The 115,343-nt window shown below is 67.8% G+C and carries 100 protein-coding genes and 3 pseudogenes (1 of these 103 running past the window's edge); 60 read left to right on the plus strand and 43 right to left on the minus strand.

The window, feature by feature from the left end; translation table 11 throughout:
• The first annotated feature begins 44 nt into the window (after positions 1-44).
• Complete coding sequence (locus ABZV06_RS02720; RefSeq protein ID WP_355618393.1) at positions 45-1,109, plus strand: iron ABC transporter permease; 1,065 nt, start codon at positions 45-47, stop codon at positions 1,107-1,109.
• On the plus strand, positions 1,106-1,894 hold the full coding sequence (locus ABZV06_RS02725) for an ABC transporter ATP-binding protein (RefSeq protein ID WP_355618009.1): 789 nt from the start codon (positions 1,106-1,108) through the stop codon (positions 1,892-1,894). Before ABZV06_RS02720 ends, ABZV06_RS02725 begins: the two co-directional genes overlap by 4 nt.
• A gap of 120 nt (positions 1,895-2,014) precedes the next feature.
• Here the strand turns inward: ABZV06_RS02725 and ABZV06_RS02730 are convergent, their stop codons facing one another.
• The 7 genes from ABZV06_RS02730 to ABZV06_RS02760 form a co-directional block, all read right to left on the minus strand.
• Positions 2,015-2,776, minus strand: coding sequence for a VOC family protein (locus tag ABZV06_RS02730; protein WP_355618012.1), 762 nt, complete (start codon positions 2,774-2,776; stop codon positions 2,015-2,017).
• 94 nt (positions 2,777-2,870) lie between these two features.
• Complete coding sequence (locus ABZV06_RS02735; protein WP_355618015.1) at positions 2,871-3,608, minus strand: ABC transporter permease; 738 nt, start codon at positions 3,606-3,608, stop codon at positions 2,871-2,873.
• A gap of 11 nt (positions 3,609-3,619) precedes the next feature.
• Positions 3,620-4,543 (minus strand): ABC transporter ATP-binding protein, encoded by a 924-nt coding sequence (locus tag ABZV06_RS02740; RefSeq protein WP_355618018.1) that lies wholly within the window; start codon positions 4,541-4,543, stop codon positions 3,620-3,622.
• Positions 4,540-4,866 carry a transcriptional regulator gene (locus ABZV06_RS02745; protein ID WP_355235706.1) on the minus strand — a complete coding sequence of 109 codons (327 nt, stop codon included), beginning with the start codon at positions 4,864-4,866 and terminating at the stop codon, positions 4,540-4,542. The genes ABZV06_RS02740 and ABZV06_RS02745 overlap by 4 nt, the downstream gene beginning before the upstream one ends.
• Positions 4,863-5,501, minus strand: a complete 639-nt coding sequence (locus ABZV06_RS02750) for a transporter (protein ID WP_355235703.1) — start codon at positions 5,499-5,501, stop codon at positions 4,863-4,865. The genes ABZV06_RS02745 and ABZV06_RS02750 overlap by 4 nt, the downstream gene beginning before the upstream one ends.
• A gap of 134 nt (positions 5,502-5,635) precedes the next feature.
• Positions 5,636-7,852, minus strand: a complete 2,217-nt coding sequence (locus ABZV06_RS02755; protein ID WP_355618021.1) for an AAA family ATPase — start codon at positions 7,850-7,852, stop codon at positions 5,636-5,638.
• A gap of 201 nt (positions 7,853-8,053) precedes the next feature.
• The gene (locus tag ABZV06_RS02760) at positions 8,054-9,304 is read right to left on the minus strand and encodes a DUF222 domain-containing protein (RefSeq protein ID WP_355618024.1); all 1,251 of its coding nucleotides are present in this window, start codon (positions 9,302-9,304) and stop codon (positions 8,054-8,056) included.
• A 146-nt stretch (positions 9,305-9,450) separates the two neighbouring features.
• Between ABZV06_RS02760 and ABZV06_RS02765 the strand changes: the two genes are divergently transcribed.
• Positions 9,451-10,302 carry a menaquinone biosynthesis protein gene (locus ABZV06_RS02765; protein WP_355235695.1) on the plus strand — a complete coding sequence of 284 codons (852 nt, stop codon included), beginning with the start codon at positions 9,451-9,453 and terminating at the stop codon, positions 10,300-10,302.
• 88 nt (positions 10,303-10,390) lie between these two features.
• Here ABZV06_RS02765 and ABZV06_RS02770 read toward each other — a convergent pair whose 3' ends face one another.
• Both ABZV06_RS02770 and ABZV06_RS02775 read right to left on the minus strand, forming a co-directional pair.
• Complete coding sequence (locus tag ABZV06_RS02770; RefSeq protein WP_355618026.1) at positions 10,391-11,347, minus strand: serine hydrolase; 957 nt, start codon at positions 11,345-11,347, stop codon at positions 10,391-10,393.
• Entirely contained in the window at positions 11,347-12,387 is a 1,041-nt protein-coding gene (locus ABZV06_RS02775; RefSeq protein WP_355618029.1) for a hypothetical protein, read from the minus strand. Before ABZV06_RS02775 ends, ABZV06_RS02770 begins: the two co-directional genes overlap by 1 nt.
• A gap of 372 nt (positions 12,388-12,759) precedes the next feature.
• On the opposite strand from ABZV06_RS02775, the gene paaA reads away from it, so the two are divergent.
• The 25 genes and pseudogenes from paaA (at position 12,760) to ABZV06_RS02900 (ending at position 39,668) form a co-directional block, all read left to right on the plus strand.
• Positions 12,760-13,839 (plus strand): 1,2-phenylacetyl-CoA epoxidase subunit PaaA, encoded by a 1,080-nt coding sequence (gene paaA, locus ABZV06_RS02780; RefSeq protein WP_355618032.1) that lies wholly within the window; start codon positions 12,760-12,762, stop codon positions 13,837-13,839.
• Positions 13,836-14,123: a 1,2-phenylacetyl-CoA epoxidase subunit PaaB gene (gene paaB / locus ABZV06_RS02785; protein ID WP_266248073.1), complete on the plus strand. Its 288-nt coding sequence runs from the start codon at positions 13,836-13,838 to the stop codon at positions 14,121-14,123. The genes paaA and paaB overlap by 4 nt, the downstream gene beginning before the upstream one ends.
• Complete coding sequence (paaC, locus tag ABZV06_RS02790) at positions 14,120-14,845, plus strand: 1,2-phenylacetyl-CoA epoxidase subunit PaaC (protein WP_355235683.1); 726 nt, start codon at positions 14,120-14,122, stop codon at positions 14,843-14,845. The genes paaB and paaC overlap by 4 nt, the downstream gene beginning before the upstream one ends.
• Positions 14,842-15,348 carry a 1,2-phenylacetyl-CoA epoxidase subunit PaaD gene (gene paaD / locus ABZV06_RS02795; protein ID WP_355618035.1) on the plus strand — a complete coding sequence of 169 codons (507 nt, stop codon included), beginning with the start codon at positions 14,842-14,844 and terminating at the stop codon, positions 15,346-15,348. Before paaC ends, paaD begins: the two co-directional genes overlap by 4 nt.
• The gene (gene paaE / locus ABZV06_RS02800) at positions 15,345-16,454 is read left to right on the plus strand and encodes a 1,2-phenylacetyl-CoA epoxidase subunit PaaE (protein WP_355618038.1); all 1,110 of its coding nucleotides are present in this window, start codon (positions 15,345-15,347) and stop codon (positions 16,452-16,454) included. Before paaD ends, paaE begins: the two co-directional genes overlap by 4 nt.
• Positions 16,455-16,547: 93 nt before the next feature.
• A complete protein-coding gene (mqnC, locus tag ABZV06_RS02805; protein WP_355618041.1) occupies positions 16,548-17,738 on the plus strand; it encodes a cyclic dehypoxanthinyl futalosine synthase in 1,191 nt (396 codons plus the stop codon).
• Positions 17,739-18,103: 365 nt separating this feature from the next.
• Complete coding sequence (locus ABZV06_RS02810; protein WP_355618043.1) at positions 18,104-19,360, plus strand: cell wall anchor protein; 1,257 nt, start codon at positions 18,104-18,106, stop codon at positions 19,358-19,360.
• Positions 19,361-19,486: 126 nt separating this feature from the next.
• Positions 19,487-20,197: a demethylmenaquinone methyltransferase gene (locus ABZV06_RS02815; RefSeq protein WP_355618046.1), complete on the plus strand. Its 711-nt coding sequence runs from the start codon at positions 19,487-19,489 to the stop codon at positions 20,195-20,197.
• A gap of 91 nt (positions 20,198-20,288) precedes the next feature.
• Positions 20,289-20,513: a hypothetical protein gene (locus tag ABZV06_RS02820; RefSeq protein WP_355235662.1), complete on the plus strand. Its 225-nt coding sequence runs from the start codon at positions 20,289-20,291 to the stop codon at positions 20,511-20,513.
• A 139-nt stretch (positions 20,514-20,652) separates the two neighbouring features.
• The gene (locus ABZV06_RS02825) at positions 20,653-21,930 is read left to right on the plus strand and encodes a geranylgeranyl reductase family protein (RefSeq protein WP_355235659.1); all 1,278 of its coding nucleotides are present in this window, start codon (positions 20,653-20,655) and stop codon (positions 21,928-21,930) included.
• Between the two features lie 135 nt (positions 21,931-22,065).
• Positions 22,066-22,431: an NADH-quinone oxidoreductase subunit A gene (locus tag ABZV06_RS02830; RefSeq protein ID WP_074316036.1), complete on the plus strand. Its 366-nt coding sequence runs from the start codon at positions 22,066-22,068 to the stop codon at positions 22,429-22,431.
• A 14-nt stretch (positions 22,432-22,445) separates the two neighbouring features.
• A complete protein-coding gene (locus ABZV06_RS02835) occupies positions 22,446-23,123 on the plus strand; it encodes an NADH-quinone oxidoreductase subunit B (protein ID WP_030486262.1) in 678 nt (225 codons plus the stop codon).
• Positions 23,120-23,857: an NADH-quinone oxidoreductase subunit C gene (locus ABZV06_RS02840; protein WP_355235655.1), complete on the plus strand. Its 738-nt coding sequence runs from the start codon at positions 23,120-23,122 to the stop codon at positions 23,855-23,857. Before ABZV06_RS02835 ends, ABZV06_RS02840 begins: the two co-directional genes overlap by 4 nt.
• Positions 23,854-25,179 carry an NADH-quinone oxidoreductase subunit D gene (locus tag ABZV06_RS02845; protein ID WP_355235652.1) on the plus strand — a complete coding sequence of 442 codons (1,326 nt, stop codon included), beginning with the start codon at positions 23,854-23,856 and terminating at the stop codon, positions 25,177-25,179. The genes ABZV06_RS02840 and ABZV06_RS02845 overlap by 4 nt, the downstream gene beginning before the upstream one ends.
• A pseudogene (gene nuoE, locus ABZV06_RS02850) lies at positions 25,176-25,958 on the plus strand (NADH-quinone oxidoreductase subunit NuoE); the annotation flags it as partial. The gene ABZV06_RS02845 and the pseudogene nuoE, both read left to right, overlap by 4 nt.
• A gap of 407 nt (positions 25,959-26,365) precedes the next feature.
• A complete protein-coding gene (gene nuoF, locus ABZV06_RS02855) occupies positions 26,366-27,682 on the plus strand; it encodes an NADH-quinone oxidoreductase subunit NuoF (protein WP_355235650.1) in 1,317 nt (438 codons plus the stop codon).
• On the plus strand, positions 27,682-30,174 hold the full coding sequence (locus ABZV06_RS02860) for an NADH-quinone oxidoreductase subunit G (protein WP_355618049.1): 2,493 nt from the start codon (positions 27,682-27,684) through the stop codon (positions 30,172-30,174). Before nuoF ends, ABZV06_RS02860 begins: the two co-directional genes overlap by 1 nt.
• Entirely contained in the window at positions 30,171-31,523 is a 1,353-nt protein-coding gene (nuoH, locus tag ABZV06_RS02865; RefSeq protein WP_355235644.1) for an NADH-quinone oxidoreductase subunit NuoH, read from the plus strand. The genes ABZV06_RS02860 and nuoH overlap by 4 nt, the downstream gene beginning before the upstream one ends.
• 1 nt (position 31,524) lies before the next feature.
• On the plus strand, positions 31,525-32,166 hold the full coding sequence (nuoI, locus tag ABZV06_RS02870; RefSeq protein WP_007454597.1) for an NADH-quinone oxidoreductase subunit NuoI: 642 nt from the start codon (positions 31,525-31,527) through the stop codon (positions 32,164-32,166).
• Complete coding sequence (locus tag ABZV06_RS02875) at positions 32,163-32,933, plus strand: NADH-quinone oxidoreductase subunit J (protein WP_355618051.1); 771 nt, start codon at positions 32,163-32,165, stop codon at positions 32,931-32,933. The genes nuoI and ABZV06_RS02875 overlap by 4 nt, the downstream gene beginning before the upstream one ends.
• Complete coding sequence (nuoK, locus tag ABZV06_RS02880; RefSeq protein ID WP_030486270.1) at positions 32,930-33,229, plus strand: NADH-quinone oxidoreductase subunit NuoK; 300 nt, start codon at positions 32,930-32,932, stop codon at positions 33,227-33,229. The genes ABZV06_RS02875 and nuoK overlap by 4 nt, the downstream gene beginning before the upstream one ends.
• Before the next feature lie 11 nt (positions 33,230-33,240).
• Entirely contained in the window at positions 33,241-35,166 is a 1,926-nt protein-coding gene (nuoL, locus tag ABZV06_RS02885; protein ID WP_355618053.1) for an NADH-quinone oxidoreductase subunit L, read from the plus strand.
• 64 nt (positions 35,167-35,230) lie between these two features.
• On the plus strand, positions 35,231-36,766 hold the full coding sequence (locus ABZV06_RS02890; protein ID WP_355235636.1) for an NADH-quinone oxidoreductase subunit M: 1,536 nt from the start codon (positions 35,231-35,233) through the stop codon (positions 36,764-36,766).
• A gap of 172 nt (positions 36,767-36,938) precedes the next feature.
• Positions 36,939-38,492, plus strand: a complete 1,554-nt coding sequence (gene nuoN, locus ABZV06_RS02895; protein ID WP_355235633.1) for an NADH-quinone oxidoreductase subunit NuoN — start codon at positions 36,939-36,941, stop codon at positions 38,490-38,492.
• A 90-nt stretch (positions 38,493-38,582) separates the two neighbouring features.
• A complete protein-coding gene (locus ABZV06_RS02900; RefSeq protein WP_355235630.1) occupies positions 38,583-39,668 on the plus strand; it encodes a polyprenyl synthetase family protein in 1,086 nt (361 codons plus the stop codon).
• A gap of 235 nt (positions 39,669-39,903) precedes the next feature.
• Here the strand turns inward: ABZV06_RS02900 and ABZV06_RS02905 are convergent, their stop codons facing one another.
• Positions 39,904-41,088 carry an MFS transporter gene (locus ABZV06_RS02905; protein WP_355618056.1) on the minus strand — a complete coding sequence of 395 codons (1,185 nt, stop codon included), beginning with the start codon at positions 41,086-41,088 and terminating at the stop codon, positions 39,904-39,906.
• A 154-nt stretch (positions 41,089-41,242) separates the two neighbouring features.
• On the opposite strand from ABZV06_RS02905, the gene ABZV06_RS02910 reads away from it, so the two are divergent.
• Positions 41,243-42,025, plus strand: coding sequence for an IclR family transcriptional regulator C-terminal domain-containing protein (locus ABZV06_RS02910; protein WP_355235625.1), 783 nt, complete (start codon positions 41,243-41,245; stop codon positions 42,023-42,025).
• Between the two features lie 111 nt (positions 42,026-42,136).
• Here the strand turns inward: ABZV06_RS02910 and ABZV06_RS02915 are convergent, their stop codons facing one another.
• Entirely contained in the window at positions 42,137-44,263 is a 2,127-nt protein-coding gene (locus ABZV06_RS02915; RefSeq protein ID WP_355618059.1) for a PhoX family phosphatase, read from the minus strand.
• A gap of 215 nt (positions 44,264-44,478) precedes the next feature.
• Here ABZV06_RS02915 and ABZV06_RS02920 point away from each other — a divergent pair, with 215 nt between their 5' ends.
• Positions 44,479-44,994 (plus strand): sigma-70 family RNA polymerase sigma factor, encoded by a 516-nt coding sequence (locus ABZV06_RS02920; protein WP_355235781.1) that lies wholly within the window; start codon positions 44,479-44,481, stop codon positions 44,992-44,994.
• The gene (locus tag ABZV06_RS02925; protein ID WP_355235620.1) at positions 44,991-45,713 is read left to right on the plus strand and encodes a zf-HC2 domain-containing protein; all 723 of its coding nucleotides are present in this window, start codon (positions 44,991-44,993) and stop codon (positions 45,711-45,713) included. The genes ABZV06_RS02920 and ABZV06_RS02925 overlap by 4 nt, the downstream gene beginning before the upstream one ends.
• Before the next feature lie 199 nt (positions 45,714-45,912).
• Here the strand turns inward: ABZV06_RS02925 and rarD are convergent, their stop codons facing one another.
• From rarD to eccE, 4 genes are all read right to left on the minus strand, one after another.
• Positions 45,913-46,830 (minus strand): EamA family transporter RarD, encoded by a 918-nt coding sequence (gene rarD, locus ABZV06_RS02930; protein WP_355618062.1) that lies wholly within the window; start codon positions 46,828-46,830, stop codon positions 45,913-45,915.
• A 17-nt stretch (positions 46,831-46,847) separates the two neighbouring features.
• Positions 46,848-47,324, minus strand: a complete 477-nt coding sequence (locus tag ABZV06_RS02935) for a GNAT family N-acetyltransferase (protein ID WP_355618065.1) — start codon at positions 47,322-47,324, stop codon at positions 46,848-46,850.
• 111 nt (positions 47,325-47,435) lie between these two features.
• Positions 47,436-47,822: a phage holin family protein gene (locus ABZV06_RS02940; RefSeq protein ID WP_355235611.1), complete on the minus strand. Its 387-nt coding sequence runs from the start codon at positions 47,820-47,822 to the stop codon at positions 47,436-47,438.
• A gap of 88 nt (positions 47,823-47,910) precedes the next feature.
• Positions 47,911-49,626: a type VII secretion protein EccE gene (gene eccE, locus ABZV06_RS02945; protein ID WP_355235778.1), complete on the minus strand. Its 1,716-nt coding sequence runs from the start codon at positions 49,624-49,626 to the stop codon at positions 47,911-47,913.
• 536 nt (positions 49,627-50,162) lie between these two features.
• Here eccE and ABZV06_RS02950 point away from each other — a divergent pair.
• Positions 50,163-50,483, plus strand: a complete 321-nt coding sequence (locus ABZV06_RS02950) for a WXG100 family type VII secretion target (protein ID WP_355235608.1) — start codon at positions 50,163-50,165, stop codon at positions 50,481-50,483.
• A 20-nt stretch (positions 50,484-50,503) separates the two neighbouring features.
• Complete coding sequence (locus ABZV06_RS02955) at positions 50,504-50,797, plus strand: WXG100 family type VII secretion target (protein WP_355235606.1); 294 nt, start codon at positions 50,504-50,506, stop codon at positions 50,795-50,797.
• An 85-nt stretch (positions 50,798-50,882) separates the two neighbouring features.
• Here ABZV06_RS02955 and mycP read toward each other — a convergent pair whose 3' ends face one another.
• The gene (gene mycP / locus ABZV06_RS02960) at positions 50,883-52,106 is read right to left on the minus strand and encodes a type VII secretion-associated serine protease mycosin (RefSeq protein ID WP_355618068.1); all 1,224 of its coding nucleotides are present in this window, start codon (positions 52,104-52,106) and stop codon (positions 50,883-50,885) included.
• 152 nt (positions 52,107-52,258) lie between these two features.
• Between mycP and ABZV06_RS02965 the strand changes: the two genes are divergently transcribed.
• Both ABZV06_RS02965 and ABZV06_RS02970 read left to right on the plus strand, forming a co-directional pair.
• On the plus strand, positions 52,259-55,138 hold the full coding sequence (locus ABZV06_RS02965; RefSeq protein WP_355618071.1) for an SseB family protein: 2,880 nt from the start codon (positions 52,259-52,261) through the stop codon (positions 55,136-55,138).
• Positions 55,135-55,500, plus strand: coding sequence for a hypothetical protein (locus tag ABZV06_RS02970; protein ID WP_355235597.1), 366 nt, complete (start codon positions 55,135-55,137; stop codon positions 55,498-55,500). Before ABZV06_RS02965 ends, ABZV06_RS02970 begins: the two co-directional genes overlap by 4 nt.
• 4 nt (positions 55,501-55,504) lie before the next feature.
• On the opposite strand, the gene ABZV06_RS02975 is transcribed toward ABZV06_RS02970, so the two are convergent.
• The 5 genes from ABZV06_RS02975 to acs form a co-directional block, all read right to left on the minus strand.
• Positions 55,505-56,437: an alpha/beta hydrolase gene (locus ABZV06_RS02975; RefSeq protein ID WP_355235594.1), complete on the minus strand. Its 933-nt coding sequence runs from the start codon at positions 56,435-56,437 to the stop codon at positions 55,505-55,507.
• A gap of 68 nt (positions 56,438-56,505) precedes the next feature.
• Positions 56,506-56,931 carry a hypothetical protein gene (locus ABZV06_RS02980; protein ID WP_355235591.1) on the minus strand — a complete coding sequence of 142 codons (426 nt, stop codon included), beginning with the start codon at positions 56,929-56,931 and terminating at the stop codon, positions 56,506-56,508.
• Between the two features lie 205 nt (positions 56,932-57,136).
• Complete coding sequence (locus ABZV06_RS02985; protein WP_355618396.1) at positions 57,137-59,569, minus strand: immune inhibitor A domain-containing protein; 2,433 nt, start codon at positions 59,567-59,569, stop codon at positions 57,137-57,139.
• 333 nt (positions 59,570-59,902) lie between these two features.
• Positions 59,903-62,695: an immune inhibitor A domain-containing protein gene (locus ABZV06_RS02990; protein ID WP_355235588.1), complete on the minus strand. Its 2,793-nt coding sequence runs from the start codon at positions 62,693-62,695 to the stop codon at positions 59,903-59,905.
• Positions 62,696-62,939: 244 nt separating this feature from the next.
• Positions 62,940-64,904, minus strand: a complete 1,965-nt coding sequence (gene acs, locus ABZV06_RS02995; protein WP_355618074.1) for an acetate--CoA ligase — start codon at positions 64,902-64,904, stop codon at positions 62,940-62,942.
• Positions 64,905-65,196: 292 nt separating this feature from the next.
• Here acs and ABZV06_RS03000 point away from each other — a divergent pair, with 292 nt between their 5' ends.
• On the plus strand, positions 65,197-65,943 hold the full coding sequence (locus tag ABZV06_RS03000) for an oxidoreductase (RefSeq protein WP_355618077.1): 747 nt from the start codon (positions 65,197-65,199) through the stop codon (positions 65,941-65,943).
• Between the two features lie 61 nt (positions 65,944-66,004).
• Here ABZV06_RS03000 and ABZV06_RS03005 read toward each other — a convergent pair whose 3' ends face one another.
• On the minus strand, positions 66,005-66,808 hold the full coding sequence (locus tag ABZV06_RS03005) for an HAD-IB family hydrolase (RefSeq protein ID WP_355235580.1): 804 nt from the start codon (positions 66,806-66,808) through the stop codon (positions 66,005-66,007).
• Positions 66,809-67,399: 591 nt separating this feature from the next.
• Positions 67,400-67,654: a hypothetical protein gene (locus ABZV06_RS03010; protein ID WP_355618080.1), complete on the minus strand. Its 255-nt coding sequence runs from the start codon at positions 67,652-67,654 to the stop codon at positions 67,400-67,402.
• A 382-nt stretch (positions 67,655-68,036) separates the two neighbouring features.
• Here ABZV06_RS03010 and ABZV06_RS03015 point away from each other — a divergent pair, with 382 nt between their 5' ends.
• Both ABZV06_RS03015 and ABZV06_RS03020 read left to right on the plus strand, forming a co-directional pair.
• Positions 68,037-69,260, plus strand: coding sequence for a helix-turn-helix domain-containing protein (locus ABZV06_RS03015; protein WP_355618083.1), 1,224 nt, complete (start codon positions 68,037-68,039; stop codon positions 69,258-69,260).
• A 24-nt stretch (positions 69,261-69,284) separates the two neighbouring features.
• Entirely contained in the window at positions 69,285-69,752 is a 468-nt protein-coding gene (locus tag ABZV06_RS03020) for an NUDIX hydrolase (RefSeq protein ID WP_355618086.1), read from the plus strand.
• A 309-nt stretch (positions 69,753-70,061) separates the two neighbouring features.
• Here the strand turns inward: ABZV06_RS03020 and ABZV06_RS03025 are convergent, their stop codons facing one another.
• Positions 70,062-70,772, minus strand: coding sequence for an HNH endonuclease signature motif containing protein (locus tag ABZV06_RS03025; protein WP_355618088.1), 711 nt, complete (start codon positions 70,770-70,772; stop codon positions 70,062-70,064).
• 490 nt (positions 70,773-71,262) lie between these two features.
• On the opposite strand from ABZV06_RS03025, the gene ABZV06_RS03030 reads away from it, so the two are divergent.
• Positions 71,263-71,658, plus strand: a complete 396-nt coding sequence (locus ABZV06_RS03030; protein ID WP_355618091.1) for a hypothetical protein — start codon at positions 71,263-71,265, stop codon at positions 71,656-71,658.
• Between the two features lie 439 nt (positions 71,659-72,097).
• Here the strand turns inward: ABZV06_RS03030 and ABZV06_RS03035 are convergent, their stop codons facing one another.
• Together ABZV06_RS03035 and ABZV06_RS03040 are read right to left on the minus strand one after the other, a co-directional pair.
• Positions 72,098-72,637 carry an ImmA/IrrE family metallo-endopeptidase gene (locus ABZV06_RS03035; protein WP_355618094.1) on the minus strand — a complete coding sequence of 180 codons (540 nt, stop codon included), beginning with the start codon at positions 72,635-72,637 and terminating at the stop codon, positions 72,098-72,100.
• Between the two features lie 2 nt (positions 72,638-72,639).
• Positions 72,640-73,005: a helix-turn-helix transcriptional regulator gene (locus tag ABZV06_RS03040; protein ID WP_355618097.1), complete on the minus strand. Its 366-nt coding sequence runs from the start codon at positions 73,003-73,005 to the stop codon at positions 72,640-72,642.
• 122 nt (positions 73,006-73,127) lie between these two features.
• On the opposite strand from ABZV06_RS03040, the gene ABZV06_RS03045 reads away from it, so the two are divergent.
• From ABZV06_RS03045 to ABZV06_RS03080, 8 genes and pseudogenes are all read left to right on the plus strand, one after another.
• Positions 73,128-73,292, plus strand: a complete 165-nt coding sequence (locus tag ABZV06_RS03045; RefSeq protein WP_355618100.1) for a hypothetical protein — start codon at positions 73,128-73,130, stop codon at positions 73,290-73,292.
• 825 nt (positions 73,293-74,117) lie between these two features.
• Positions 74,118-74,669 carry a sigma-70 family RNA polymerase sigma factor gene (locus ABZV06_RS03050; RefSeq protein WP_355618103.1) on the plus strand — a complete coding sequence of 184 codons (552 nt, stop codon included), beginning with the start codon at positions 74,118-74,120 and terminating at the stop codon, positions 74,667-74,669.
• Positions 74,669-75,667: a CU044_5270 family protein gene (locus tag ABZV06_RS03055; RefSeq protein ID WP_355618105.1), complete on the plus strand. Its 999-nt coding sequence runs from the start codon at positions 74,669-74,671 to the stop codon at positions 75,665-75,667. Before ABZV06_RS03050 ends, ABZV06_RS03055 begins: the two co-directional genes overlap by 1 nt.
• A gap of 222 nt (positions 75,668-75,889) precedes the next feature.
• Positions 75,890-76,990, plus strand: coding sequence for a septum site-determining protein Ssd (gene ssd / locus ABZV06_RS03060; RefSeq protein WP_355235531.1), 1,101 nt, complete (start codon positions 75,890-75,892; stop codon positions 76,988-76,990).
• A pseudogene (locus ABZV06_RS03065) lies at positions 76,987-77,349 on the plus strand (pilus assembly protein CpaF); the annotation flags it as partial. The gene ssd and the pseudogene ABZV06_RS03065, both read left to right, overlap by 4 nt.
• Before the next feature lie 29 nt (positions 77,350-77,378).
• Entirely contained in the window at positions 77,379-78,992 is a 1,614-nt protein-coding gene (locus tag ABZV06_RS03070; RefSeq protein WP_355618108.1) for a recombinase family protein, read from the plus strand.
• 76 nt (positions 78,993-79,068) lie between these two features.
• Positions 79,069-79,452 (plus strand): RusA family crossover junction endodeoxyribonuclease, encoded by a 384-nt coding sequence (locus ABZV06_RS03075; RefSeq protein ID WP_355618399.1) that lies wholly within the window; start codon positions 79,069-79,071, stop codon positions 79,450-79,452.
• Positions 79,449-80,306 carry a hypothetical protein gene (locus ABZV06_RS03080; RefSeq protein ID WP_355618111.1) on the plus strand — a complete coding sequence of 286 codons (858 nt, stop codon included), beginning with the start codon at positions 79,449-79,451 and terminating at the stop codon, positions 80,304-80,306. The genes ABZV06_RS03075 and ABZV06_RS03080 overlap by 4 nt, the downstream gene beginning before the upstream one ends.
• 238 nt (positions 80,307-80,544) lie before the next feature.
• Here the strand turns inward: ABZV06_RS03080 and ABZV06_RS03085 are convergent, their stop codons facing one another.
• The 8 genes from ABZV06_RS03085 to ABZV06_RS03120 form a co-directional block, all read right to left on the minus strand.
• Positions 80,545-81,945 (minus strand): site-specific integrase, encoded by a 1,401-nt coding sequence (locus ABZV06_RS03085; protein ID WP_355618113.1) that lies wholly within the window; start codon positions 81,943-81,945, stop codon positions 80,545-80,547.
• A gap of 1 nt (position 81,946) precedes the next feature.
• Positions 81,947-82,441 (minus strand): helix-turn-helix domain-containing protein, encoded by a 495-nt coding sequence (locus ABZV06_RS03090; RefSeq protein ID WP_355618116.1) that lies wholly within the window; start codon positions 82,439-82,441, stop codon positions 81,947-81,949.
• Positions 82,332-82,985 (minus strand): ImmA/IrrE family metallo-endopeptidase, encoded by a 654-nt coding sequence (locus tag ABZV06_RS03095; protein WP_355618119.1) that lies wholly within the window; start codon positions 82,983-82,985, stop codon positions 82,332-82,334. The genes ABZV06_RS03090 and ABZV06_RS03095 overlap by 110 nt, the downstream gene beginning before the upstream one ends.
• 201 nt (positions 82,986-83,186) lie before the next feature.
• On the minus strand, positions 83,187-83,996 hold the full coding sequence (locus tag ABZV06_RS03100; RefSeq protein WP_355618122.1) for a replication-relaxation family protein: 810 nt from the start codon (positions 83,994-83,996) through the stop codon (positions 83,187-83,189).
• A 126-nt stretch (positions 83,997-84,122) separates the two neighbouring features.
• Complete coding sequence (locus ABZV06_RS03105) at positions 84,123-86,462, minus strand: type IV secretion system DNA-binding domain-containing protein (protein ID WP_355618125.1); 2,340 nt, start codon at positions 86,460-86,462, stop codon at positions 84,123-84,125.
• A gap of 292 nt (positions 86,463-86,754) precedes the next feature.
• The gene (locus ABZV06_RS03110) at positions 86,755-87,501 is read right to left on the minus strand and encodes a hypothetical protein (RefSeq protein ID WP_355618128.1); all 747 of its coding nucleotides are present in this window, start codon (positions 87,499-87,501) and stop codon (positions 86,755-86,757) included.
• Positions 87,502-87,972: 471 nt separating this feature from the next.
• Entirely contained in the window at positions 87,973-88,182 is a 210-nt protein-coding gene (locus tag ABZV06_RS03115) for a hypothetical protein (RefSeq protein ID WP_355618131.1), read from the minus strand.
• The gene (locus ABZV06_RS03120) at positions 88,182-88,469 is read right to left on the minus strand and encodes a hypothetical protein (protein ID WP_355618134.1); all 288 of its coding nucleotides are present in this window, start codon (positions 88,467-88,469) and stop codon (positions 88,182-88,184) included. Before ABZV06_RS03120 ends, ABZV06_RS03115 begins: the two co-directional genes overlap by 1 nt.
• 123 nt (positions 88,470-88,592) lie before the next feature.
• Here ABZV06_RS03120 and ABZV06_RS03125 point away from each other — a divergent pair, with 123 nt between their 5' ends.
• Positions 88,593-89,528, plus strand: coding sequence for a hypothetical protein (locus ABZV06_RS03125; RefSeq protein WP_355618137.1), 936 nt, complete (start codon positions 88,593-88,595; stop codon positions 89,526-89,528).
• 109 nt (positions 89,529-89,637) lie between these two features.
• Here the strand turns inward: ABZV06_RS03125 and ABZV06_RS03130 are convergent, their stop codons facing one another.
• Both ABZV06_RS03130 and ABZV06_RS03135 read right to left on the minus strand, forming a co-directional pair.
• On the minus strand, positions 89,638-90,624 hold the full coding sequence (locus ABZV06_RS03130; RefSeq protein WP_355618140.1) for a hypothetical protein: 987 nt from the start codon (positions 90,622-90,624) through the stop codon (positions 89,638-89,640).
• A 29-nt stretch (positions 90,625-90,653) separates the two neighbouring features.
• Positions 90,654-91,289, minus strand: coding sequence for a hypothetical protein (locus ABZV06_RS03135; RefSeq protein WP_355618143.1), 636 nt, complete (start codon positions 91,287-91,289; stop codon positions 90,654-90,656).
• A gap of 1,056 nt (positions 91,290-92,345) precedes the next feature.
• On the opposite strand from ABZV06_RS03135, the gene ABZV06_RS03140 reads away from it, so the two are divergent.
• Positions 92,346-93,017, plus strand: a complete 672-nt coding sequence (locus tag ABZV06_RS03140) for an ATP cone domain-containing protein (RefSeq protein WP_355618402.1) — start codon at positions 92,346-92,348, stop codon at positions 93,015-93,017.
• 212 nt (positions 93,018-93,229) lie between these two features.
• Here ABZV06_RS03140 and ABZV06_RS03145 read toward each other — a convergent pair whose 3' ends face one another.
• Together ABZV06_RS03145 and ABZV06_RS03150 are read right to left on the minus strand one after the other, a co-directional pair.
• A complete protein-coding gene (locus ABZV06_RS03145) occupies positions 93,230-93,409 on the minus strand; it encodes a hypothetical protein (protein WP_355618146.1) in 180 nt (59 codons plus the stop codon).
• 3 nt (positions 93,410-93,412) lie between these two features.
• Positions 93,413-93,661, minus strand: a complete 249-nt coding sequence (locus tag ABZV06_RS03150; RefSeq protein ID WP_355618149.1) for a hypothetical protein — start codon at positions 93,659-93,661, stop codon at positions 93,413-93,415.
• A gap of 350 nt (positions 93,662-94,011) precedes the next feature.
• Here ABZV06_RS03150 and ABZV06_RS03155 point away from each other — a divergent pair, with 350 nt between their 5' ends.
• The 3 genes from ABZV06_RS03155 to ABZV06_RS03165 are packed head-to-tail and all read left to right on the plus strand — an operon-like array spanning position 94,012 to position 95,804.
• Positions 94,012-94,341 carry a hypothetical protein gene (locus ABZV06_RS03155; protein ID WP_355618152.1) on the plus strand — a complete coding sequence of 110 codons (330 nt, stop codon included), beginning with the start codon at positions 94,012-94,014 and terminating at the stop codon, positions 94,339-94,341.
• Entirely contained in the window at positions 94,322-94,840 is a 519-nt protein-coding gene (locus ABZV06_RS03160; protein ID WP_355618155.1) for a DUF6879 family protein, read from the plus strand. The genes ABZV06_RS03155 and ABZV06_RS03160 overlap by 20 nt, the downstream gene beginning before the upstream one ends.
• Positions 94,782-95,804: a helix-turn-helix transcriptional regulator gene (locus tag ABZV06_RS03165; RefSeq protein WP_355618158.1), complete on the plus strand. Its 1,023-nt coding sequence runs from the start codon at positions 94,782-94,784 to the stop codon at positions 95,802-95,804. The genes ABZV06_RS03160 and ABZV06_RS03165 overlap by 59 nt, the downstream gene beginning before the upstream one ends.
• Before the next feature lies 1 nt (position 95,805).
• On the opposite strand, the gene ABZV06_RS03170 is transcribed toward ABZV06_RS03165, so the two are convergent.
• The gene (locus ABZV06_RS03170) at positions 95,806-97,095 is read right to left on the minus strand and encodes an MFS transporter (RefSeq protein WP_355618161.1); all 1,290 of its coding nucleotides are present in this window, start codon (positions 97,093-97,095) and stop codon (positions 95,806-95,808) included.
• Between the two features lie 1,550 nt (positions 97,096-98,645).
• Here ABZV06_RS03170 and ABZV06_RS03175 point away from each other — a divergent pair.
• The 3 genes from ABZV06_RS03175 (at position 98,646) to ABZV06_RS03185 (ending at position 101,853) form a co-directional block, all read left to right on the plus strand.
• The gene (locus ABZV06_RS03175; protein WP_355618164.1) at positions 98,646-99,455 is read left to right on the plus strand and encodes an aspartate 1-decarboxylase; all 810 of its coding nucleotides are present in this window, start codon (positions 98,646-98,648) and stop codon (positions 99,453-99,455) included.
• 82 nt (positions 99,456-99,537) lie between these two features.
• The gene (locus ABZV06_RS03180; RefSeq protein ID WP_355618167.1) at positions 99,538-100,230 is read left to right on the plus strand and encodes a methyltransferase; all 693 of its coding nucleotides are present in this window, start codon (positions 99,538-99,540) and stop codon (positions 100,228-100,230) included.
• A 345-nt stretch (positions 100,231-100,575) separates the two neighbouring features.
• Positions 100,576-101,853, plus strand: a complete 1,278-nt coding sequence (locus tag ABZV06_RS03185) for a hypothetical protein (RefSeq protein WP_355618170.1) — start codon at positions 100,576-100,578, stop codon at positions 101,851-101,853.
• 104 nt (positions 101,854-101,957) lie between these two features.
• Here the strand turns inward: ABZV06_RS03185 and ABZV06_RS03190 are convergent, their stop codons facing one another.
• Both ABZV06_RS03190 and dnaE read right to left on the minus strand, forming a co-directional pair.
• The gene (locus tag ABZV06_RS03190) at positions 101,958-103,076 is read right to left on the minus strand and encodes an IS630 family transposase (protein WP_355618173.1); all 1,119 of its coding nucleotides are present in this window, start codon (positions 103,074-103,076) and stop codon (positions 101,958-101,960) included.
• A gap of 144 nt (positions 103,077-103,220) precedes the next feature.
• Positions 103,221-106,748, minus strand: coding sequence for a DNA polymerase III subunit alpha (gene dnaE, locus ABZV06_RS03195; protein WP_355618176.1), 3,528 nt, complete (start codon positions 106,746-106,748; stop codon positions 103,221-103,223).
• A 579-nt stretch (positions 106,749-107,327) separates the two neighbouring features.
• Between dnaE and ABZV06_RS03200 the strand changes: the two are divergent.
• A pseudogene (locus tag ABZV06_RS03200) lies at positions 107,328-108,550 on the plus strand (transposase).
• A 43-nt stretch (positions 108,551-108,593) separates the two neighbouring features.
• Here ABZV06_RS03200 and ABZV06_RS03205 read toward each other — a convergent pair.
• Positions 108,594-109,289 (minus strand): hypothetical protein, encoded by a 696-nt coding sequence (locus ABZV06_RS03205; RefSeq protein WP_355618178.1) that lies wholly within the window; start codon positions 109,287-109,289, stop codon positions 108,594-108,596.
• Positions 109,252-110,166 carry a GSCFA domain-containing protein gene (locus ABZV06_RS03210; RefSeq protein ID WP_355618181.1) on the minus strand — a complete coding sequence of 305 codons (915 nt, stop codon included), beginning with the start codon at positions 110,164-110,166 and terminating at the stop codon, positions 109,252-109,254. Before ABZV06_RS03210 ends, ABZV06_RS03205 begins: the two co-directional genes overlap by 38 nt.
• Before the next feature lie 404 nt (positions 110,167-110,570).
• Between ABZV06_RS03210 and ABZV06_RS03215 the strand changes: the two genes are divergently transcribed.
• From ABZV06_RS03215 to ABZV06_RS03230, 4 genes are all read left to right on the plus strand, one after another.
• A complete protein-coding gene (locus ABZV06_RS03215; protein ID WP_355618184.1) occupies positions 110,571-111,353 on the plus strand; it encodes a hypothetical protein in 783 nt (260 codons plus the stop codon).
• Between the two features lie 365 nt (positions 111,354-111,718).
• Positions 111,719-112,528, plus strand: a complete 810-nt coding sequence (locus tag ABZV06_RS03220) for a 2OG-Fe(II) oxygenase (RefSeq protein WP_355618187.1) — start codon at positions 111,719-111,721, stop codon at positions 112,526-112,528.
• Between the two features lie 299 nt (positions 112,529-112,827).
• Positions 112,828-114,099 carry an ATP-grasp domain-containing protein gene (locus ABZV06_RS03225; protein ID WP_355618190.1) on the plus strand — a complete coding sequence of 424 codons (1,272 nt, stop codon included), beginning with the start codon at positions 112,828-112,830 and terminating at the stop codon, positions 114,097-114,099.
• A 431-nt stretch (positions 114,100-114,530) separates the two neighbouring features.
• Positions 114,531-115,343, plus strand: partial view of a condensation domain-containing protein gene (locus ABZV06_RS03230; RefSeq protein ID WP_355618193.1) — the start only. It continues 1,083 nt past the right edge of the window; 813 of the gene's 1,896 nt are visible here — the first part of the coding sequence; its start codon is at positions 114,531-114,533; its stop codon lies beyond the right edge, outside the window.

The raw sequence follows: 115,343 nt of genomic DNA on the forward strand, positions 1-115,343 counted from the left end.
GCCGGCCGGGTGGCCCGGCCCCCGCCGCGCGCCGGCCCGGTGAGCTGCCTCCGGCGGCGTCCCGGCCAGCCGGGCTGCGTAAACGCTGGCTGGTCGCCGGCGTCCTCGCGGTGCTCGTCGCGCTCGTCGCCGGGGTGTCGCTCGGGCCGGTCAGTCTGCCACCGGGCAGCGTCGCCGCCGAACTGCTCAACCTGATCCCCGGGGTGCACCTCGACAGTGGACTGAACGAGCGGGAAATCGCCATCGTCACCGAACTGCGGCTGCCCCGGGTCGTGCTGGGTCTGCTCGTCGGCGGTCTGCTCGCTCTCGCCGGTGGCTGCTACCAGGGCGTCTTCCGCAATCCGCTGGCCGACCCGTACCTGCTCGGCGTCGCCGCCGGCGCGGGCCTCGCGGTCACCGCGGTGATCGCCCTCGGCGGCGTCGGTCGGCAGGGCTCGATCTCTGGGCTGCCGTTGACCATTCCGCTTGCCGCGTTCGTCGGCTCGCTGCTCGCCGTGACGATGACCTACCTGCTCGGGGCGGCCGGCGGACGGGTCCGGTCACCGGCGATGCTGATCCTGGCCGGGGTGGCGGTCTCCGCGTTCCTCTCCGCCGGCCAGACCTACCTGCTGCAACGGCACTCGGACAGCATCCAGCCGGTCTACTCCTGGCTGCTCGGCCGGCTCGCCACGGCCGGCTGGCACGACGTGCTGCTGGTGCTGCCGTACGCCACCCTGACCACCGTGGTCGTCCTGCTGCACCGCCGTGAGCTGGACGTCCTCGCGGTCGGCGACGACGAGGCGAGGAGCCTCGGGCTGCACCCGCAGCGCTCCCGCTACCTGTTGATCGCCGCCGCGTCGCTGGGTACCGCCGCAGCGGTCTCGGCGACCGGTCTCATCGGCTTCGTCGGCATCATCGTGCCGCACACCGTCCGGCTGCTCGCCGGATCGAGCTACCGGGTGATCCTGCCACTGTCGCTGCTGTTCGGGGGCGCGTTCCTGGCCCTGACCGACGTGGTCGCCCGTACCGCCGTCGCCCCGGCCGAGGTGCCCATCGGCGTGGTCACCGCCCTGCTCGGCGGCCCGTTCTTCGTCCTCGTGCTGCGGACCGCCCGCCGGGTGCTCACGTGACTCCGGAGGCACCGGCCGTCGAGGTCCGCGAGCTGCACGTCAGCCTCGACGGCACGCCGATCCTCACCGGCGTCGACCTCACCGTCGCCGTCGGCGAGTGGGTCACCATCATCGGCCCGAACGGTGCCGGCAAATCGACCCTGTTGCGCGCCGTCGGCGGTCTGCTGCCCGCGCCGGACGCCATCTCCCTGTTCGGTACGCCGAGCGCCGCGCTGCGTCGCCGCGAACGCGCCCGGGTGGCGGCGACGGTGACGCAGTCCCCGGTCGTACCGCCCGGCATGTCGGTCCTGGACTACGTGCTGCTCGGCCGCACCCCGTACATCCCCCCGCTCGGTCGTGAGTCGGCCGCCGACGTGGACGCCGTCCACGACGTGCTGGACCGCCTGGACCTCACCGGTTTCCACCGCCGTGAGCTGGCCACCCTCTCCGGGGGCGAGCGACAGCGGGTCTTCCTCGCCCGCGCGCTCGCCCAGGGCGCGACACTGCTGCTGCTCGACGAGCCGACCAGCGCGCTGGACATCGGCCATCAGCAGGACGTCCTGGAGCTGGTCGATCAGTTACGCCGCGCACACGGCCTGACGGTGCTCGCCACCATGCACGACCTCTCTCTCGCCGGCGAGTACGCCGACCGGTTGGTCATGCTCGCCGACGGGCGGGTGGTGGCGACCGGGACGCCGCACGAGGTGCTGACCGAACACCTCCTCGCCACCCACTACCGGGCCAGCGTCCGGGTCGTCCCCGGCACCAACGGCCCCCTGGTGGTCCCCGTCCGCCCGCGCCCCTAACCCGCCCTCCCCCCGCGATCTTGCACTTTTTGTCGTGACACAAGGGGCATTACCGCTCATGTCGACAACCGAAAGTGCAAGATCGGCGCGATCTCGGGGCGTGGCGGGCTCGCCGAGGGGTCAGCCCAGGTCGATGACGGAGAAGAGCGCGCCCTGGGGGTCGCGGAGGGCGGCGAACCGGCCGGTCGGGATGTCCCGGGGCGGCACCAGGATGGTCCCGCCCAGTTCGGAGGCGCGGGCCGCGGCGGCGTCCGCGTCGGTCACCGCGAAGTACACCGTCCAGTACGCCGGCAGGTCGGCCGGGTAGCCGTCGCCCAGCGGCGGCATCATCCCGGCGACGATCCGCTCGCCGAGCCGCCACCCGGTGTACGTCATGCCGCCCACCGGCTGCTCGTCCGGCTGCCAGCCGAACACCAGCTCGTAGAAGACCTTCGCGCCCTCCGGGTCGGGGGTGACCAGCTCGTTCCAGCTCATCGCGCCGGGCACGTCGAACACCTCGGCGCCGGGCATCGCCAGCGGCTGCCAAACGCTGAACGTGGCGCCCGCCGGGTCGGCGAACACGGCCATCCAGCCCCTGTCGAACACCTCGAACGGCGGTACGACGACCTGCCCGCCGGCCCGTTCGACCCGGCCGGCGACCAGTGCGGCGTCGTCGGTGGCGATGTACGTGGACCAGATCGGCACCTGGTCCTCGATGGCGGGCGGACCCACACCGGCCACCGGGCGGCCGTCCAGCAGGAAGACGGTGTAGCCGCCCGCCTCGGGCTCCGGGGTCACCCGTCCGGTCCAGCCGAACAGTTCGGGATAGAAGCGCCGCGCGTCGGTCAGGTCCGGGGTGGCCAGGTCGGCCCAGCACGGCGTGCCCGGCGGGACGGTGCTCACGTCAAGACCCCTCTCGGCCGGCGGCCACGGGCGGGCCCCCTGCGGGAATCCTGGCACCGTCCCGCTGTGGCACGGGGCGGAAACGGACGAATCGTCAGCTGAACCGGCGACCTTCGTCCCGCCGGTACGCCCAGGCGGCGAGCGAGGCGAGGAGCACCACCCAGACACCGAGCATGATCAGCGCCAGCGGTTCGACCCGGTAGCCGCCGACCGCCCACCACATCAGTTCGGCAGCGCCCCGGGTGGGCAGGAACGGCGCGATCGTCTCGATGAACCCGGGCGCGTCCCCCGGGGCGGAGAGCAGCCCGCCGCCGAACGCGAGCGGCAGGAAGACGACCTGCGCCACCACGATCGCCGCCTTGCTGGGCAGCGAGTAGCCGATGGCGAGGCCCATCAGCGTGAACGGCACCGAGATGACGGCCACGATGACGGCGGTCAGCAGGAACGCCGTCGCGGTGACCCGGGCCGGGGTCAGCGTCGCGCCGATCACCACGACCGGGATCAGCGACAGGTACGTCAACGCGAGACCGGCCAGCACCCGGCCAGCGAACCGGGGCGCGGGCCCGGCCGGCAGGGTCCGGGTGTACGGATTCCACGGCTGGTCGCGGTCCTCGGCGACGCCGACGCCGTACTGGAAGATGTTGGCGCTCATCACCGAGAAGGTGATCATCGACGCGGTGGCAAAGGTGGCGCCGACCGAATCGTCGCCGGTGAACGGCACCACGAAGAAGATCATGGCGGCGGCGGGGAAGAAGGCGCTGCCGAAGACGGCCACCGGAATCCGGATGATCTCCAGGAGCTGGTAGCGGGCGTGGACCAGGGCGAGCTGCACGGTGCGCCTCCTCAGACGGCGGTGGGTTGGCCGCTGGCGGCGGCAGCGGGTGGGGCCTGAGCCGGTGTGTCGGTCCCGCTGGTGAGGGCGAGGAACGCCTCCTCCAGCGAGGTGGGCCGGACCTCCAGGTCGGTGAAGGCGACCTGGGAGCGGACCAGCGCGCGGACCAGCTCGTCGGCGTCGGTGGTGAGCAGGTGCAGACGTCCGTCGACCCGTTCGCTGCGGACGACTCCGGGCAGGTCGGGCAGCTCGTCGGTGACCAGGCTGACCCGTCGTACGCCGACGATGCCGCGTACGGCGTCCACGGTGTCGTCGGCGAGCACCCGGCCGTGCCCGATCACCACCACGCGGCGGGCGAGCGCCTCCACCTCCTCCAGGTAGTGGCTGCTCAACAGGACGGTGCCGCCGTCGTCGTGGAACGCGCGGATCGCGTCCCACAGGGTGTGCCGGGCCGTGACGTCGAGGCCTGTGGTCGGCTCGTCGAGCAGGACGAGCCGGGGCCGGCCGACGAAGGCCAGCGCCACGGCAAGCCGGCGACGCTGGCCGCCGGAGAGCCCGCCGGTCTGCCGCCGGGCGAGGTCGCCCAGACCGAAACGGTCGAGCAGCTCGCCCCGGGGCACCGGGTCGGGATAGTGCGCGGAGACGAAGTCGACGACCTCGCCGACCCGGAGCGTGCCTGGGAGGCCGGTCTCCTGCGGGGTGACGCCGATCTGCCGCCGAGCCTCCGGGTCGCGCGGGTCGCGGCCGTTCAACTCCACCCGGCCTGAGGTCGGCCTGCGCAGGCCCACCAGCAGGTTCATCAGGGTGCTCTTGCCGGCGCCGTTCGGGCCGAGCAGGCCGACCAGTTCGCCGGCCCGGACCTCCAGGTCGACGCGGTCGAGAGCGAGGACGTCGCCGTACCGGCGGCTGACCTGGTCGGCGCGGGCGAGGGTCATGACTGCTCCTTCGACACTGTGGAGTCGAGCTGAGAGGGATCGAGCAGGGTGCGGATCGCTTCGGTGTACTCCTCGAACGCCAGCCGACCCCGCCGACTGAGCCGGATGAGCGTGACCGGGGTGCGTCCGCGGTGGGTTTTGCTGATCTCGACGTACCCGGCGTCCTCCAGCTTGCGAAGGTGGACCGAGAGGTTGCCGGCGGTCATCGCGAGCAGTTCCTGAAGTCGTGGAAAGGCGATCCGGTCGCCGTCGCCGAGCGCGGAGAGCGCGGCGACCACCCGCAGCCGTGCCTGGGCGTGGATGACCGGGTCGAGTTCTGTCATGGACGCCCTCGCTGGCGCAGTCGGGCGATCGTCCCGGCGACCAGGATTCCGACGCCACCGGCCACCGAGATGACCAGTGCGTGCCAGCCGGGCCCAGCGATCGCGCCGACCACGTTGATCACGCTGATCCAGACGCCCAGCCGGAAGAGATCCCGGTCGAGCCAGATCGCGCCGCCGGCCATGTGCAGCGCGCCGGTCAACCCGACCGCCGCGGCCGACCAGAGCAGACCCGCCAGGTCGTGCGGCAGGTGCTCGGACACCCGGCCGAGCGCCGCGTACACGCTCACCTGGCCCAGCGCCCAGGCGCACCCGTACCAGCGGCCGCGCACCGCCGAGTCGCCGGTCACCTGCCCGTACGCCCGCGCGCTGGCCACCGCCTGGATCGCCCCGGCGGTGATCAGCAGGGCGAAGAGCGCGGTCAGGGGCAGCCAGTCGGGCAGGGCGACCAGCACCCGACCACCCGGCGAGAAACGCAGGAAGAACAGCCCGAAGCCGACCAACCAGGCCACGCCCCACGGCCAGTAGAGCAGCCGGGCGTCGGGCTGTAGCCGGCGAACGGTCTCTGCGCGCTGGTCGTCGATCAGTCGGAGTGCGGTGGCGGCGTCGGAGGGTGGAAGGTCGTCGTCGGGCCCCATGCAAAGTACTTTACGGCGCAAAGTCGAGGCCGTGTGTCCCGTGCGACTGCCCCGTTACCGACAGAGACGCCCGGCGCTGGCCGGTCGACAGTGCCGGGCTGCGTGTCCGACGCCCGGGCAGGTGCGACAGCGACCTACAGCGGTACCGGCGCCAGCGGTGTGGCCTGTGGCGCGGTGGGCAGCGGCGCGGGCAGCGGTTCGGTGTGCAGCACCGACAACCGGGACACCGCGCGGGTGAGCACCACGTACAGCCGGTGCAGCCCACGCGGCTCGGCCGCGACTATCGCGGCCGGCTCGACCACCACCACGTGGTCGTACTCCAGGCCCTTGACCAGCGTCGCGGGCACCACCGTGACCCGCTGGGCGGCCGTGACGTCGTCGGCGGTCGCGGTGGTGACGCCGTCGGCGGCCAGCGCCGCGCGCAGCCCGTCGACCGCGTCGTCCGTGGCGATCACACCGACCGAGCCGTCGTGTGCGAGCGCGGCGCGCACCTCGGCCACCGTCGCCGCGGTCAGATCGGCCACGGTACGCACATCCAGACCGCCGTCGTGCCGCAGCGACTCTGCCGGGGGTACGTCCACCGCGAGCGCCGGCAGCAGCAGGTTGGCGAACGCGACGACCGCGGCGGGCACCCGGAAACCGACGGTCAGCGGAACCACCACGGCATCCGGCTTGCCCAGGTGCCTCAGGGACTCCCGCCAGTCGGTCGCCGCCCACGGCGCGGTGCCCTGCGCGAGGTCACCGAGCAGCGTGACCGAGCCGTGCTCACTGCGGCGGGCGATGGCCCGACACTGCATGGGGGACAGGTCCTGCGCCTCGTCCACCACGACGTGCCCGAACCCGGAGGGCCGCTCCAACAGCCCGGCCGCCTCGTCGACGAGCACGGCGTCGGCGGCGGTCCAACGGGTGGCCTTCGGCGTACGGGCCGGCTTCGCCCAGACCAGCAGCTCCTGCTCGGCATCGCTGAGCAGCCCGTCCGCTGCGGCGGCCAGCCGGGGCGGGTCGGAGAGCAGTCCGTGCACCAGCCCCTCCGGGGTGAGCGCAGGCCACACCGCGTCCAGGAAGTCCACCACCGGCCGGCACCGGCCCATCCGGCGCAGCCACGCGTCGCCGGGCGACTCGGCCCGCCGTGCCTCGGCCTGCCGTTGCAGCAGACTCACCACCCGTGCCCTGACCCGCTCCCGGCCGGTGCCGTACGGCAGCCCCTCACGTCGGGTCTCCTCGACGATCCGGTGCAGCGGCTCCAACCCGATCCGCCATCGGAACGAGCCGTCGGAGACGGTGATCGAGTCGGTCGGCGTACCGATGTGGGCCTGCACCGCCCTGCGCAGCACGGTCGCCATCCGCGCGTCGTGCTTCAGCGCGGCAGCGGCCGGCGACTCCACCGCCCGGACCGGCACCCGCGAGATCAGCTCCTCCACGGTGGCCTGCTCGACCTCGACCTCGCCGAGGGCCGGCAGCACCGCCGCGATGTACGACAGGAACGCCCGGTTCGGCCCCACGATCAGCACGCCCGCCCGCCGTAACCGCTCCCGGTGCAGGTAGAGCAGGTACGCGGCCCGGTGCAGGCCGACCGCCGTCTTCCCGGTGCCCGGCGCCCCCTGCACGCAGATCGAGTCCGCCAGGTCGGCCCGGACCAGCTCGTCCTGCTCCGGCTGGATGGTGGCGACGATGTCGCGCATCGGCCCGACGCGCGGTCGCTCGATCTCGGCCGTCAGGATCCGACTGGCCGTGCCCAGTTCCTCGCCCCGGTCCAGCCGCTCATCCTCGAAACTGGTCAACACCCCGTTGCTGAACCCGAACCGCCGCCGCACCGCGACCCCCTGCGGGTCGCGAGCACTGGCCCGGTAGAACGAGCGGGAGACCGGTGCCCGCCAGTCCAGCACCAGCGGCTCGCCAAGCTCGTCGGTGACGTGCCGCCGCCCGACGTGATACCGCCGGCCGTCATGATCACTGCTGCTGGGGTTGTCGGCGGTGGTCGCGCCGGCTGTGTGTGCGCTGGCGGTGGTCGCGCCGGCGGTGGTCGCGCTGGCGGTGGTCGCGCCGGCTGTGTGTGCGCTGGCGGTGGTCGCGCCGGCTGTGTGCGGGCCGGTCGGTTCCTGGTCGCGCGGGGTGGCGCCGAATTCGAGGCGGCCGAAGAACAGCGGAGTGGTGGGATCGTCGGCCAGCTCGGCGACCCGGCGGGCCAGGGTACGGCCGAGCATCTCCGCCGCGTAGGGGTCGCCGGCGACCTGGTCACCGGTGGAGAAGAGGGCTTCGGCCCGCTCACGCATGCGGCGCAGGGCCGTGCGCGAGGTGACCAGATGAGCGCGTTCGGCGGCGAGGTCGGTGTCAAGATCAGGTGCGGGCATGCTGACGTCCCATCGTTCACATCTGCTGCTCGCTCGCGTTTCCGGGGGCGGATGGCCGACCGCCCGGCGCGACGACGTCCGTTCCGGTGCAGCTCACCTCGGCCGTCAAGCGGGCTGCAACCCTACGCCTACCCGGTCACCCCTTCCACCGAATTACCGACGCGACCACCCGATGGTGTCGGCGTGGCGCCGGAACGTGACTCAGCAGCGCCGGTGATAGAGGTTGCGCCGTGGGGTGCGCGCGGGGTCCAGCCAGGCGGGCGGTAGGAATTCGGGTTGGCCGTCCGACGCGATGCGGACGATCCAGTCGTCCTGGTGCAGGACTCGGTGATGATGCCCGCAGAGCAGGACCCCGTTGCCCAGTGTCGTCGCGCCGCCGTCGGCCCAGTGGCGCACATGGTGGCCGTCGCACCAACGGGGTGGCCGGTCGCAGCCGGGAAAGGCGCAGCCTCCGTCTCGTAGCACCAACGCGCGCCGCAGCGGACCGGTGAAGAGCCGGCGTTGACGTCCGACGTCCAGGATCTGACTGTTGCCGTTCAAGACTGCCGGGAGCACGGCGGCGTCGCAGGCGAGGCGGCGGACCGCGCCCGGCGTGAGACGTGCCCCGGTCTCCAGGGTGCCCGCGCCCACACCGTTGACCAGCGCGTCGAGCGACATGGTGACGACCAGTTGTGGGCGGTCTCCGCCGTTGTCGGGCAGGTGGCCGGTGCGCAGTGTCAGCCGACAGATCTCACCCAGTGCGTCGGCTCTGCGCTGGCCGGGACTGCGGTCGTCGTGCTCGCCGGTTGGGGCGCAGAGCGGATCGATGGCCTCGCGCAGCAGGCTCGCGGTCTCGGTGTCGAGGTTGCCGGTGAGGCGTACCTGACCGTCCTTCGGTTCGGAGAGCGTGACGTGTCGGCGAGCCTCGGCCCGCTCGGCGGCCCGGTCGAGGGCGGCCAGCTCGGCCTGGTCGGCGAGGTCGGGCGCGACGTGCGCGAGGACGCGTTCGCCGAGGCGACGAAGGATGGTCGGGTCGAACCGGCCGGCCCAGGTGACCAGCAGACCGGTGGCCTTGTCCGTCACCTCCGGACCGGCTTCGGCGGGTAGGGCCCCGATCGTCTCGGCCACCACCCGGCCCTGTTCCACGGTGAGGCTGCCGTCGAGCAGAGCGGCGCGGACCGTCGGCGGCGCCGCGTCGATGGTGGCGGCGAGCTCGACCAACTGGCGGGCCGATCGCCCGGACAGCCGAAGCCGGTCCCGCAACCAGACCGCGGTGGACGATGCTCCCTGAGCGACGGCGAGACCACGACCGTCGAGCTCGCGCACGAGGGCGAGCTGAATGGTTGCCAGACGTTGCGCCAGGACGTGTGCGGCGTCCAGCGACGCGAGCAGTTCGTGGTCGGCAAGGGCCCACAGGGCGGCGTCGGCGCAGTCGTCGACGCCTCCGGCCGCCTGCGCCAACGCCCTCAACATGGATAGAGACTAGAACAGGTGTACGACACTTTCCGTTGCGAGAATCCGATCGCGGAGCGCCCGCGATCGGGTGGGGCGGATGCGGGGTTGGCCACTCCGAGCCGGCCCGCCGGGCCGTATCCGGAGGCCGGGGATACGGTCGGGTCATGGTTGAGCGCGTCGCACGCCCGCGGGTCGGGCACATCCAGTTCCTGAACTGCCTGCCGATCTACTGGGGTCTGATGCGCTCGGGCAGCCTGCTCGACGTGGACCTGCACAAGGACTCGCCGGATCGGCTGAGCGCAGCGCTGGTGGCCGGCGACCTCGACATTGGTCCCATCACGCTGATGGAGTACCTCAAGCACACCGACGAACTGCTCCTCCTGCCGGACCTGGCGGTGGGCAGCGACGGACCGGTGCTCTCGGTCAACATGGTCTCCACCCGACCGCTCGCCGAGCTGGACGGGGCTCGGGTGGCACTCGGTTCGACCTCGCGGACCGGGGTGATGCTGGCACAGTTGCTGCTCGCCGAGCGGTACGGCGTACGGCCCGAATACTTCCGCTGCCCTCCGGACCTGACCCAGATGTTGCTCGAGGCCGACGCCGGGGTGTTGATCGGGGACGTGGCACTGCGGGCGTACCACGAGGCGCCGTTGCGGGGCCTCACCGTGACCGACCTCGGACAGGCGTGGCGGGAATGGAGCGGGCTGCCGATGGTCTTCGCCGTCTGGGCGGTCCGCCGAGACTTCGCCGCCGCGCACCCGGGCCTGGTCAAGGAGGTGCACGAGGCGTTCCTCCGCTCGCGCGACCTCTGCCTCTCCGAGCTCGATCAGGTCGCCGAGGCGGCGGCCCGCTGGGAGGCGTTCGACGCGGCGACGCTGGCCACGTACTTCCGGATCCTGGACTTCTCGCTCGGTGAGCGGCAGGTCTCCGGGTTGCGCGAGTTCGCCCGGCGGGTCGCCGGGCTCGGCGAGGTCCCGGCGCTACCGGACGGCGGGCCGGAGTTCTTCGCCGGCTGACCCGGTCCCTGCGGGCCCGCAGGGCAGAGAAGCACGCTGCTCCGCCCGCAAGGACAGAGCAGCGTGCTGACGTCGAAGGGCAGCCGTGTCAGGTGCCGGGGCGCAGTAGCGCCTCGGTGATCTTCTGGCAGTTCTTCATGCCGTAGTCGTAGCCCAGGTTGATCGGGTACCTGACCATCACGCCCATCGTCCAGGTGTCGCCGATGGCCAGGCAGTTGATGTGCATCTCCTGCTCCTCGGTCCGGTCGATCCACCCGTTCTTGACGGCGATCTGCTTCTGCTGCGCGGCCGGGAAGGCCTTGCGGATACCGAAGTCGCCGGCGCCCCGGACCAGCTTCATCTCGTTGAGAAGCCACTTGGTCCACTTCGGTCCAGCGGCGGTGCCGGTGGCGATGCAGTTGCCCAGCCGTGCGGTGTCGCGGGGGGAGAGCGCGGTGCGGGACCAACCCTTGTCGGGGGCGACGCTGCTGTCGGTCAGCTTGCACGTGGAGATCAGGCGCCGGATCGAGGCGTCCCGGCCGACCAAGTTGTAGAACTGCTGGGCCCGGGTGTTGTCGCTGTCCCGGATGACGAGGCTCGCGTCGGCGAGTTTCGCATCGCTCGGTGTCTGGCCGGCCTCGGCGGTGCGCCGCAGGTAGTCGGCGACGATCCAGGACTTGATCAACGAGGCGGTGGTGCTGGTCTCGCCCATGTTCTTCGAACCGATGATCTTGCCGGTACGGCGGTCGAGGACGCTCCAGGAGTACCAGCCCTCGATGTCGAGGTCGAGGTCCTTGGCCTGGAACGGGAGCGGCGCCAGCGAAGGGCTGGGGCTGGGTGGCGCCGGCTGACGGGCGCTGCGGTCGGTGGCCGCGCCGGTGGACCGGTCGCCGGTCGTCGCCTCGGCGTCACCCCACTTGGCGGCGGCGGCCGATTCGAACGGCGATCCGGGGAGCAGGCGAAGTGACACCAGCACCAGCCCGATGAGGATGACCGCGACGGCGAGCAGGCGCAGTGGCGAGGCCTCGCCCCCACCGTTGCGGTCGGCCCGCCGGTTGCCGGCCATCAGAGCTTCCCGACCGGCTGCTGCGGCACCTTCAGGGCGGCGCCCGGTTGCGGGGTGACCAGTTGACTGGCCACGCTGGCGCAGACCTGCGCGCCGTATTCCAGCCCTTGCTTGACCGGGTAGCGCAGCATCACCGCGAGACTCCACTTGCCGTTGACCGCGAGGCAGTTGACGTGCCAGTTCCCGTCGCTGCCTATCGGCGTCCAGCCGTTCTTGATGCTGACCGGGCCCTGAGCGGTGATCGACTGGGGCAGGCCGTCGATGATCCCCCAGCGCCCACCGCCGTAGCCGGGCTTCTGATCCTTCTTGGCGGTGGTGCCGCGGACCTGACTCATCTGTTCCAGCACCCACTTGGTCCATTTCGGGCCGGCGGCTTTGCCGTCGGCGATGCAGTCGCCAACCCGCGCGGCGTCGCGCGGGGACATCCGTGTGTAGCTCCAGTAGCCGGTGTAGGGCTCGACGTTGCCGCGCTTGGTGTCGGTCAGGCGGCAGATCTTGATCGCCCGCTGGATCACCGGGTCGGGGGTGCTGCTCTTCGACGGTTTGTAGGACCCACCTGCGGCGGCATAGACCTTGTCGGCCGCGCCGTCGCTGCTGTCGACGATGGCGAGCCGGGCCGACTCCTTCAGCGCGGGCGGCGGCTCCCGGTCCCCGATCTGGCGCAGGTAGTCGGAGACGATCCACGCCTTGATCATCGATTCGGTGGAGCTGGTCGAGGCCATGTTCGACGATCCGGAGATCTTGCCGCTCTGCCGGTCCAGCAGTGACCACGAGAAGAAGTCGCCCTTGAAGGCCACCGACACGCGGCCTGCGGCCAGCGTGGGGGGTGGCGGCGGGGCCGGCGCGGGTGCGGCTGCGGATGTGGGCGCGGGTGTGGGTGTGGGTGTGGCGGTGGGTGTGGCGGCATTGACGGCGCCACCACCGCCAGCGCCACCGCCGCTGTTGTCGGTGGAGAGCCGGGCATACGCGGCAGGGACCAGTAGGACGCCACCGAGCATTACCGCCACGACGGCGAACACCATGGTCACGCGAGATCGCATGAGTTGGGTGAGCTCCAGATGTCAGGGCCGGGGGGACCGGCTTCGTTGTCCGGTGCGACCGGTGCGTGCGCCGAGGCCGGGGGCGGTGGCCTCTGGTGGAGCCGGCGTGGGGGCAGCCGATCGTCTGACCGGCAGAAGTCTACGTCCGGACGGGCTGAGTGCCAGAGTTCGACACCAGGCAACGTGCGAAATCGGGAAAAAACCCCAACATTGGGTGGCTTTTGCGAGGTTTGGCAGCTTTTCGGTGAGCCACGTCATAGGGGTAGCGGTTGCGGTGGGTAGCGGTAAACCGCCGATCAGTGACGGAACGTCACTCGGGTTTCCTGTTACACCCCCTAGTGCATTCGGGCGCAAGCTGTAACACTTGTCCTCATGTATGGCAACGACTTCTCCGCCCCTGGCGACGTACCGGACGACGCGCCCGGCGCGGGCCTGCTCGGTGAGGTCGAGGCGGCCGAGGCCGAACTGCGGGCCGCCGCCGCTCGTGAGCGCCGCGGCGGCCCGGCGCCGGACGAGGACCTGGCGGCCTACTTCACCGAGGTCGTCGACGCGGAGCAGAAGATCGAACCGCGCGACTGGATGCCCGAGGCGTACCGCCGGACGCTGATCCGGCAGATCGCCCAGCACGCCCACTCCGAGATCATCGGCATGCAGCCCGAGGGCAACTGGATCAGTCGGGCCCCCTCGCTCAAGCGCAAGGCCATCCTGTTGGCCAAGGTGCAGGACGAGGCGGGCCACGGCCTCTACCTGTACGCCGCTGCCGAGACCCTCGGCATCAGCCGAGACGAACTGGTCCAGCTGCTGCTCGACGGCCGGCAGAAGTACAGCTCGATCTTCAACTACCCCACCTTGACCTGGGCTGACGTGGGCGCGATCGGCTGGCTGGTGGACGGCGCGGCGATCGTCAACCAGGTACCGCTGTGCCGGTGCTCCTACGGGCCGTACGCCCGGGCGATGATCCGGGTCTGCAAGGAGGAGTCCTTCCACCAGCGCCAGGGCTACGAGATCCTGCACACCCTCGCGCACGGCACAGTGGCGCAGAAGGCCATGGCCCAGGATGCGGTCGATCGCTGGTGGTACCCGTCGCTGGCCATGTTCGGCCCGCCGGACGGCGACTCCACCCACTCCGCCCAGTCCATGGCCTGGAAGATCAAGCGCTTCTCCAACGACGACCTGCGCCAGCGCTTCGTCGACATGTGCGTCGGGCAGGCCGAGGTCCTCGGGCTGCGCATCCCCGACGACGACCTGCGGTGGAACGAGGAGCGGCAGGCGTACGACTACAGCCAGCCGGACTACGACGAGCTGATGCGGGTCATCAAGGGCAACGGACCATGCAACCGGGAGCGGATGGCGCACCGTCGGGCCGCCCACGACGACGGCGCATGGGTCCGCGAGGCCGCCACGGCGTACGCCGCCAAGCAGGTCGACACCAGGGAGAAGGTGGCCGCGTGAGCAACGAACACTCGCCTCTGTGGGAGGTCTTCGTGCGGGCACGGCGCGGCCTGTCACACACCCACGTCGGCAGCCTGCACGCTCCGGACGCCGAGCTTGCGCTGCGCAACGCCCGCGACCTCTACACGCGCCGCCAGGAGGGCGTGTCGATCTGGGTGGTGCCGGCGGGCGCGATCACCGCGTCCAGCCCGGACGAGAAGGACGCCTTCTTCGACCCGGCCGCCGACAAGGTCTACCGCCACCCGACCTTCTACGAGGTGCCGGACGGGGTGGCACACCTGTGAACGGGCCCTTCGCCTTCACTCTCGCCCTGGGCGACGACGCGCTCGTCGCCGCGCAGCGGCTGGCCGAGTGGGCGACCCGCGCGCCGGAGATGGAAGAGGACATCGCGCTCGCCAACATCGCGCTCGACCAGCTCGGCGCGGCCCGCCTGCTGCTGTCGTACGCGGGTGAGCTGGAAGCGGCGGGTCGGGACGAGGACGCGCTCGCGTACCTGCGCGACGACCGCGAGTTCCGCAACGTGCTCCTGGTCGAGCTGCCCAACGGCGACTTCGCGGTGACCATGGCGAAGCTGTTCTTCCTGGCGGCGTACCAGGTGCCGCTCTACACCGCGCTCGCCGGTTGCTCGGACGAACGACTGGCCGCCATCGGCGCGAAGGCGCGCAAGGAGTCGGCGTACCACCTGGACCATGGCGCGCTGTGGGTGAAGCGGCTCGGCGACGGCACCGAGGAGTCGCACCGCCGGATGCAGGAGGCCGTGGACCACGTCTGGCCGTACACCCATGAGCTGTTCGCGGCGGACCCGGCGGCGCCGGTGGATCCGGAGGGTCTGCGGCCGGCGTTCGACGAGGTCGTCGGGCCGGTGCTGGCCGAGGCGACGCTCACCCGCCCCGAGCGCGGCTGGGCGCCCACGGGCGGGCGGGCCGGCGTGCACACCGAGCACCTGTCCTACCTGCTGGCCGAGATGCAGGTGCTGCACCGCGCCCACCCGGGGGCGCAGTGGTGAGCACGGGAGTGATCGCACAGCGGACCGGGACCGACGCGTGGACGGCGGCGGCGAGCGTGGTGGACCCGGAGATCCGGGTGATCACGATCGACGAGCTGGGGATCCTGCGCGCGGTCGAGCAGGACCCGGTCACCGGTCGGGTCGTCGTCACCATCACCCCGACGTACACCGGCTGCCCCGCGATGGACGTGATCCGGGCCGACGTGCGCCGTGCCCTGGCGGCGGCCGGCCATCCGGACGTCGACGTGCGGACTGTCTACAGCCCGGCGTGGAGCACCGACTGGATCTCCGCTGCTGGTCGGGCCAAGCTCGCCTCAGCCGGGATCGCCCCGCCCGCGCCGGCGAACGCCCCGGGCGTGGTCGCGCTGACCCTCGCGGTCCGCTGCCCGCTCTGCGGCTCGCCGGAGACCGAACAGGTCAGCCGGTTCGGCTCGACCGCGTGCAAGGCGTTGTGGCGTTGCCGTTCCTGCTCCGAACCCTTCGACCACCTGAAGGCGCTGTGACAGTCACCATCTCCCGGCCGGTCCGTCGCCGACCTGCCTTCCACCCGCTGTCGGTGGCCGCCGTCGACCGCCTCACCGACGACTCCGTGGCGGTCACCTTCGCCGTACCCGAGGAGTTGCGGGACACCTTCGCGTTCCGCGCGGGTCAGCACCTGACCGTGCGGCGGGTGACCGACGACGGCGAGGACGTGCGCCGGTCGTACTCGATCTGCTCCACCCCCGATGATCTGGCCCGGCGCGGCCGGCTGCGGATCGGGGTGCGGGAGGTTCCCGGCGGCGCCTTCTCGGCCTTCGCCTGCGGCGCGCTGCGCGGCGGCGACACGGTCGAGGTGCTGCCGCCGCTGGGCACCTTCACCACGGCGTTCGCGCCGGACCGGGCCCGCCACTACGGCGCGGTCGTCGCCGGCTCCGGCATCACCCCGGTGCTCGGGCTGGTCGCGACGGCCCTGGCCGTCGAACCGGCCAGCACCTTCACCCTGGTGTACGGCAACCGCACGGCGAACACGGTGATGTTCGCCGAGGAGTTGGCCGACCTGAAGGACCGCTACCCTTCCCGGCTGCACCTGGTGCACGTGCTGTCCCGGGAGCAGGGCGAATCGCCGCTGCTCTCCGGGCGGATCGACGCCGAACGGCTCGCGCGCCTGCTGGGCTCCATCGTGCCCGGCGAGGTCATCGAGGAGTGGTTCCTCTGCGGCCCGTACGCCATGGTGGTCGACGCCCGGGAGGTGCTGGCCGCGCGCGGTCTGCCGGAATCCGCGGTGCACACCGAGTTGTTCCACGTCGACGCGCCGCCGGAGCCGGTGACGCGCCCCAGCGAGCGGCCGGGCATCGGCACGGACGTCACCATCGTGCTGGACGGCCGGTCGTCGAGCTTCACGATGGGCCGCGAGGAGCGGGTGCTGGACGCCGCGCTGAAGGTGCGCGGCGAGCTGCCGTACGCCTGCAAGGGCGGTGTCTGCTCGACCTGCAAGGCGAAGGTCGTCGACGGTTCGGTCACGATGGCCCGCAACTACGCGTTGGAGCCCGACGAGCTGGCCGCCGGTTACGTCCTCACCTGCCAGTCCAGCCCGACCACCGACCGCCTGACGGTCGACTACGACGCCTGACGGCCCGGGCGGGCGGCGCGGCGTGCTGGGGCGCTCGTCACCGCCGACCCGGTGGCGCGCGGGTCGCCGAGCGGCCGACGTAGGCTCGGGGTTGTGACGGTGAGCCGGGAGATCGACGACATCCTGCAGCGTGGTGCGGACGGCGGGCGGATCACGCCCGAGGAGGCGCTGCTGCTCTACACCGAGGCGCCCTTCCACGCGTTGGGCGAGGCGGCGGACGCGGTGCGCCGGCGGCGCTATCCGGACAACGTCGTCACCTACCTGATCGATCGCAACATCAACTACACGAACGTCTGTGTGACGGCGTGCAAGTTCTGCGCGTTCTACCGGGCGCCGAAGCACTCCGAGGGGTGGACGCACCCCACGGAGGAGATCCTGCGCCGCTGCGGCGAGGCGGTCGAGCTGGGCGCGACCCAGGTGATGCTCCAGGGCGGGCACCACCCGGACTACGGCGTCGAGTACTACGAGGAGCTGTTCTCCTCGGTCAAGCAGGCGTACCCGCAGCTGGTCATCCACTCGATCGGGCCGAGCGAGATCCTGCACATGGCCAAGGTCTCCGGCGTGAGCCTGGACGAGGCCATCGCCCGCATCAAGGCCGCCGGCCTCGACTCGATCGCCGGCGCCGGTGCGGAGATGCTGCCCGAGCGTCCGCGCAAGGCCATCGCCCCGCTCAAGGAGTCCGGTGAGCGTTGGTTGGAGGTCATGGAGCTGGCCCACCGGCAGGGCGTCGAGTCGACCGCCACCATGATGATGGGCACCGGCGAGACGCACGCCGAGCGGATCGAGCACCTGCGGATGATCCGCGACGTGCAGGACCGTACGGGCGGGTTCCGGTCGTTCATCCCGTGGACGTACCAGCCGGAGAACAACCACCTCAAGGGCCGTACGCAGGCGACGACCCTGGAATACCTGCGGTTGGTCGCGGTGGCCCGGCTCTTCTTCGAGACCGTGCCGCACCTGCAGGCGTCCTGGTTGACCACCGGCAAGGACGTCGGGCAGCTCGCCCTGCACATGGGCGTGGACGACCTCGGCTCGATCATGCTGGAGGAGAACGTGATCTCCTCCGCCGGCGCCCGGCACCGCTCCAACCTGCACGAGCTGATCGGCATGATCCGCTCTGCCGACCGGATTCCGGCCCAGCGCGACACCCTCTACAACCGGTTGGCGGTGCACCACACGCCGGCCGACGATCCGGCCGACGAGCGGGTGGTCTCGCACTTCTCCTCGATCGCGCTGCCGGGCGGCGGCGCGGGCCGGTCGCTGCCGCTGGTCGAGGTCAACTGAGGCTCGACGTGGCCCGGCCGTTCGGCTGACCTGGGGGTCGTGCTTCCGCGCGGCAGTGGTCGGCGGTACGGGTCTTCCCGGTGCCCGAGGCGGCATACGGCCCTCTGCGGGGGTGGTGGAGATGATCGCCGGCGGATAGCGTGCGGCCGTCGTCCGAGGTAGTCCTCCATCGACCCATGAGGGTCGTTCACATAACGCACAGCGGTACGGGCGGGATGGGTGACCATCCCGCCCGTACCGTGTGCCGGGTCCAGTCCGGACGGTTGGAAACCGCCCGACGCGCTGGCGTGGGACATCGACCTCGGATAACGTCCGCTCGTTCGGCGCAACCGTTCCTATTTTCTTCCCTACCCCCCGGGGGACTGATGACAGCGTTCCACCGCTCGGCCCTGGTGCGTGCCGGCGTCGTGGCCCTGCTCGCGGCCGGTGGCGTGGCCACCGTGGCCGCCCCGGCGCAGGCCGCCGACCAGGCCGACCTGGCCCTGACGCCGCTCAGCTACGAGCTGGCAAAGGGCGTCAAGGCGGCCAAGGCCAAGCCGTTCAAGTTTCAGGTCGACAACACCCGGAGCACCGTCGACGCCAAGGACATCCGGGTCACCGTCGAGACGAAGGGCCTGAAGAACCGCAAGGTCGGCGTGCTCGTCCCGGACGGGTGCGACGTCACCGGCACCACCTTCACCTGCCTGCTCGGCGATCTGGCCGGCGGCACCACCGAGGACTTCGGCATCCCGATCTTCTCGACCGGCGGTCGCGGCGACGCCGGCACGCTGGTGGTCAGCATCAGCTCGGCCACCTCCGACCCCAGCCCGCGCGACAACAAGGTGCGGCACGACATCACCGTCGCCAAGCCGGGTTACGACCTGACGACCTGGGTGCAGGACGTCTACGCCGACGTGGCGGTGGACGGCGACGAGGCGGGCGAGACCGGCCTGAAGCCCGTCAAGGCGGGCGGGACCGCACCCCTGGACTGGGCGGTCTACAACGACGGCAGCCGCAAGGCGACCGGCGTGGCGTATGGGATCACCCTGCCGGCGGGCGTCACCTTCGCCGAGCTGCCGGAGGGCTGTGTCGAGCAGCCGCTGGGTGGCTTCGCGAACGCCTACTGCGAGGACACCGGTGTGGTGCTGAAGCCGGGGCAGTTCTACACGGCCGACGTGCGGGTGAAGGTCGGCGCGGACGTCACCGAGCCGGTGCTCCGGCCCGGGTTCGTCTGGGCCGCCGGTCTCGACGCCGCCCAGGGGAGCGCCGAGGAAGAGCCGAGGGTCGCCTCCGGCGCGCAGCGTCGGGCGTTCACCGAGACCGACGAGGTGGACAACACCGCGCAGTTCGACGTGTTCGTCGACCTCAGCGCGCAGCCCACCCCGACCCCGACGCCGACCGTCACGCCCACCCCGACGGCGACTCCGACGCCGGGTGGTACGACGTCGCCGGGCACGTCCACGTCGCCGACTGCCGGCGGCGGTGGCTCCGGCGGTGGCGGGCTTCCGGTGACCGGTGTGCAGGTCGGCGTGATCGGCGGCATCGGTGCTCTGATCCTGCTCGTGGGTGGGGCGCTGCTGGTGCTGTCCCGCCGCCGCAGGGTCGTCGTGGTGGCCCCCGGCGACGAGACGTCGACCGACTGACACAAGGCGCGACGAAAGGGCGGGGTGGGTGACCACCCCGCCCTTTCGCGTATCGACGACATCGGGAGTCTGGGGTACGCGGACCCAGCGGCCGACGGCTCGCGCGCGGCTGGCAGAGTGGACGAGGTGAGCCGTAACCCGCAGGGCCAGCGCGCCAGTCTCGACAAGCAACCGCACGAGGTCGCCGCGATGTTCGACGGCGTGGCCGAGCGTTACGACCTGACCAACACCGTGCTCGCCTTCGGTCAGGACCGCTCCTGGCGGCGGGCCACCCGCGCGGCTCTCGGCCTGCATCCGGGCGAGCGCGTGCTGGACGTGGGGGCTGGCACCGGTGTGTCGACCCGGGAGCTGGCCCAGTCCGGGGCGTACGCGGTGGGGGCGGACCTGTCGCTGGGCATGTTGCAGGTCGGCAAGCGGGTCCGTCCCGAGGTGCCGCTGCTGGCCGGCGACGCGCTGCGCCTGCCGTTCGCCGACGCGAGCTTCGACGCGGTGACCATCTCGTTCGCGCTGCGCAACGTCAACGACACCGACGCGGCGCTGCGTGAGTTGGCGCGGGTGACCCGGCCGGGTGGCCGGCTGGTGGTCTGCGAGTTCAGCACCCCGGTGAACCCGGTCTTCCGGACGGTCTACCTGTCGTACCTGATGCGCTCGCTGCCGGTGGTCGCCCGCGCGGTTTCCAGCAACCCCGACGCGTACGTCTACCTGGCCGAGTCGGTCCGGGCCTGGCCGGACCAGGCGGCGTTGGCCGGGCGGGTGGCCGCGGCCGGGTGGGGTCGGGTGGCGTGGCGCAACCTGACCGGCGGCGTGGTGGCGCTGCACCGGGGCGTCCGCGAGTAGCGGGCGAGGTGCCCTGCGGGTAGCACGCGAGGCATCCCCGCGTTTCAGAAAAATCCGGCTTTAGTCCACTTTGCCCCGTACGCTCGTCGGCATGACCGGAGCAGACCCGGCGAGCCCGGTGGCCGCCACCGACGACGACGCGGCCGAACTCATCGCGCAGTTGCGCGCGTTGGCGGGCGCTGATCCGGCGGACGTCCGCCAGGTGGTCGCCGAGGTGTTGGCCGCGCTGGACCGGGCGGCGGGCGGCGCGCTGCGGGAGCACCTACCGGAGACGATCCGGGTCGACGCCGGCCTGGAAGCGCCCAGCCCGGCCTGACACCCGCCCGCTGTGGACGGTCGCCGGCTGTCACATCGGCGAGTTAGGTACCCCTGATCCTGCGCTGGTATGACGCCGGTCATACACTCGTCCCGTCTGGCTTGTGAAGCATTTCACGAGCGTGCGGGAGGAGGCGCGAATGACCGCGGTGGAACATGACGCCGATGTCATCGTCGTCGGCGCCGGTCCCGGTGGATCGGCGACTGCGTACCACCTGGCTCGGCACGGCGTACGGGTCCTGGTGTTGGAGAAGACCGAGTTCCCCCGGGAGAAGGTCTGCGGCGACGGACTGACCCCGCGTGCGGTGCGTCAGCTCATCCGGATGGGCGTGGACACCTCGCCCGAGGCTGGCTGGCTGCACAACAAGGGCCTGCGGGTGATCGGCGGCGGCGTACGGCTGGAACTGGACTGGCCCGAGCTGGCCAGCTTCCCCAACTACGGCCTGGTCCGCACCCGCCTCGACTTCGACGACCTGCTCGCCCAGCGCGCGGTCGCGGCCGGCGCCAAACTGCGCACCAACGTCAACGTGCTGGGCCCGGTGCTCGACGAGGACGGTCGGGTGACCGGCGTCGAGGCCGAGGTGGGCCCCGGCAAGGAGCCCGCCACCTTCCACGCACCGCTGGTCGTGGCCGCCGACGGGGTCTCCGGTCGGTTCCCGCTCGCGCTCGGGCTCACCAAGCGGGAGGACCGGCCGATCGGTGTGGCCGTCCGCCGCTACTACCACTCCCCGGCCAAGCACGACGACGACTACCTGGAGTCGTGGCTGGAGCTGCGCAGCAAGGACAGCGGCGACAACCTGCTACCCGGGTACGGCTGGATCTTCGGGCTCGGTGACGGTCGGGTGAACGTCGGCCTCGGCGTGCTCAACTCGTCGTCCGCGTTCGGCAAGACCAACTACCGCCGGCTGCTCACCGACTGGCTGGCCAACACGCCGGCCGAGTGGGGCATGACCGACGAAACCAACGCGGACGGCCCGATCCTCGGCGCCGCGCTGCCGATGGGCTTCAACCGGGTGCCGCACTACACCCGCGGGGTTCTGCTGGTCGGCGACTCCGGCGGCATGGTCAACCCGTTCAACGGTGAGGGCATCGCGTACGCCATGGAGTCCGGCGAGCTGGCCGCCGAGGTGGCGGTGCAGGCCCTCGCGCGTCCGGCCGGTCCGGAGCGGGAGCGGGCGCTACTGGCGTACCCGAACGAGCTGAAGGCCCGCCTCGGTGGCTACTACCGCCTCGGCGGCATCTTCGTGAAACTGATCGGCCGTCCGGAGATCATGCGGATCGCCACCAAGCACGGCATGCCTCATCCGACGCTGATGCGATTCGTCCTCAAGTTGCTGGCCAACCTGACCGACCCCCGAGGTGGGGACGCGATGGACCGGGTCATCAATGCGCTGACGAAGGCCGCGCCAGCGGTCTAGACAGGACGGCATCGGTGCTGGTCACAGCCCCGGCGTCGACAAAGATCGACCCCCGCCGGCAGGCACGGCGAGGGACGTGAATAGTGTGATTTTCGTCAAGCACTGACGGCAGGGAAGGACGAGCAGGAGAAAACGATGACGCTCTCGCCTTACGCACCGATCATCGGGCTGTTCGCCCTCGCCGCGGCGTTCTCGCTGTTCTCCGTCGGCGCCGCCCGCTTCGCCGGTCCCCGTCGTTACAACAAGGCCAAACTCGAGGCGTACGAGTGCGGCATCGAGCCCAGCCCCCAGCCGGTCGGCGGTGGGCGGTTCCCGATCAAGTTCTACTTGACGGCGATGCTCTTCATCGTCTTCGACATCGAGATCATCTTCCTCTACCCCTGGGCGGTCTCGTTCGACGCCCTGCCGATCTTCGGCTTCGTGGAGATGGTCCTGTTCATCGTCGCGGTCTTCGTTGCGTACGCCTACGTGTGGCGTCGCGGCGGCCTGGACTGGGACTGAGGAAGGAACGTCAGATGGGCATCGAGGAGAAGCTCCCCGCCGGCGTCCTGCTCACCTCGGTGGAGAAGCTGGTCAACTGGTCCCGGAAGTCGTCCGTGTGGGGCGCGACCTTCGGCCTGGCCTGCTGCGCCATCGAGATGATGGCCGCCGGTGGTCCGCACTACGACATGGGCCGTTGGGGCATGGAGGTCTTCCGGGCCTCGCCCCGGCAGGCCGATCTCATGATCGTGGCGGGCCGGGTCAGCCAGAAGATGGCGCCGGTGCTGCGCCAGATCTACGACCAGATGGCCGAGCCCCGCTGGGTGCTCTCCATGGGTGTCTGCGCCAGCAGCGGCGGCATGTTCAACAACTACGCCATCGTGCAGGGCGTCGACCACGTGGTGCCGGTCGACATGTACCTGCCCGGCTGCCCGCCCCGGCCGGAGATGCTCATCGACGCGATCCTCAAGCTCCGCGAGAAGATCATGTACGAGCCGCTGGGCCCGAACGGCCGCAAGATGCTGGCGGCCCGCCAGGAGCGCGGCGACGTTCCGGTCGTGCCGTACGGCTCGATGCCGTCCTCCTACCGCAGCGACAAGGCCCGGCGTGCCGAGTGGACCCGGGCGGTCCGCGAGGGGCGCGAGGAGCAGTTGCGGATTGAGAACTGGATGAACGCCCAGAACCATCTCCACCCGCAGGCAGGCCCGAAATGACGTCTCCCACGGACAAGACCAACGACGGCGGGGTGCCGGTGCCGGTGACGCCGCCCGGCGCGAGCAGCACCGCCGGAGCCGAGTACCCGACGGCCAGCCCGGCGGGTCGCGGCATGTTCGGCAACCAGGGCACCGGCGACGTGTCCGGCTACGGCGGCCTGGTCCGTCCGCGCCAGCCGATCGAGGAGGCCGCCCGGCCGTACGGCGGGTACTTCGACGAGGTCCGCGACGCGCTGGAAGAGGCGTACCCCGCCTTTGGCGACGCGATCGAGAAGGTCGTCGTCGACCGGGGTGAGCTGACCCTGCACGTACGCCCGGAGCGGATCGCCGAGGTCTGCCAGGTGCTGCGCGACGACATGGCGCTGCGGTTCGAGCTGTGCTCCTCGGTGTCCGGGGTGGACTACCTCGGCGCCGACGAGCGCCGGCTGCACGTGGTCTACCTGCTCACCTCGATGACGTACCGGCGTCGGGTCCGGCTGGAAGCCGCGGTCCCGGTCGATTCTCCGCACCTGCCCAGCGTCACGGCCATCTACCCGACGGCCGACTGGCAGGAGCGGGAGGCGTACGACATGTTCGGCATCGTCTTCGACGGCCACCCCAACCTGACCCGGATCCTCATGCCGGACGACTGGGAGGGCCACCCGCAGCGCAAGGACTACCCGCTCGGTGGTGTGCCCGTCGAGTACAAGGGTGCGGAAATTCCACCGCCGGACCGTAGGAGGTCCTACCAGTGACCACGTCGAACTACGCGACCGAACGCGAGACCACCGAGGGCAGGGTCTTCACCGTCACCGGGGGGGACTGGGACACGGTCGTGTCGGGCACCGACCCGATCAACGACGAGCGCATCGTGGTCAACATGGGTCCACAGCACCCGTCGACCCACGGGGTGCTGCGACTGGTCCTCGAGCTGGAGGGCGAGACGGTCCGCGAGGCCCGCTCGGTCGTCGGCTATCTGCATACGGGCATCGAGAAGAACCTCGAGTACCGCAACTGGGTACAGGGTTCGACGTTCGTGACGCGGATGGACTACCTCGCCCCGATCTTCAACGAGACCGCTTACGCGCTGGCCGTGGAGAAGCTGCTCGGCATCACCGAGGACGTCACCGAGCGGGCCACCACCATCCGCGTGCTGATGATGGAGCTCAACCGGATCTCGTCGCACCTGGTCTGGCTGGCCACCACCGGCATGGAGCTGGGCGCGATCTCGATCATGTTGTACGGCTTCCGCGAGCGGGAGTACATCCTCGACATCTTCGAGACCATCACCGGCCTGCGGATGAACCACGCGTACGTCCGTCCGGGCGGTGTGGCGCAGGACGTTCCGGACGACGCGGTCCGCAAGATCCGTGACTTCCTGAAGATGATGCCGAAGAAGCTCAAGGAGTACGAGGACCTGCTCTCCGGCCAGCCGATCTGGACCGAGCGGACGAAGGGCGTCGCGGTGCTGGACGTCACCGGCTGCGTGGCTCTCGGCATCACCGGTCCGGTCCTGCGCTCGGCGGGGCTCGCCTGGGACCTGCGCAAGACCATGCCGTACTGCGGCTACGAGACGTACGAGTTCGACGTGCCGACCCACCCCGACGGTGACGTGTGGGGCCGGTACCAGGTCCGGCTCGCCGAGATCCGCGAGTCGATGAAGCTTGTCGAGCAGGCGTTGGACCGGCTGCGGCCGGGCCCGGTGATGGTCGCCGACCGCAAGATCGCGTGGCCCGCGCAGCTCGCCATCGGCGTCGACGGCATGGGTAACTCGCTGGAGCACGTCGCGAAGATCATGGGTCAGTCGATGGAATCGCTGATCCACCACTTCAAGCTGGTCACCGAGGGCTTCCGGGTCCCGCCCGGCCAGGTGTACGTCGGCATCGAGTCGCCGCGCGGCGAGCTGGGCGTGCACGCCGTCTCCGACGGTGGCACCCGGCCGTACCGGGTGCACTACCGGGAGCCGAGCTTCGTCAACCTCCAGGCCCTCCCGGCGATGGCCGAGGGCGGCCTGATCGCCGACGTGATCGCCGGCGGCGCCTCGCTGGATCCCGTGATGGGTGGGTGTGACCGATGAACGTCTTCACTGACACGACGCGGGAGCGGGCGCGCGAGATCATCGCCCGCTATCCGGCGGACCGGTCCCGCTCGGCGCTGCTGCCGCTGCTGCACCTGGTCCAGGCCGAGGAGGGGTACGTCTCCCCGGCCGGAGTGACGTTCTGCGCGGAGGTGCTGGGGCTGAACAAGGCCCAGGTCGGGGCGGTGGCCACCTTCTACACCATGTACAAGCGCAAGCCCACCGGCGACTTCCTGGTCAGCGTCTGCACCAACACGATGTGCAACGTGCTGGGCGGCCAGGAGGTCTACGACACCCTCGCCGAGCACCTGGGCGTCGGGCACGACGAGACGACCGCCGACGGCACCATCACGCTGGAGCACGCCGAGTGCCTGGCGGCCTGTGACTACGGCCCGGTGATGACCGTCAACTACGACTTCTTCGACGGTGTGGACCCGTCCACCGCGGTCGGTGTGGTCGACGACCTGCGCGCGGGCGGCCGGCCGATGCCGACGCGCGGCGCGCGGTTGTGCACGCTGAAGGAGATGGCTGTCCAGCTCGCCGGTTTCGCCGACGAGCGCGAGGGCGCGGTTGCCGACGGCGGGCCGGGTGAGCCGACCCTGCGGGGTCTGCGGCTGGCACAGGAGCACGGCGTCTCGGTGCCGGGCTTCGACCCGAACACCCCGATCCGGAGCAAGGCCGAGGCCGACAAGGCGGCGGCGAAGGCCAAGGCCGACGCGGACCGGGCGAAGGCCGATGCCGAGGCCGCCAAGCCGGCGCCCGCCGAGGCCACCGCAGCCCCGGTCAAGGGTGGCGACGGGGCGTCCGCGCCGACGGGGACGACCGGCGCGGCCGAGCCGACGGCCGTCGAGACCACCAGGCCCGAGGCGGCCACCGGCAGCACCGCGCCGGACGTCAAGGCACCCGACGACAAGTCGCCGCAGGTGCGTACCGCCGAGACCCGGCAGCCCGACGCGCAGACGGCCGTGCCGGACGCGCCCGGCACGAAGATGCCGGCGGAGGCGTCGCCGCCGGCCCCGCGCGACGCGCAGGCCGCCGAGGCCGCCGGCACGGCGGCCAACGCTCCGGCCGGCGACGGCAAGCCCGCCGGTGACTCGACCGGCGCGCAGGAGCGCAACCTCACCGAAGCGTCGGCGGACGCGGATGGCACGAACCCCGCCGCCGCGAGCGAAACGGGGGCCCAGAAGTGACCACTCCCCGCCCGGAGACGCTGGCCAAGCTGACGCCGGTGCTGACCAAGCGCTGGCTGTCGCCGGACGCCTGGCAGATCGGCACGTACGAGCAGCTCGACGGCTACGCCGCGCTGCGCAAGGCCCTCAAGGCCCACCCGGACGACCTGATCCAGCTCATCAAGGACTCCGGTCTGCGCGGTCGTGGCGGCGCCGGCTTCCCCACCGGTCTCAAGTGGGGCTTCATCCCGCAGGGCGACGGCAAGCCGCACTACCTGGTGGTCAACGCCGACGAGGGCGAGCCGGGCACCTGCAAGGATCTGCCGCTCATGACCCACGACCCGCACGCGCTGGTCGAGGGCGTGATCATCGCGTCGTACGCGATCCGGGCCAGCCGCGCCTACATCTACATCCGGGGTGAGGCCGTGCACGCCGCCCGGCGGTTGCGCAACGCCGTCCAGGAGGCGTACGACAAGGGCTACCTCGGCCGCAACATCCTGCGCAGCGGCTACGACCTGGAGCTGGTGGTGCACTCCGGCGCCGGGGCGTACATCTGCGGCGAGGAGACGGCGCTGCTCGACTCGCTGGAGGGGTTCCGGGGGCAGCCCCGGCTGCGCCCGCCGTTCCCGGCGACCCACGGCCTGTACGCGAGCCCGACGGTGGTGAACAACGTCGGCACCATCGCCAGCGTGCCGCCGATCGTGCTCGGTGGGGCCGACTGGTGGAAGTCCATGGGCACCGAGAAGTCCTCCGGGCCGATGATCTACTCGCTCTCCGGGCGGATCGTCAACCCGGGTCAGTACGAGTGCTCGATGGGCGTCACGCTGCGCGAGCTGCTGGAACTGGCCGGCGGCATGCAGCCCGGTCACAACCTGCGGTTCTGGACGCCCGGTGGATCGTCGACCCCGCTGCTCGCGGCCGAGCACCTGGACGTACCGCTGGACTTCGAGGGTGTGGCGGCGGCCGGCTCGATCCTGGGCACCACGGCCACGCAGATCTTCTCCGACCAGGACTGCCCGGTCTACGCGACGTACCGGTGGCTGGAGTTCTACCACCACGAGTCGTGCGGCAAGTGCACCCCGTGCCGCGAGGGCAACTACTGGATGGTCCGGGTCTACCGGCGGATCCTCTCCGGCCAGGGCACCCACGAGGACCTGGACACCCTGCTGGACACCTGCGACAACATCCTCGGCCGCTCGTTCTGCGGCCTGGGTGACGGCGCGACCAGCTCGGTGACCTCGTCGCTGAAGTACTTCAAGCAGGACTACCTCGACTACATCGAGGGTCGTAAAGCTCCGATGCTGTCGGAGAAGACCCTGGTAGGGGCGCACTGATGACCGACGTAGCCAAGCAGACCGAGACCGTCACCCTCACCATCGACGGCGTCGAGGTCACCGCTCCCAAGGGGGCGCTGCTGATCCGGGTCGCCGAGCAGATGGGCACCGAGATCCCCCGGTTCTGCGATCACCCGCTGCTGGCCCCGGCTGGCGCGTGCCGGCAGTGCCTGGTCGAGGTGGAGGGGCAGCGCAAGCCGGTCGCCTCCTGCACCCAGACCGTCGCCGACGGCATGGTCGTACGGACCCAGCTCACCTCCCCGGTCGCCCAGAAGGCGCAGGAGGGGGTGATGGAGCTGCTGCTGCTCAACCACCCGCTGGACTGCCCGATGTGTGACAAGGGCGGCGAGTGCCCGCTGCAGAACCAGGCGATGTCCACCGGCCGCACCGACTCGCGCTTCCACGAGCACAAGCGGGAGTACGAGAAGCCGATGGCGATCAGCAGCCAGGTGCTGCTGGACCGCGAGCGCTGCGTGCTCTGCCAGCGCTGCACCCGGTTCTCCGAGGAGATCGCCGGCGACAAGTTCATCGACCTGATGGGCCGGTCGTCCGCCGAAGAGATCAACATCTACCGGGACGACGCGTATGGCGAAGAGGGCAACGATGGGGACGTCCCGTTCAACTCCTACTTCTCCGGCAACACCGTGCAGATCTGCCCGGTGGGTGCGCTGACCGGTGCCCAGTACCGGTTCCGGGCCCGCCCGTTCGACCTGGTGTCCAGCCCGAGCGTCTGCGAGCACTGCTCGGCCGGCTGCGGGCAGCGCACCGACTGGCGGCGCGGCAAGGTGCTGCGCCGGCTCGCCGGTGACGAGCCGGCGGTCAACGAGGAGTGGAACTGCGACAAGGGACGGTGGGGCTTCCAGTACGCCCGGGCCGCCGACCGCCTCACCAACCCGCTGGTCCGCGACGAGCGCACCGGTGAGCTGCGGGAGGCGTCCTGGAGTGAGGCGCTGACCCGGGCCGCCGAGGGGCTGCACGCGGCCCGCGAGGGTGGCCAGGGCACGGCCGTGCTGACCGGCGGTCGACTGACCGTCGAGGACGCCTACGCGTACGCGAAGTTCGCCCGCGTCGCGCTGAACACCAACGACATCGACTTCCGGGCCCGGCCGGTCTCCCGCGAGGAGGCCGACTTCCTGGCCAGCTCGGTCGCCGGGGTCACCGATGTCACCTACACCGACGTGGAGAACGCGCCGGCGGTGGTGCTGGTGGGCCTGGAGCCGGAGGAGGAGTGCCCGATCCTCTTCCTGCGGCTGCGCAAGGCGTACCTGAAGAAGACCCTGACGGTGTACGCGCTGGCGCCGTTCGCCACCCGCGGCCTGGAGAAGCTCGGCGCCAAGCTGGCCCGGGTCGTGCCGGGCGAGGAGGCCAGCGTGCTCGCCGAGCACGCCACGGTCAGCGAGGCGCTCAGCGCGCCCGGCGCGATCCTCATCGTGGGCGAGCGGCTGGCCACCGTGCCGGGCGGGCTCTCCGCGGCGGCGGACGTGGCCCGGCGTACCGGCGCGAAGTTGGCCTGGGTGCCGCGGCGCGCGGGTGACCGCGGCGCGGTCGACGCGGGCTGCCTGCCCAACCTGCTCCCCGGTGGCCGTCTGGTCACCGAACCGGCCGCGCGGGCCGAGCTGGGCGAGGCGTGGGACATCCCGGCCGGGGTGATTCCCAGCCAGGCTGGTCGGGACACCGACGGCATCCTCGCGGCGGCGGCCAACGGGCAGCTCGGCGCGCTGGTGGTCGGCGGTGTCGACCCGGCGGACCTCGCCGACCCGCGACTGGCCGAGGCCGCTCTGGACGCGGTGCCGTTCCTGGTGAGCCTGGAACTGCGGACCAGCGCGGTGACCCGCCGTGCCGACGTGGTGCTGCCGGTGGCCCCGGTGGTCGAGAAGGCCGGCAGCTTCCTGGACTGGGAGGGCCGGCTGCGTCCCTTCGAGGCGGTGCTGAACACCGCCGCGATGACCGACGGGCGGGTGCTCGACGCGCTCGCCGCGCTCCTGGACGTCCGCCTCGGCACCGCCGACGTGCCGAGTGTCCGTCGCGAGCTGGGCTCGCTGCCGGCCACGCGGATGTCCCGGCCGTCCGCGCCGTCGGTGTCTCCGGCCACCGTGCCGCACGCGGGTGCGGGGGAGGCCGTGCTCGCCACCTGGCACCAGCTCGTCGACAACGGCACGCTGACCGAGGGGGACGAGAACCTCGCCGGTACCGCCCGTCCGCCGGTGGTCCGGCTGGGCAAGGGCACCGCCGAGGCGCTCGGCGTCGCCGACGGTGACGCGGTCACGGTCGGCACCGACCGGGGCGCCCTGACTCTGCCGGCTGAGATCACCGAGATGCCGGACGGCGTGGTCTGGCTGCCGACGAACTCACCCGGTTCGACCGTGCGACGCAGCCTCGGTGCGGCGTCCGGGACGGTCGTCCGGATCTCCGTCCCCGCACCGAGTACGGCCATCCCGGCCGGACGCGTGGCGGCCGACGAGACCGTCCTCAGTTCTGGGGGTAACCAGTGAACTCTATCGTCCTGGCTCAGGACCCGACGCTTGCCGACTTCGGTCGGGACCCGTGGTGGCTGGTTCTCGGCAAGATTGTCTTCGCGTTCGCCTTCGGTCTGCTGGCCACCCTGCTCGGTGTCTGGTTCGAACGGCGCGTGGTCGGTTACATGCAGGTGCGGCCCGGCCCCAACCAGGTCGGCCCGCTAGGCCTGCTGCAGACCCTCGCCGACGGCCTGAAGATGGCCTTCAAGGAGGACATCCTGCCGAAGGCGGCCGACAAGGTCGTCTACTTCTTCGCCCCGACGATCTCGGTGATCTGCGCGGTCACCGCCCTGTCGGTGGTGCCGTTCGGTCCGATGGTGAGCATCTTCGGCCACCACACGCCGTTGCAGGTCACCGACGTACCGGTGGCCGTGCTCCTGCTGTTGGCCTGCTCCTCCATGGGCGTCTACGGCATCGTGCTGGGCGGGTGGGCCTCCGGCTCGACGTACCCGCTGCTCGGCGGTCTGCGGTCGAGCGCTCAGATGATCTCGTACGAGGTCGCGATGGGGCTGAGCATCGTGGCGGTCTTCATGACCGCCGGCACGATGAGCACCAGCGGGATCGTGGCCGCACAGGGCGACGCGACGCGGCTGACCATCTTCGGCACCGAGATCCCGGCTCCGGGCTGGTACGCGATCCTGCTGCTGCCCAGCTTCGTCATCTTCTTCATCGCCACCGTCGGCGAGACCAACCGGGCGCCGTTCGACCTGCCCGAGGCCGAGTCCGAGCTGGTCGCCGGCTTCATGACCGAGTACAGCTCGTTGAAGTTCGCGCTCTTCATGCTCAGCGAGTACGTCGCGATGGTGACCATGTCCGCGGTCACCACCACGCTGTTCCTCGGTGGCTGGCGGGCGCCGTGGCCGATCACGCTGTGGGAGGGCGCCAACTCCGGTTGGTGGCCGATGCTCTGGTTCTTCGGCAAGGTGATCGCGCTGGTCTTCGTCTTCGTGTGGCTGCGCGGCACGCTGCCCCGGCTGCGCTACGACCAGTTCATGCGCTTCGGCTGGAAGGTGCTGCTGCCGATCAACCTGGTCTGGATCCTGGTCCTCTCGGGCCTGCGCTCCATCGAGGACTTCGCGCCGCGGGACCGACTGATCTGGACCTCGGTCGGTGCCGGCATCCTCCTGCTCGCCATGCTCTTCTGGCCGAGCCGGAAGCCGCAACCGAAGCCGACCACGCAGGAGCAGGTCGACAGCCGGCCGTACGGGAGCTTCCCGCTGCCGCCGATGGATCTACAGGTACCACCGAGCCCGCGTATCACGCGCGTGGTCGCCGAGCGGGAGCCGGCCAACATCGTCGCCGGCTCGGACTCCAGGGAGGTGTGACGTGGGCGCGATCACCGGAACGTTCAAGGGATTCGGTGTCACCTTCTCGCACATGTTCAGGAAGGTCGTCACGACCGACTACCCGTTCAAGCCGCCGGTGTCGGCGCCGCGCTACCACGGGCGGCACATCCTCAACCGGCACCCGGACGGCCTGGAGAAGTGCATCGGCTGCGAGCTGTGCGCGTGGGCCTGCCCGGCGGACGCGATCTACGTCGAGGGCGGCGACAACACCGACGAGCAGCGCTTCTCGCCGGGTGAGCGGTACGCCAGCACCTACCAGATCAACTACGCGCGGTGCATCTTCTGCGGACTGTGCATCGAGGCCTGCCCGACCCGTTCGCTGACCATGAGCAACGAGTACGAGCTGGCCCGGGACAACCGGCAGGACCTGATCTTCACCAAGGAGCAGTTGCTCGCCCCGCTGTTGGAGGGCATGGAGCAGCCGCCGCACCCGATGCGGCTGGGTGACAGCGAGAAGGACTACTACGTCGGCGCGCTGGACAACCCGGGCACCTCCGCCGGTGCCGAGACGTCCCCGATGGGCCCCGGCCGCTACCAGGTCGAGGAGCACCCCGGCGTGACGTTCCCGGGTGCCGAGCAGGCCGCCCAGCGCGCGGCGGCCGGCAAGGGAGAGGGAGCATGACCACGTCTGACGTGCTGGCCGCGGCCGGTGAGGTGTCCGGCGGCGAGCAGGTCACCTTCTGGATCCTCGCGCCGCTCGCGCTGATCGGCGCGATCGGGATGGTGGCGGCCCGCAACGCGGTGCACTCGGCGCTCTGGCTGGTGCTGACCATGCTCTGCCTGGGCGTCTTCTACGTGCTCCAGGCCGGGCCGTTCATCGGCATGGTGCAGATCATCGTCTACACCGGCGCGATCATGATGCTCTTCCTGTTCGTGCTGATGCTGGTCGGGCGGGATGCCTCCGACTCGCTGATCGAGACGCTGCGCGGCCAGCGGGTCGCCGCGATCGTCCTGGGGCTGGGCTTCGCCGGCCTCGTCGGCGGCGCCCTCTACCGGGCCGTCGAGGGCACCACCGCAGTCGGCCTGGACCAGGCCAACGCGGAGGGCAACGTGCAGGGCATCGCCCGACTGCTCTTCACGAAGTACGTCTTCGCGTTCGAGCTGACCTCGGCGCTGCTGATCACCGCGGCGGTCGGCGCCATGGTGCTCGCGCACATCGAGCGTCGCAAGCAGGACAAGATGGACCAGCCGGCGACCATGCGGGCCCGCTTCGCACCGGGCAACTACCCGGGCCCCAAGCCCGGCCCCGGTGTCTTCGCGACCTCCTCCTCGGTGGCCACCCCGGCCCGGCTGCCGGACGGGCGGCTCACCGAGCGGAGCACGCCGGCCATCCTGCCGGTGCGTGAGCTGACCGCGCAGGAGACCACTCTGAAAGGTACGGACTCATGACGCCCGACTACTACCTGGTGCTCGCCGCGGTGCTGTTCACCATCGGCGCCGCCGGGGTGCTCGTCCGGCGCAACGCGATCGTGCTGTTCATGTGTGTCGAGCTGATGCTCAACGCGGCCAACCTGACGCTTGTCACCTTCAGCCGGATCAACGGTGACCTCAACGGCCAGATCATGGCGTTCTTCGTGATGGTGGTGGCCGCCGCCGAGGTCGTGGTCGGCCTCGCGATCATCATGTCCATCTTCCGGACGCGACGCTCGGCGAGTGTCGACGACGCCAACCTGCTCAAGTACTAAGGGGCAAGCTAGTGGAAGAGACTGTGCAGTACGCAGAGGCCACGGGCTTGCTCGGCAGCGTCTGGCTGCTGGTGGCGATCCCGCTGGTCAGCGCGGCCGTCCTGCTGCTGCTCGGCCGGCGGGCCGACCGCTGGGGGCACTGGCTGGGCGTTGCGGCCATCGGTGCCGCGTTCGTGCTCGGGCTGGCGTCCTTCTTCCAGCTGCGGGGTCTGGAGAACAAGTCCGTCGAGCTGAGCCTGTGGGACTTCATCGCCGTCGGTGACCTGCGGGTCGACTTCGGTCTGCTGTTCGACCCGCTGGCCGCCGTCTTCGTGCTCCTGATCACCGGCGTCGGCTTCCTGATCCACCTGTACGCCGTCGAGTACATGGCGCACGACTCGGGCCGCCGCCGCTTCTTCGCGTACTTCAACCTGTTCGTCGCGGCCATGCTGCTGCTGGTGCTCGGCAACAACTACGTGATGCTGTACTTCGGCTGGGAGGGCGTCGGTCTGGCGTCGTACCTGCTGATCTCCTTCTGGTACGGGCGGCCGAGCGCCGCCACGGCCGGCAAGAAGGCGTTCCTGATGAACCGGGTCGGTGACACCGGCCTCGCCATCGGCATCTTCATCATGTTCGCGACCCTCGGCACCACCCAGTACGACGAGGTCTTCAACGGCGTCGGCTCGTTGAGCGGCACCACGGTGCTGGTCCTCGGCCTTCTGCTGCTGCTCGGCGCGGCCGGCAAGTCCGGCCAGTTCCCGCTGCAGGCGTGGCTGCCCGACGCGATGGAGGGCCCCACCCCGGTGTCGGCGCTCATCCACGCCGCCACCATGGTCACCGCCGGTGTCTACCTCATCGCCCGGTCCAACCCGATCTTCTCCGCGAACTCGACGCTCCAGCTCGTGGTGGTCAGCGTCGGTGCGCTCACCCTGCTGATGGGCTGCATCATCGGCGCGGCGAAGGACGACATCAAGCGGGTGCTCGCCTGGTCGACGGTGAGCCAGATCGGCTACATGTTCCTCGGCGTCGGCCTCGGCGGTGGGGCGTACGCGCTGGCCATCGTGCACCTTCTGGCGCACGGCTTCTTCAAGGCCAACATGTTCCTGGGCGCCGGCTCGGTGATGCACGGCATGAGGGACCAGGTGGACATCCGCCGCTTCGGTGGGCTGTCGTCGTACATGAAGGTCACCTGGTTGACGTTCATGATGGGCTGGCTGGCCATCATCGGCATGTTCCCGTTCTCCGGCTTCTTCTCCAAGGAGCCGATCATCGTGGCCGCCTTCGAGCGGGAGGACTGGACCGCCTGGCTCTACGGCGGTGCCGCACTGCTCGGTGCGGGCCTGACCGCGTTCTACATGACGCGGCTGTTCGTGCTCACCTTCCACGGCCCGAAGCGGTGGACCGAGGACATCGAGCACCCGCACGAGTCGCCGAAGCTGATGACCATCCCGCTGATCCTGCTGGCGATCGGCTCGGTCGGCGCCGGCTTCCTGCTCTCCACCTCCGTGCCGGACTGGCTGACGTCCACCGCCGGTCTGGGCGGCGAGCACGCGGAGCACGAGCCGGTCCTCTCGCACCTCGTGATCACCACGCTGTCCCTGCTGGTCACCGTGCTCGGTGCCGGCCTGGCCTGGTTCCTGTTCCGGGCCGGCACGGCCACCGCGCCGCAGCCGGCCGGGATCCTGGTCACCGCCGCCCGTCGCAACCTCTACACCGACGCCGTCAACGAGGCGGTCTTCGAGAAGCCGGGCATCTTCCTCACCCGGGCGCTGGTCTTCCTCGACAACCGGGGCATCGACGGGCTGGTCAACGGGCTCGCCGCCGCCGTCGGCGGTGGTTCGGGTCGACTCCGGCGGATGCAGACCGGCTTCGTCCGCTCGTACGCCACCTCGATCCTGGCCGGCGCGCTGCTGGTGATGGCGGCGTTCCTCGCGGTGCAGGCGGGGTGGTTGGCGTGATCGACCTCAATGCGCCCGCCCCCGCCGGCGGACCACGCATCCACGACGGAGGTAAGGCCGCATAATGTCCAACTTCCCGTTCCTCTCGGTGCTCACCGTGGCGCCACTGGTGGGCGCTCTGGTGGTGGCCTTCCTGCCGCGCCGCAACCCGGAGCTGGCCAAGCAGGTGGCGTTCGCCTGGTCGCTGCTGGTGCTGGTGCTCTCGGTGGTGATGTGGGTCAGCTTCAACGCCGGCGGTGACCGGTTCCAGTTCCGGGAGTCGTACACCTGGATTCCGAACTGGGGCGTCAGCTTCACCTTCGCGGCCGACGGCATCGCGCTGGTGATGCTCATGCTGATCGCGGTCCTGGTGCCGCTGGTGATCCTGGCGTCCTGGCACGACGCGGAGTCCTCCAAGCGGTCCATCCCGGTCTACTTCGCGCTGCTGCTGATCCTCGAGAGCACGATGATCGGCGTCTTCGCCGCCGCCGACGTCTTCCTGTTCTACGTGTTCTTCGAGGTCATGCTGGTGCCGATGTACTTCCTGATCGGCAGCTACGGCGGCCACCAGCGGCAGTACGCGGCGGTGAAGTTCTTCCTCTACTCGCTGGTCGGCGGCCTGTTCATGCTGGCCGCGGTGATCGGCCTCTGGGTGGTCGGCGGCAAGACCTTCGACTGGCAGGCGCTGTCGCAGGTGGACATCAGCACCGGAACCGAGCGGTGGCTGTTCCTCGGCTTCTTCCTCGCGTTCGCCATCAAGGCCCCGTTCTTCCCGTTCCACACCTGGCTGCCCGACGCCGGTGGCGCCGCCCCGGCGGGCGCTGCGGCCCTGCTGGTCGGCGTGCTCGACAAGGTCGGCACGTTCGGCATCCTGCGCTACTGCCTGCCGCTGTTCCCCGAGGCGTCGAAGTGGTTCGCGCCCTGGGCGCTGGCGCTCGGCGTGATCGGCATCATCTACGCGGCGCTGCTGGCGGTCGGTCAGAACGATCTCAAGCGGCTGGTGTCGTACACCTCGATCGCGCACTTCGGCTTCATCGGGGTGGGCATCTTCGCGTTCACCACCCAGGCCGGCACCGGCGCGGTGCTCTACATGCTCAACCACGGTCTGGCCACCGGCCTGCTCTTCCTCGTGGTGGGCATGCTGGTCGCCCGGCGCGGCTCGGCGTTGATCAGTGACTTCGGTGGGGCCGGCAAGCTGGTCCCGGTGCTCGCCGGGGTGCTGTTCTTCGCCGGTCTCGCCTCGCTCGCGCTGCCCGGGACCGCGCCGTTCATCTCCGAGTTCCTGGTGTTGATCGGCACCTTCACGGTCAACAAGCCGGTGGCGGTCATCGCCACGCTCGGCATCATCCTGGCCGCCGCGTACGTCCTGTGGATGGTGCAGCGCACCACGCAGGGCACGCTCAACCCGACGCTGACCGAGGTCGACGGGATGCGCAGGGACCTCAACCTGCGCGAGAAGGTCGTGGTCGCCCCGCTGATCGCGTTGATCGTGCTGCTCGGCTTCTATCCCAAGCCGGTCACTGACGTGATCAACCCGGCTGTCCAGGCGACCATGGACGACATCGGCAGGTCCGACCCCCCGCCGTCCGTGGGCGGCACCGTCCAGGAGGCAGGCCGGTGAGCGCGAGGAGTGCAGCGCAGCGGAGCCCCAGTCGCCCGCACGAGGAGAGAGCGAAGCGAGCCCCGCAGTCGCGGGGCAAGGCTGGCGCAGTCGCGAACGAAAGGTCGGCATCGGTGAGCGCGAGGAGTGCAGCGCAGCGGAGCCCCGCAGTCGCGAACGAAAGGTCGGCACAGTGACCGAGTTGAAACTGCCGTCGCTCGACTACGCGGCGCTCGCCCCGATCATGATCATGCTGGGCACCGCGTTGCTCGGTGTGCTGGTCGAGGCATTCGTTCCCCGGCGTTCGCGGCACCTGGTGCAGCTGACGCTGTCCCTGCTGGCCGTGCTCGCCGCGCTGACCATGGTCGTGTTCAACGCCGACGACCGGCTCATCACGGCCGGTCAGGCCATCGCCGTGGACGGACCGACGCTGTTCCTCCAGGGTGCGATCCTGGTGCTGGCCGCCATGGCGCTGCTCCTGATCGGCGATCGCACCGTCGAACGGGGCGGTGCGTTCGTCGCCCAGGCCGCCGTGACCGCGGAGTCGGCCGACGACCGGAAGCAGGCCGAGGGACGCAACGGGCTCACCGAGGTGTACCCGCTCGTCACGTTCGCCATCGGCGGCATGCTGATCTTCGTGGCGGCGAACGACCTGCTGACCATGTTCATCGCGCTGGAGGTCTTCTCCCTGCCGCTGTACCTGCTCTGCGCGCTGGCTCGCCGCCGGCGTCTGCTGAGCCAGGAGGCGGCGATGAAGTACTTCCTGCTCGGCGCGTACGCCTCGGCGTTCTTCCTGTTCGGGGTTGCCCTGATCTACGGGTTCACCGCCGGCGTTCCGGGCCGTTCGGCCGGGGTCGACTTCGCCACGGTCAACGCGGCGGTGAGCGAGTCGCCGGCCAGCCCGGTCCTGCTCTTCGCCGGCATGGCGCTGCTCGCCATCGGTCTGCTCTTCAAGGCCGCGGCGGCCCCGTTCCACGTGTGGACGCCGGACGTCTACCAGGGCGCGCCGACCCCGATCACCGGTTTCATGGCCGCCTGCACCAAGGTCGCCGCGTTCGGCGCGTTGCTGCGGGTCTTCCACGTCGCGTTCGAGGGTGGCGGCTGGGACTTCACGCCGGTGCTGGGCGCGGTGGCGGTGCTGACGATGCTGGTCGGCGCGGTGCTCGCGGTCACCCAGACCGACATCAAGCGGCTCCTGGCGTACTCGTCGATCGCGAACGCCGGCTACCTGCTGGTCGGCGTGCTGGCCCCGAGCAAGGACGGGCTGTCGGGCACGATGTTCTACCTCGTCGCGTACGGCTTCTCGGTGCTGGCCGCGTTCGCCGTGGTGACCCTGGTGCGTGACGCCGACGGTGAGGCCACCCACCTGTCCCGCTGGGCCGGGCTGGGTCGCCGTTCGCCGTTCTACGCCGGGCTGTTCACGTTCATCCTGCTGGCGTTCGCCGGTATCCCGCTGACCAGCGGGTTCACCAGCAAGTTCGCGGTCTTCGGGCCGGCGCTGGAGGGTGGTCAGGCCTGGCTCGTCATCGCGGGTGTGCTGACCAGCATGGTGCTGGCCTTCCCGTACCTGCGGGTCGTGGTGATGATGTGGCTGTCCGAGCCGGGCGAGTCCACGCCGACCGTCACCGTGCCGGGTGGGCTCACCTCCGCCGCGCTGATGATCGGCGTGCTGGCCACCCTGGCGCTGGGTGTCGCCCCGGCGCCGCTGCTCGACCTGGCCAACGGAGCCGCCGAATTCGTGCGGTGACACATGGCTCGACCACCGGGGGTCGGCGCGCGACGGCGCGCCGGCCCTCGCTGCGTATCCCCGACCCGGAGCAGGTAGAACGGGTGTGGCATGGTTGATGGTGTGGTGATTCCGGCTGGCGAGCGTTCAGGTGCCACCGGTTCCGGCGGTCGCCGGGGCCGGGCGAGCATGAGTCAGTTCGGCGCGCTCGGCCTTCATCTCGCCGATCCCCGCGTCGAGGCATCCGTGCTGGGCCTGCTGGAAGCGGTCGAGGTCGAGCTGGGTGCCAGTGTGGCCAGCGCCGACCCGTTCGTCTCCGAGGCGGCCCGGCACCTCCTCGACGCCGGCGGCAAGCGGTTCCGGCCGCTGCTGGTGGCGCTCGGCGCCCAGTTCGGTGATCCCACGGGCGCGCAGGTGGTACCGGCCGCCGTGGTGATGGAGCTCACGCACCTGGCCACGCTCTACCACGACGACGTGATGGACGAGGCCGCCGTACGGCGAGGCGCGCCGAGCGCCAACTCGCGCTGGACCAACTCGGTCGCCATCCTGGTCGGCGACTACCTCTTCGCCCGCGCCGCCGACATCGCGGCCGACCTGGGCCCGGAGGCCGTGCGGTTGCAGGCGCGCACCTTCGCCCGGCTGGTCCACGGTCAGATCGCCGAGACGGTGGGGCCGCGTGCCGATGACGACCCGGTCGCCCACTACCTGAACGTGATCGCCGAGAAGACCGGTTCCCTGATCGCCACGTCGGCCCGTTTCGGCGGCATGTTCGCCGGCGCCCCGGCGGAGTACGTCGAGGCCCTCGCCGGCTACGGCGAGACGATCGGCGTCGCCTTCCAGCTCTCCGACGACCTGCTGGACATCGCGTCCGAGTCGGTGCAGTCGGGCAAGACGCCCGGCACGGACCTGCGCGAGGGCGTCCCGACGCTGCCGGTGCTCTACGCCCGGGCGGCTGACGACTCCGACGCCTCCTCGGTGCGGCTGCGGGAGATCCTGGCGACGGGTCCGTTGACCGACGACGCGCTGCACGCCGAGGCCCTGGGGCTGCTGCGGGAGAGCCCGGCGCTCAAGCGTGCCCGGGAGACCGTGCGCAGCTACGCCGAGGACGCCCGCGCCTGCCTGGCCCCGCTCCCGGCAAGCCCGTCACGCCAGGCCCTGGAGTCGCTCTGCGACTACATCGCCGACCGCACAAGCTGACCACCACCACCCACCACCCCCCTCCAGCGCGCCCCCCGGCGGCGCCGGCCCCCCAGCGGCGCCGGCCCCCCAGCGGCGTTGATCATGAAGTTGTTGCCTCGACACGCCGTGTAATCGAGCAATAACTTCATGATCACCGGGTCGGGGTCGGGGCCGGGGTCAGGCGCGGCCGGGGCCGGGGTCGGGCGGGGCCGGGGTCGGGCGGGGCCGGGGTCGGGCGGGGCCGGGGTCAGGGTCAGGGGTGGGTTTGCAGGAGGCGGCTGCCGGCCAGCATCAGGGCTGCGGCCAGCAGCATCGCCACTGACGCCGTGGCCCACATCGCCGGATAGCCGAGGTGGGCGGCGAGCGGGCCGAGGCTCAGCGGACCGAGGCAGCCGCCCGCGTACACCCCGGTCTGCGTGATCGACGTGGCGGCGGCCGGGGCCTGCGGGTGCAGCCGGACCACCGCGAAGTTCATGAGGCCGGGCCATGCCCAGCCCAGACCGAACCCGAGTACCACGCCCGCCACCAGCGGCACCGGGCCGGTCACCGCGAGCAGGCCCAGCCCGACCGCCCCGATCACCAGCATCGCCGCGATGAGCGCGACGTGACCGTTGGCGCGCCGGTCGGCGAGACCGCCGGCCCCCACCCGGGCGGCGACGCAGACCGCGCTGCCCAGGGTCAAAGTGAGGCCCGCGAGACCCGGTGAGAGACCTCGGGCGGCGGCCGAGTCCACCAGGAAGGTGCCCAGCGCGTTGGCCGCGCCCGCCGCCAATGTCGCCGCCGCGCCGACCACCACCAGGGCCGTCGTGGCCCGGCCCGCGCGGGTCGTGTCGGCCCGACGCGTGCGACCGGGCACCTGCCGGGGTACGGCCGGCAGCGTTGTCAGCGCCGCCACGGCCGCGACCACGAACGCCCAGCGCCACCCGGCGGTGAGCGCGATGGTGGGCACCGCCGCGCCGGCCAGCAGGGTGGAGACCGGGATCGCCGCCTGCTTGACGCCGAACGACAGCCCCTGCCTGCGCGGCGGCACGTGCTCGGCCAGCGCGGCGTTGCTGGCCAGTTGGCCGAGGGCGTTCGCGGCGGCGCTGAGTGCCAGCAGGGCGAGCAGCACCGGGTACGAGCGGGCGAGGGTTGCCACGGCCAGCATCGACCCGGAGGCCAGCACGATGCCGGTACGGGCCACGACGGCCGGCCCGAACCGCTCGACGAGCCGACCCGACGGCACCGAGGCCAGCGCGCTCACGCCGAAGTAGACGGAGACGGCCAGGCCCAGCCCGGCGGGGGAGAAGCCGAGGTCCGTCCCCATCTGGACGGCGAGGCCGCCGAGCAGGAAGACGGGCAGGACGCAGGCCACGGTGGTGGCGACGGCACCGGCGCTGGCCCGGATCGGGCGGGCACCGGCGCGGTCGGGGGCGGGGATGAGGGCGGTGTCGGTCATCGTGCGGCAAACCTACGCGAGTCACTCTCGGGCAACTCCTGGTGACCGCTGGTGTACGAGGAGTGGATGGTGATCTGGCATCCTCGACCCGAACAGGCATTTCGCACTCGGCCTGTTTTTCATATGGTGTAAGTCCCCGGCGGCGGAGGTGGTTGTGCGCGACCCCTTGGCAGAACCCTCGGACCTGATCCGCAGCGTGTCCCGAGCACTGCGGGTGCTCGAGTCGGTCGGTCGCGCCCCCAAGGGCCTGACCGTCAAGCAGATCGCCCGACGGTGTGAGCTGACCGTGGCCACCACCTACCACCTCGTCCGCACACTCGCGTACGAGGGTTACGTGATCCGTCGCGAGGACGGCACGTACATCGTGGGCCTTGAGGTGGCCGACCGTTACCGCGAGTTGGTGACCGCGTTCCGGGGGCCGCCGGTGGTCGGTGAGACGTTGCGACGGGCCTCCGTGGACACCGGCTACAGCCATTTCCTGGGCCGCTTCGTCGGCGGGCAGGTCGCCATCACGGCGGTGGCCGAGGGGAACCGGTCGCCCTATCTGGAAGACCTCGTGCCCGGCTTCGACGAGGGCGCGCACGCGACGGCTCTCGGCAAGTCCCTGCTCGCCACCCTGACCACCGAGCAGCGTTTCCGCTATCTGCGCGAGTACGGCATGCGGCCGTTCACCAGTTCCACGCTGACCACCACCGAGGCGTTCGAGGCCGACCTGGCCGCCGGCGACCGCCGGGGGATGCAGTTGGAGTTGGGACAGTTCCGCCAGGGCGTGGCCTGTGCGGCGGTGCTCGTCGCGCCCGACAAGGACATGGAACGTCGGGTCGTGCTGGCCTGCGCCCTGCCGGCGAGCGAGATGATGACCTCGGCTCGTGTCGTACGCGCCAAGCTGCTCACCGTCGCCCGTACGGTCGCCGACGGCATCGCCGCCGACAACTGACCCACCCGGCGCGCCAGAGGCCCTCTCCCGGGCTGGGAGAGGGCCTCTGGAGGCGGTCCAGCGCCGAACCGCCAGGGCAACGTCAGCGGCCTGCCGGCGGCGGGGGCAACGTCAGCTGCCCACCGGGCCGCCGTCGAGTCGCCAGGTGACCACCACGCCCGGCTTGGCGTAGTCGCCGTCCGGCCAGTTCGAGGCCGGGTTCTCCACCGAGGCCCCGGTGATCTCACCCGGGTGCTGCACCGCGACGAACACCGAGCGGTTGTCGCCGGTGATGAACGGGCCGCAGGTCTCCGCGCCGAGCGGCACGGTCAGGAACTGCTTGAGGTGGCCCTTCTCCGGACCCTCGACGGCGGTGGCGAAGAGGCCGTCGTTGCTGCCCAGCGCGTTGCCGTCGGTGGAGATCCACAGGTTGCCGGTGGCGTCGAAGGCGACGTTGTCCGGGCACGAGATCGGGGAGACCTTGGTCCGGTCGTACCCGGAGAAGAAGGTCGACGGGTCGGTCGGGTCGCCGCAGACGATCGGCAGCGACCAGGCAAAGGTCTCCGCCGTGTTGTCGTTGCGGTCCTCGACCAGTTCGAGGATCTGCCCGTGCTTGTTGGCGTCGCGCGGGTTGGCCTCGTCCGCCGCGGCCTTGCCGGCCTTGCCGCGGTCGGTGTTGTTGGTCAACGCCACGTACACCTTGCCGGTGAGCAGGCTCGGCTCGACGTCCTCGGGACGGTCCATCTTGGTCGCGCCGACCTTGTCGCCGGCGAGCCGGGTGAACGTGAGCACGTCCGCGGCGGTCATCCCGTCCACGAACGAGCGGTTGCCGCTGACCAGCTTGATCCAGCGACCCCGACCGTTGAACGCGCCGTCGGCGGGAAGGTTGCCCGAGCCGTCGATCTCGCCCGCGCTGGTCTGGTCGAGCTTCGCCACGTAGAGCGTGCCGGACTCCAGCAGGGTGAGGTTGTGCTTACGGGCGGCCCAGGAGTTGCCCTTGAGGAACTTCTTGTCCGAGACGAACTTGTACAGGTAGTCGAACCGCTCGTCGTCGCCCATGTACGCGACCACGTGCCCGTCCCTGGCGACGATGACGTTCGCGCCCTCGTGCTTGAAGCGGCCCATCGCGGTGTGCTTACGCGGCCGGCTCTCCGGGTCGAACGGGTCGATCTCGACGACCCACCCGAACCGGTGCGCCTCGTTGGGGTGCCTGGCCAGGTCGAAGCGCTCGTCGGCGCGTTCCCACTTGCGGCTGCCGCTGGGATAGCGGCTGGCGGTGCTGATGCCGTACCGGTCCAGCTTCGCCTTCAGCTCGGCCGGTGCCGCGTCCGCGCCGACGAAGTACTGGTTGAAGTTTTCCTCGCCGGAGAGCACGGTCCCCCACGGGGTGACGCCACCGGAGCAGTTGTTCAGCGTGCCGACGACCGTACGTCCCCTGGGGTCGGCGGCGGTCTTCAGCCAGGCGGATCCGGCGGCCGGGCCGGTCAGGTCGAACTTGGTGCTCAGCGCGGTGACCCGCCGGTTGTACGGGCGACGTCCGGTGCCCACGGGCTTCCACTGGCCGGTGCCACCGACCCGCTCCAACTCCACCACGGACATGCCGTGCGCGGCCATGGCGGTGCGCAGCTGCTCCACGGAGAGCCCGTCCAGGCCGGGGAAGCCCGGGAACATGAGGTCCTCGTTGGTGTACTCGTGGTTGACCACGAGCAGCGCCCGCCTGCCCTGCTTGTCCAGCGGCAGCACGCCCACGAAGTCGTTGTTGTAGCCGAACTGCTTCGACTGCGCGGCGGCGCTCTGGTGGTGCAGGTCGAACGCCGGCGCACCCGGCAGCACCGGGTCACCCCACTTGATCACCACGGCGTGGTCGTAGCCGTTCGGGACGACCAGGGTGTCCAGCTTGTTCGGCGGGATCGGCTTGAAGGTCAACGCGCCGCTGCCGACTCCCGTGGTGGGACGGCCGAAGCCGAAACTCTCCGGCACGTCCGGGGTGGTGGGGGCCGCGACGGCGGGCGCCGCGCCGGCCAGCGCGCCAGCCACCGCGCCACCGAAGCCGAGCACCAGGGCACCGACCGCGCCGGCCCGGACCACGCCGCGCCGGGAGACCTCCGCGTCCACCACGTCACCGAAGTACGCGTTTTCGGACGTGTTCGGTACCGGGTGGTCACAGGCGTTGCCGCAGCGGTACAGGCAGGTCATGGCGTCACGGGTGCCGTGGCGGTTGCCGGTCAACAGAGGGAGCAGCCGGGGACGGTCGCTCATTTCAGAGGCCTCCAGATAAGTCGGTGGCACGACAGGCGGCGTACCAGCCGGACGCTAGGAGGACGCGGTGAGCGGTCGTCGGCCGCAGTGTGAACCAGTCGTGAACACCTGCACGACCACCAGCGGTCTGACCTCGGGCTGAACCGTTCGACGTAACCGCACGTATTCCCGAGCGGACGCACCGCCGGACACGCGCCGGGAGTGAGGAGACCGCCATCAGCGACCATGACGCCCAACTGCTGCGGGCGCTGCACGACGAGCACGCGGAGGCGCTGTACGCCCACGCCCTGCGGCTCGTCAACGGTGACCGGCAGCGGGCCGAGGACCTGGTGCAGGAGACGCTGCTGAGGGCCTGGCGACACCCCGAGTCCCTCGACCCGCGACGCGGCTCCGTGCGGGCCTGGCTCTTCACCACCGCCCGCAACCTGGCCATCGACGCCTGGCGGCGACGCTCGACCCGGGTCGGCGAGGTGTTCACGGACGAGATTCCCGAGCCGCCCGACGTCGTCGACGAGGCCGAGCGCGCCGTGGAGGCGTGGACCGTCGCCGAGGCGTTGAACCGGCTCAGCCCGACCCATCGTGAGGTGCTGGTGGAGTGCTTCTACCAGGGGAGGTCGGTCGCGGAGGCGGCGTCGCGGTTGGGCGTGCCACCGGGCACCGTCAAGTCACGCACCCACTACGCGCTGCGCTCACTACGGTTGGTCCTGGCCGAGATGGGGGTGACGGGATGACCCGGTGCGAGTTCGCGCACGACGACGGCGCGTACGTCCTGGGCGCCCTGGCCCCCGCCGAACGGGCGGCCTACGAGCGGCACCTCACCGGCTGCGCCTCCTGCCGGGACGCCGTCGCCGAGATCGCCGTCCTGCCGGGACTGCTCGGCCGCTTGGACCCGGCCGGTCTGGAACAGTTCCTGCCACCACCGTCCCCGCCCCGGGCGCCCGCGCTGATCGAGGAGGCCCGGGCGCGCCGGCGCCGCGAGCGCGCCACGTCCCGTCGGCGGTACGCCCTGACGACGCTGGTCGCCGCCGCGCTGGCCCTGGTGGTCGGCGTCGGCACGGCAGCGCTGCTGCCCCGGCCGGCCGCCCCACCGGGCACCTCGGGCGCGCAGGGCACGCCCCGGCCCGCCCCGCAGATCTCGATGGTCACCATGCGGCCGGTGGCACTCGCCGGTCCGGTGCACGCCGAGATCGGGTTGACCGGCAGCAAGTGGGGCACCGAGGTGACCATGCACTGCGGGTACGACGCGCGCACGAGCTACGGCAAGGCGTACCCGTTCCGCCTGGTGGCGCGGGGCCCGAACGGCACCAGCGAGCAGATCGGCTCGTGGCTCGCCGCGCCCGGCGACGACCTGGTGTTCACCGGCGTCACCCGCTTCACCGACGCGGAACTGGTCAGCGTGGAACTCCAACGAGCCGACGGCACCCCCCTGCTCACCTACGCGGTCCCCTAACCCCGCACCCCCGCCCCGCCCCGCGCGCCCCCCTTCCGCGCGATCTTGCACTTTCTGTTGCGTCATACCGGGGTACATGCCGACAAACCGGCGACAGAAACTGCAAGATCGCCGGGCCGGGCTGGGCTGGGCTGGGTTGGGCTGGGCTGGGCTGGGTTGGGCTGGGGTAGGGCGAGGGCGCTGGAGTGCGCGGGTGGGTCTAGGGGGTTGGGACTGGTGTGGGGAGGCGGGAAGTGCTGCGGGACCGGCGGGCCTGGCGGATGGCGTCGGCGGTGAAGACGACCAGGGCCAGCCAGACCAGCGCGAAGCCGGCGATCCGGGCCGGTGGCATGGGCTCGTGGAAGATCAGTACGCCGCAGGCGAGCTGGAGGATCGGCGCCAGGTACTGGATCATGCCGAGGCCGGTCAGCGGCAGTCGGTTGGCGGCCCCGGCGAAGAGTAGGAGCGGGATCGCGGTGGCCACGCCGGCAAGCACCAGCAGTGCGGTGTGTCCGGCCGAGACGTGGCCGAAGGTCAGCCCGCCGTTCCGGGACAACCAGGCGAGGTAGCCCAGCGCGGGCAGTGCCAGCACCGCCGACTCGACGAAGAGCCCTTCGGCGGCGGGCAACCCGAGCCGCTTCTTGATCAGGCCGTAGCCGGCGAAGCTGAACGCCAAGGTCAGGGCCAGCCAGGGCAGCCGGCCATAGTCGACGGCGAGCACCGCGACGGCCGCAGCGCCGACGCCCAGGGCCACCCACTGCGCGGTCCGCAGTCGCTCTCGCAGCACCGTCACCCCGAGCAGCACCACGACCAGGGGGTTGATGAAGTAGCCCAGCGCGGTCTCGACCACCCGGTCGGAGCTGACCCCGTAGATGTAGGTGCCCCAGTTGACGGCGATGAGCGCGGCCGCGGCGACGATCCCGGCGACCGCCCCGCGCCGGCGCAGCAGCGCCCGTAGGAAGCCGATGTTGCGCAGCGCGCCGAGCAGCAGGGCCACGAAGAGCACCGACCAGACGATCCGGTGGGCCAGGATCTCCAGCGGGCCGGTGGGTCGCAGCAGCTTGAAGTAGAGCGGAAAGAAACCCCAGAGCAGGTACGCGCCGATGCCGTAGAGGTAGCCCAGGCGGAGTGGCGTCACGACTCCACCGTAAGGGGTTAATCTCCGCTTTGTTCCTTTCCAGTGATCCGGCTCACCGGCTGCCGCCGGTCGAGCTGCATCCACCGCTGGGGTACGTCCAGCGGAGTGAAGCCGACCCGCGCGTACACGTCGTGCGCGTCGCCTGTCGACAGCAGGATCCTGCGTACGCCCAGCTCGGCCAGGTGGTCGCGGACCGCGCCGGCCAGCCAGGTGCCCAGTCCGAGGCCCCGCGCGGTCCGGTCCACGTACACGTCGCAGAGCCAGGCGAAGGTGGCACGGTCGGTGACCACCCGGGCCACCGCGACCTGGCGGTCGTCTCCGGGACGGTAGATGCCGAAGGGCAGCGACCCCGCGAACGCTCGCACGACGGTTTCCCGATCGCGCCCGAGCGCCCAGTACGCGTCGGTGGACAGCCAGTGGTGGACCCGGTCCAGGTCGAGCCGGGCCGGATCGGTGCTGAGCAGGTGGCCGTCGGCGCGCGTCAGTGAGAACACGCTGGCGACGCTAACCGGCCCGAGGGGTGCGTCAGCCGGCCAATTCCCGAACTCTGGTCACCGGACCGCCCGACCGTTCGGGGTCGGGCGGTCCGGGACGGTGGTGGTCGGTCAGTCCCGGTCGAGGACGGCCCCGAGGATCCAGGTCACGATGCTCACGAACAGGGCGCCGAGCACGGCGGCCGGCCAGAAGCCGTCCACCGAGAACGGCAGCCCGGCCTGGTCGGCGATCCAGCTCGTGAGCAGGAACAGCAGCCCGTTCACCACCAGCGCGATGAGCCCGAGCGTGAGTAGGTAGAAGCCGCAGCCGACGGTCTTGATGACCGGCTGGAGCACCGCGTTGACGACCCCGAAGATCGCCGCCACCAGGATCAGCGTGGTGACCGTCTCGACGGCCGAGGTCGACTCCAGCTCGATGCCCGGGATGAGCAGCGTGGCCAACCAGAAGGCCAGTGCCGTGGTGGCTAGCCGAATCAACAACCCTTTCATAAAACCCATGGCGGGGATCGTGCCACGGACGATCTCCCGGCGTAACCCGGCGGGTGACCACCGAGGACGGTCCAGCCCGCCGCGCGTGTGGGCCGCCTCAGGCCCGCGCCGGCCGGCCGATCAGCTGAGCCTCGATCGGAGTCGGAGAGAGCAGCGCCCACCGCAGCGCACGGCGGTTCACCACCGCCACCATGTCGTCCCGGCTCCGGGTGAGCCAGTCGGCCGATGGGCCCAGGCCCAGCGCCGAGCCGGCCAGTGCCGCCTCCGCCGGGTGCAGCGGTTGCAGCACCGCCAGGTCGGCACGGCTCAACGTGTCCACGTCGGCCGGCGTCAGCTCGTCTCGCACGACCAGGGTGGACCGCCACGCCGGGCCGGGTTCGGTCTCGACCGGCACCGGGCCGGCGTCGACCACCAGCAGCAACGGCCGTAGCGCGGTGCCGACCGACTCGGCGACCGGCCGACCCGGCGGGATCAGCGGAATCGTGCCGCCCGGCGCGCCCACGCCCCGCACGAACGGTTCCCAGGAACGCGGTCGCGCCGTCTGCACCACCACCAGTGCTCCCAGGGCCATCGCCCGCAACGCGACGAGCTGAGCGGCGCGTACCCCGCCCACCAGCAGCACCCGCGTGCTCTCCGGCCGGAACAACCGCACGGTGACCGCGCCGCCGTGCCGGTTGGTGCCGACCATCATCCCCGCCTCGCCCAGGGTCAACTCCCAGTCGTCCAGCGTCACCTCCGGTCGCCCGGCGGCGATGAGCGCCAGCGGCAGCGTGCCGGCCAGTCCGGTCAGGTGCGCCCCGTCAAGCCGCCGTAGTTCCCCGCCCACGCCCTCGACGAGGCGGCGCAGCGCGTCGACTGCCACGGTCAGTTCGGCCGTCGAGGCGGCGGCCACGCGTACGGTCAGCTCGGTCACGGCCCCGTCGGTGCCACCGCCCGGTGGCGGTCCCACGCAGAGCGACACCGTCGTCGCGGTCGCCGGCAACGCCAGCAGCCGGGGTACCAGCCGCCGCCCGCCCGCCGCCTGCGGCCAGCGGACCAGCCGGAACGTGGCCTGGACCAGAGGGCCGGTGCGCAGCGCCGGCCACGACTCGCGTACCGGTTGGCCGTCGTGGTGGGCCAGCTCGCCCAGGACACGCAGCGCCGCGGGTACGCCGAGTGGCCGGGCGGTCAGCGGTCCGAGCCGGCGGACGATCCGGCGAATCGTGCCGGCGAGCGCCCTGCGCAGCGCCTCCTGCGTCCAGCCGTCCGCCCGTAGCACCCGGACCGCCAGCACCGCCCGCTCCCGCCCGATGAGGCGTCCGTCGGTGAGCTGCCGGTACGAGGTCCCGACGGTGCCGCCCGCCGCCGGCGCGGGTGCCGGCGTCCCGGTAAGGAGGAGTTGGACCCGCACCGGTGGCACCTCCGGCCCCGGTGTCGGCAGCAGCGCGGACGGCGCGGGGATCGCCCGGGACGTGTCGCCGAGCACATCGCCGGGGTCGCCCAGCTCCAGCAGCACCACCATCCCGCCGGTGTCCTCCAGCACCGCCGCCGGCCCGCTGGACAACTCGATCGGGCGGACCGCGGTGCCGGGGGCGACCAGGCCGAGCAGTTCGTCCGGGCCGGTCCGCTCGCCCAGCCCGCGACGCCGTGTCCCGTGGCCGGCGGCGGTGCCCAGCCACTCGAAGAGCCACCGGCCGCGGACCCGGACGCAGACGACCGCCACGAGCAGCGCCGCGACCAGCAGCGCGGCGATCGTGACCGGGGTGCCCCGGCCGAGGCCGGCGAGAACGACCGCGACGGCGACCTGTCCGGTGACCAGTTGGCCCGCGCGCATCCCCCTGGCGAGCCGACCGACAGCGGCCCTGCGCCCGGTCGATCGTCGACGGAGCACGCCGTCGTCGGCGGGGCCGAGGGTGCTCGGCGCGCTGCCGTCGGCGGTGGTCGATCCGGTGTCGATGCCCGGCGCGGCGCCTGTCGAGGTGGCGGCGGAGGCGCCCGGCCCGGTCGTCGGGGAGGTGGCGGTCGGGCCCCACGCGGCGTGGCTCGCCGGTTGCGCGTCTCCGGCGGTGATCGGCGGCACCGCGCCTCCTCGACCAGTGTGGACGTGCCCGGCGGCCGACCGCCCCCGGTCGCCCGTCACGCGGCGCGACGGGACTGCCGCACATCGTAGGCGACCGATGGCTGCCGTGGTTGTCCACAGGGGAGGACGGTGGGGTAGCAGAACCGCTACCGGACCGCTACCGTCAGCCACGAAGTTCATCGCGGACCCGCGTCCGATCCAAGCTCGTCGACCGGGCATCGCGAGCGGTGCGCTCCCACCGCGGGCGCGCTGACAGCCAGGCACGACCGAGGAGACGAGGTGACGTCCGGGTGTCCCAGACCCAGGCAGAAGCGGCGGTGATGAGGCAGACCGCCGGAAAGTTCGAGCAGGTGGATCAGTCGTTGCAGTCCATGCTGACCGGCCTGCTGGCCGAGTTGGAGGTGCTGCAGCAGGCCTGGCGCGGCGCCGGTGGGCGATCGTTTGAGCAGGTCAAGCGGCAGTGGGCAGACGATCAGGCGGCGTTGCACCGGGCCCTGCGGGAGACCGCCGGGGCGATCCGTACCGCCGGCCGACACTACGACGTCTCGGACGACGAGGCGGCCAGCCGGGTTGCCGGCACCAATCGCGGCGGCATCCAGCTGCCGCTCTGACCTGCCGGGAGGGCGTTCCGATGGACAATGGTGTGCTCGTCGTCAACTTCGCCGCGCTGCAACAGGCCGGCGCGGACATTCAGAGGGCGCTGAACACCCTCGACTCGCAGCTCGGCCAACTCGAACGCGACGCCGCGCCGTTGGTGTCGGCCTGGGCCGGTGACGCCCGCGTCGCGTACGAGCAGCGCCAGGCGCGCTGGCGGTCCGCCTCGCAGGACCTGCAGGCCATGCTGCGCGCCATCAAGTTGGCGGTGGACGACTCCGCCGCCGACTATCTCGACACGGAAAAGAAGAACACCGGGCTGTTCCAGTGATGTCGGTGAGCCGGGAGCGCTGACCATGCCCGCGTCGGCGTCCCGGCCACCCTCTGACGAGGGCCGTCGAGGCGACCGGGTCGGGTCAGGCCGGCTCGGCCGGTCGCCAACGTCGGCGCGCGCCCCGGGGCAGCACGAGGGCCAGCACCACCACGGCGACAGCTGTCATGCCGATCACCGCGCCGGTCACCAGTGCCCGGTTCCGGGCGGAGGCGCGGCGAGCCTGTCGGGCGAGTGCCGCCGGATCGGCCCGGTCGTCGGCGAGCGCGGCAACCGGCCGGGGACCACCAGATTGACCACCGCCGGTCTCGGTGACGGCCCGATAGGGGTTCAGCACGCCGGCGCCGTACCCGCCGCCGTGTCCCGGGCCGGGAGCCGGATCGGCCGTGGCGAGGATCCGTTCCATCACCTCGACGGCGGTCAACTCGGGCCGGTACGCGCGCAGCAGCGCCGCGGTGGCGGCCACGAAGGGCGCGGCGTAACTGGTGCCCTCCACGCGCTGGTGACCCTGAGCGGGTGCGGCGACCAGCACCTCGCTGCCCGGGGCGACCAGATCGACGTACGGGCCGGTCTGGGAAAAGGTGGCCCGCGCCCCGTCCGCCCCGATCGCACCCACCCCGAGCACCCCCTCGTACGCGGCCGGGAACGGGCGCGGGTCGCCGCTGTCGTGCAGGTTGCCCACGGCGGCCACCAGCACCACGTCCCGCTCGACGGCGTACCGCACCGCCGAACGGACCTGCGGGTCGTCGGCGTACAGCACCACGGAGAGGTTCACCACGTCGGCGTCGTGGTCGACCGCCCAACGGATGGCACGGGCGAACTCGCCGGCGCTGACCGTGCGGCCCGACTCCCGGCCCTGCACCACCTGCTGCTCACTCACTCGTACCGGCAGGATCCGGGCGGCCGGCGCCAGCCCGTGGAAGGCGACGTCGGGCCGCGGTGCCGCCGCGATGATGCTCGCCACACCGGTGCCGTGCCCGGCGCAGTCCCGGCTGCCGTCCCCGCCCGGTTCGAGCAGGTCGGTACCGGCCAGCACCCGCCCGGCCAGCTGGGGGTGCGCCCGGTCGACTCCGGAGTCGACCACCGCGACCGTGACCCCCGCCCCGGTGGTCAGGGACGCGAGCCGCGCGGGGTCGTACCGCTGCTGGGGCCAGGGTGTGGCCTGGACCGGCCGGACGGGCGCCAGTGGGGCCGCGCAGGCCGGGGCTCCTCGGAGCGCGGCGCCGGCGGTGACGGCCGGACCGGTCGCGCCGGTCAGCAGCGCGACCGCCAGACCGGCCAGGACCGGGCGCGCAATCGACCGGGACATCGACAGCCTCCGTATCGTGTCGGCTCCGGAACGGCATGTTATCGCCTCGCCGCCGCCCCGGCGGACCGCCGCCGGCCAGCCATTGTGATCTTGAAGCCACCTTGTAGGTTGTACGCGATACCTGTGGCCTGTTCTCGGGAGGAGAGGTGGCCGTGACCGAATGGGAGCCGGCCACGGAGGCCGAGGTGGCGATGCGGGACGCGCTGCGCGCCAACGACCAGGAGCTCTACTTCCGTCTCCTGTCCCGTACCGATCTGCTGTTGCCCGTCTCCACTCCGGCGCCGCCCGGTCAGGCCGCCGGCTGGGGCACCTGGACGACCGGCGGCCGGACGCACGTGCTGGCCTTCACCTCCGCCTCGGCGTTGCGGGCCTGCCTCGGCGAGCACGCCGGCACCAATCGGCGTGTCCCGTTCACCGACCTCGCTCTCGGCTGGCCCAACCACGAGTGGTGGCTGGCGGTCAACCCCGGGTTGCCCGTCGAGGGGTATCTGCCGTCCTGGTTCGTGTCCCAGCTCTCCCGTGGGGACGTCCGGCTGCCGGGCCGCGCCATGGGCGCCCGTGCCCGGCTGGAGCGGGCCGAGACCCTGGCCCGGTCCCGAGCGGGTACGACCGGCCGGGACGCCCCGCCCGCCGCCGGTTTCGTGCCGCCCGCACCGCCGGTATCGGACCCGGCATCATCCGCTCGGCCTGGGCCGAGGGGCACTACGCCTCCGGTGGGCCCGCCCCCTGCAACCCCCACGCGCTCGCCCGGCCCGTCTGACCCGCCGCACCGGTCCTCCGGCGCCCAGGGCACGCCCGCCGCCGCCCCACGACAGTTGACCGACCCGCCGCGCAGCGCCCAGCCGGGCGCCGGTGCCGTGCCGGGTGTGGGCCGTACCGCCCCGTCCCGGTACGTGCCCCTGGCCGCCGATCGCACCAACGCCGCCCCGGCCGACCAGCCGGTCGCCCGCGCGGGCCGTCCATCCGTGAGCCGACCGGCCAGCGACGGTGACGGCCCGGCCGCCGGCGACGGCAGCACCCAGGACGGTCGGCGCTCCTTCTTCGAACCGACGTCCGGTCGTAAGTCGGGCCTGCCCCCGGGCGATGGTCGGTCGGGCGACCGGGCCGTGCCACCGTCGCGGTTCGGGCGGGGCAGCCAGCCCTTTCCGCGCCGGCGGCCCGCCGACGCGCCGGGCGGCGACAGCGCCCAGGCCTTCGCGATGCCCGCGCCGGACGCCAGCCGAGGGCCCTGGCCGCCAGCAGGCGACCTGGGCGCGTCCCGGGTGGTACGAGCCCCTTCGGCCGGCGACGAGGCCACGCAGCCGCTGTCGCCGCGTCGGCCCAACCCGCTGGCCGAGGAAACCACCCACGCGTTCCGGGTGCCCGGTGCGGTCAACGGTGAACCGCCACCGATCCGCCCTGCGGGGCCGGTGCCCTCGGCGGACGAGACCCAGGCGATCCCGCGTGGCCGTCCCGGTGACCGGCGGCGCTTCGAACCGGTGGAGGAGCTGCCGCCCTCGGTAGCGGAACCGGTCTCCGGTCCGCCCGCGCCGCGTCGCGGCTTCACGCCCATCGTCATCGAGGGCACCATCATCGAATCCCGGGACCTCCTCGATCCGACCGAGGTCGGCCCCTTCTTCGACACGACGCGGCGGCCCGACCCGACCACCACCGCCCCGCCACCGTTCAGCCCATCCGTGCCCGACCCGGCCGTGCCCGACCCGGCCGTGCCCGACCCGGCCGTGCCCGATCCGGGTATGCCCGACCCCGCTGTCCCCGCTGCGGCGACCAGTGGAGCGAGCCTGCTCGATCCGCCCGCCGTCACTCCGGACAGCGACCCCCTCCTGGCCGGCCCAGTCATGGGCAGTGACGCCGGCCTGGGCAGTGACGTCGGCCTGGGCAGTGACGCCGGCCTGGGCAGTGACGCCGGCCTGGGCAGTGACGCCGGCCTGGGCAGTGACGCCAGTTGGTTGTCCCGATCTTCGGCGGGCTACGAGCCCGAGCCGGTGCGCACCGACCCCGACGCGCAACCCGCGTTCGTGTACAGCGAGCCTCCGGCGCCCGACGAGCCGGCGTCGCCGCAGTTCCAGCCGGCGAACACCGTCGAGGAGGACCTGCTCGGCGCTGCCGGGGCCGGGAGCACCGACACGTTCCTCTCCACGCTGCTGCTGGCCCGCGTGCTGTTGCCGGCCGAGGCGAACTCGGCGCGGGGCAGTCGCCCCGGCGACCCGGGCTTCGTCTGGCGTACCGCCCAGATCGACGGTGAGACGTACGTGGTGGTCTACACGTCCCCGGAACGCCTCGCCGACCACGTCGAGGGCGCCGTCGACACCGTCCGGGTGAAGTTCGCCCAGCTGATCCGGCGCTGGCCGGACGAGGACTGGTCGTTCGCCGTCAACCCGGGCACTCCCGTCGGTGCGAAATTGCCCGGCGACCAGATCGTCGCGTTGGCCAACTGGGCCGCCGAGGTGGGGCTCGGCGACGATCTGGAGGTCGACCCGGTGGAGCCGGCGGCCGAGGCCGAGCCCACGGCCCGTCCCCGATACGCCCCGGCGGCGGTCGACCCGGCCCGGCCGACAGTCATGCAGAAGGCGGTCGCGCCCAGCCAACTCGCGTACTACCTGGAGCGGGGGTACGACCGGGTCTCCGGTTTCGTGCACCGGGCCGGTGAGCTGGCACACCTGACCACGCCGGCCGAGCTGCACGGCGCGCTGGGCCTCAACTATCCCGGTTCGCCGTTCGAGCGGGACGCCGAGGAGATCTACGTGCTGCGGTGGCCGGCGCACCGGCCCAGCCTCTACCGGATTCCGTACGGGGGCCAGAACGAGCCGGCGATGCGGGCCATGGAGGGCTGGGTCATCGAGCGTCCGCCCTTCCGGGGCAACGGCTTCGCCCCGGGCGAGAGCAGTGACGTGGTGGCCGAGTTCAAGGTGGACAGCGCCCGCCTCCCGCACGGCGCGCAGCTCTGGCGCATCGGCGGGGACGGCAGCGAGCGGGTGGTCGCGGTGCTCGACACGGACACGGTGAATTGGCGACGGGTTCCGGAGGAGTGATGCGCGACGGCTACGTGGCCCGTTGGCAGGGCCGGGAGTACCAGGCCAGTCCGGACGGCGACGACATCCGCCTCTACCAGCCCGAGCCGGGCGAGGGCTTCGAGGAGGTCCGCGCGGGCCGCTACGTGCGGGTGCTGCCGGTGAGTGAGATCGAGGACCTGGCGTACGTGCGGACCACCTGCACCTGGAAGGGTCAGCCGTTCATCGTGCTCGGCGAGCACGATGCCTGGCTGCGCGTCGAGTACACCGGTGGCCGTTGGCCGGTGGCCGAGGCGATGCGGCTGGAGGTCTTCGATTTCGGCGTCTACCAGGGTTGGGCACCGGCCGCCGAGGTCAGCGACCTGCGCGAGAAGCGGGTCTGACGGGTCACGACTTGGCCCACCGCAGGATCTCGCCGAGCACCACCTCGGGGGCCTCCAGGTGCGGGAAGTGCCCCACCCCGTCGAGTAGACGCCACTCGTAGGGCGCCACCACGTACCGACCGGAGCCCAGAGCGGTCCGGGGCAGGGCGGCGACGTCGGCCGCGCCGTGCAGTTGCAGAGTCGGGGTGACCAGCGGCTTCTGCATGAGGCGGACGAACCGGTAGCCGTGTAGCCGCAGCGCGGAACGGAAGGCCCAGCGATAGCCCTCCAACGCGCAGAAGGCGGCCTGCGGGATGCGCATCGCCTCCCTGCACCGATCGGCGTACGCCTCGAAGTCCGCGCTGGCGGCCCAGCGCGGGCCGGCCCAGCGGCGCAGGATCTCTTCGACGGCCGCCGCGCCGTCCCTGGTGAGCACGTGTTCGTAGCGGGGGAGCTGGAACTTCAACGCCGGGGTGGAGGCGGCGAACTGCCCGCGCGGGTCGGCGAAGATGGCGGCGCGCAGCCGCAGCGGATGGGGTGCTCCCAGGACCACCAGCCGGCGGACCAGGGCAGGGTGGAACGACGCCACCGTCCAGGCCACCATGCCGCCGACGCCGCTGCCGACGAGCGTCGCCGAGCGCTCACCGAGAGCCCGGATCAGGCCGGCTATGTCGGCGGCGAGGGTGTAGCCGTCGTACCCCCGGGGTGGTTTGTCGCTGGCACCGTAGCCGCGCAGGTCCACGGCGACCGCGCGGAAGCCGGCGTCGGCGACTGCGGGAAGCATCTGGTGCCAGGCCCACCAGTGCTCGGGGAAGCCGTGCAGGAAGAGCACCATCGGGCCGGCGCCGGCTTCGACCACGTGGAACCGGGTGCCGTTGGCGCCGACGAAGCGGTGCGTCCACGGCCCTTCGGTGAGGACGCAGGACTCGTCGACGGCTCCGCCGCGCTGGTCGGTCATGGTTGACAGCCTAGGACCCCGTCAGCAGGCAACCGTTCCGCCGGCCCGTCCGTGACGCGCAGGGAGGGTCAGACGACCGGGCTGATGTCGACGATGGTGGCCGGAACGCCCGGGCTACAGTCGGCGGCCGGGTCGGCCGGGCCGATGGTCACCCGGACGGTCGTGCCGACGGCGAAGGTGCCCTTGCCGGTGCCGTGCAGCGCGTACTGCCGACCGTCGTCGGTGACGAGGCCGTAGCAGGGCCCGTCGCCGCCCCGGGTGATCCGCCCGGCGAGTGCGTTGGCCCGGCGGGCGTCGGTCGGCCTGCGCGGCGGGCCGGTCGGTGGGCGCAGGGTGGGTAGCGGGGTCTGCGAGCGCGACGGACGGCCGGCCGGCGACGACGGCGTGGGTTCGACGGGCCCGGTCGGCGCGCCGGAGGGCGACGGCGTGGGTTCGACGGGACCGCTCGGCGCGCCGGTCGAGGGGATGTCGGAGGGCGTCTGCTCGGCGGACACGGTCGCTCCTTCGTGTCGCGGTTCGGCGCAGCCGGCGAGCGCCAGCAGGGCGGCCAGAGCGGCGCCAATCGAAGTGGTGCGGGTTTGCGGTTGCACGGATGATCCGACGCGCGTCACCCGGTCGGCGTTCCCCGGAAAGAGCGATGCCCGGGCAGGTGACCTGCCCGGGCATCGCGGAGGTGCGGGTGTTGCCTGTTACCGAGGATCAGGAGAAGCGGACGTTGGTGTAGATGCCGTCCTGCGACAGAACCTGGATCTTCCGGCCGGTAGCCGGGACCTTGACGCCGTGGTTCGGCAGCTCCGGGTACCAGTACTGCTGGGTGTCGTCGAACAGCGGCTGCGCCGCCTGGCCACGGACGTACTGGGCCTGGCTGTTGATGTGCAGCGTGAACGAGTCCGCCTTCTTCAGGCTGAACGGCGCGTCGTAGACCTGGACTCGGGCCCGCCAGGGGGCGCCGGTCAGGTTGTACAGCGGCCGCGGGTGCGCGTCGATGATCAGGTTCCGACCCTCACCCGGGTGCGCGAACGTGTCGTTGTCCGACCACCGCAGGTTCCAGTACGAGATCAGCAGACCCTCCTGGTACGCGTAGTGGTCCACGTAGTCCGGGCGGGTGTTCTGGTAGCCGAAGTAGTACGGGCCGGTCTTGAGGTACTTGTCGTACGAGGTGTACGACCGGGTGCCCGCTATGTAGTAGTTCGCGAACGCCTTCTTGTAGGTGGCCTCGGCGATCTCGAACTTCCCGCCGAAGGTCCAGCCGTTGGCACCGTTCTCGCCGCCGTCGGTAAACACGGTCTGACCGTCGGCGGTCACGGTGATCGCGTCGCCGTAGAAACCGCCCCGGGACACGCCGCCGTCGGTCTGGTAGCGCAGCCGGAACTGCACGACCTTGCCCGCCGCGGAGTTCATCGGGATGTTGACGTCGACCCACTTGCCGCCGCTGGAGCCGTCCAGGGCGAAGCGCCCGGGAGAGATCTCCTTCAACGCCTTGCCGTTGGCGGTGCCGGGCAGGGTCGCCCAGGTCTTACCACCGTCGGTGGAGGCCTCGAAGAACAGGTAGTCGAACCCGGCCTCGATGTTGTAGCGGCCCTTCATGGTCAGGGCAGCCGACGACTTCCCGGTGAGGTCCAGGGTCCGGGTCATCGTGCTGTTGAGGTTGTCCTCGTTGCCGGTGAAGAACTGCTTGCTGCCCTCGAACGGCGCGCCGTTCGAGAAGGTGTACTCGCGTGGCGGCAGGTTGACCACGGCGGCCTGCGCCTCTGGCGAGTTGTACTCCTGCGGGCCGAGAACCACGTCGCGCTTCTCGTTCGGCCCGAGCGTGTCGTAGTCGAGCCAGCCGAGCTGGAGCTTGTTCCACGCGCCGAGGTCACCGCCGCGCTCGCCGATGCCACCGTCGTTGTTGGCGCCGAGCCGGCTCTGGGCCATCAGGGTCCAGTGCTCGTTGTTGTTGTCGCCACCGTTGATGACGTTGTAGTCGTCCGGCAGACCGAGGTCGTGGCCGTACTCGTGGTAGAAGACGCTCCGGCCACCGTTCTCCGGCTGGATCGTGTAGTCACCGATCCAGACGCCGGTGTTACCGATCTGGGTGCCACCACCGAGGAAGGTGCCCGGACCGGTGCTGTTCTGGTCCGAGGCGTACGCGTACCAGCGGTGGCTCCAGATGGCGTCCTCACCCTGGTTCGGGTCGCCGTCGGCCTGGTCGCCGCCGGAGTGGACGATCTGGAAGTGGTCGATGTAGCCGTCCGGCTCGTTGAAGTTGCCGTCGCCGTCGTAGTCGTACCGGTCGTACTGGTCCATCGACTTGACGTCGGCGGCGATCTGCGCGTCGGTGCGACCGGCGGCCTTCTGGTCGAGGACCCACTGGTTGGCGGCGTCCCGGACCAGATCCCAGGTGTTGTCGCAGACATTGCTGTCGCAAACGGCCGGGTCGTTAGCCGGGTTGGCGGTGTCGTCGTCCGCGATCGGGTCGTCGGAGCGCCCGTACCGGGCCTCGTTGTACTTGACCTTGACCCAGTCGGTGACCTCGCCCTCGACGCTGTAGCGACCCGAGGACTGGGCCTCGTAGTACTGCTTCAGCGACTCGTCACCGGGGTTGGTGCCGAAGTAGAGCTGCCGGTAGTGGTCGGCGGTGTAGTCCGGCTGCCAGACGGTGGAGTTGTCCACCGCCCGGTTGGGCGCCGCAATCTGGTTGTGCAGCGGCCCGTCGAACTTGGTCGGCCCCGCGGTGTCGGGGTCGATGTTCTTGTCCGGGTAGTTCGGGTGCCGCTCGTTGCCGAACTCGGCAAGGATCACGAAGATCTTGTCGGTCTGCTGACGGGCGAGCTCGACGTACTGGTCCTCCGTCTGCGCCGTACCCGCCCCGGCGGTGCGAGCGGCGGCCCCGTCGGACTGGGTCTTGCCGACCTTGACGACCGTGCTGCCGTTGATCTTCTCGGCCTTGGCCTTGCCGGACAGGACCTTGCTGAGGCCCTCCTGGCGCAGCGCACGCCGCTTGTCCTCCAGCGGGTTCGGCAGGTCGTGGTCGGCAAGGGCGGGCTCGGCGACCGAGGGAGCGGCCGGCAACTTCGGCTGCGGCGCCGCACTGGCGGACGGTCCGAACGCCAGCCCCGTCGCCGTCAGTGAAAGCCCGAGCAGACCCACTGCGACTTTGCGCACGTGGTACCTCCGGTGTGAGGGAACCGGCCCAACGGGGGTCGGGGCCGGTGATAGATCGATCCCACTAGTGGGACCAATGGTGAACATAGACACTGCTGCGACGGGTGGGAAGATGTGCGCGTCGATTTGTTGCAAGATTTTGTTGAGAACGCTTTTCACCGTCACACCCCCGCGCTTCATCTGCGCTCGAACCGGGGCGGACCAGCCGGCATCGTCCGCAGCGATGCATTTCGATCAATAAGATCAGCTGATACGACAGTGGGGCCGGTGGCGTTCCCGCCACCGGCCCCACCATCAGTTGCCGAACCCGCTAAACCGTCACTTCTTCGCCGGGGTGACGTAGATCGTGGCGGACGAGTTGTCCTTCGCGGTCTTCCGGATCGTCAACGAGACGCCGTTCTGCACGCCCGCGTCGCCCGGGTTACCGGTGCCGAGCACGATCGCGCCGCCGCCCAGCGTGACGCCGTAGAACTCCGGTGCCGGGCTGCCGTCCGGGTTGGTCACCCGGGTGGTGTACGGCGCACCGCCGCGCGACGGCACCACGACGGAGGCGTCGTTGTCCCGCGCGTACGGAGCCCCGTCACGCATCTCGATGCCCGGGTACCAGCCCTTGGCGTCGGTGAAGCTCTTCACCGGCGCCTGCGCCTTGAACTTGGTGCAGTACGCGCTGTACGGCTCGTCCGCCGCCTCCAGGCACTCCGTGAAGGGGTACGTCTTCTGGAGCGTGAAGGCCGCGTTCGACGACTGCGGACGGCTCGGCAGGTTGTCCGTCACCGACGGGTCCTTCTCGGCCGCCGTGCCGGTACGCCGCAGCGGGTCGAAGTGCGAGTCGACGATGAGCAGCCCGCCCTTCGCGCCGTAGCTGGGCAGCGCGGTCATCTGCCCGGTGACGTGGTTGACGTCGCCGAGCGCGCTGTCCCGGTACCACACCAGCATGCCCGGGGCGTTGTAGGAGATCCGGTCGACCTTCCACGCCTCGTGCGAGTAGATGGTGTCGTAGGCGTACTTCAGGCCCTTGTCGAAGCCGTCGAAGTTGCGCCACTCGGCCAGGTAGTACTGCGCGTGGACCTCGGTGCCGCCGGAGACCTTCCAGCCCGCGCCGGTGGTGTCGACGAAGGTGCCGCCGCTGGTCGTCCAGCCGTTGTCGCCCCCCTCGACGTCGTCGCTCCACGTGGTCGCGCCGCCGCCGGTGACCGAGAAGTCGTCGACGAACCAGTTGCGCTCCTCGAACGCCTCATCGGTGGCCAGGCGCAGTCGCACCTGGACGGTCTTGCCCGCGTACGCCGACAGGTCGACGTAGTCGTGACGCCAACCGTCGGTGCTGCCGGTCAGGCCGTACTTCTTGCCGCCGAAGTCGTTCATCCGGCCGTTCGGGTCGCCGTAGTTGTCCGGCGTGGTGACCACCGCGCCACCCTCGGCGTACACCTTCTGCTCTGTCCAGGTCGTGCCGCCGTCGGTCGACAGCTCGACGAAGCCGAAGTCCCAGTCCTCTTCGATGATGTAGTTGTTCCACATCCAGAACTTGGCGTCCGCGGCGTTGGGCACGTCGACCGAACGGCTCAGCTTGACGTCGGCCCAGCTCTGGTCGTTGTTGCTGTGCCACATCTTCGTGCCGCTGTGCGGGGTCGCCAGCACCGTCACCTTGTCCGGCAGGTCGACCTTGATGCCGTCCTCGGAGTCGATCGGCGTACGCGAGGTCTGCCCGAGCTTCACCTCACGCGGGTTGGAGCCGGGACGGATGGTCAGCGGGTCGGCCCAGCCGAGCACCCACTTGTCCCAGATACCCATGTGCGTCGGCAGCGCCTGGAAGACCTCACCCGAGTGCGAACCGGAGGCCATCAGGTCCCAGAAGTCCACGTCGGAGTCGGCGTTGCCGGACGTGTCGTAGAGGTCCGGCAGACCGAGGTCGTGGCCGAACTCGTGGGCGAAGACGCCGACGCCGGCGTCCTCCGGCTGAACGATGTAGTTCGACACCTTCAGGCCGGTGCCCGGGATGGTGTAGCCACCCGGAACCGAGGAGGAGTGCGCCCACACGGCGTACACGCCCTGGTCGCCACCGCCGCGCGACTTGCCCTGGCCGGCGTGCACCAGCACGAGGTGGTCGATCACGCCGTCCGGCTCGAAGAGGTTGCCGTCACCGTCGCGGTCGGCCTGGTCTTCCTTGTCGTACTCGGCCCACGGGAAGTTGGGGTCCTTGGCGGCGAGCGCGTCGATCGCGTCGGTCGCCAGTCGGCCCGCGCCGGCCGGGTTGTCCGGGTGGCCGTTCATCGACTGCTCCCGGCCGGGAACCCAGTTGCCGTCCTCGTCCTGGGTGCAGCGGTTGGCCGCGTACCAGCCCTCGGAGTGCGGCACGCTGATCCACGGGCTGGCCTGCCCGTCGACCGTGTACGCGTTCTTGGACATCTCCAGGTACATGTTGTGCATGGTGCGACCGGAGATGTCGACACCCTTCTTGCCGTCCGGGCCCTTCAGGTCCTTGCGAACCCGCTCGGTGATGCCCTTCTTGCTGTACAGCATCTTGTCGTAGTGCGACGGCGAGAAGTTCGGCACCCAGAACGAGTTGTTGTCCTCGTGCGGCAGCCGCGACGGGTCCGGGATCTTGTTGTGCTTCGGCCCGTTCTGCACCGTGCCGGGGACGCAGGTCCGGTCCTCGAACACCGTCTTCGGGACCATCACGTTGGTGAAGTCGTCGTTCGCCTTGTCGTTGAACTCGACAAGCAGCGTCAGCAGCTTCGCCGTCTGCGTGGTCGGCGACTGCTTGATCTGCCGCGGGCTCTTGCCCGTCTTGATCGACTTGGCTTCGATCTGCGCGAGCTGGCGCGCGGTCACCGGGTTGCCCCGCGCGTGCTTCTGGTCGAACGCGCGAGCGGAGTCGACCGCGGGGGTGTAGATGCCGTTCTTGCCCTTGACCTCACGGCCGGTGGTGTCAGTCTGCACCTCGGGCTCGGCGTAGTTCATGTAGTACTCGTCAGCCCCGATCACCGCCCGAGGGGTGGTGGACGGCTGTGCCGCCGCACTGCCACTCACGGTCAGTGATGTGGCCGCGAGGGCGATGACGGGCAGCGCGACGAGTAGTCGTCGGCGCGACCCCTGATGGGAGTTTCTGTTCATGCCGCTCCGTTTCTCGGGCATGGGCGGAGGAAGCCGGCAGACTCCAGGGCACGCAGCGTCGCGTCGAGGTCAGCCGACCATCGTGAAACTAAATGAGAATCCAGCTGAACAACAGGACCGTGATGCAGGCGTTATCCGTCCGACCTGTCGACGATGGGTGCCCGGGGCGGTCGCAAGTCCACAAAAGAGGACGGTGGGTGACGGTCCGAACGGACCATCACCCACCGATGGGGTACGCCTGTCGTCAGTCCTCGTCGGACTTCGCGCCACTCATCCCGGAGGAGATCAGCTCCATCACCGAGGAGTCCTGCAGGGTGGTGACGTCACCGAGCGAGCGGTTCTCGGCCACGTCCCGCAGCAGCCGGCGCATGATCTTGCCGGAGCGGGTCTTCGGCAGCTCGGCCACCAGCATGATCTGCCGAGGCTTGGCGATCGGGCCGAGCGTCTTCGCCACGTGGTTGCGCAGGTCGGTGATGAGCTTCTCACCCGCCTCGCCGGCGATGTCCGTGCTGCCGCGCGGGATGGCGAACGCCACGATCGCCTGGCCGGTGGTCGGATCGGTCGCGCCGACCACCGCTGCCTCGGCCACCGACGGGTGCGACACCAGCGCCGACTCGACCTCGGTCGTCGAGATGTTGTGCCCGGACACCAGCATCACGTCGTCGACGCGGCCGAGCAGCCAGATGTGCCCGTCGTCGTCCTTCTTCGCCCCGTCGCCGGCGAAGTACATCCCTTCGAACCGCGACCAGTACGTCTCGATGAAGCGGTTGTCGTCACCCCAGATGGTGCGCAGCATCGACGGCCACGGCTCGCGTAGCACCAGGTAACCGCCACCACCGTTCGGCACCGACTGGCCCTGGTCGTCGACCACGTCGGCGACGATGCCGGGCAGTGGGGCCATCGCCGAGCCCGGCTTCGTGGCCGTCACTCCCGGCAGTGGCGAGATCATGATGGCGCCCGTCTCGGTCTGCCACCAGGTGTCCACGATGGGCAGCTCACCCCGACCGACGTGCTGCCGGTACCACATCCAGGCCTCGGGGTTGATCGGCTCGCCGACACTGCCCAGCAGCCGCAGCGACGACAGGTCGAAGCCGGCCGGGATGTCCTCGCCCCACTTCATCATCGTCCGGATCAGGGTGGGAGCCGTGTAGAGGATGCTGACCTTGTACCGGTCGACGATCTCCCAGAACCGGCCCTTGTGCGGGGTGTCCGGGGTGCCCTCGTACATGACCTGGGTGGCGCCGTTGGAGAGCGGGCCGTACACGATGTAGGAGTGGCCGGTGACCCAGCCGATGTCGGCGGTGCACCAGTAGACGTCCGTCTCCGGCTTCAGGTCGAAGACCGCGTGCGTCGTGTACGACGCCTGCGTCAGGTAGCCACCCGTGGTGTGCAGGATGCCCTTCGGGCGGGCCGTCGTGCCGCTGGTGTAGAGGATGAACAGCGGGTGCTCCGCGTCGAACGGCTGCGCCGTGTGCTCGGCCGACGCGGTCTCGACCGTCTCGTGCCACCAGTGGTCCTTCTCCGACCAGGCCACGTCCTCACCGGTACGCCGGACGACCAGCACGTGCTCCACCGACGGGCAGCTCGCCACCGCCTCGTCCACGGTCGGCTTCAACGCCGACGGCTTGCCCCGCCGGTAACCACCGTCGGCGGTGATCACCACCTTGGCGCTGGCGTCCTGGATGCGGTTGCTCAACGAGTCGGCCGAGAATCCGCCGAAGACCACGCTGTGCGCCGCGCCGATCCGGGCGCAGGCCAGCATCGCCACCGCCGCCTCCGGGATCATCGGCAGGTAGATCGCCACCCGGTCGCCGGCCGTGACGCCCAGGTCGGTGAGCGCGTTCGCCGCGCGGCAGGTCAGCGCGTGCAGCTCGGCGTACGTGATGGTCCGCGTGTCGCCCGGCTCGCCCTCCCAGTGGATCGCCACCTTGTCGCCCCGACCCGCCTCGACGTGCCGGTCCAGGCAGTTGTACGCCACGTTGAGCTGGCCACCGACGAACCACTTCGCGAACGGCGGGTTCGACCAGTCGAGCACCTCGTCCCACTTCTTCGACCAGGCCAGCCGGTCGGCCTGCTTCGCCCAGAAGGCGAGCCGGTCGGCCTGCGCCTCGGCGTACGCGTCGACGGTGACGTTGGCGTGCGCGGCGAGCTCGGCCGGCGGGGGGAACTGGCGCGTCTCGTTCAGCAGATTGGCCAATGCCTCGCTCATGCCGTGACTCCTCGTCCTCGGGGTGACCTGCGTCTCGATGGGCACGAGGGTAGTCGCGGGTCCGGCGGCCGGCGACCGCTGCCCACCCCGTCGCGCCGAGCGGCCCCCGCCACGCGCCCGACGGCCCGCCGCTCGCCGCTTGATCGACACGGAATCGGCGAAGTGGGGGTATCCGAGCGGCTTTATGCCCCCACTTCGGCGAAGTCGTGTGTCTCGGCTGGGTCGGGTGGTCAGGCTCGCGTTCCGGGCGGGTGTGGGCTGGCCGGCCCGGGCGGCTCGCTAGCGTGGCGGGGTGACCACCGACCCGCTCGCCCCGCTGCTCGCGCTCGCCGACATCGCCACCGCCGTCGACCGGGCCCGCGAACGCTTCGACCAGGCGCTCGGGCACCGCGCCCTGCGTCGCAACGGCGGCCAGGTCGCGGCCGAGGTCAGCCTCCGGTCGGCGGTGGCCAGCGCGGCGCTCGAAGGCGTCGTGCACGAGCGCGAGGAGGTCCGGGCCGGCACCATCACCGAGCCGGTCCTCCAGGGGGCGCTACGGGTCGCCGGGGCCCTGCCCGGCCTGAGCGAACTCTGGCCGAAGGCGCCCCGCCAGGCTCTCGCCCGGCTGCACGTCCTCGCCGCCCGCGACATCGTGCCGGAGGCCGAGCTGGGTCGTCCGGTCGCCGACCCGGTGGTCGCCGCCCGCCTCGACGGCCTCGCCGGTCTCGTGGCCGGCGGGACGAAGGTGTCCCCGCTGGTGCTGGCCGCCGTCGTACACGGGGAACTGCTCAACCTGCGCCCGTTCGCCGGACCGTCCGGCGTGGTGGCGCGCGGCGCCGCCCGGCTGGTGCTGCTCGCCAGCGGCCTCGACCCGCGCGGCCTGCTCGGCGTCGACCTCGGGCACGCCGAACGCGAACCCGAGTACGTCGGCTCGGCCGGCGCCTTCGCCACCGGCACCCCGGACGGGCTGCGCTCGTGGCTACGCCACTACATGGCGGCCGTCGAGGTCGGCGCGGACCAGCTCACCACGATCGGCGACGACATCCTCGCCGCCGCCTGACCAGCTGCGTGGCGGCGCGGATCAGGCGGCGGCGCCGGCGCGGGTCTGCTGGCGGCGCGGGTCAGGCGGTGGCGCCGGCGCGGGTCCGACGGTGCCGGCCGTACCAGGCGATGCCGATGGCCACGCCCACACCGACCCCCAGAGCAGCCGCGGCCACCGGGACGGCGGGCCGCTCCCGCCAACGGCGGCCCAGCGGGATCGGATGCCGGAACTCCAGCACCGGCCAGGCGTTCTCGGAGGCCAGCTTGCGCAGTTGCCGGTCCGGGTTGACCACGCTCGGGTGCCCCACGCACTCCAGCAGCGGACGATCGCTGTACGAGTCGGAGTAGGCGTACGAGTCGGCCAGGTCGTAATCGCGGGCGGCGGCCAACTCGGTGACCGCCTCGACCTTGCTCGGACCGGCCGCGTAGAACTCGACCTCACCGCTGTAGCGGCCGTCCCGCACCGTCATCCGGGTGGCGATCACGTCGGTCACCCCGAGCAGCTCGCCGATCGGCCGGACCATCTCCTCGCCGGACGCCGACACCAGCACCACGTCCCGCCCGGCCGCCTGGTGCTCCTCGATCAGGGCGGCGGCCTCGGCGTACACGTAGGGGTTGATCAGCTCGTGGAGTGTCTCCGCGACGATCTGGCGGACCTGTTCCACCTGCCAGCCCTTGCAGAGCGTGGCCAGGTAGTCCCGTGTTCGGGCCATGGTCTGCTCGTCGGTGCCGCCCAGCCGGAACATCAGCTGCGCGTACGCCGACTTGACGACGTCACGCCGAGTGATCAGCCCGTCCCGGTAGAACGGCCGACCGAACGCCAGGGCGCTCGACTTGGCGATGACGGTCTTGTCCAGATCGAAGAAAGCGGCACTTCGGCCCACGGCGCAAAAGTCTAGCCGGATGGTCTATCGTCGGCGGGTGCCCGGGGTCAGGCCACCCCTTGGACCTGCGGACGGGTGCCCCCACCACCGTTCAGCGTGACCGTGCTCACATTCCGCGAGGAGATTTTCGCGCAGAGTGGAGTGAACAACACTCGACGTGACGGGTCCGCTCAGGCAGACTTGTCCGCACGACGTGCTTTCACATCCCCGAAACAGACAGACCCTCGGCGGTTGCACCCCCCGTGACCGCTGAGTGGTTCGGCTCGACCCCCCCGGAGCCGAACCGTAGACGACCCCCGTCTCCCCCCGACGGGGGTCGTCCCTTTGTCGGGGAGCGCTCCCGGACAGATCGACGTTCACGGGATTTGGCCCTGCACTGGGAGCTTGCTCGCTCGGATCAGGATCTGTGTCTGAGGGCCGCGCCGGCCTGACGGGAAGAGGCGGATGCCCTCGACCCAGATCCACTCGTCCTGGGGAGGGCGGTTGACTACCAGCCGTACCCCGGTCACCCACAGCCGTATCGGGCCGTCTGACGGCAGAAGGCGATCGGCCGCTCCGATGTCCAGTGCTGCCCCGAGCTGTACTCGAACGTCAAACACCGCGTCTCCTCGTGGTCGGCGCCTTGTTCTGATGGGATGGCGTACTTGTGTGCCGCTGGATCTGGAGGCCGGCGATCTGGGCGAAGACTTCCCGCCGGGCCAGAGCCTCGTCCGTGGCAAGGTTGATGGAGTAGCCGGTCAGCCAGATCCAGCCGTGATAAGTCGGCTTGTCGCAGACCGAGGTGACCCGCAACCACAGCGCCCGATCACCGCCGAACTGCACTGACGCCTGGCCGTCGATCAGCACCAGGTCCCCTGGTGCCGGTACCCCCGGCCGACGCGGCGGGACGGTGCGAGGCGTCGGGGCGGGCGGGCCATTCGCGGACCGTTGTTCGCGTCGCGGTCCCACGCCAGCGCCTACCCGAGCCGGCCTCAGCAGTTCACCGTGCAATCGGATCCCGGGCAATCCAGGCACCAACCGCGTGCGTTGGCGCGGGTCCGCTCCGCACCACGCCTGATTGTTCGGACGGTCCTGTGGGCGGAGCTGTACTTCCCGCCCGAGCCGGAGCAGGGTTGGTGGTTGGTCGATACGTGCAGTGCTGCCATAGGGACAGGCTGTGGCCGATGGTGCTGAGTTACCTGGAAAATCCTTCCGGGTTCCAACCCGGCGCAGGGGAGACGGTTAGCTGGTGCGCGGAAGAACCAACAACCTGACCATCGGCGAACGCGTCGCCTGGTACCGCTACCGACGCGGCCTGTCCCAGGAAGTCCTAGCCGGACTTATCGGCCGAACCGCCGACTGGTTGGGCAAGATCGAAAACAACCGGATCGAGCTGGACCGACTCTCCGTCATCAAGTCCCTCGCCGAAGTCCTGGACGTCTCACTCGGAGACCTACTCGGCGAACCGGGGTTACTCGACTGGACCGGCGACAGCGGCACCACGACCGTCCCCGCTCTCCGTGCCGCCCTCATGGACTACCGCGCCCTCGGCCCCTTCGTCAGCGGCGCGGACACCGAGCCGACGAGCGTCGCCGTGCTCAGGAAAGAGGTGGGCGCGCTCTGGGATGCCTACCAGGACTCCCGATTCGGGTACGTGACCAGCCGCCTGCCCGAGCTGCTACACCGCGCCCAGGCCGCCGCCGACCACCACAACGGCGACGATCAGGACCAGGCTCGTCGGCTTCTCGGTTTGGCGTACCAACTCGCCGCCACCCAACTCACCAAGCTCGGAGAGAGCGACCTCGCCTGGATCGCCGCCGACCGCGGCCTGACCGCCGTTCGACCCACAGGTGACCCACTCGTCACCGGCTCCCTGTTCCGCTCCGTCGGACACGCCCTGCACGCCACCGGGCGCTACGCCGAAGCGGTACGCCTCACCGAAGACGCCGCCGGCTACCTTGAGCCCCACCTCAAGCACGCCACACCGGCGCTGCTCTCCGTCTACGGGACGCTGTTCCTGTCCGGCGCGATGGCCGCCGCCCGATCCAACGACGCCACCACCACCCGCACCTTCCTCGCCACCGCCGACCACACCGCCGGCCAACTCGGAGCCGACGCCAACCACCTCTGGACCGCGTTCGGCCCCACCAACGTCGCCATCCACCGTGTCGCCACCGCCGCCGAACTCGGCGACCTACAAGTCGCCATCGACCTCGGCCCGCGCGTCGACACCGCCGGCCTACCGATGGAACGCCGCGTACGACACGCCCTCGAAGTCGCCCGCGCCTACAGCTCGTGGAACCGCATCGACGACGCCCAGGCCGTTATCCTCGACGCCGAACAGATGGCACCCGAGCAGGTCCGCCACCACTTCCTCAGCCGCCAACTCGCCCTGACCTGGATCCGCCGGCAGCGCGGCAAGCCCTCGGCCGAACTGGTCGGCCTGGCCCAGCGACTCAAGGTGCTCGACTGAACCCAGTCCATCTAGGCTGCCCTGGTGACGACCAACGAGATGCCACCCATGGCAACCCCACGCGTCGCCGCCGGCGCCCTCTTCTTCGACGACCAGGGCCGCGTGCTCCTCGTACGCCCCAGCTACAAAAAACACTGGGACATCCCCGGTGGTTACGTCGAACCCGGCGAGTCACCCCGAGCAGCCTGCATACGCGAAATCCAAGAGGAACTCGGCCTCACCCCGGCGGTCGGACCGATGCTGGTCGTGGACTGGGCACCCGCCGAACATGAAGGTGACAAGCTCCTCTTCATCTTCGACGGCGGCTCACTCGGCCCAGAGCAGGAGCGCGACATCCGCTTCGCCGATGGTGAACTCACCGAGTGGCGCTACGTGAGCGCAGAGTCCTTGGAGCAGCACGGCCCACCCCGACTCGCCCGCAGAATCCGCACCGCTATCGCTGCCCGCAGTAGCGGCATGTCCGCGTACGCCGAACACGGCAGCGCAATCTAGACCGCATTCTCGATACACGATCAAGGCGGCCCGCTTCGCAGGCCGCTCGCGCCGCCGACCAGGGGCCGACCGACACCGGCCGCCGATCGGGGACCCCGCGCCCTTAGCGCAAGCGCACGGGCGCACCCCGAACGGTTGCAGCCCCACTGGCGGCGCGACATACGAAGAAGCCCCGGGCCGCCATGATGAGTGGCAGATCCGGGGCCTCGATGTTGAAGGCGACGACCAGGGCGTGCCTCCGGCGGGGCGCTCAGGCGCTTCCGGGATGGCTTGGGTGCCAAGGGAGGGCGGGACGCGCCGGTAAGTCCGTTACGTTGGGACGTCCTCATCCAATGGTCGGGCACTCTTCCAGCGGTCCACGAAGCGCTGACCAGCTTCCGTAAGCCGGAATATCTCCACGACTGGACGTCCGTCGATCATTATGTTGTCGATATGATCCGGGGCGCGTTCTAGGTAGCCGTCTTTGATGAGGTAAGACAGTAAGAAATGAGAGCCGCGTGCCATCTCAACAGCATTGAATACGGAAACGTCGAAGCCGGCGAGGGCTGACTCTGCGAGTTTGCCGACATGGATAGTTCTCCGTGCTTTGACGCGCACGTCCTCTGCCTCTGGCCCCAGGTCTTCGGCGGCCTCTAGAATCCCGGCAGCCTCTTCACCGATCCTCGCCATCTTTGAGAGGGATTCCGCCGCGCCATGTGCTGTTGGCAAGACGCGCGAGAAGTAATCAAGGACGCGCCGCTCTAGCTCACCATACCTACTATTCACGATGGCTAGGTTGGCCTTGTATTGGTACAGGGATTTGCGGTCAATTTGGCCGCGCCGGTTGCCCTTGCGTCCGTGGCAGTTCGCACACAAGACAATCATATTCTCGAAGTCGTGCCGCTTTGATCGCGACCAGTCGTCTATATGCTCCAGTTGTAAAGGTCCGACTGCCCGGCAGGTGGGGATGGCGCACCGATGTCCCGCCTCCACCATGAGCCGCCGCTCTAGCTCGGCCGACACAGAGGGTCTGCTGGTCACGTATTGCATCGTATCGCTAGCGGTGGGGGGGTTCGTCAACGCGTCTACGTTGTCGGAGAGGTTGGCGGCAGCCAGTCCAGTCGGGCCGGATCCAAGATCATCGGGCACAGATCCGGCACAACTGCGACCGGCCAGCCGTGTCAGACGACGGAAGGACTTGGCCACGGTTGAGCAGCTCGCGCCGCAGCGGTGTCCGGCTCGCGTTGATCTCTCCCCGCAGAAGGTGTAAGGGGTTCAAATCCCCTCGCATCTCTGGATGCCGTTGCCTGGTCGCAAGATCATGCCGTTCCCAGGCCGTCGAACGAGGGCCAGCAGTGACCATCGTTGACCACCCATGCAAGGTGTAGCCGCAGGTCGAAGGCGTAGTCGTCCGGTTTGATCGACTACGCCCCGACGATAGATCAATACCGCTGGAAGTGAGGGGACTGTCGGATCGGCGACGAAGGTGAGATCTTCACGTTGTGCATCGATCTCGGTACTCTTTGCGCTCATGGCGTCGCGTAGTAAGTCGAAGCTATGGCAGTACTGGGGCTATGGCGTTCTGGCAGTCCTCCTCCTGTCGCTCGGTAGCGCGAAGTTTGGTCCCGCCGTCTACCTGGTACTGCTGGGCCTGTTGCTCGTCTTCGTTTTGTTCACGGCGCCCGTCTTTTGCGGGGCGATCAACCGTAGACGAGGCAGTCTGGTTGAGTTCTGCCGGAACAACTCGAACGGACTGATCCTGGGCTGCCACCTCCGCCAGCACAAATGGCAGAAGTTCGGGCGCGACTGGTGGTCTCTCGGTTGGCGTCAGAAGAGCGAAGGACTCTGGACGGGGGGCCAGGCCAAGATGGCCACTCTCAGCTTCGCTGTCGGAACCGTCGTGAGTGTCGTCGGGCTCTTCAAGTAGGCACCCCTGCCGCAGGCGTGGCAGGGGCTGAGCCCTCCCTAAACTGCGAGTCCTAATGCTGCGACGGCGGTCGGTGACGGACGCAGTCGGGCATGCAGGGTGCAAGTTCCGCCGAAACCGCTTCAACTGCACACTGCCGAAACAGTCTCTTTAGGATCAAGGCGGCCCGCAAGCGGGCCGCGCCGGACGCGCTCGGCCTGCTGGCGGCGCAAGCGTCGGCATCGGCCGGCGCGCCGGCCGATAAGGTCCTGTGCCTCCGGCGGGGGCACTTCGGGCTTCTGGGATGGGTGTCATCCCGCCCACCATCGACCCAGGCGAAGCCGAGCAAACCTGCCCCGGGGTGACAAGGTCGTTCGTCCGGTAGGGCGCTCCACCTTGTCACCCCGGGGCAGGCCCGCTCCACGGTGTGTGGGTCGACGGCGGACGGGATGACGGCAGACTACTTGCGGCGACTTGCGATTATGCGGGCCCCCGTGCTGTTCAGGCGCCAGCGGGCAAAGTCGACGCTAACTGCAAACCTCTTAGCCGCTTCTTCGTCTGAGGCGCGCCGTCGAGCAAGTAGCTTGGCCGCCTCGAATGGGAGAAGTAACTCCCCCGACAATTCTGCGGCTTCCTGTTCGTGCTCCCGGTTGGCTACACGGCACCCTCGCTCGTTAACAAGTGCTGCCGTGAAGGGATGTTCCAATACGACATGAGCCATTTCGTGACTACATGTCGAGCGCTTCCTTTCGGGCAGGTGCAAGTCGTTTTCCAGGATGATCGCCCCATTGTTGAAAGGCACTAGGGCGCCTGAGAACACGTCGGGCCGTTTGACCTGGAAATGTTGAAGTGCCTCCTCCGAGCAACCCGAAGAGGACAGCGATATGACCTGAATTCCATAGAGCTTCGCTAGCTGGTAGGGATCGAATACGTCATGAATTCCAACCCCAACCTCTTCGCGGAGTTCAATAGCCAGCCTTTTTAGTGCCGCCTTGTTCAACGCTACTCCTGTTGTACGGCGCGTGCGCGCCTAAGGGTTGCTCTAATGACCTCCTCCAAATAGATGACATCATCCTCCGTCAAGTCGGATCGGGCGCGTAGCAATGGCGCCAATTGGGTCATCAGCGCCGGCTCCGCTCTGGCAGCATCGTTTATGCCAACCATAAACTTCTCTGCGGGCATTCCCAACCACGTCACCAACGTTGCGAACCCGTCGGCATCGGGCCGGTCTCCGTTTCCGAGGCGGGACAGCATCGAGGGGCTTACCCCGATCTCCTTCGCGAGCTGTCGCCATGACAGCCCCTGCGACTCGCGGGCAGCGTTCAGCGCTCCGTACAGGGCAACGACGTCGACCTTGGTTTTGCTCATCCGGTGACCTCCTACCCCGGAGTGTGTCACTTCCGGTGCGCTGCTTGCCAGTCGACGCACCGGTGATCTACAGTCACGCTTGTGTCGAACCCGGCACAACGCTTCGAGTTAGGAATGATCAAGTGGCAACCATCGGCACCACAGCCAAGACCGGCGAGCGCTGCCCGGAGAGCGGCGTCTGGCAGGTCGTGGGCAACCCGTCCACGACCGCCCCGATCGCCAAGAACAACGTCATGCCGCCGTACGCAGGTCAGGCCGTGACCTGGCGGCTGACCCAGTACGCCTGACGTCGCTGACGCTGGGCGTCAGACCGAGACATTGAGAGGAGGTGAAACTATGCCTGGCAAGCGTGGTCGAAGTGCTGTCACCGGGCGGTTCGTGAAGCAGTCGACGGTCAAGCGCAGTCCGAAGACGACCGTCAACGAGTCGACTAAGACGAGCAAGAAGAGCAAGTGACGCAGTGACGGCTGGCTCGGGGGGGACGAGCCAGCCGTCACGTTCGTACGCCGGCTGCAGCCGGGATCAACCGAGGTGGCAGGCGGGCGCCCCACACCTGCGTTCGCACTACGTGAAAGCGCATCGTTGTACAGCCATTCGTACAGCCAAGCCGGCCGACGGAGCCGGTCATGAGCGGACGCGAGGCGACGCGACGAGCAGGTCCACGGCAGTAGCCGACGCCGACCGACAGTCGTCTTGATCTTTGCAAGGCAGGGGTCCGAAACGTGGCGCGCTGCGGGCTGCCCTGCGGGCGGCCTCCGGCCGTCCTCGGGCACCCGCAGCGCGTCATCCGGAAGTCAGCGGATCGTCAGCGAACGCCGTACCGTGCAGCCCGACTCGATCATGCTCGACGGCACGACCGGTACGTCTGACCACGCGGTACGGCACTTGATCACACTCGCTGCTACGTCAGGTCACTTTCCCCCCGAAGGGGGTCGTCCCTTTGTCGGGGAGCGCTCCCGGACAGATCGACGTTCACGGGATTTGGCCCTGCACTGGGAGCTTGCTCGCTCGGATCAGGATCTGGGTCTGAGGGCCGCGCCGGCGGCGCGGTAATCGTCGGGCCTTTCGCGACACAAGTCAGGGTGAGGGTCGCCGAGGCAGTGGGGGTTCGGGTGGGTCCACCAGGGGAGCGCGACGAGGTCTGGTTCACCAGCCTCTACGCCGCCGAGTACGCGCACATCGTGAGGTACGGCCTCCGCCGCCTCGGTGACTCCGACGCCTCGGCGGAACTCGCCCAGGAGGTGTTCGTCGTCGCGTGGCGGCGGCGTGGCGAGGTGCCGGACCGCAGCCTGCCCTGGCTGTACGGGGTGGCCCGGCGCCTGTTGGCCAACCAGTGGCGGTCGCGCCGCGCTGCGCCCGATGTCCTGCCGATCGCGGACGCCGACCTGACGCAGGTGGCCGATCCGTCCGGTGCGGACACGACGGTCGGAATCGCCGACATCCGAGCCGCGCTGGCCACCCTCAACGACCTCGACCAGGAGGTCCTGCGGCTCGTCGGTTGGGAGGAGCTGACGGTGTCCGAGGCCGCCCAGGTCCTCGGCTGCACCCGTGCGACCGCTGCCGTGCGCCTGCACCGCGCTCGCCGCCGTCTGGCCGTGGCGATGTCGAGTCGGCCGGTCCGCACCTCCCGCCCACTGTTGGCGACCGCGCGAGAGGAGCTGTGATGTTCCCGGTGGCACGTACCCGTACCCTCATCGGCCCGGCCGACCCGGCCCGGAGCGTGACCGTCGCGCCGCCGTCGGTCGCGGCCCGCGAGCTGATCGACCGTGCCGGCGTCGTCGAGCCGGCAGCGCATCGTCGTGCGCGCCCCACCCGCCGGCTGGTCCTGACGGCCGGGACGTTGGCGGCGGCGGCCGGTGCGGTGGCCGTCCTTCGGCCGTCCGGCGAGAGCACGCCGGACGCCCCGGGTGGGTTCGGTGGCGCGGCGGGCCTGGTGCTCGTGCCGGTCGCGTACCAGTTCGACGCCGACCCACCGGCTGCCGGCCCGCGGCTGCGCGCGCTGGCCAACAAGATCAAGGACGCGGGGTACGACCACCGCAGCGGGCGCTACATGTTCCACCACACGAAGGTCTGGGGTGACCCGGTGATGAGCTCGCCCGATGACCGTCACCATGTCGCCTTCGTCGGCGAGACGAAGGTCTGGCAGGCCGCCGACGGAACCGGCAGTCAGGCCAACAGCCAGTTGGAGCCGCAGTACCCCGACGAGGAGTCCCGGGCGTACTGGCAGCGCAAACTCCCCCAGGGCCGGGGGGGTGACGATCCGTCGTTGATCCCCCTGCCGCCGATGGAGCTGTCGCCACCGCCGGCCGATCCGTCGCGACTGCGGAAACTGCTCAAGATCGAGTACGGCCCGGGGGCGGCAAGCAAGGCGGTCAGCACGCTCTATGCGCGGTACGTCATACCGCGCCCGGTCCGAGCGCAGATCCTGCGGGTCCTCGCCGACCTGCCCGGCCTTCGCTGGCGGGGGCAGGTGACCGATCGTGTTGGTCGAGCCGGTGTGGCGGTCACCTACGACGACCGGGAACACGGCGTCCAGTTCCTCCTGATCTTCGACGAGGGCACCGGTGGTCTGCTCGCCCACGAGATGCTGACGCTCGCGCCGGTACGGCTCAGCGCGTACCAGGTGATCCTCGACAGCTCCTGGACCGACCACGTCGGCTGACCGACGTTTTCTGGGGCCGCTCTCTCGGGAGCGGCCCCGTGGCGTTTTCCGGCCAGCGCTGCCAGCTGCGCGAATGCCCGTACGCATAGCAGATCAACCGTCTCGACGGGCGTTGTCCACAGGCCCCGGAGTTATCCACAGGCCACCCGGTCGACCGCGCTGAGCGGGGTCCATCGCGAGCAGGGTCGGCGGTGCATTCGATCCCGACCGCTGGAGGCCGCGATGGCACCCCGTACCTCCGTCCCGCCGATCCGACGGCTCCCACTGGTCGTCACGGCGGACGGCGACCTGCTCGATGATCTGCTCCGGCTCGCCGCCGCCGGCGGCACCGAGGTGGAACTGGCCGCCGACCCCGCTGCGGCTCGCACCCGTTGGGGGCCCGCGCCGCTGGTGCTGCTCGGCGTCGACCAGGCCCAGGCCTGCCTGCGGGCCCGCCTGCCGAAGCGGCCCCGGCTGGTGCTGGTCGGCAGGGCCGGTCAGATCGACCCCGGCTGGCAGATCGCCGAGCTGATCGGCGCCGAACACGTCGCCGCGCTGCCCGCCGCCGAGCCGTGGCTCGTGGACCGTCTGGCCGAGCACGGCCCCGACCAGCCGGACGGGCCGGGCGCGCGGGTCGTCGCGCTGTTCGGAGGCAGGGGCGGCGGCGGGGCGAGCGTGCTCGCGGGCGGGCTCGCGGTGACCGCCGCGCGAGCCCGACTGCGCACCCTGCTCATCGACGCCGACCCGCTCGGCGGTGGCCTCGACCTCGTCCTCGGCTGGGAGCAGTTGGAAGGGCTGCGCTGGCCGTCGCTCACCAGCGCGGACGGGCGGGTGGACGCGCCCGCGCTGGTCCAGGCCCTGCCCAGCCGGGGCGACCTGGTGGTGCTCTCCTGGGATCGCGGCGAGATGCTGGCACTTCCCGCCGCCGCGATGGCGGCGACCGTCGACGCCGCCCACCGTGGGCGGGACTTCGTGGTGATCGATCTGCCCCGGCAGTTCGACGACGCCGCCGTGGTCGCGTTGCAGGCTGCCGACCAGGCGTTCGTCGTCGTTCCGGCGGAGCTGCGTGCCACCGCGGCCGCCGCCCGGGTGGTGGCCGTGGCCGCACCACACTGCGACGCGCTCTCGGTGGTGGTGCGCGGGCCCGCCCCGGGCCGCCTGCGCGCGACCGAGGTGGCGCGGGCCCTCGGGCTGCCCCTCGCCGGCACGTTGCGCCCCGAGCCCGGCCTCTGCCGTGGCCTCGAACGTGGCGAGGCCCCGGCGGCGGCCGGCAAGGGCCCGCTCGCCGCCCTGTGCCAGCGGATCGTCGCGGATCTCACCGGCGCCACGACGGGTGCGGCATGAGTGGCCGGCCGGAGGACGCCACGTTCGCCGCCCGGGTACGACAGCGGATCGTCGCCGCCACCGACCCGGTCACCCCGGCGGCGATCGTGTCCGCCGTACGCGCCGAGCCGACGGCGGCGGTGCTGGGCGACACCGCCGTCCTGCGGATCGCCGATCGCGTGCACGACGATCTCGTCGGCGCGGGGCCGCTGGCATCCCTGCTGGCCGATCCGGAGGTCACCGACGTCCTGGTCAACGGTGTCCGCGTCTGGGTCGACCGGGGTGCCGGGCTGCACCAGGTGGCGGTCCCGGTGGGATCCGTCGAGGACGTCCGTCGGCTGGCACAGCGACTGATCGCCAGCGCCGGTCGGCGGCTCGATCATAAGATGCGCGGATGTATGTTCGATGCATGGACGTGCAGCTGATCGAGCGAGCTCACTGGGGTGACCTGGCGGGTATGCACTTCGCCGGCCTGGTCCGGCTGTCGTTCGAGATCAGCCCTCGGCTTGACCAGGGGCAAGGTCTCACGAACGGCTTCATGACGGGGCGCGACATCAGGGGACGCGACGAGCAGATGAAGGACTGCCGGTCGTACGTGGAGCAGCGCAACGGCCTGTACGTCTACACCTACGAGGAGCCCGACACCAGCGCCTACAAGCGCCAGCGGATGACGCTCCCGGATGGGCGCACGGTGTATCGGGTGGTCCGACCGGTGTTCGAGGGGGCGCTCGAAGATCTCAAGCGAGGGCTGTCCCCAGATGGCCAGCGACTTGATGGGCTGATCGTCTACGACATTGACCGGCTGACCAGGGATAACAGGCACCTGGAGGATTGCATCGAGGTCGTCCAGCACTTCGGGCGCCCGATCATCGACATCACGGGCACACTCGACCTGCTAACCGACAACGGCCGAACCGTTGCCCGGATCGTGGTGGCCACGTACAACAAGCAGTCGGCGGACACCGCGCGGCGTGTGAAGCGCAAGCACCACGCGCTTCAGCAGGCAGGTATCCCGGTGGGTGGCCGACGTCCGTTTGGCTGGCGGGACGACAAACGGACCCTGGTACCGGACGAGGCGGACGTCATCCGTTCCGGTGCCCGCCGGTTGCTTGAGGGGGCACCGATCAATGCAGTGGTGGCCGAGTGGAACGCGGCGGGCGTCCGGACAGCCAGTGGCCGACCCTGGATCCGAAGCACCTTCAAGGTCGTCTTCCGTAACCCTCGCCTCTGTGGCTACCGCTCCCGGAAGGTGCATGGCTACAACGAAGAATTCGGCAAGACCTACTTCAACGTCGAGATCGTCCGCAATGCGGCTGGTGAGCCTGTCATTGGACAGTGGGAACCGATCCTGACAATTGCTGAGTGGGAGGCGGTCACTGCAGTCATCGGTAGGAGCGAGCGCCACGGTCTAGACCTCAACAGCCGAAAGTACCTGCTCAGCGGCATCCTGCGCTGCGGTCGACCTACCTGCGGTTCATGGATGCGTGCCACCAAGACGACTAGGCGCCGGACGGCGCCGCCCGGCCACTTCAGCTACACGTGTCCGTCGAAGGCGGTTGGTGGTTGTGGTGGCACAGCCATCCTCGGCCAGGAGACGGACGAGCACATCGTTGAGGCAGTGATCGCCAAGTACGAGCTGGAGGCCCAGCGACGCGAGGCGGTTGCCGTACCCGATCCCTGGCCGCGGGAGCAGGAGTTCGGACAGCTGCGGCAGGACATCCAAGAGTTGACTGCGGCGTGGCGTGACCGCAAGATCTCTGCCGCTCGGTACTTCGCGCTGCTCCCGGAGCTCGAAGCCGAGGAGCAGACGCTGAGTCGCGAGCGGGAGGACTGGTTGGCCCGGCAGTACCCGGATGTTGGCCAGCCGCTGTCGCTGCGGTCAGATTGGGATGGCTTGACCCTGGCGGAGCAGCGGTCGTACATCAAGCGGGTCCTGACCTGCGTCGTTGTACTTCCTGCAGGCGGCGGGGTCCGCGGTAGGTGGAACCCAGATCGTCTGCAGCCGGTTTGGCGTACGGAATAGGGCGTGGCGCGGTGCTCGAGGTGTCGGTCAGGCCACATAGGATCGTCTCGTGCCTCCCCTGCCGTGGGACTTCGTGGTGCTTGGCGTACCGGTCTCGGTACAGGCCAGGCCAAGGAGTCGTGCCCGGTGGAAGGCGGATGTGAGCGCGGCAGCCCTTGCAGCCTGGCCGGCCGGGGGCCAGCCTCTCCAAGGCAAGCTCCAAATCCACGTCACGTGCTACCACGACAGCGCCCCACCGCTAGACGTGGACAACATGCTCAAGCCGATCCAGGACGCCCTCATCGGCATCGTGTACGTCGACGATGGGCAACTTGTGGACTGCCATGGGCATCTGCGCGACGTCAATGCTCAGTACGGAGTGAGGGGCATGACCCCCGCGCAGGCGCACGGGTTTGTCTCTAACGGCCCCTTCGTGCACATTAGGATCGAATCGCCCCCCGTCCCAGGGAGGCTGCCATGAATCCTGAACGCAGAATGAACCTCTTCAGCAGTCATCTGCAGCGAATTGTCGCCGAGTTGGAGGCAGACGGCTGGGTCGTGACGATAGATGGTCGAGGCTTGCTAGGCGCGTTGACTGCCGATTTCGTTGCGCGACGCGGTGACGAGACACTTATCGGTGAGCTTGCATCACGCGACACCGCTGAACGTGATTCGCTCGAACAATTGGCACGACTTGCTGAAAGCATTCCAAATGCTCGACTGCAGGTCTACTGGCTCGGTGACGCTATAGAAGATCTGCCTCCGCCTGTCAATGTCGAGAGGATAATTGCCGAGGCGCAGCGCGTCTTGCCCATCTCTGCGTCGGCGAGTCTATTGATGGCTTGGGCCGGTTTTGAGGCAGCGGTCTCGCACCTTTCATCACGGCTGAAGCTGCAAGAACTGCAGACTGGTGCATCGCCATGGCATGCTGTGACCAACTTGTACAGCCTGGGCCATGTTGATGAGACCGACTTCAAGAGACTCAGTGAGCTATGGCGCGTACGGAACGACATTGCTCATCGGGGCAGCCCAGTTAGTCCTTCCGATGAAGACATCTTATTTGTGCTTGATGTAGCACGACGAATGTTGGCTGGGCAGTACGTCTCCGTGGATGACATGGTCGAGTGGTTTCTTGATCGCTACGAAGATCCGGTGAATCAACTCCCGTACGACGGGGCAGAGGGTGGCTATCAGTATCAAGGCGATGGGCCTTACGATGCGGACGATGTGCTTCGGGAGGCGTTCCCGCAGTGTTCAGAGCAGGCGCTCGGCGAGGCAGCCCACTTGCTAAACGGTATGTCCACTGAATGGATTTTGAAGCGCGACGAACAGTGATAGCGTGCTAGAATTTTACATTGCATCGCTATCTGGCTCAGGCTCAGGCTCAGGCTTTGCTGACAGTTCGGTGAGCCGTTGATTGCTATCGTGAGTGCCCAGCTCGTCGCCCCTTGTGGTGGTCCTCGTCCGCAGAATAGCGCATACTTGAAGCCAGAGAGCTTCACTCCATAGTGGCGCGTTTGCGGCTTGGTGCTTGCCCCAGGCGGAGGCTGACTGGAAAGGTTCTTTGGCCAATTCATCGATTCTCCCCTGCTGGCGGCTCGATTTTGACGGCAACGCTGACGGCAACGAGGCCTAACAACCACTGCTTCAAGCGACCTTCAACGTAGCTCCTGACAGAGGTCAAACGCCCAGCCTCGAAGGGCAACTTTTGAGCTCCAAAACCGGGTGTCGCAGGTTCGAGTCCTGTCTCCCCTGCCAGAGAAGAAGAGCACAATGAAGTTATCGGAAAGTAGGTTTGACGGCAGTAATTGACGGCAACGGCAGAATTGGTGTCGCGGAGAAACATCCGTTCGACTCCCTCCAATGCTTCACGCCTACTTTCCAGGCTGTCGTGTTGGTAGATTTCCTGCGTCACCGCGATGCTGGAATGCCCAAGAATCAGCTGCGCGTCCCGCGCTGGTACTCCTAAATCCTTCAGGAGTGTCGCCGTAGTATGTCGCAGGTCATGCAGTCGAATGACTCGGATGCCTTGCTGTTCGCAGATCCTTCGGAAGGATCGCCGTAGGTTCCTGGGCTCAATCGGCAGGCCACTTCGCGTGCTGGTGACCAACTGCTGCTCCGGGTCACCACCCAGCCAGCCGTCCCCGGCCGCCTCTTTGCAGGCCTGTTGATGCAGCCGCTGGGCGACCAGCAAGCTGTGAGTCATGTCCAGCAGGGGCAGATCCCGTCGCCCTGCCTTAGTCTTCAATGGCCCACGACGCAGCTCGCCAGCGACGCGTTGCAACTGCTGGCGGATGCGTAGCACCTTGTCGGCCTGATCGACGTCGCACCAGCGCAAGCCAAGCACCTCGCCGCGCCGCAAGCCGTACAACAGCAGCAGGTTAAAGGCCAGGCACAAGGGATCGTCTCGGGCGGCCTCCATGAAGCGCCGGGCCTCATCGCTGGTCCACGGCTGGATATCCGGACGCTCCCACTTCGCAAGCTCAACCAGTCGCGCGACGTTGCGGACGAGTAGCTCCTCACGGCAAGCGCGAGTCAAGGCAGCGCTGAGCACCTCGCGAATGATCTGTACGTTCCGAAGCGAGCGGCCGGCCGCCAGCTGTTGGTTGAGGAAGGTCTGCACCATCGGTACCGAGAGACGGCTCAGCGGCTGCGTACCGAGTCCGGGCTTGAGGTACAGCCGGACGACCAGCTCGTAGCGCTCGTAGGTAGTCGGCCGTCGGCTGCTCTGAACTACCTCAGCCAGCCAGTAGTCCAGCCAGTCGCCGAGCTGCCAGTTCCGATCCGGCACCGGGATGCCCTGCTGGGCACGAAGCTTAGCTTCATTGAGTTTGGCATGGACCTCTTCCCGGGTCCGGCCGTAGATCCGTACACGCTTCCGGAGGCCCTTGGTGGTCACGAAGTAGGCCGCCGCCTCGTACCGGCCGTCCTTCCGGCGGTAGATCGAGCCTTCGCCGTTGGCGTTCCGGCCCACGTTAGGCGCCCCCCTGCACGCGTAGCTTCTCGATGAGGCCAGTCACGGCGTCCACCGGCACGCGCCGGCTGCGACCGATGCGGATGGTCGCGAGCTGGTGGGTCCGGATCAACTGGTAGAGCGCCCACCTACTGACACGGAGTGCAGCGCATGCTTCGGGGACCGTCAACAGGAGTTGCTTGGCGGCACTGGTGGCCTGGAGGTGGTCTCTGCCGCTGGCCGGATCACTTCCGGCGAATCCAAGCGAGCGGCAATGCAGGACGGTGCTGAAGCGGCCTTCGTGGCGGCGTCGCGTTGTGTCCCAGGTCTGGGGACGGCCTCCCCGCGAGCGCCGGGTCGGCCGGGGTGCTGGAGTCTCAATTTGGTATTTCATACATCCTCCTTTCTTAAACACGGGTAAATCGTGGCGGATCCACCTCTCGGAAGAAGTAGCTCGCGGGCTTATCTTTGTCGGGATCAACGAATCCCAGGCTGGACAGTCGAATCTGCATGGCATCCTCGGAGACGCCAAACTGCCCGGCTAGCTCACCGAGTCCTTGGATTCCGAGATGCCAGGCTTTGGTGACGAGCCGGCCGGGCATCAGCAAGTGGGCGGCGAAGTGATCACAGATGCCTTCGATTCGCCGGCCACGCAACTCGTCGTTGCCATAGCCGATTCTGGCGTAGGCGGTATCGACTGCGGGGCAATCGATGACGTGCTTGATCTCGTGGGCCAGGGTATAGCGGCGGTGTGTGAAGCTGGTGTTCTTGTTGACGGCCACCAGGTAGGTCAACTGCTGGTTCCAGCGGGTAAGACCGCTGGCCGGGCGCCCAGCGAGCCGCTCGATCTCGTGCGCCGGCAGTACCTGAAGCGTCAGGTTGGGTACGTGTTCCACCCAGTCGAAGGGCATCTTGGCGGTCCGCACGCCGAGCAACTCGCGCAGACGGGCGGCCTGGCGCTCGGCGACGGTCAAGGCCTGCCCGTAGGTCAATGGCCCCTTAGGGATGTATGTGCGTAACTGCAGCAGTAGCTTGCTGGGAACAATAAGGCGTGTCGTCATTCCTCGTACCTCCTTTTAACTTCTTTGCATTCACCTCTTTCCCCAGCCTGAGAGCGTGCACCGTGATGACGTGCGGGATGCAATTTGCAATTCACGTACGACGGCTGACTGAGTGGTCACCCTCCACATAAGCATATTCTAAAAGAAATTAGGCGGAATGGTGATTGCTTGGGGTGTAGTGAAATGTGCAACGTAGGCTCCTCACTCGCGAAGGCTCCGCGCAAGTTCTTCGGGCGCCTGCTCCTGTCGCACGACCATGAACAGCTGATCGGCCGGCGGTGGGAGAGCGCGCAACAATGCGGCGACGTCAGCCCGCCGTCGGTCATCCGGCACGGTCAGCAGGACACGCGGCATGTCAGAGTCGTCAGGACCTCGGTCACCGCGGTCCACCAGATCAAGGTAGGTCGCGAGCTTCCGGCGTAGCGTCGGCAGGCTCTCCGTTGCTCGGTCGACCTCCACCGCGTAGGCGTCTTGCACGTCGCCGAACCGAACGACTACGTACGCGTCCGGCTTGATCCACCCACCCAGGCCATCCGACCACCAGGACGCCGGTTCGGCGCGGTAGTCGGCGAGGGCAAGACGCCCTGCCTCCATCAGCTCGGTCAGCGCGACGAACAATTCGCTGATCGCCAGACTGTGACTGAGGAAGCGCTCGGTCGGTGTCTGCGGTTGCCGGACTCGTGGGGCGTGGACTCGATCTTCGGCGAGGAGGTAGCCCAGTCGCTGTCCGGCCGCTGTCAGAGCGAAGACCAACCCGGCAGAACCTGCGCGCGCACCCCCAATCCGTCGTCCGAGGGTCGTCAGCAACTGCAGGCTGACCAGTCGGGCAAGCACTCGCCGTCGGCTGCGGTCGCGGTGCGTGGGGTCCAGATTGGTGAAGTGCAGGCGCGTGAGCTGTGCCCCAGTCAGGACTCGTACCCGCGCCACGTCGCGCAGGATGGCCCTGTCCCGCTCGCTCAGGCTCTCGGCAAGCCGCTCCACCGCCGCCCAGGTCATTCGGTGCTCACGCATGACCGCCTCCTCCGTCTGCGGTCATATTTCGATGGCACTGTGCACCCGAACGAGCCTCTTGGCCTGCGGTGGAGGTCATTGCTGCTCGACGCGATCGGTCGAGCGAGCGGACGACCGATCGGGCGGTCATGAGCCCTCTCCTGGCGCGGTCGAGTCCCTTCGAGTACGGCCGAAGGGCTTGGCGGTGCCACGCTCGACCGGTCGACTTGAGGTATCGGTCGTAGCTGGCGGGCGGGCGCGAGATCGTAGGGCGTCCTCGACGGCGGCCCGAGCGGAGCCGTAACGGTGCCGACTGGTTCGAGCAAGGCTCTGACCGTCCCGTATCGCCGGCGGCAAGGGCACGGTGCGTCCGGTCAAAGGCGCGAGCCGCTCCCCGTTGACGCATGGCCGAACCGCCATCTCGAAGGCCGGCAGATTCATGAGATCGTCGGCACGGAGTCGAGGCTCGAAGGATTTAGCGAGCGTAGCCGCGTCGTCCCGTAGGCACTGAAAGACGATCTGGCTACGTACGGTGCCAAGCAGTGCGGCTTTGACCTGCTTGTTATCGATCTGCCCCAGGTGCTGGTGCGCGAGCGTGAAGCCGACTCCAAGGCCGCGGGCCTGGGCCAGCATGTCGGCCAGGTCGACGGGCAGCTTGAGTACGTCCTGCGCCTCATCGATATAGACAAATATGGGGTGTCGCGCTTCGGCGGGCAGTCGGACGCGAGCCAGCGCCGCCTGCCAGACAGTCGCAAGCAGCAGCGTGCCGAGTAGGCCAGAGGTCTCGGCGCCGAGCGTGCCCTTGCTGAGGGGCACGAGTAGCACCTTGCGGTCGGCCAGCACCTGCGAGAGGTCGAGGCCGTTGCTTTGACCGAGCATCAGGCGGAGTGGCGTGCGCAGAACCGCCGCTCGGAGCTTGTTGAGGATCGGGCCAATGGTCTTCAGGCGATCGGCCGGCTTCATCGCCTGGTACCACTGCCAGAAGGATTGGAGCCCGGCTGGCACCCCGGGCTGCGCGATGACAGACCGCCGCAGGGCGTTATCGGTCAATAGGTTGACCGTCTCGACGAGTGTGAAGGCTGACCCGTCAGCAGCTCTGGTGTTGATCAACGTGAGAAGCGCGCCGCGGAGGATGTCCTCAGTCCGGGGGCCCCAGAAGTCCTTGTACAGCTCATGCCAAATGTGGATGACGTGGTCGACGACGAGTTCGCGGCTGTGTTCGTCGTGAGCAGCTTGCAGGACGTTAAGCCCGACTGACGGTTCGGCAGCCGGATCGAGCACGATCACGTCCTGAGCCCGATGCTCGGGCACCCGGTCCAGGATGTCAGTGCATAGGTCGCCTTTGGGGTCTAGGACGATCACACCGTGTCCGTCGGCGATGTCCTGTACCACCATGTTGGCGAGCAAGGTCGACTTTCCGACCCCGGTCGGCCCCACGGCATGCAGGTGCTGCAATCGGTCGATCGGTGCGAGGCGTAGCGGCTGGTGCAAGCTCGGGTAGTTGGTATGGCCGATCTGCACTCCATGCTTTGGCATGCCGGGTGGTGGTGGCAGTTGACGAGCAATACCAAGCGACAGTCCGGGCAGTGCGACGTCGCCGACTGGCAGCGGTAGAAGCGCCGCGGCTTCGCGGCTGTTGATCAGTAAGGGCCAGTTCAATGCCGGGACGGTCAGCTGGCGAAGGCGAGCCCCGGCCCAGGCCGACCACAGCCACCATCTCCGGATGAGTTGGACGCCGCTGGCGTTGAGGGTGTGATGGGGACCCCAGGCGCGGCTGAACAGGGCTAAGGCCGCCGCCTTCGATGATGCTTTGACACCCACCCGCAGTGTGGCGTGGAGCAACAGGCCGTCTGCCTGCTTGAGGCGGGCCGCCCGGATCGCTTCCCCGTCGGTCAGGTCGTCGGCTGCGAGCCAGGCTGGCAGCTCACCGCGGTTGCGCCCCGCAGCGGACGCGATGGGCGCCAACGTGCCCGAGCTGGTGAAGATCCACTGGATGAGGATGGCCTGCCCGACCCCAACTGGCTGCAGTGCCGCGAGCAGCGCACGGCTGGCTGCCGCAGCGCGCTCGTGAGCAAGTGGCCGGCGATGGGTTGTGAGCAGGGCCTCGGCTGCGACTGTGCAATACGGCCGGCGGTCGAAGTAGTCGGACTGCGGTGTCATCCGCACGCCTGGCAGGGCGGCTTGGAGGCCACGGAGAAACTTGTCCTTGGTTTGCTTCGGTAGCAGCAGGAAGTGCGCGATGCCTCGGGGGCTACCTATCACTTCAAGCGCGATCGGCGGCATCGGTACGAGCGACAGTCGCGGGCGGTACGTGGCGGCCGCGACTGAGTCGAGCCAGGCTGCAATGTCGTCGACCTGGAGGCCGACGGGAAGATGCAGCTCCGTGGCGATGAGTGACCGGCGCCAGCTGCGCCCATCCGTGTAGCGAGCAGCCACGATGATCCCCGGTATGGCTAGTCCGGCGAGTGCGAGCAGCAAGAGCGTCATGCGGCGGTCCCGGCGCGTTGCACAGGTTGGCCTGGGATCGGGTGTTGGTGGTGAAGGTTCATAGACCTTCCTTTCCTTCGTTAGGTTGCGTCGACCAAGGGGTGGCCTGGCGAGACTGCGAATCGCCTCGCCAGGCCGGCTCCCGCTACATTGGCCCCTATTTGTCCTTATGCCGAGGTCGAGCGATGCCGTCAAGCCGTAGAAAAAACAACGGCAGCGCTAACGGCGGTGGGGATCGCTGCTCCAGTCGGCCCCGGGTCCAGGTGGGCTTAAGGGCCCGACACTTGCGGCGTCAGCGCTCGTCGGCTCGGCTCGGTCGCAAGCTGAAGCGCCATGGATCGGTGAAGGCCAAGGGCAGCAGTACGGCCTTCTGATCGGGGAAACGCTGACCGTCGTGCAGCCAGATGAAGGCCGCATTCTGCCCGCGGGTCTCGCTGGTCAGTGCCAAGCGGGCCAGCGGGGTGTACATGCGGCTGTGTTTCACCCAGGCTGCTTCCTCGCCGTGACGGTCAAAGCCCCGTCCGATGCTGGCATGCCCAAAGAAGTCGTGCACCGCGCGGAACTGGTCGTTCTCCTCGTCGCTCAGGAAGGGGTGACTCGCTCCGCTGCCAGCGGTGGCGAGGATGCGCAGACGGCGGCGCGTCTCTAGGTCGTCGATCATGGCGGAAGCGTCTGCGTAGGGGTCCCTGTTGGACCGTTTGACGCGGATACCCGCCCCGCCGTCAGCCACGGGACGGGTTAAGAAGGCGAACTGCTCGGCGGTCTCCTGACGAAACGCGCGGTAGGCCGCCAACGCCGAGTCGTCAGTGCGAGGCGCGGCAGCCCACAGCGCAGCGATACGTTGGCCTCGCTCTGGACAGGCCACGATCCGGTGATAGTCCACCGTCGGCGTAGGCAGGAAGCCGTAGCTGGACATGTAGAGGTCGGCGCCAGCGTGGGCGACAGCTGCCGAACGCAACGACGGGCTCGCAATGCCATCCGGCTGGTGGACGCAGTAGGCGCCGCAGACGGTGCTGGGCTTTTGCTGAGCTTCGTGCAAGACATCTTGACTCCTCAGTCAGGTATGGCGACCGGTGCGAAGCCTCCCCAGGCGCACCGGCACTGATCAGTTGCTGGGGCGCTTCCGGCGGCGTTGCTCGGCGTGCAGCTCGCGGCGCAAGGCCTCAAGCGCTGCTTCGCGGAGACGCTGGGCGACTGCTGGCCACTTGCCGACGAGGCGGCGACGTCCCTTTCTGGGCATGGGGTATCCACATCTCCTTGCCAGATTGGTGCGGCGAATTGCCGCGAATGTTCCGAAGAAAGTGCTCCGAGCTGCGTTCAGGTGCCCATGAGCGTTAGCGCCGCCTGAGTACGAACCAGAAGATGGCAGCGAGCAGGACCAGGACAACGAGCGTCGGCACCAGCGGCTCGAGCAACTCGGCGGCAACTCGTGAGGCCAAGGCGACCACCAGCACGAGTACCAGCGCTTGAAGGAGCTTCTGGCCCCACGACCCAGGCGAGGGCGAGTGGCTCACCGCGCCGAGCCGCTGCCGGTAGCCCGCCTGATCTGCCACTCTGCCTGCCGGACCTGGCCGCGGATGTCGGCGCTGGCTGCGCGCAGCTGTTCCGCGCAGTCGTGGCTGGGCAGCAGGTCGGCCCGGAGTTCGTCCTTCAGCCACTGGTACAGCCGACCGAGGACGAAGCCGCAGCACAGCGTGAACAGCGGGACGAGGACGTCCATCAGCCGATCTCGCTGGTGAAGCGGCCGACACGGCGAGCGAGACCGACGACCGTCATGTTGACGATGGCAGCGACGGCATCGGCAGCATCGGGGTTGCTGTGTTCGACCTGGTTCTGCAGACGCTTCAGGTACTCGACCTCCGAGATGGCGTATTCGGAGACGGCAGAGATGGCTCGCATCGTGGCCTGCTCCAGCCGGGTCTCAGAGGTGACCTGCCGTAGCGCCCGCACGTCGCGCCAGCTGGCGGCCTGACTGCTGGCACGCCGAACGATTTCGTGACCGGACATGTTGTCCCACGCTCCCTGTCTTCGCCGCTGCCTCGGTGACAGCGGGCTACGTAGAGACGACCATCGGTCGACCCCTGTAGCGTGTTTTGGGAACGGATTGGGAAAGTCGATCATGGGAGTCGCATGAACGACCGTCAGCCGGACCTCGTCGGCGATCTGATGTACCTGCGTAAGGACGCAGGATGCACCAGGGAGCGTTTCGCGAATGCGAGCGCCGTTATAGATGTGGTCGGTGGTCGGGGGTTGCCCTTAGAGACGGCCTTCGAGCGCTTCCGCTCGGCCGTGTACTCCCTAAAGGACATCCCGCAGGGACCGGCGCTCTGGGCGGCCTACAACCTGACTGGCGAGGCCAGCGGCGACTTGGGCGACCGGCGCGTGGCCTACGGCAAGTCGATCGGCCGGAAGTTGGACGCCGTGCGGGACTGGGAGAGCCGGGCGATCGACGTCCTGGCGCTACGGCTCACCTCGCGGTTCTACGCCGGAGCGCCCACCCCAGCCGACTTCCCCGTTCCGCACGGCGGCTTCCTGATCCGTGACCTTGAGGTTGTCTGCATCATCAAGGATCGACGGTTTGTCGAGTCGCGCCAGCGGCGAGTCGTCATTTCGTTGGTCGAAGGAGCTGCAACCTTCGACTACGGAACGTACAGCCCCACGGAGCTCTCGGATGTCGTCGGTGCCGAGCTGGAGTTTTCACGCCGGCTGCCGGGCGGCACGATCCACCGTTTGAAGCTTCAGGACCCGGTAGCTATCGGTGAGCTGCACCAATTCAGTTTCCGTGAGCGTGTGCCGGAGGGCGAAGACGACCACCAGACGCCGCCCAAAATGGACTTCAGCGGTCAAACGTTCGAGAGTCCGACGCTTGCGTACCGAGTCGGGGTTCAGTTCATCGGCGAGCAGCCAGAAGTTGTATGGGGATACGACAAGCTCAACCGGATTGCCCGCCCGGGCGAGCCGGACGAGAGCAATCAAATAGCTGTCGAAGAGGGTAAGTTGTCCGCTGAGTTTTTCCAGTGTTACGGTGGCCTGGCATCCGGAGTCGCATGGCGTTGGTGCGGCTGAAGGTCCGTGACCTTTCCTCAGTACAACAAATGAAGCCCCGCCCTCAGGCGGGCGAGGCATTCTACTAGGGTGTATTAGTGCTCATCAGCCGGCGGAGCTAAATGGATAGCTAGGCAGCCTCAGCAATTCTCCCGAGCTCTCCGGCGATGGCCTCTGATATTGGAAGCGCCAGATCTTCCTCTAGCCAACCATACTGCCCGTTCGGGTTGCACTCCAGAAATACGACTTCGCCGTCGGGCCGTTCAATCAAATCGAAGGCTCCAAATCCTATACCCATCTCTTGCAGGTATTGGATGCATAGCTCTCCGACTCCGTCAGGAAGCTCTTCTGACTTGAACTGGACAGCGAGAGATTCTTGGTGGATTCTCCAGTCGTCTTTCGCGGAGCTTTCCGTATAGATCGCAGCGGGAAAGACTTGCTGGCCCACTACCGTGACTCTCCATTCGCGGGCCTTCGGAATGTATGGCTGGTATAGGCCAGGGAATGGCGAAGTGTACGCCGCCAACTCGGTTGCCTTTTGCCGATTCAGGATAGTCGTCGGCATTGCCTTGATTTGATTTTCATCGCTGATTACGCCTCGCATCATCTTTACAATCATTAGGGACTGCTGACTGGGGAGCAGAGTGGATATCAGCGACTTCCAGTCGCTACCTACCATCGTTTGGGGAACTGAGAAACCAACCTGACGTGCTATGAGCAATTGCTGTAGCTTCCTGTCGGCATGGGCTATATTCCCGGGTGCGCTAAGCCAAATACCTTCCGGGTACAAGGAAGGCCAGATGGTGTCATGTAGGGCTCTGACCTCGTTGTTCATGTAAAGTTGTTTGGCTAGCTGAGAGTCCGCGTCGGCGAGGCTGAAACTGCCGACCTTCCTGTACCACGCGGCGCTCAGATCTTCCGATGCGATTGAGACGCCATTGTAAGTAATCGAAGGCGTCTCTCCACTCAGGTTGACCTGTAGCTTGTCCTCGCCCGAAAGTAGGCGATCGGTCTTGTATACCACTACGGGATAACCTTGGCGCTCAAGCAACTTGCTCACAGGGCCGTAAGCGTGCTCGTCGAAGCTGGCAGAAGCTATCAAGACGGGCTTTTTCATTAGACCGATAATCCTCTCAAGTGGGCAGGCTATTCGAGTGATCCGTGCGCAAACTCACGGTATTCCTGCTCCGTGGGATACCGTTGATCACTCTCTTCGGTATAGGGCCGCAATGGGGGCCTGTCTGGTACGCCGTCCGTGAGGTCAATTGGATGCTGTGACCTGCCAAGCCCATATACCGCTCGGTGGTCGTTCATGCGCTTGAAGTCCTCAACGGGCGGCAAGAAGAACTTGCCATCCTCGCCAAGCATCCACTGAGTGCCGAAGATCTGCCTCTTTCCGTCAAGTATTCGAAGCCTATCGGTCAGAGATGGAATTGCTTCGTTGTAAACACTCTCCGGGTCCGCTCTGTAGCATTCCTCAAATGCCTGTAAGATCCTCCGCATGGCATCCAGCTTGGCGTGAAGAGCGAGAACCGATAGGGCTTGAGCCCCATCCGCGCCGATATTCGCTACTGTTGGCACTCCGATCTCATCCAGTATGGCTAGGCCCCTTTCGACGCGGTCTTGACTGTGTCGAACGAACTGCTGCCGGATATGCTGCGCGCCAGTATCGTTCCGCGAATGGCGATACGCTCTCGAGCAAGCTCTAACCTCACGCTGATCTTCCTTCAGCAGTGCAAGCAGTTCCTTTCTGTGGTGAGGGTACCTATATTCAGTTGTCATATTTAGCTGGGTTATGCGTATTTAATTGTAGGCAAAGTCATATCTATTGTAAATAGGGTGCTGGGCAAACGAGAGCACGCCTATGTGCTGCACATGGCTGCAGCACATAGGCGTGCCTGAGGGTCACTGGTCGTCGGCGTCGCCCGCAGCAACGGTCGACTGGTTGGAGCGGGAAGGTCCAACCCCGCGAGCAGCGTCGGCGAGGGCCTCCAAAACGCTGATCCGCCTGGTCCTGCCACCCGCAGTGCCGTCGTCTCCCTGTGCCGGAGGCAGCTGCTGTTCGTTCATCTCTTCACCTCCTTCAGGTATTAGGCGATCGTCATTTGGTCTTGCCCGGATCATCCTGCCGGAATCCCACAACTTCCGGAGCCTGCATATGGGGCACTTTCTCGAGACGGCTTGGTGAACTACCTACTGGCCTGCATCTATGGGACTCCACAGTCGGTGACTCCTGACCACGCCTATATCTAGTACGAGCGGGTCGTGACGGTCCCTGATGGACTCGCCGTGAGTCACCGGCTTCGGATGAGGTAGCAGGGAAACCGACCGACCATCGCTGTACCGCCGAGGTCCTCCGAGCCGTGACGCTGAGAAGCGGTGCGTGCGAGGCGCGGCCCGCATCGCCCCACTTTGCGCAACGGCGACCCAACCCGCACTATCGCTGACGAGTCACACCGGTACGTAGCCCGTCGGAACCTTCGCACCCGGTGAGAGAGTCTCGGTCGCCTTGCTGCCATGATTCCCAAGGGTTCTCACGTAGCTATGACCTTTATATGGTCCACTTTGAAAGCTGGCTCGGCGGCCTCGCCCAGGCGGCTAGATATGGCCGATCGGGCGGGTGCCGGGGGTCAAATCCCATATCTGCTAAGCCAGATGGTCGATTCAACGCACGAGAATGCAACGTGTAGCCTCCGTCACATGACGTGTCCTCGTTGCGCTAGGGACGACAGCAAGGTGCTGGACAGCCGGCGGTGTCAGGGAGAGATCGTCCGGAGGCGAGCCTGTCAGGCCTGCGGTCACCGCTTCACGACGGCCGAACGGATCACTGCCGAGTACATGCAGGTAAGGAAGCGTGATGGCAGTGTGGAGGCATTCTCCCGCGCTAAGTTGTCACGAGGGATCATGAAGGCTGCGGGCGGTCGCAAGGTCTCGCCGGCCGACCTCAAGACCTACGTCGATCGGGTTGTTCAGGTTCTCAAGCCCGATGCTCCTAACGTGCCGGTACTCAGCAGTGACATTGGGGACCTTGTACTGCAGTACCTGCAGAAGGATGCACATACGGAAGTTTTACGTGTCCGCTACGCCATGGTCTTGCGGGGCCGAGCTGGTGCTAGTGGTGCCATTCGGTCCACTAAAGAATTCCTTGCATGGCTCGCGGAAGAGTATGGCGACCAGCAAGTCTCAGTAACCGGTAGCGCATCGGTGGTTTTGAAACGTGATGGCAAACGCGAAGCATTCCAACCAGAGAAACTTGCCAGGAGTATTGGAATTGCCTCAAAGGGGCGCGGCGGCGATGAGCAAGTGCGGCACATTGCCGGGCAGATTGCTTCGAGTGTTCGAGACAGCCTCCGCGGGCAGGTTCTTGTCTCGACTGGCCAGATAGCGGCTGAAACCCTAAAGGCCTTGCTGCAGTGGGATGCTCTGGCTTATTTGCGATATGCCTCGGTTGTGAAACGTTACGAATCAGTGACCGATTTCTGGGCAGAAGCATCTGAATTGCCGGACTGACGTCAGGCTTGCAGTCGGCCAGCCCGGCTCATCACATACCCAACGCCCCCGCCCGTACCAGCTGCACCCAAGCGTGACGGTAGTCCTCGCACCGTGACACCTTGCAGATCGGACAGATTCCGCTTATGGGGCTGTTGGTGTGCTGCTCCAGCATCTTCCAGTAGTACGTCACCAGCTCAAGTGACAGTTCCTGGGGCTCGTCAACAGACGGATCAGACACGGGGCTTTGCCGCCGCGCTGGTGGAAGTCCGATGGGAGCTGGCGTCGGGGCAGGCCAAGCGCTGCCCGCACTCCCGGCACCACATCAGCGACCGCTTGAACGTGAGCATCCCGGCCAGCCAACCAACGAAGGCGATGGCGAGCAGGCCTGGCAGCGCCACATAGGTGGACATGATTTACCTTCTCCCTGGTCGTAGCGCAGCAGCCCGCAGCCCTGCCCGCTGGACAAAAATCTCCCGCTTCTCGATCGCCTCGCCAGTCGGGTTGAGCGAGTAGCCGTGCAGCCAGAGCCAGCCGTCGTAGGTCGGCCGCGGATCAACGCGGATCACCCGGAAGATCAGCTCGTTGACGGTGAACTGGACACTGGCCTCCCGACCAATCAGCAGCACGTCACCCGGCCTTGGCTGGTTGTGCATCTGTTCCATCGGTTGCTCGCATCCGGGATCGGTATGGTCGCGTCTCCTGTTGGTGGGAGGCGGGCCTTGCCGGGTGCACCGCCTCCCACCGGCCCTCCGGATGCGGCTCCGAGAGGGCACCGGGGCAGATGAGTGGATGCGCCGCGACCGCAAGTCGTGTGTCACGCATCCGGCGGGGGAACCTCTGCCCCGGTGCCGCTTCCGAAGCTAGGTGTAACCGGGTGGTTGACGGAACGAAGTTGCTCAGGTTTTCTAGGTAGAGCATCCATCGCGCATGCTCGATGTGAGCGAACATGCTGCAAGGCATCGTGATCAGGCATGCAGCAAACCGAAGCAAACAATCAACAGGAGGAGGACGGATGGAACTACGATTTCTTGGCAAGGAGACACAGGGCGGTGGTTCACCGACCCTGTTTGCAACCGACCGCGACACCTACGTGGTGCAGGGCTGGAGGGTCCCGGACGAAGAGGCCAGCGTGGAGATTCCACAGCGGCTGCTCCAGTACCTGGAGCCGGAGACGCGACTGGCCGTGCCCCTCCGTGACACCGGCCGGGGCAGCTACATACTGTCCGGGGTTGTCGTGGTCGACGCCGAAGCGCTGGCCCAGTTGGACATCCCTGGTCACGAGACGTGCGTAGAGGTCGGCAGGTCACCGGGAGGGGACGCACATGAGGCTGTTCGCGGGTGACGCCTTTGATGACCTGTTCCGGACGTTCTCCCGGACCGCCTTCCACCTGGAGGTGCAGGACACCTACGAGACGCCTGAGGAGAGCGAACCCCTCAAGCTGTTTCTAGAGGGCAAGCCGGATGACTTCGACTGGCACCAGTCGTGGCTACGACTGGTAGAGGAAGCCACCAGGGCTGGCCGCAGAGTTACCCGCGCCCGGGTGGTGACGGTTCCGCACGTTGACTACACGCGCTGGGGCCTGGCGGTCGCAGAGTTGAACATCGCCGCCGGCGAAGACATCCGCTGGCTGCCGCGCCACCACGCCGAGGGCATCGAGCTACCGCCAGATGACTTCTGGCTGTTCGACGATGAGCGGGTGGTGTTTACGGTCTTCGAGCCCAGCGGACAGTTCGTCGGGGGAGCGGAGACGACTGACCGGCACATAGTCGAGCGCTGCCGCAGTGTCCACCAACAGGTTTGGCAGCGGGCAGTACCACACGCGGCCTACGTCGCCACCTGAGCAGCTCCCCTTGTCAGCATCGGTCCACCAGGCCCGTGAGTCACTTGGACATCGGCTCCGTGACTTGCGGCAGGACGCTGGGCTAACTGGCAGGCAGCTCGCACTGCTCGCCGGTTGGCCCAGCTCCAAGGTTTCCAAGATTGAATACGGCAAGCAGACGCCGACCGAGGACGATCTCCGCGCGTGGGGTCAGCATTGCCAGGTCCCCGACCAGGTGCCCGACCTCATCGCCACGGTGCGGAACATCGAGGCGATGTACGTGGAGTGGCGCCGGATGCTCCGCACCGGCACCAAGCGGCGACAGGAAACCTCGCGCACCATCGAGAGCGAGACGCGGCTCTTCCGGTGGTACGAACCAGTGTTGGTGCCTGGCATCCTGCATACGGCTGAGTACGCCGCCGCGGTGATGGCTCGGGTGATCGAGTTCTATCAGATCCCCGACGACCTGGAGGCAGGCGTCGCGGTGCGGATGGAGCGGCAACAGATCCTGTACCACGGCATCCATCGCTTCCACTTCGTCCTGGCTGAGCAGGCGCTACGGACGATGGTGGGTGACACCAGTGTGATGATCGGGCAGCTTGATCGGCTGTTGACAGTGCTGTCCCTGCCTCGGGTGCGGCTCGGCATCTTGCCCGCGACGCACCAGTACCGGGTGCCCAGCAACCAGTTCATCATATTCGATGACCGCCTGGTGCACGTCGAGGCCGTGACTGCTGAGCTGGCGGTCACTCAACCCCGGGAGATTGCTCTGTATTCAAAGGCCTTCCAGGGCTTGGCGGACGGGGCGATGTACGGCAACGCGGGAAGGAAACTGATCCTTCAATCCCTGCAGGTCTTAGGCGGCGGCGAGCGAGACGGTGTCGCAAGGAGCTTCGCTGGTAACCCGTCGAACGCGGCCGGAACCTCACCGGTTACGACCACGGCTCACGTTCACGGCGTCGAAGCAAACCCACGAGAGACGTAGCCTAGCGCACCACCCTCTCAGGGGCTCTGTCGTCGACTCGCGGCAATGCACCGCGTCCCGGCGCTGGGATCTTGGAAAGGAAAACGCACCCGACTCGAATAGCTACAACCACGACGGCGAGCAGCACGAAAGTATTTCTGCCCCCGAGCTCATCAAGTAGGGCGACGGCGAACAGGTAGCAGACGGGTCGTAGCGCGATCGAGCCCAGCCAGTCGTAGGATGAGACCCTCGAAAGGACGTTCTGTTTTAGATTTGCTTGAAGAGCGGTGTTCCAAAGCGACTCGGGAAACGAGACGGCGCTCCCGAACAATACTGCAGCTGCAATAATGAGCGGCGTGGGCGCGTTCAGCGCGATCGCCGCTGGCAGGCATGCCTGTGACATCTCGACAAACTTGGAAATCACTAGCGGGCGCCGCGCGGAGAAACGTACAGAGAGTAGGTCACCTATAATCATTCCGATGCTCATGGCGGAGATCACGCCGCCCCATGCTGCTGGCCCTCTACCATGCTCAATCGTCATTGCTGGGCCGAGTACCGTAATAAGAGCCACTGCCAGGTTGCCAACCATGAAGGATGTAATGCCGGACCAGACCCACGTGCGGCTGACAACCTCTGAAAACCCCTCCCGCAGCTCCTTAAAGAATCCCATCTGCGCAACGTCGGACATGTTTCCTGCCAGGTTCTTCAACCTCGTGAGCAGGTATGCGCTGGCCAGGAAGGTCAGGCCGTCGATCAGGAGCGCCAAGCCTGCCAGGTCGCCGACCACCAACAGGCTGGCAAGCAGCGGCCCGATACTCATCGAGACGCTTCGGCTGAGCGAGAGTAGGCCGTTGGCCTGCTGCCGGTGCTCAAGCGGCACCGTCTGAGCAGTCAAGCCGTTGACACTCGGAAAGTAGAAAGCCAATGCAGTGCCCGTGGCGAATTGGGCAACCGTTGCGAGCTCCAGATGGAATGTTTTGGTAATTAGCATGGCGCCGACTATGAGTTGCGCAACAGCACATACAAGGTTGCACACCACCATTACCCGCTGCCGTGGCAGTCGGTCAGCAACGACACCACCGATCAGCAGGAAGATCACTGTCGGTGCGGTGCGCGCTGCAAGCAAGATGCCGACGTCGCGTACCGATCCGGTGAGATGCAACACGCCGAGCGACAAGGCCACGGGACTTATCGCGCTTCCAAACTCCGAGGTCACTTGAGCAGCCAGTTGGTAGCGGAACTGACCAATTTTTAGGACACCGAAACTGTTGCGCAGCAACCCACTTGAACGGCGATGTTTGTGATGCCCCACAGCGGACAACCTCGTTCCTTCCACGGTCCGTACCGATACGAGCCGCCCACGGGAGCCTAGGTGAGGGGACTGGTTGGCGACACCCCCCGCCGGCGCTCGGGCCCGAGGCGACAGCACCGGCCGCGCCGCCGATGGTCGAAAATCTTCGCCCAAAGCCGCTCCAGCGGTTGTCTTGGCCATGCCCGGCATCCGTGGCGCGGGCGATCGTGCAGGCCACATGCGCGATGATCTAGTTCGTATCCCCGAGATGGCGAGCTCTGGTGGCCCAAGTCGGCCACGGTCCACGATCAGCTGGCTGTCGTCGCATGACCTGCTGGGTCGCAGCCACCACAGGGGGCAGTGCTGATCCATGTGCCGATTCGCCTGCGCCCGCCCCCGCGATTGCTATGAGACCGTTGCTTGATGATCGCGTTTGGCGGTTGCCTCGCCGCGTCGTACGAGGTCAGCGGTAATTGCACGCGCACGCTGGGCCTGCCACGGTGCCGCAGAGACCCCTGCCGCAGCGCCCTACATCACCGGGCAACGCCGCCAGTCCGGCTGGCACACCGCTGTGACGCTTAAGGACGCCCACCCGAACCGTCGCCCCCAGCCGCAGACCCCCGCAGCACCATCCGCGTTTGCCTCGCCCCGTAACTCACCTGGTGCGCCTGGCGCGGCAGGCTGCTTGGCCATCCGCGACCAACACACACCACGTACACCGTTGCCGGTGGACCCCCGCCAGCAGCTACGCACGCTCACCCCTACCCCTGAACACCCCCCGCTGCACAATGAAGCACCTTCCTGGACCGGACACGCATCGCTCATCGCGCGAGCGGCCAAACCCTGGCGAGACCAGCAAGAACGCCGGTCAGGTTCACGGCGCCCTTTTGGCCACCAGCGACTCGACGGCCGGTGACCGCGGTGAATGAAGATGTAGACGCACCGCAACTGCCCGCATATCTGGCCAGCGGGCCGGCTCCATGGCACCAGGACTACCCTGTTTGGAACATCCGAGGTATCTTGTCCGGGCTGTCTAGTCTGGACTGCACGTCAACTGTCGGTTCCAAACGACGTCACCACGGGGGTGTGACGACAATGGGTTCGTTTGCATGCTTGCGCTCGGCCGCGAAGACCTCTACTTCCTTGGGAAAGCTGGGTCGGGCCGGAGGTTCGAACATCGTAGGCCGCGGCAGGGAACGGCCCCAAGTGACCACGGGCGTCGTGTGAGCGGGAAAAAAATGCCTGCGATTGGCTGCCCTGTCGGGCCGAGGTTCTTCTGTTGGTGTCAGGTTGAGGAGAATTCTGCCTCGCCGCTTTCGTCGATGTCCGATGAATCCCGCGAGAATCAGGGAAAAATGTGGCGTCCGAGCGTCGCCGAAGCCGAGGCGCCGACAAGCGGAAACACCGCCCTGTTCTATCCTATCCGCCGTATAACGCGCTTTCTGCCCGCGCAAACCACTATTTGATCCGCGTGAGTCAAAGTTCTGAAATGCAAAGGTCGTGGACGTTTCTACGACCTTTGAAGGTCATCGTCGCGTTGCCGGTCATCGCGACCGAGAGGGAGCTACATCATGGACGTCACAACTTCCTGCAAGCGTAGCGCTATTCATAACCTTCGAATTGATGCCGGTGGGCCCAACCACGAATCGACGGACAGTAAAGGCATCGACGAGGGCTTGGCTCTGCCTGAGTCGCTTCGCGTGGCGAGCGACCTCGTAATTGGCGAGGCCGTTATCGTAGCTCGAATTAACGGAGATAATCGGCAAAACCGCGTCCGCACGTTTGTCTCCCCGACGACGAGCGAGAGGGTCGAGGTCCGAGGAAGCCTAGGCCACTTTCTTTCACAAGGCGATTTGGTTTGCGTTATCTCGGAGACTCGCCTAGATGCGGCGGCCCAACGGCTACACCGATCGGGTGACCTTCACATCGTTGATTACGGAATTGTTCCCGGTCAAGGTTTCGAGGGCGGGACGCTGAAGCATGAACGCCTGGGTCGGGCAGACGAGGTTGCGGAATTGACCTCCGAGATGTCCGTCCTGAGGGAGTCCTTGATGCCGCGGATAATGCTTAACAGCCTTATTACTGACCTAGTTGTCAATGACACCAACGAGAACTGTCTTCTAGGAAGCGCGGAGATTCCGGGAATACTGATGGACCAAGTGGGCATGACTCGGCACACCATGGTGACAGTATTCAATGCGTCGGCTGGTGGATGTACGGATACCTATGCCGTGCCGATGCCGCCTGGGGTCGTCATGACCACAGGCGCAATGGCCGGTTTTGCACCACTTGGTACGCGAGTTCATGTTGCTTCCTTCGCCGTAGCTGATGCAACCCTGCCCGCAGCGATTGTCCAGACGGACGGTAGCAGCGCGATTTAGTCGCATTACTAGACCGTCTTGGAACCGCTGCCGCGACGGGAGCTCACTAACGTGGCTTAGTTCGTGAGAGGGAGGGATTAAATTGCCAGCGCTTGAGTCTGACCACCAGGATCTTGGCAATCGGCTTGGAGTAAATTCGATTGAGGTTCGGGATGCTGAGGAGGTTACCTTCCTTGGCAGTGACTGGAGCTTACTCCCAAGCGTGTACCCCATGCATAAATTCAGGTCGACCACTTTCTTCTGGGAGTGCCTGAAGGAAATCAGCGGGATTTCGGACTTCCTGGAAGTCGGGTGCGGTTCAGGTGCAGTATCAATCCTTGCAGTTGAGACGGGAATGTGTCTTAAGGCAACCGCTATTGACATAAACAAGAATGCTGTTGCGAATACAGTTTTGAATGCGCGGCGCCGGGGGGTTGAAAGTAAGGTCCGCGCATTGGAGAGCGACCTTTTCGATTCGTTAGTCCGGGGGGAAAAATTCGACTTGATATTTTGGAATTCGAGTGGCGTCCTGGTAGAGGAGGGAGCTTCTCTTACTGACCACGAGCGCTCGTTCTTCGACCCAGGTTACGCAAGCCATAGTCGGTATTTTGCAGAGGGCCCCCGTCATTTGATGCCAGCCGGACGCTTGATGCTCGGGTTCTGCGGCAAAGGGGACATACAGCTCCTAGAGCATAAGGCGGCCGAGGAAGGCCTCTCAATGCGGATACTGGCCGAAGACGAAGGCGGAAAGCACCCACACTGGTTGCTGGAATTCTGTTCTACCGGCTCCCGATAGGCAGAAAGCGGTGGGACTGCGTTATCCGCAGGCTTTTGAGAAAGCTGGAGAGGAGACTGCACGTGTGGAGCGGCATGAATGCTTTCAGCGAACTTGAGCTCATCGACGGACGACGAGCAGCCCTCCCTTGATGGTATCAATGCACCTGCCTTTTAGAAGCGGACTAGCTGGTTCCTTCGAATTGCCAGGAGTCTCAGAATTCGAAGGAACATTGGGGTGTAGTTCAAGTCGATCTAGTGGCGTTAGGCATTGGTGATGGTAGACATAAATTTGGTTATTGTAAATACGCGAGTCGATTTTCCAAGAGATCTGGCCCTTGGTGTCGCCTTTCCCAATGCTAAGGCAATGGCTCGAGCGCTGTGGAATCTAACGGAGAACTGCATCATTGTTCTCCCCTTTCGGGTCGGGAGCGAATACGTTGACCATGTAACTAGTACGCTGAAAATAGACCCAGAATTGGTCAAGATCGTGGTTGCCGACTCTCTCCTTTGGGATGAGGTTCTCACAAGCGGGGCCATGTGGGAATCCATCGAATCGGCGCGGAGGGAGTTGGGTGGCGAGATAGTGAACGTTGAGCCCTGCTTCCACACGGCTGGGGTGGTTCAACTTAGGACAAAAATCCTCGGCGGCATGCCAGGCAGCTCTGATGCCTTTCTCGCTGAGGGCGGAGCCGACTTTTTCAATCGAAAGGTCCTATTTAGAAAGCTCGCGGCTAGCCAAGGAATCCCCCTTCCCGAAGGTAAAATCGTACCGGACGCAGATGCGCTCTACGGCGCCGTGCACGGGCTGCTGCCAATAACTGGGACTGTGATAATCAAGCGGGACAACGCGGGCGGCGGTCTAGGAAACTTCGCAATTACGAGCGATTTTGAGCGCCCAATTCAGGGTGTCTCGAGAGGCTACCTTGACAAGAATCCAAGCAGAGAGTTCTTGGATTCGCTGCATGCTGAAATGTGCTCGCTGGGCTCCAGTGAATTGATAGTAGAGGCTTACCACGCGTCAAGCAGCGCGTTCTTTTTTGAATACTTCATTGACTCAACTGGGGCGGTCCTATTCGTTCAGTCATATGAGATGAAGCATCGCGCCCCGGCAGGCTCAGCCGACTGGTGGCGAACCGATTGGATCGGGCTCGAGATGCCTGCCGATTTGCCGCCTGAAAAATACGCGGAGGCCCGAAGGTATTCGGAGAGACTGTTCAAGCTCGCAGCCGACCTCGGCTACCGTGGGTATTTGCATCTTGACGGCATATATCTTAGCGATGGGCGACTTATGTTCAATGAGACGAACGCGCGCTGGAGCGGAGGAACTGTGTTACACAAGATTGGCGCTCGAGTCCTCGGACCGGAATACAGGAAAAGCTTCCTTTCCTCCTACAGGCTCTTGCCGGCAGTGCCGGGCTCTACGCTTTACCCCCGCATCAAAGATGGCCCTCTCGCGTTCTCGAGGACTTCGGCGGACGGGAACATTGCCGTCGTGTGTGATCCAGAGGGCGTGAGTGAGACGGAGATTCTTGTAGTGGGCCAGACGCGCACTTCGGTTGTAGAAGGTGAGGCGTCGCTCATTAGATACTTTTCAAACTTCGGCGGAGGGCCGTCAGGCGAGAAGAGCTCAGTGGACTTCTGACGGCATGGCCGGGGGGGGGGGGGGGTGGGCAGCCTTTCTTAACGTTCGGCAGCAGGGCAGTCTGCGAACTAGTGCCTTGGCCACGAACGTTCGCGGTGTTGGGGTCAGGCTGCTCGGGTGGCGGCTTGGCCCCAGCGTCGTTGTCGATCGCTGCGGATGCGGGCGCGTTCTCGGCGTTGGGCGGCCAGGACGTCGGGGTGGCGGGCGTTGGCGTTGCGCCAGCGCAGGTAGGCCTGCAGTTTCCGGGTCAGCGTCGGGTGGTTCGGGTGGTTCGAGCCGGCGATGACGAAGGTGCGTAGTGGCCCGAATTGGGCCTCGATCGGGTTGGCCCAGGAGGCGTAGGTCGGGGTGAAGCACAGCTCGACCTTGTTGCGGGCCGCCCACCTGCGGATCTTCGAGCCCTTGTGGGCCGACAGGTTGTCCAGGATCACGTAGATCGGCGCCCCGTCCGGACGGGCGGCACGGATCGACGTGAGTGCGGCGAGGGTGTTCGCGGCGCTCTTGCGGCGTCGGACGACGCCCCAGAGCTGGTCGTCGCCGACGGAGTAACAGCCGTGGAACTGCCGGACGCCGTGCAGCTTGTGATAGTTCGCGGGCAGCCGGTGGGGGTGCCCTGCCGGCGCCCAGCCGGCACCGGTCTGCGGCCGGATCACCAGGGGCCCGAACTCGTCGAACGCGAACACTCGCTGCGGGAAGTGGCTGCTCACGTACTCAATCCGGGCGAGCTTGGCGTCCCGGTCAGGGTCGGTGGACTCCTTCCACGTCTTCGTCCGCTGGAAGGTGATCTTGTGCTGGTGCAGGATCTGCCGCAGCCGCTCTCGACCGATACGGATCCGGCGGGTGGCATCCGAGCTCAGGTGCTCGGCGAGCTTGCGTACGCTCCAGCGGGTGAACGGTCGCCCCAGCTTCTCGGGGCGGGTGTTGGCCGTCTCGACGATGAACTGTTCCTCGTCAGGACTGATCTGGCGGGGACGGCCACCCGCCCACTGAGGGTCCAAGCAGGCCATCCCCATCTCGTTGAACCGGTGGATGACCTGCCGAATCGTGTCCTCATCGGCCTGGACCAGGCGGGCGATCGCCGGCACTGTGTTCCCACCGGCCGAGGCGAGCACGACCATCGCCCGCCGTAGTCGGATCGGGGAACCGGTTCCCCGGCGGGTGATTCTGAGCAGCTGCTGACCTTCCTGATCACTCAGCCGCCGAACGCGTACAGGTTCTGCCACCGCCACAGCCTGACCGCCGCGACGCCGCCCGGCCGACAGGCCGGACGGCGTGTCATCCAACACCGTGAACGTTCGTGGTCACGGCACTAGCTGTCATCTTCGCAAGAGCGACGAGGGCGTGAAATTCACGCCGTCGGCCTCGGCTCAGACGACGTTGACGGGGCCGAGGATCATCTTTAGATCGGCGCGTAGCCCGGTGGTCGGCGCAACCCGCACCGCGTTGAGCCGCAGCTTCGTGGTGCGGCTGCCGTTGAGCAGGTTCACGTGCACCTCCGCGTCGCCAGGATGGCTGGCGAAGGCTTCCTTTAGCTGTTCGATCAGCGGTGGAGTGCAGCGGTGTACCGGGATAGTGAGGGTGACCGGCTTGCTGCCGTCTTTGTGGGTGATGTCGGGCATGGACATGTCCATGGCCATGATGCGTGGGGTGTCGTCGCGGCGGTCCACCCGGCCCTTGACCACGACGATGGCGTCCTCGGCGATGTACTGGCCGATCACCTCGTAGGTGTTCGGGAAGAAGAGGGTCTCCACGCCACCGGCCAGGTCCTCCAGGGTGGCCGAGGCCCAGGCCCGGCCCTGCTTGGTGACCCGGCGTTGCACCCCGGAGAGGATGCCGGCCAGCGTAACGATCTGCCCATCGGGGATGGCGCGGTCCTCGTTTAGGGCGGCGATGGTGGTGTCGGCGGCGGAGTAGAGCAGTTGCTCCAGGCCGAACAGCGGGTGGTCGGAGACGTACAGGCCGAGCATCTCCCGCTCGAAGGCCAGCTTGTCGCGCTTGTCCCACTCGCTGTCGCCGATCGTGGGCATCACCGTGGTGCTGCCGGTGTCGGCGTCGCCGAAGCCGGCGCCGAACAGGTCGTACTGGCCGACGGCCTCCTTGCGCTTGACGTCGGCGTACGCGTCGATCGCGTCGGCGTGCACCGCGAGCAGGCCCTTGCGGGGGTGTTCGAGGGAGTCGAACGCGCCCGCCTTGATCAGCGATTCGATTGTCTTCTTGTTGCAGACCACCGCGTCCACCTTGGACAGGAAGTCGTAGAAGTCGGCGTAGTCGCCCTTCTCCTCGCGGCACCGCATGATCGAGGCGACCACGTTCGCGCCGACGTTGCGCACCGCCGCCAGACCGAAGCGGATGTCCTTGCCGACCGGCGTGAACGGCCCGGCCGAGGTGTTCACGTCCGGCGGCAGCACCTGGATGCGCATCCGGCGACACTCGGACAGGTAGAGCGCCATCTTGTCCTTGTCGTCGCCGACGCTGGTCAGCAGCCCGGCCATGTACTCGGCCGGGTAGTGCGCCTTGAGGTACGCCGTCCAGTAGGAGACCAGCCCGTACGCGGCGGAGTGCGCCTTGTTGAAGGCGTACCCGGCGAACGGCACCAGGACGTCCCACACCGCCTGGATCGCCTCGTCGGAGTAGCCGCGCTCGCGGCAGCCGTCCCGGAAGGGGATGAACTCCTTGTCGAGGATCTCCTTCTTCTTCTTACCCATGGCCCGGCGCAGCAGGTCGGCCTGACCGAGGGTGTAGCCGGCGAGGATCTGCGCGGCGCGCTGCACCTGCTCCTGGTAGACGATCAGGCCGTGGGTGGGCGCGAGGATCTCCCGCAGCGGTTCCTCCAGCTCCGGGTGGATCGGCGTGATCTCCTGGAGGCCGTTCTTGCGCAGCGCGTAGTTGGTGTGCGAGTCGACGCCCATCGGGCCGGGCCGGTAGAGGGCCAGGACGGCGGAGATGTCCTCGAAGTTGTCCGGCTTCATCAACCGCAACAGTGACCGCATCGGTCCACCGTCGAGCTGGAACACGCCCAGGGTGTCACCGCGGGCCAGCAGCTCGTACGCGGCCTTGTCGTCGAGCGGCAGGCCCAGCAGGTCGAGCTTCCGGCCGTGGTTGAGCTCGATGTTCTTGACCGCGTCGTCGATGATCGTCAGGTTGCGCAGGCCGAGGAAGTCCATCTTCAGCAGCCCGAGCGACTCGCACGTCGGATAGTCGAACTGCGTGATGATCGCCCCGTCGGCGTCGCGGCGCATCAACGGGATGTGCTCGATGATCGGCTCGGCGGACATGATGACGCCGGCGGCGTGCACACCGGTCTGCCGGATCAGCCCCTCGATGCCCTTGGCGGTGTCGATCACCTTGCGGACGTCCGGGTCGGAGTCGTACAGGCCGCGGATCTCGCCCGCCTCGGCGTAACGCGGGTGCTTGTTGTCGAAGATGCCGGTGAGCGGGATGTCCTTGCCCATCACCGCCGGTGGCATCGCCTTGGTGATCCGGTCGCCGACCGCGTACGGGAAGCCGAGGACCCGGGCCGAGTCCTTGATCGCGGCCTTCGCCTTGATCGTGCCGAAGGTGGCGATCTGGGCGACCTTGTCGTCACCCCACTTGTCGGTGACGTACTTGATCACCTCGCCGCGCCGACGCTCGTCGAAGTCGATGTCGACATCCGGCATCGAGACCCGCTCGGGGTTGAGGAACCGCTCGAAGATCAGCCCGTGCTGGATCGGGTCCAGGTCGGTGATGCCCAGCGCGTACGCGACGAGCGAGCCGGCGGCCGAACCACGGCCCGGACCCACCGCGATGCCCTGGTTCTTCGCCCACTGGATGAAGTCGGCGACCACCAGGAAGTAGGACGGGAAGCCCATCTGGTTGATGACGCCCAGCTCGTACTCCGCCTGGACGACGTGCCCCTCCGGGATGCCGTTCGGGTAGCGGCGGGCCAGGCCGGCGAAGGTCTCCTTGCGGAACCAGGACTCCTCGGTCTCCCCCTCGGGGACCGGGAAGCGGGGCATCAGGTTGTGGAACTCGAACATGCCCTTCGGGTCGACCTTCTCGGCCACCAGCAGGGTGTTGCGGCAACCCTGCTGCCACAGCTCCGAGGAGTCGACCGCGCGCATCTGGTCGGCGCTCTTGACGAAGTAGCCACCGCCCTCCAACCGGAACCGGTTCGGGTCGTCGATGTTGCTGCCGGTCTGCACACACAGCAGCACGTCGTGCGCGGTGGCCTGCGCCTCGTGCGTGTAGTGCGAGTCGTTCGTGACCACCGGCGGGATGCCGAGTCTGCGACCGATCTCGGTGAGCCCCTCGCGGACCCGGCTCTCGATCGAGAGGCCGTGATCCATGATCTCCAGGAAGTAGTTGTCCTTACCGAATATCTCCTGATACTCCGCAGCGTTCTTGTACGCTTCGTCGAATTGCCCCAAGCGTAACCGGGTCTGCACTACGCCTGAGGGGCAGCCCGTCGTCGCCATCAATCCTTCGGCGTGTTCCGCGATGATGTCCATGTCCATACGCGGCTTCACGAAAAAGCCGTCCAAGTAGGACGTAGATGTGAGCTTGAATAAGTTCGACAAGCCGGTCTTGTCTTTCGCCCAAATCGTCTTGTGCGTGTATCCGCCGCTACCCGAGACGTCGTCTCTCTTTTGCTCCGGCCGGCCCCACCTGACTCGGGCCTTGTGCAGCCGAGACTCGGGCGCCACGTATGCCTCGATTCCGATCACCGGTGCGACGCCGGCCGCAATGGCTTGATTGTAGAAGTCGTAAGCCCCGTGCATGTTGCCGTGGTCGGTCATTGCCACGGCAGGCATACCCAGTTGGGTGACCTCAGAAAAAAGCTCCTTTAGGCGCGCGGCGCCGTCGAGCATCGAATACTCGGTGTGCACATGCAAGTGGACGAAGGAATCACCCATGCGGAGCGCCTTTCCCCTAAGCCGGCCGACAGACTCGAAGTCCTGGGCCACACTACCGGTTCCGGCGCGCGAAGCCGATCCGTTCCTAGCGTGGCGGCAGCGTCGCGTTAAGTGATGCGGGACCGACCTCAGGCGATGATTGCCGCCGCACGCGTCACTGCAAGCGCGGCAGCGACAGGGGCAGGGCCGCCAGCGCATGTGGCGCTGCGCGCACTAGTCATGCCTCCGGAGTCCTTGGGTTATGCGTCCGTCGTTCCAGCAATGATGGTCGGGCGGATGGTGCCTCCGAAGACTCCAAAGTGGCGCTCGTAGCCGCGAGCCAGGCGTCGGCAGGGGGAATCAGGTCAGAGTCCACTCGACCGCTCAGCGCCGGGGATAACGCGATACGCTGGTGAATGGTGTGCTCCGGCGACACGCGGTCCCCTCCTTCAGGAGTGGTAGCGCGCACATTAATTATTGAGAACTAACTTGATCTTTAGCCTGTGGCGGCTGGTCATTGCCCCCGGCTGATCATGGTGACAGCCCTTGGTCGATCATTGTTTTGTCGAGGGAAGATGATCTATGGCCCAGGGCTGTCTCGTGATCAGTGTGCATGATCCTCATCCGGCTGGTGTGGTCGGGGAGTTGGCGAGGTTTCGGCGGGAGTTCTACGCCTGTTTGACCTCGCGGGCGGATGCGTTGTTGTGCGCCGATGGGCCGGTGCGGTCGTTGGTGGAGTTGTCGCTGGTGGGTGAGCATCGTCGTCGTCACGGGGCGTTGGCATGCGGACGGTTGAACGTCGACCGGCTGCGCACCGTCCTCGCGGCGGTGCCGCTGCCGCGGGCTGCAGACAGGCGTCTGGTCCTGGCGGCGGACATCACCTGCTGGTTGCGGCCGGACGCGCATACCTCGCCGCAGCGGATCCTGTGTCACACCTACGGTCGCGGCAAAGACCAGACCATCATGGTTCCCGGCTGGCCGTATTCGATGGTCGTGGCCCTGGAATCGGGCGCAGTTCGTGGATCGCGCCCCTGGACGCGGTCCGGCTGGCGCCCGGCGATGCCGCGGCGGCAGTCACCGCCGGGCAGCTACGAAACATCGTCGGGCGACTGATCGCGGCCGGCCAGTGGCGTGTCGGTGACTTGGAGATTTTGGTCGTGGCTGACGCCGGCTACGACGCGCCCCGGCTGGCGTTCCTCCTGCGTGATCTGCCCGTGCAGGTCCTCGCGCGGATGCGCTCGGACCGGGTCCTGCCAGTCATCGAGGGAACCGTCATCCGGCTGGAGGTCGAGCACCTGCCCAGCGGTGCGACCCCAAAGCCGGTGTGGCTGTGGTGGTCCGGCGTCGACGCCACCAGCGAAGACGTCGATCGGCTCTGGCAGACGTTCCTGCGCCGCTTCGACATCGAGCACACGTTCCGCCTGTTCAAGCAGACCCTCGGCTGGACCTGCCCGAAGATCCGGACTCCGCAGGCCGCCGACCGATGGACCTGGCTGATCCTGGCCGCCTACACCCAGCTGCGTCTGTCCCGCGGCCTCGCCGCCGACCTTTCGCCGTCCCTGGGAGAAACCCGCGCCACCGCAGCGTCTGTCACCCGCCCGCGTCCGCCGAGGATTTCGGCACCTCCGCGCCGAGACGACCTTCCCGGCCAGCGCACCGAAACCCGCCCGGCCAGGACCGAGACGCCCGTCCGGCCGCCGCAACAGCCACCCCACCCACGCCACGACGTCCACACCGCTTCCGGCGCGACCAGCACCTCATCCGGCACGCCGAAAACGAAAACGAAGCCTACCCGCACACCCCGCCCACGCCGAACAGGTTAAAAACCAAGCTAGCGAGCGTTTAGCGGCGAAGGAGCGCGCCCTATTAGAGCCCGAGGTTTACTAACTCGTTTAGTAACAGTCGGCCAAAGGCCAAGTTTCCGTGGCACTGGTTCCCGGGGTCGCAGAACTCGGCTCGCTGGAGGCCGGTAGCATCTGTCGTGCGTGCGCGGATGTCGACGATCTCTGCGCCGAGTCTCTGTACCGCCAGGCGAATGACGTCTTGCGCCGCCATGAACACAGCCGGATCGGAACCTGCCGGCACTCGCTGCGGTGCCAGAAGTGCTAACACGCGCAGGTCGTGGTCACTCGCGAAGCGGTAAAAATCCAGTGCCCCACGCGTCATCGCCAAAATAATCTCTTCGAAGAGGGAACTCGTGAGGAATCCAGGTGGAAAGTCGCCGCTGCGATTACGGTAAATATGCCAGTTCTCGTTGTGGGCGGGTAGGTGGGCACTGAAGCCAAACGTCGAGACCAGCGGGACCGCGAGTTGACTGAGTGACGTAAGCCCTAGATCGGCCAGGAAGCCTCGGTAGTATGCCTCGGTGTCAGACCCTCGGAAGATGACGTCGTCATCGTAAGAATCGAAAAAGACACCGTGCAGCTCGAGCGCAGCCGCGACCGGTCCACCGCAGAAGGGAAAATTGACAGCCTTGGCGGCTCTACCGAGAGCGCCGGCGTGACAATCGCCTAGGAGAAGAAATCTAGCGTGATCGGTAGTAGTCAAGTATTTCGTCGTCACAGACGGCGTCCTCCTCGTTCCGGGTAGCGGCGCCAATAGCCGGCCCGGCGGGGATTCCGCTGAAGCCATCGACAAATTGACGCATGACGAAGGCGACGCCCTCCGGAGTCACCGTGCGTAAATTCGGCGCAAAGAATCTGCCACGAAAGGGTGAACCGGTCACGAGCTCGTATGACGGGAAGTAGTCAACGTTTGTACGTTCCATCGCGAGTTGACCCGCTACGGCACGTAGGACCGATTTTGAATACGTGCTGGCCACGAGGGCATGCTGCCCGGTCGCGGTCGCGGTGAGCGGGACCGGCGAGACCGTGAGCACGACACGTAAATTAGTGTTGACGGCGTTGAGGCAGTCGATGGTATCGGTTAAATCGCTATGAATCTCAGCAAAAGAATAGTTGTGGAACACGTGCCGGCCAGGCTCGAAGGTGCCGTGCAACGTGCCGGGACACATCGGATAGACCGTGTCGTCAATGGCATCCAACCAGCCTTCGGTGAGCCCGAGGGTGAAGATTAAGCACTGCGCGTCGCCCAGTGCACGACGCATGCGCGTGATGGTCGCCTGGCGGGCGGCCAGCATGTCGGCTAACGACGGATAGCCATCCGGCTCGATTGATGGCCGGTAGGGATCAAAATGTCGCTGGCCTTTCAGCCACGACTGCTCTGGGACGGAATTTTCGCCCAGTGCCCAGGCCACCCATTGCCGCAGGGAGGCAGCCGTGTAAATGTTGCCGGTACGAAATGAGAACAGCCCGTATTGGCGGGCAGATCGTTCTGACGCAGACAAACCGGGCGGCGGCGGTTCGGTATCGAGCCAGTTCATGCCACGGTTCAGCAAGGACTGGCCGAGGTGTGCGGCGAAGCACGAGCCGGCAGTCACTATTGGGTCATCTTGGCCGACAATAAACTTCGGCTGCCACAGGTCCTTAATTTCCAGTGGATCTGGCTCCGCTACAGCAGAGCGCCAAAAGGAACGGGGCGGCAGCGTTTGATATGGGTTCATAGCGCTCGAGCTCCCATGCTCTTTGGCGGCTTCCTCGCCAGTACGGACTGGTGCTGGCTGGTATACCGGTTGGCCGTCGGTCTGCCCCTGCAGATCGCTGCCCCGGTATGGTTGTGCCGGAGCGCCGCGGAACGCTAGGTTAGGCTATCACATGAGACTAGACGGGGCTCACTGGCGAATGGTCACCCTTGTGGAGGCCGTGCTCCACAAGCGACGAAGGTTGCATAGGAGTGTGTCGGGTTAGAGCCTCCCTTGCCAACCGTCTGAAGGAGATGGCTAGGTTGTCTGCCCCTACTGGCGAGTGGTTCGACGAACTGATCACCCGCTGGAACTCTGATCGGAAGCGGCAGGGAGATCTCGCAGCCTCGGAATACCGACCGCTTGCCTTTCCGGAACAGGTAATGGTTGTCCTGGCTGAAAACCAGCCGATCGACGCGGCGGCCGTGTTGCCGCATCGACTCCATATTGGGCAAGAGCTCAGAGGTATGACAGTCCCTTTCGGCATCGTGCATGACTGGCAGGCCGCAACCGTTATCCCGCTCATACGCGAGGCCATCGAGCGGTGCGGCGGCGAGGGCACGGCTCAGGGCGCACTTCTAGGGCTGCACCGTCGCGCCGCCGAGGGTGATTTGGTCGTCGAATCCAAGTGGTCGCAAGCGCTCAGGCTGGCGCTATACGAGCTCTACTGGCACGCGTACCCACACAAGGCGGTGTACGGGGAAACCTACGCACGGAACCACAGACTGCAGCGTGACAGGGGGGCGGACGAGGCGACGGCGGTTGAGGTGGCGCAGGCGGTAGCGGATCTAAAGAGAACTACCCATGCGCGGGCGTTCGCCGAGGCCAACGCGGCAGCGAACGCTCGGGCTCTCGCTGCCGCCTACGCACGTACTGATCCGGTCGCCTTCGCCAAGGCGCTGCCTTTCGCCCAGATGCACGCCTGTGCCCGTGTATGGGCGGCAGGGTCGGGGCCCGGGCAGGAAGCAGTTGCCCGCGCCGAGTGCTACCGCCGGTTGGCAGATGGGCTTTCCGCGGCTCTTCTGCGGGAATTCGATGGTAGCTAGGCTAAGAGCGACAAACGGAAGCTGCGACGAGTGCTTTCACAGACCGAACGACATCGCCGAACTTCGCCGTTCGGCCATTTTCCTTGCTTCGACAGGGCGGGTGCCTGCCGATTCGGAACGAGCTTTGAAGGCTCGTGGTGTCCGGGGCATGCACCTAGCCGCGAATTCATCAAGTATAACGTTTGGAACGTGGCGGGATGGCGGGAATCCGCCCATGCTGCTACAGTGATACGCATCGACGGGCGGCGTTCACCATTTGCCGCATTGGAGCAGTTAATCGGAACTCATGGCCGGCCGTTTTGCTAGCGATCTTGTTAGGCGAGGCGAAGCAAGGCAAGAAGGATAAATAGCGAGGGAGGTTTGCCTTGACGATTCCAGCACCGATGGTCAATTGGGGAACTAGTGAGATCGCTAAGGAACTCACCACCGAGTCGCTGACTCGGCTAGCTGACCGTAAGCTCGCAGCGATTCATGTCAGCGGATACTATCCCGCGGATGTTGCCGCCGAGGTGGCGCAAGAGGCTATCCGGCATCCCGAGCTAGAGAATTACAAGACACAACGTGCCGGGGGTGTGGGCCGTGTTCACCTTCCGCATTTCGACGTCCGGTGGAATGAAGGGCTTAGCCGGCGCTACCACGACGGCGCGATTGAATCGGTGCGGGATGTGCGCGCGATGTTCCACCCCTACCTGGCGCCTGTGGACCAGCTCCGGCTGGATCTCGAGGAACTCTGGCCGGCCGGCGCGAACTTAATGCGACTTCACGGAAGGCCATGTTTCGTAGGGGCCTTCCGGGTATTCAACCCCGACACGTCGGAATTTGCTCCGCATAACGACGCGATCGATCAAGAAACCGATGCCCCAGAAATTGAAGGTATCGTTAATCAGTTGGTTGCCAATATCTACCTTCAGGTGCCAAAGCGAGGCGGGACGCTCCAGTTATGGACGCGTGAGCCGACAGCTGTCGAGGTGGAGATTCTGCGCGAGTCGGCTGGGCTGAACAGGGATTTGGTGGGTCCTCCGGACGTTGAGATTAGCCCCGCATCCGGAGATATGGTTCTTTTCAGCTCTCGAATGTTGCATGCCGTCACAGTGGCTGAAGGTGATCACCGCGTCGGTGCCGCCGCATTCATTGCCAGTAAAGGCCTCAATCACCCACTGACTTACTGGAGTTAGCAGGCAGCGTTCGTCAGCCATTTGGTCTTCAGTGTGAGTAATGTTTTGGTCTCATGCGGCACTTTGGATGGTACTTGCGGATGAACTAATGACTCAATCTCTTATTCTCCCTGTTGACCCGCGCCCAGCCACCAACTCGACGCCTCGTGTCGGTATCGGAGGGCGTCAGCGCCGGTGAGCAGGGCATGCAGGGTGCACAGTGGGCCTCGGTGGAGAGACAATTTGGCCTACCATCGATTTGACGATTCTGACCGCAGCCGACCTGTCACCCGGGCGGCCGTGACAGTTGACCAGGTTGGGTGTTGATATTGTTTCAGGGGTTCAAAAGGCCGTTACTGGTCGTTGTCTACGACCTCGGAGCTGCGGATCCTGTGAAGATCCACTTTTCGGCGAGGTTAATGTGCGACCTCCTTTTCCTCTGCGATCGAAGCAGGCCGCATGTCGCCAAAGTAATCGACGCAATCAAAGAATTCGCGCACGTGCTCGACATCACTGGGATGTCCGCAGCAAAAATCTGCGAAGTTGTCGCCAGCCGCATGCCTGCCGGCGTATTGACGTTCAGCGAGCATCAGATCGATCTGACCGCGGCGATTGCCGAACGTTGCGGTCTGCCATTCCATGACCGACAAACCAGTGAAAGGCTCACCGACAAGCTAAGCCAACGACGGTCAATGGCAGCAGCTGGCGTTGAGACGACACGCTGCGTGGCGGTGAGGACACCGGCCGACGCCGTGGGTGCGGCGCGTGAGGTAGGACTGCCCGCTGTAGTGAAACCTCGGGGCGGCGCCGGCAGCGTCGCCACATGCCGGGTAGACACGGTCGAACAGTGCGTCCAGGTGGTGACGGAGTTCCTTGCTGACTCCGCTAGGCGGGGCGGCAGCGAGTTTGTGGTCGAGGAGCTGTTGGTAGGAGATCCATCCGCTGCTGGTAGCGGCTGGGGCGACTACGTGTCGGTGGAGTCGGTCACTCACAATGGATCGACCCAGCCTGTCTGTGTAACTGGCAGACTGCCGCTGGTCGAGCCGTTCCGCGAAGGCGGCTTCGTGCTGCCCGCTACGATTTCCAGCACTCTCGCGCGGGCGGTGATCGAGACGGAGCAAGCTGCCCTGCGCGCACTCGGTGTCCAACACGGTGTAACGCACACCGAGATCAAGCTGACTCGGGCAGGACCCCGCGTGATCGAAGTGAATGGACGTCTCGGTGGGTACGTTGGCGACTTGCTCCAGCGTTCCGCCGGCTATGACTTGGTGCGTGCCGCGATCACGCTTGCCTTAGGCAGGCAAGTACGTGTGCCGCCGATCCGCTTCCGCCAGGTCGCCTACAGCTACTTTGTTGCGCCGCCCGTAGGGGCGCGCCGGCTTCTGTCAATCGAAGGGTTGGAGCAGACGACCGCGGTGCCCGGCGTGAGCTACGTAGATGTGGTGGCCGAGCCAGGGCAGCGAGTTGACTGGCGCGACGGAACCTTGGCTTATGTCGGCGTGGTTTCCGGGGGAGCACCAACACACGAGGATGTTCTCGCCGGCATCAACGAGGTCGCCGAGCGGCTCCAGGTCAGTTATGCACAGGAGTGAACCTCTCCTACAGGAGCACAGTGGATCGAGCCTAGAGGCACGCGCCCCGCCGTGCTAGCCTAGGCCGCGCACTGATGTCGATGGGCAGTGCGGCCGTTCATTGCACTATCGATGCCATGACGGATGGCTCCGTAGGCTGAGATCGTTCACGGGGGTGGACAAAGTGGGTATCTTCGCGCGGTTACTCAATGGCAGCCCGAGCGGTAGTGGCTCCGCTCGCCGCTGCAGGTCCTGTGGGTATTCCGGATCGGTGTCGGCTATCCCGGGCAATTGAGTGGCGCTGCCGTCGTCTCTGTAATCCGGCTATCTGACGCGTCGCGAGTCCGCGATGTGCGGCTACGATCGTGTCCGAAATCCACTGAAGGAGCGTTGTGGCACATCCAGTCGAATCTATGGGCCCCGAATCGGCTGGTCTTCATGCGATTGAGCAGATGATTTCACTCGACCCGGGAGTCGCAAGCGCTGTTGCGACTCTCCATGTCGACTCGGACGGCATTGAGCAACTTGCTGCATACGCCACACTGAACGTGACTGGCGATGCGCCTACGGCGAATGAGCTCCGCGCGTCGTTAGCTGCGAAATTGCCCGAGTTTGCAGTACCCGATGTGGTCGTGCTGTTGGAGAAGATGCCACTCACACCCGCCGGTGACATTGATCGCACTCTGCTCCCCGAGCCGCGCCGGCATACGCCAGATCCTACGCGTTCAGCTCGCGCAGAGCTGGTGTGCGAATTAGTCGCCGCAGTCTTCGGCCTGCCCACCGTTAACCCAGCCGAGAACTTTTTTGACTTAGGCGGAAACTCTCTCCTGGTAAGCCGGTTGGTTACCCTTCTACGCTCGGTCGTGGAAGCAGAGATCAGCGTCCGCAACGTGCTGGCTGCCGAAACCATTGGCTCCCTCGTGGAACGCATCGACGCAGGATCAGCGCGAGCGCCGGAAATGGGGAACTTTAGTCCCTCAATAGGCGACAACCGTCAAGACTCTGCATGGCTGGTCGTGCCGGAAGAGCGGTCATGCCCTCGAGGCACTGCCCAGTACCTCAAAGGTCCGCTTGACCAGGCGGCGCTCCGCCAGGCGCTGACCGATCTGGTGGGCAGACACCAGGTTCTGCAGACGCTTCACAGAGAATCAGACGGCACGATCCACCTTGTGATCCGAGAAGGTGCGGAGGCGCTCGTGGATCTGCCAGTGATCAAAGCCTCGGCGTCTGGGCTGTCTGCATACCTTGATACCGAGGCGGTGCGC

The sequence above is a fragment of the Micromonospora sp. NPDC005172 genome (assembly GCF_040608555.1).
Classification (GTDB): Bacteria; Actinomycetota; Actinomycetes; order Mycobacteriales; family Micromonosporaceae; genus Micromonospora.

Bases quoted from the DNA above. Each gene is read 5' to 3' on its own strand.
- ABZV06_RS03080 (WP_355618111.1), top strand. From the start codon at position 79,449: ATGAATCCTGAACGCAGAATGAACCTCTTCAGCAGTCATCTGCAGCGA.
- ABZV06_RS03135 (WP_355618143.1), bottom strand. From the start codon at position 91,289: ATGACAACTGAATATAGGTACCCTCACCACAGAAAGGAACTGCTTGCA.
- ABZV06_RS02915 (WP_355618059.1), bottom strand. From the start codon at position 44,263: ATGAGCGACCGTCCCCGGCTGCTCCCTCTGTTGACCGGCAACCGCCAC.
- ABZV06_RS02740 (WP_355618018.1), bottom strand. From the start codon at position 4,543: ATGACCCTCGCCCGCGCCGACCAGGTCAGCCGCCGGTACGGCGACGTC.
- ssd (WP_355235531.1), top strand. From the start codon at position 75,890: ATGGCACCCCGTACCTCCGTCCCGCCGATCCGACGGCTCCCACTGGTC.
- acs (WP_355618074.1), bottom strand. From the start codon at position 64,904: ATGAGCGAGGCATTGGCCAATCTGCTGAACGAGACGCGCCAGTTCCCC.
- ABZV06_RS03070 (WP_355618108.1), top strand. From the start codon at position 77,379: ATGGACGTGCAGCTGATCGAGCGAGCTCACTGGGGTGACCTGGCGGGT.
- ABZV06_RS03160 (WP_355618155.1), top strand. From the start codon at position 94,322: ATGAGGCTGTTCGCGGGTGACGCCTTTGATGACCTGTTCCGGACGTTC.
- ABZV06_RS02765 (WP_355235695.1), top strand. From the start codon at position 9,451: ATGGTTGAGCGCGTCGCACGCCCGCGGGTCGGGCACATCCAGTTCCTG.
- ABZV06_RS03090 (WP_355618116.1), bottom strand. From the start codon at position 82,441: ATGCCATGCAGATTCGACTGTCCAGCCTGGGATTCGTTGATCCCGACA.
- ABZV06_RS02860 (WP_355618049.1), top strand. From the start codon at position 27,682: ATGACCGACGTAGCCAAGCAGACCGAGACCGTCACCCTCACCATCGAC.
- ABZV06_RS02820 (WP_355235662.1), top strand. From the start codon at position 20,289: ATGACCGGAGCAGACCCGGCGAGCCCGGTGGCCGCCACCGACGACGAC.
- ABZV06_RS03095 (WP_355618119.1), bottom strand. From the start codon at position 82,985: ATGACGACACGCCTTATTGTTCCCAGCAAGCTACTGCTGCAGTTACGC.
- ABZV06_RS02990 (WP_355235588.1), bottom strand. From the start codon at position 62,695: ATGAACAGAAACTCCCATCAGGGGTCGCGCCGACGACTACTCGTCGCG.
- ABZV06_RS02975 (WP_355235594.1), bottom strand. From the start codon at position 56,437: ATGACCGACCAGCGCGGCGGAGCCGTCGACGAGTCCTGCGTCCTCACC.
- ABZV06_RS02940 (WP_355235611.1), bottom strand. From the start codon at position 47,822: ATGGGTTTTATGAAAGGGTTGTTGATTCGGCTAGCCACCACGGCACTG.
- ABZV06_RS03155 (WP_355618152.1), top strand. From the start codon at position 94,012: ATGGAACTACGATTTCTTGGCAAGGAGACACAGGGCGGTGGTTCACCG.
- ABZV06_RS03125 (WP_355618137.1), top strand. From the start codon at position 88,593: ATGAACGACCGTCAGCCGGACCTCGTCGGCGATCTGATGTACCTGCGT.
- ABZV06_RS02750 (WP_355235703.1), bottom strand. From the start codon at position 5,501: ATGGGGCCCGACGACGACCTTCCACCCTCCGACGCCGCCACCGCACTC.
- eccE (WP_355235778.1), bottom strand. From the start codon at position 49,626: ATGCGCGCGGGCCAACTGGTCACCGGACAGGTCGCCGTCGCGGTCGTT.
- ABZV06_RS03175 (WP_355618164.1), top strand. From the start codon at position 98,646: ATGGACGTCACAACTTCCTGCAAGCGTAGCGCTATTCATAACCTTCGA.
- ABZV06_RS03185 (WP_355618170.1), top strand. From the start codon at position 100,576: ATGGCTCGAGCGCTGTGGAATCTAACGGAGAACTGCATCATTGTTCTC.
- ABZV06_RS02835 (WP_030486262.1), top strand. From the start codon at position 22,446: ATGGGCATCGAGGAGAAGCTCCCCGCCGGCGTCCTGCTCACCTCGGTG.
- ABZV06_RS02755 (WP_355618021.1), bottom strand. From the start codon at position 7,852: ATGCCCGCACCTGATCTTGACACCGACCTCGCCGCCGAACGCGCTCAT.
- ABZV06_RS03150 (WP_355618149.1), bottom strand. From the start codon at position 93,661: ATGGAACAGATGCACAACCAGCCAAGGCCGGGTGACGTGCTGCTGATT.
- ABZV06_RS02875 (WP_355618051.1), top strand. From the start codon at position 32,163: ATGACCACGTCTGACGTGCTGGCCGCGGCCGGTGAGGTGTCCGGCGGC.
- ABZV06_RS02775 (WP_355618029.1), bottom strand. From the start codon at position 12,387: ATGCGATCTCGCGTGACCATGGTGTTCGCCGTCGTGGCGGTAATGCTC.
- mycP (WP_355618068.1), bottom strand. From the start codon at position 52,106: ATGTCCCGGTCGATTGCGCGCCCGGTCCTGGCCGGTCTGGCGGTCGCG.
- ABZV06_RS03120 (WP_355618134.1), bottom strand. From the start codon at position 88,469: ATGTCCGGTCACGAAATCGTTCGGCGTGCCAGCAGTCAGGCCGCCAGC.
- nuoK (WP_030486270.1), top strand. From the start codon at position 32,930: ATGACGCCCGACTACTACCTGGTGCTCGCCGCGGTGCTGTTCACCATC.
- ABZV06_RS02810 (WP_355618043.1), top strand. From the start codon at position 18,104: ATGACAGCGTTCCACCGCTCGGCCCTGGTGCGTGCCGGCGTCGTGGCC.
- paaA (WP_355618032.1), top strand. From the start codon at position 12,760: ATGTATGGCAACGACTTCTCCGCCCCTGGCGACGTACCGGACGACGCG.
- ABZV06_RS03140 (WP_355618402.1), top strand. From the start codon at position 92,346: ATGCAGGTAAGGAAGCGTGATGGCAGTGTGGAGGCATTCTCCCGCGCT.
- ABZV06_RS03105 (WP_355618125.1), bottom strand. From the start codon at position 86,462: ATGACGCTCTTGCTGCTCGCACTCGCCGGACTAGCCATACCGGGGATC.
- ABZV06_RS02900 (WP_355235630.1), top strand. From the start codon at position 38,583: ATGGTTGATGGTGTGGTGATTCCGGCTGGCGAGCGTTCAGGTGCCACC.
- ABZV06_RS02890 (WP_355235636.1), top strand. From the start codon at position 35,231: ATGTCCAACTTCCCGTTCCTCTCGGTGCTCACCGTGGCGCCACTGGTG.
- dnaE (WP_355618176.1), bottom strand. From the start codon at position 106,748: ATGGGTGATTCCTTCGTCCACTTGCATGTGCACACCGAGTATTCGATG.
- ABZV06_RS03145 (WP_355618146.1), bottom strand. From the start codon at position 93,409: ATGTCCACCTATGTGGCGCTGCCAGGCCTGCTCGCCATCGCCTTCGTT.
- ABZV06_RS02825 (WP_355235659.1), top strand. From the start codon at position 20,653: ATGACCGCGGTGGAACATGACGCCGATGTCATCGTCGTCGGCGCCGGT.
- ABZV06_RS02905 (WP_355618056.1), bottom strand. From the start codon at position 41,088: ATGACCGACACCGCCCTCATCCCCGCCCCCGACCGCGCCGGTGCCCGC.
- ABZV06_RS03130 (WP_355618140.1), bottom strand. From the start codon at position 90,624: ATGAAAAAGCCCGTCTTGATAGCTTCTGCCAGCTTCGACGAGCACGCT.
- ABZV06_RS02770 (WP_355618026.1), bottom strand. From the start codon at position 11,347: ATGGCCGGCAACCGGCGGGCCGACCGCAACGGTGGGGGCGAGGCCTCG.
- ABZV06_RS03115 (WP_355618131.1), bottom strand. From the start codon at position 88,182: ATGGACGTCCTCGTCCCGCTGTTCACGCTGTGCTGCGGCTTCGTCCTC.
- ABZV06_RS03100 (WP_355618122.1), bottom strand. From the start codon at position 83,996: ATGCGTGAGCACCGAATGACCTGGGCGGCGGTGGAGCGGCTTGCCGAG.
- ABZV06_RS02760 (WP_355618024.1), bottom strand. From the start codon at position 9,304: ATGTTGAGGGCGTTGGCGCAGGCGGCCGGAGGCGTCGACGACTGCGCC.
- ABZV06_RS03030 (WP_355618091.1), top strand. From the start codon at position 71,263: ATGGCGTCGCGTAGTAAGTCGAAGCTATGGCAGTACTGGGGCTATGGC.
- ABZV06_RS03040 (WP_355618097.1), bottom strand. From the start codon at position 73,005: ATGAGCAAAACCAAGGTCGACGTCGTTGCCCTGTACGGAGCGCTGAAC.
- ABZV06_RS02955 (WP_355235606.1), top strand. From the start codon at position 50,504: ATGGACAATGGTGTGCTCGTCGTCAACTTCGCCGCGCTGCAACAGGCC.
- ABZV06_RS02840 (WP_355235655.1), top strand. From the start codon at position 23,120: ATGACGTCTCCCACGGACAAGACCAACGACGGCGGGGTGCCGGTGCCG.
- ABZV06_RS02830 (WP_074316036.1), top strand. From the start codon at position 22,066: ATGACGCTCTCGCCTTACGCACCGATCATCGGGCTGTTCGCCCTCGCC.
- ABZV06_RS02925 (WP_355235620.1), top strand. From the start codon at position 44,991: ATGACCCGGTGCGAGTTCGCGCACGACGACGGCGCGTACGTCCTGGGC.
- ABZV06_RS02745 (WP_355235706.1), bottom strand. From the start codon at position 4,866: ATGACAGAACTCGACCCGGTCATCCACGCCCAGGCACGGCTGCGGGTG.
- ABZV06_RS03055 (WP_355618105.1), top strand. From the start codon at position 74,669: ATGTTCCCGGTGGCACGTACCCGTACCCTCATCGGCCCGGCCGACCCG.